This is a genomic window from Parabacteroides sp. B2-S-102, assembly GCF_023656665.1.
Taxonomy (GTDB): domain Bacteria; phylum Bacteroidota; class Bacteroidia; order Bacteroidales; family Tannerellaceae; genus Parabacteroides; species Parabacteroides distasonis.
Window position 1 is genome coordinate 57,672 of record NZ_JAMOKM010000007.1, and the last position, 115,343, is coordinate 173,014.

Sequence of the window (115,343 nt, forward strand, 5' to 3'; positions counted from 1 at the left end):
AGGAATAGGAAAATCGTTATTTGACTATATGATGAGCAATTGTAATTTTACTTATATAACAGTTAATTCTTCAACCTATGCAGAAACTTTTTATACATCTTTAGGCTTCAAAAAAGTGGGTAAAAAAGAGATTAATAAAGGTATTGTTAGTATCCCTATGAAGAGAAATATATAATTATTGTCAATCACTTAAAATAGAGATAAGATGAAAAAGAAAATTACTTTATGTATGGTGCTTTCCACATTCATTATTTGCGCCATGTTATGTCTGACAAATTGTAGTAACGATGATGCCCCTACTTCTGTCTTCACCCCCGAAGCCCTGAAGCAAACTACTTGGCAAGCGCAAATGACCGTGTACAATATCGAAGATGAGATAGACTACACAAAACAATCCATTCTTCAGTTTACTAACGAATCAGAAGGCATTTATACAAGGACGAACGAAGAAGACGGATATATGTGGAACACAGATTTTACTTATCAAGTAAATGGAAAAATCATCACGTTCGACAACATAGCAGGTCCGTGGACAGTGATGGAATACACAGGAACACATCTCGTAATGGAAGCCTATAATCCCAATAAGATGGTGTGGACGTTGGAGAAGATGTATTAACCTAAAAATAGCGGATATGAAGATTTCAACAATTCTCTTTTTCTGCCTACTAATGACAGCTTGTATGCAGACAAAATCCTTTCACCGGACAAACGGCTGGTACTACGTAACATCACAGACTACAGACAGCCTTTCACAAACACCTTTCCTTACTGTTATGGATTTCGATTCTTTACGTTTGGAAACTGATGCTTTTGGACACTCGGTCATTACCGGTGTCTTCCTCCAAGATAAATTGCCTATATGGAGAGAAGCCACAACAAAGAGTGTAGGAAAGTACATCGCTTTCGTTTTCAATGACACGGTGATAACTGCTCCTCAGGTTAATAGCCCCATAGAAAGCGGATGTTTCCAAATTTCCAATCCGCATGGATATGATTTGGAACGTATCTTTAGGGAACTACAAAAAGAAATTGATATATCAAGGTTTGGAAATTAAATGTTAACTGGAAAATGGGAACATTAGGTTGCATAAATGATATGCTACAACGGGACAAAGAGAACCGTGAGCTTCGCAAGTTGAATAGAGACAGGATGAAAGAACATCACAAATATCTTGTAGGCAAAGGTAAAAATGCTGATTTATCCAATGTTTCCATTGAAAAGATAGAAGAAATCCGTAAAAAAACCATAGAAAAGGAGCAATCAGACCAAATATATATGTTTAGGATATATATATTTCTTACAATATGCCTTTTAGTGCTATTTTTATTGGGATTACTTTGCTATAAACTATTTTTCTAAATTCCCCCAAAACAACAACTTGCGGATTACAATATTATGAATTGAAATAAGCCTTTTCCTAAGTCTCGCTAAGGCTTATTTTTTATATGAATACATACATGAATCTAATTTTAGAACAGCGATTTTTCCGCTTATTGTCGGAATATTCACAACGTAAAGTTTCTGCATCGGAGTTTACAGAAGCTATTGAGGAATTGGCTACGCATGTAGCCGATTTTGGTATCAACGAACAGGATTACAGTATTTTACTTCGCTATTTTTCCTTTGGTTTACACCGTCTTAAATCGTATCGTGTACGGTTTGAGCAAGAAAAAAATGCCCTATTTGCATTTAATTGATGAAGCGATAGGACTTTTGAACACTGAAATACGCCTTATTGAATGGCGCATCAAATACCCGGAACAACTACAGCAACGCATCAATAAACAGCCCCTTTCCCCTCTCTACCTCGCCGACAAAACAACCCTTATCAATATCATGGAAGTGGTAAGCGGCTTATTCCTCTCCAAAGACATCGTTTATCAGAACGGTAAACCTGCCTATTTAGTGGACTTATCCAAAGGTTTTGAATGGTTGTTTAACATTAAGATAAGCGACTGCCACCAAAAACATGAGGACGTGATAAAACGGAAGCCGGGCAAACTCACCGAATTTCTTAATGGACTGGCAAACCTAATCAAAAATGAACATGATAAGAAAGGATATAGATAATCAGCAACTTATGATTTATTTATAGGGGACTCCATTAGTTCTCCTGTAATTTCTTTGTATCCGTTTTTAGAACTTTGCTTCATCAATCGATTGACAAACAAAATGTATAATCTGAAAAATGAAGCAATTATGTATATAGACAATGACGAATTTGGTGGATGGATGCAGAAGCTGTATGCCAAACTGGAAGAACTCTGCAAAGATGTACGGGTACTACGCAATGCAGACAGGGTACTGCCCGAAGATGATAACCTATTGGATAATCAAGACTTGTGCCTGCTGTTCAAAGTAAGCATCAAAACCCTGCAACGCTACCGGGCTATCGGTGCGTTGCCATACTTCACTATCAGCGGAAAAGTGTATTACAAGGCTTCCGATGTCCGGGAGTTCATCAAGGAAAGGTTCAGCGTCACCACGCTACGCCAGTTCGAGAAAGAACACTGTACGAAGAAAAAGAAGTGAATCTGAAAAGCCGGAACGGTGAATGTGCTTCATCCATCCCGGCTTTCCCCGTTTATGGCTTACCCAGCTTATCAGCTTCTTTCTTTAGCTGTTCGGCTTGCTCGTTCAACAGCCTTGCACGTTCCAGTGCTTCCGCCTGCTTTTGGATGCGGTATTCAAAATCCATCACTGAATCGGTCAGACTTCGGATAAAGCCGTTATCCCGTTGCCATTTGAACTTGTTTTCCAGTATATCAAAAGTTTCCCCGTCTGCCTGTCCTTGCATCAGCAAATAGCGGTATTTCATATCGTTGTCCTGTAACTGCTGCATACGTTCAGCCAAACGGATATTCAAGAATATGGAAACGGAACAGATAACCAGCACTGCCGAAAAAAGGAACAATCCCGGACGAATCCAAGAAGCGACCTTGTTGCAAATCCGTTGATAGAGCGGTAAGGGTATAGCTTCCTCTTTATCCGTCTTGCAAGAGCCCAAAGCATCAAGCATTACCTTGAAACAACGGTAGGTTTCCAATACTATTTTCTTGGTGTCCTCGATATGTTTCTGCTGACCTTGCATCCTATTCCTTATCTCGTCAAGCTGGCTTCGGATAGCCTGCAAATCCTTTTCGGGAACAGCCGGGTTACTGTGCAATTCCGACAATGCCTGTTCGATTGCGTTCAGTCTTTCAAGAGTTTCCTCCCGACTGGCTGGCGTTACCTGTGCTTCCTGCTTCTCTTTCAATTCAGTAACCATTGAGAGAAGCCCCTCTAAAATCAAATTTTTCTCCATGTGTTTACAAATTAAGTTGTTTTTTCTTTTTCTTCTTCTTTCTTAAATTCAAGTTTGGTTCTTCATCCGCAGGGGGTGATGAAGCGGTGAACAGACCGAGTGAGCCAGTTATCAACGGACTGTCAGTCTTTCCCTGTGTCGGCAATGGCTCCCGAACGGGTGTAAAAGCTGTCTGCCGTTGATTTCCGACCGTATTCAGTCCTGCATCCCCGAAACATTTATCCAGTTTGGAGAAACTAAAATTGCGGTCTATCTCCGAACCCTTGAACGTGTATTCGCCTTTGGAAAAGGAAACGCCCTGTATCTCGCCCGTCTGCCCCTTGTACTTGAACCGGACAGTAATACCCTTTTCCGCTAACCGCTCCTGTAACTGCCGCCAGTTCTTGAACTTCCCGATTTCGTTCTTTACAGCCGTGTAAATCTCGTATTTCGACTTGTCCGGCTCTTTCAAGCGGTGCTGCTTTACCTGTTCTTTTCCACCAGCAAAATAAAGCCCGTGTTTGGTTTTCAGCTTCTTGCATACCTGCTCGTTACGGTACATATCGTTCCTGTCCGAAATGGTCTTGCCGTTGTTGTCTATGCGGTTGAACACGATATGCACATGTGGGTGTTCCCGGTCTTGATGGCGCACGATGATATACTGCGTATCGGTGATTTTCATTTCACGCATATACTCCTGCGCAAGCTGTACCATCTTCTCGTCTGTCAATTTGGGTGCATCCACTGCCGAATAACTTAACGCAATATGTCCGACAGGCTTCTTCAAATCGGGATTCATCCCGGTCTGCATACAGAAGCTGCGGATTATATCGCCCCGGCTTTCAGTCAGAACCCCGTCCGCATGAAGCAAAACCGCCTGCTCCTTACCAAGCACATAGTTCACACAGCCCTTAAACCCGCTTCCCTTTTTTATTTTTCCAATCATCCGACAACTGATTTATAATTTCGACAATCCTGTTTTTGAGTTTCACCAGTTCCACCGCCACCAGTGCGAAACCTCCGGCATTCGCTCGGTGCGCCAGTTGGTTGATGTTGTTGGCTTCCCCTGCCAGCTTGCGGATGGTGTCCGCATCCTGCCTATTCAGCCGGGGTATGACCTCTGCCGAAACAACCGCCTGCCGGACATACTCACTGACACGCAACCCGGCTTCCCCGGCTCGCTTCCTGATGGCATAATACTGCAACTCGGTCAGCTTCGTGCTGACTACCCGTTGCTGCTTCTCTATCCGTTTCTTTGCCGGACGTCCCCCCGGCTTATCCTTTATATTCGTCATAGGTTTTTACATTTAAATGGTATCTTAAAAATTGCGACCAACGGGAGAAATTTTCTTTGCTGTCAAGCAAAGCAAGGTAGTTTCGGTTTACCGAAACATAACCTTGCTCTCCAAATTAAACCGCCTGTCGCTGGTAATCCTGCCGGACTAAATGCCCCTGCCCCTTTTCTGTCTTGGGGCGGCACGTTGTCCGGTTTCCTGCTTTATCTCCTGCGCTTGGCTGGTGCTGTTCTTCTGTTCCTGCTTCCTGCCGCACAGGTAATCGTTCAAGTCCGAATACCCCCTGTAATTGCCCGAGAAGTCACGCACACGGTAGGAGTATTCCAATTCGATAGCCCGTGTCGCTTCATATCCTGCCTTGTCATTGTCAAGCATACAGTGGATGCGTTCATACGGGTACAGCACGTCAATAGCTTTCGGCACATTGACAGTAGAGTTGAGTATGACATAATCCTGCCTGTCAAGGTCGGGCATGGTCGGGCAGTTCTTCATCCGGAGCGTGAGGAAAGAAAGATAGTCCATAAAACCCTCGAATACCAAACACTTCTCTCTCGGCTCTCCCTGCTGCCGTATATGGGTGATGTCTTTCGGGGCGATGCAGCCTTTGAAAAAGGAATTGCGAACCTCGTAACCTCCTGCTATGTTCGGGAAACCGATAGCAAAGAACGGTCTGCCGTTATTGGTAAAATGGAGTTCCTTACATTCTCTTTTTGCCAGTTCGATATTGATACCCCGTCCCTCCAAGTAACGGAGCAATGCCGGATGGGTCAAGTCACGGACTTCCAAATGTTGGAAACTCGGTTCTGTCCTACGCTGGGGAAAAGAAAAACTGACCGGGCGGACGTGCGGTGTCTGTTCCGCTATCCGGTTTAACAGGTATGGCAGGCTGTCGGAGCAATAGAGTTCCTTTGCCAGTGCGATGATGTTGCCGCCCTTGCCTGCGCCAAAGTCATACCAAAGGTTGCGGTCAGTGTTCACCTTGAAAGACGGTTCGTGTTCCTCCCTTAACGGTGATTTGTACCATAAGCCGTTACCCTGCTGCTTGACAGGAGAGTAACCTAAACTATGCAGATAGTCTGCGATGGGTATTTGTTTCACATCTTCGATGTTCATAACATTTTCTTTTTTGGGGATTAAAAAATAGTTGAAAAGTGCGCCAGTCCTGTTTAGTCCGTTATATATATACCCGTACCATACTAAACCTGCCTGTTCCGATACAGGGAAATAGTAAGTCCGTTCCTCTTATATATACACCCGGACTAAACCAAACTGACTTTTAATAATGGAAATCGGGATTATAGCGGTAGCCCTTGCCCTCTTTCACAATCATGCGCTTGTTCACAAGGAACTTGTTCAAATCCACATGGATATTGCGTCCACGCTTGTAGCCGATACTTGCATAACCCTGTTTCAAGGTCTTTAGGACATTCTCGTAACCATATATGACCTGTTTGCCAAAACCGTTTTCCAAAGCTGTCCTGTGCTGTTGCTCCGTCAGTTCTGCCAGTGGAAAGCCCCTGTCTTGGCTGGGTTGCTTGAATACATAACCGTCCACGGCTTCGGGCAATGCGCTGTCGTTGATACGGAATGCGAACGGGTCAAACTCCCGGTCACGTATGTGCATCGCCTTTACCTCGCTTATGTTGCCGTCCTGCGTACTTTTGGTAATTTGCAGGACGGTTTCAGCCTTATTGTTCAGTTCCGTACCGATATGCCCCCTTGTGTTGTCATCCCCCTTGTTCAAATGCAGTACGGTATGGATATGCAGGTTATATCCGCTTGACCAGCGCATCAAGAGGTTGATTAGGTCAGTCGATTCGCTGGGGCTGTTGATGTCATACATCAAGTCACGGATTCCGTCAATGATGAGCAACCCCACATCGGGCATATTTTCAAGCATATAACCGATAATCTGTTTCCGCTTATCGGGTGTCTGCTCCCTTAGCACGATGAAAACAAAATCGTCCCTGTCCTTGTCGGTAGGCAGTCCGGCAAGCCGCAAAATACGCTCCATGACCTTGTGGCAATGGTATTTGCTCTGCTCGGTATCTACATAGAGGATTTTCCGTTTGTTCGGTGGCAGGTATGCCGAATACTTCAATACCTCGTCATTCTTCAACGCTGCCGCAACGATAGCGGAAATGTTGAATGTCTTTTTGCTCTTGGCTTTACCCGTGGATGCACTGAAATTACCCAACGTGCCAATGGTAGAGCCGTTCACCCAGAGTATTTCGGGCGGCACTTCGTAAGTGTCCGTCACCTTTAGATGAATGGTTTTCCAAAGGGCTGCGAAATCCTCTTTCTGCATGGTGATGTCCTGCCCGGCTTCTGTCGCTTTTCTATTTTCCATAGCCGTTATTTCTTTAGAGGACGGTTAAGGATATACTTCTGCGCTTCCTGCTCTATCTGCGCCTGCGTCTTGACCGGGTTCTGACGCAACCATGCTTCCAACTCCGCTTTCTCAAAATAAAGCATTTTGCCCTGCGGCTTGTAATGGGGTATCAAGTTACCCGAAGTCAGCTTGTACAGGTAACTTTTAGAAAGGTTCAAGAACTTGCTCGCTTCATCGAAGCTAAGCACGTTCTTTGAAAGGAACAACATCTTTTCGAGTTCGGAAACTCTTAACTCTAAATTTTTTTCCATATTGTTTAGGAATTTAGGTGAAACAATATGAAGGTGCGCACCCTCGTTTTTTTGTTAACGGGGGCAAAGTTAAGAGCTTGAAAATGAAGTCTAATTGACCTTTGTTTGAGCGTTCAATCTATGCTCAACCTTTTTGCAGTTGTTTGATGTATTTGTCTATGATTTCATATCCTTTCGGATAGATGTTTTTCGCTTGGTCTGTCGCACTCGACAGGTCAGTACGTGTAAGCGGTTCACCTTTTATCTTCTTCAATATCAGTTTATTGTTTGCTATGACAGACTGCCATTCATAAACGATGTAATTATAACAGCTAAGTTGCATCATAAGATAGGCTAACAGACGGGTATTATTAACTTTCAATACCCCATTCAGTTTGCAGTTGAAAAAATCGGTAAGTATTTTGGCACTGACGGTAGTAGTAAACATATTCGCTTCATTCACACAGTCGGTCAGAAGTTTGATTTCATTAGCTTTCAACGTGGACTTGAAAGGATTGCTTTTGCCCACAATCTTGGTTGGATTAGTATCTGCACTTTCCTCTTTCTCTTTTGGCAAGGCTTGCTCTTGGATGGCAACCGCATCTGTATGGTAATTGCTTTCCTGTTCTTGCAGATAGCGCAAATATTTGGAAAGCACGACAAGATTAACGATAATGGACAAATAAGGAAGCCGCCCATCATAACAGGACGGTTCATGCAAATATGCATCCATATCAAAATCAGAGCAGCGGAAACCGATATACTTTTTTCTTTCATCAGAATTCAAGTCCTCAAAATAACCACTTTCCCACAAAAAATCGGGAATATCCATGTCCAATACAATGTTACGCACGACACGGTATTTTTGTTGGATGGCTACAATATTTTCAGTCACACGGAAAATTTCTTGTCGCAAATAATCCTTTAGCTGGGCTTGCGTCAAATATTCACGTTTTAAAAATAGTGCATCTACTTTAGTTTTATAGTCATGAGCTATACAACTATCTAATATCTTCTGTATTTCTCTGAAATTGGTTTCTATATGATTTTCCATAATCGTGTGCCTTTAAACGTTCTTACTACAAATATAAGGTAAGAATCTCACTTTTCCCGAAAACATCGGCAATAATAAGGAAGAAAAGATAGGATAAGCGTTAAGAAATTATAAAGATATGGGGAAGAAAACTATTAAAGTACACCTTTTCTTTGTATTCGTCATTCAGTACACATTTAGTACGCCCTATAAAAGCAGAAAACCCTGATAATCAGGTGATTATCAGGGTTTATTCGTACCCAGAGCCGGGATCGAACCGGCATGGAAGTGAATCCACTGGTGTTTGAGACCAGCGCGTCTACCAATTCCGCCATCTGGGCATTTTTGATTAACCTTTTAGCTTTAGCAGTAGGTTTGTTTCTCAAATGCGTTGCAAAGGTACAGCTTTTTTTTAAACCCGCAAGCGTTTGGGTAAAAATTTTCAAATATTTTTTTCACAGTGGGAATATGTATGGGATTGTTTCGCATAGAAAGATTATTTCGTTACATTTGTAAACGTATAATCATAATAACAGCCAATATCATGAAAGATAATTATTGCGTCATCATGGGAGGCGGGATCGGTAGCCGTTTCTGGCCTTTCAGTAGAGAAAGTTACCCAAAGCAATTCCTTGATTTTTTTGGAAGCGGACGGTCTTTACTGCAAATGACATTTGATCGCTTCGCAAAAATCATCCCTACTGAAAATATATACATCGTTACCAACGAATCTTATGCGGACTTAATCAAGGAGCAGTTGCCGGAATTAGCGGAAGAACAAATACTTTTGGAACCGGCTCGTCGCAATACGGCTCCTTGTATCGCTTATGCGGCTTATCATATTAAGGCATGCAATCCGGAAGCCAATATTGTCGTAGCCCCTTCCGACCATCTGATCTTAAAAGAGGATGTTTTCTTGAGGGACGTTCAAAAGGCGTTGGATTTCGTGAAGAGAAACCGTGCGTTGGTCACTTTGGGCATCAAGCCTAGCCGCCCGGAAACAGGATACGGATATATCCAAAGCAGTGATACGGTAGTAGATGATTTCACCAAGGTGAAGACCTTTACTGAAAAACCGGACCTCGAGTTGGCAAAGGTATTTATGGAAAGTGGAGAATTCTTCTGGAATTCTGGCTTGTTCGTCTGGAACGTGAATACGATCTTGGAAGCGTTCTCTAAATATCTCCCGGATATCAGCAGCCGTTTCGATCTAGGTAAGGATAAATTTAATACCTCGGAAGAAAAAGCGTTCATCCAAGAGAATTTCCCTTATTGCCTAAATATATCCATCGACTACGGTATCATGGAGAAAGCGCACAACGTATATATGCTATGTGTAGATTTCGGTTGGGCTGACCTCGGTAGCTGGGGATCTTTGTTCGACCTAGCGAATAAAGACGAAAATGAGAACGCAGTATTGAAAAATAACGAGGCAATGCTATACGAATGCTCCGGCAATGTGATCGCATTAAATAACCCGAAACGTCTAGCCGTTATCCAAGGGCTAAAAGATTGCATCGTGGCCGAGTCTGGAAACGTATTATTGATTTGTAAGAAGGATGACGAACAACGTATCAAACAATTCGTAGCCGACGCTAAAATCAAATACGGAAAAGAATACAACTAATTAAGAATTGAGAATTGAGAATTATCGGCAAGCGGTATTCATTCTCAATTCTCAATTTTCAACTTCTTAGCAAGATATCGTACAGGATACCACGCAGCTAAAAAGCCTATCGTTAATACCGTCACAAAGACTGTTATTATATCGACCGGGACTACACGTACCGGATAAGCCTCTATAATAAACGCTCCGGCAGCTTCCCCTAGTTTTATAAAGCCAAACTCTTGTTGTAGCAAGCAAAGCACAACCCCGATCAAGACTCCGATCAAAGCTCCAAAACCGGAGATCATCCAGCCTTCAAACAAGAAAATCCGACGGATCAGACTGTCATCAGCCCCCATATTACGCAGTGTGCTCACATCCTCCTGTTTCTCGATCATCAACATGGATAAAGAACCCACCACGTTGAATAAGGCGATCGCCAATATAAAAGTAAGGATCAAGAAGGTCATCCATTTCTCGACTTGCATCATCTTGAAAGAAGCCTCTTGTTGCTCAAAACGGTCTTGCACGATATATTGATCACCTAGGATACGTTGAATCTCTTTCTTTACCGGAGCGATATCCCCGCTATCTTTCACCTTCAATTCCACCGCTGTCACTTCTTTATCATAATTAAATAAAGAACGGGCCAATGACAAAGGCACGATCATATATGAATCATCGTAAACCTGTTGGTCCGTACGAAAGACAGCACCGATATAAGCATATTCCAAATTGAAAGAAGAAGCCGGATTCGCCATGTTCACCTTCTCCTCCCGCTTCGGAGCGTAGATCTCCAGCGGAGAGACAAAGCCTGCGTTTATTCCTAGCGAGAAAGCCAATCCGATCCCCATATTCGCGTAATTCGCCACCTCGTCATTCAGAAGGAACTTTCCATCGATCAAGATACTATCGATCTGCGCCAGTTTCTCATATTGCTCGTCTACACCTTTCAAGGTAGCTACACCCTGACGATCTCGATAACGGACCAAGGCATTGTCCTGCAATACCTCACTAAAACAAACAATGCCGGGCAATTCCCGCACCTTACGTATCTCTTCCGAGGTCGGGTCGAAAACCTTCCCTTTCCGAGGCATGATCTTCAACTCCGGATCAAAATTGCTGAACAGAGAAGAGACCAAATCGTTGAAACCATTATAGACCGACAAGGCGCATACTAAGGCGATCGTGGCGACAACAACCCCGCATACCGATACCATCGATATGATATTTATGGCATTGTGCGACTTCTTCGAAAAGAGATATCGCCGGGCTATATAGAACGGAAGATTCAAGGCTCCTCTGATTACTTATGCAAAAGATTGTCGATATTCTCGATATAATCCAATGAATCGTCTATAAAGAAGCTCAATTCAGGAATCTTACGAACCTGCAAACGAATACGTTGCCCCAAATCAAAACGGATCGCTTTCGTATTGCTCCGTATAGCCTCCAATAGCTCTTGCGATTTATCCGACGGGAAAATGCTTAAATAAGCTCTCGCCACACTTAAATCCGGACTTACACGAACTACGCTGACAGAGACCAATACGCCATGCATTCCTTGCGTCTGCTTCTGAAATATATCACTCAACTCCTTCTGAAGAAGGCGTTCGATCTTTTGTAATCTAGTACTTTCCATACGCTTTATTATTTACTTTTTCCAGATCATCGTCAAGCCGTCACGTAAAGGGAGGATCACCTTCTCTACCCGATCGTCTTGCTTAACCTTTTCATTAAAAACCAGTATTCCCTTCGTTTGTTTATCGGAAGGATGCACTTCTTCTACCACTTTACCGTCCCAAAGCGTATTATCCGCGAGAATCAAGCCGCCCGGACGGACCATCGGGAATACCAAATCATAATACTCGGAATACAGGCGTTTGTCGGCATCGATAAAAACCATATCGAACGTCTCATCCAAACGGGGGATAATCTCCATCGCATCCCCAAAATGGACTTTTATCTTGTCCTTATGTAGCGAGCGGGAAAGATATTTCATGATAAAATCCTCCATCTCGTCATTGATCTCAATCGTATGGATCAACGCCCCCTCTTCCATGCCTTCCGCCATACACAAAGTGGCATAAGACGTATAAGTCCCGATCTCCAAGACTCTTCTCGGACGAATCATCCGGCAAAACATCTTCAATATCCTACCCTGCAAATGCCCGGATAGCATACGCGGACGGAGAAGGTTCACATTGGCGTCGCGATTCAGCGCCGACAGCAAATCCCCTTCTTCATCTATATGAGAAAGAATATACGCATCAATCTCGCCCGTAAACATTCCTCTTACTCTTTAAAAGTAGGCAACTGATATTGCGTGCCGGCATCCAGCACCTTTCCTACGTTGTTAATCTCCAAAAAGCTGGTACCGCCACCTTCGCCGAAGCTACCGCTCAAATACGCTACCATATCGTTGCGAGTGATACGTCCGCTATGGATCAGCTGGTTCAACGCATCATAGAAATATCCCCTACGACTGTCGTTGTACGGCTGATGAACCGCCCATACCCCATAAGAAAGACCCAACATACGCATCACACGAGGATTATAGCATATAGCGAACACAGTAGAGGTTCCGCGGAAAGCGGCCAGATAACGTGCCGTACGACCCGTATAACTATCCGTGATAATCGCCTTCACATGTAATTTAGAAGAAGACTTAACGGCTTGTTTCGCCAAGAAAGAAGTCACGTCTAAATCATTCCCCTCGATCGGCACACGGATATCATTCGCGGAAAGCTTGGTCTTCTCGGCTTCACGAGCCACTTTCGTCATGGTCTGTACCGCCTCGATCGGATATTTTCCATAAGCCGTCTCACCGCTTAACATCAAAGCATCCGTACGATAATAAATAGCGTTGGCGATATCCGTAACCTCGGCACGAGTAGGACGAGGATTATTAATCATGGAATGAAGCATTTGCGTAGCCACGATAACCGGCTTCTTCACCTCCACGCATTTACGGATCAGCATACGCTGGATACCCGGGATCTTCTCGGCCGGAACCTCGATACCCAAGTCACCACGAGCGATCATAACGCCATAAGCCACTTCCAAAATCTCCTCGATATTGTCTACACCCTCTTGATTCTCGATCTTAGCGATAATCTTGATAGGGCTGTTACGCTCGTCCAAGATACGTTGGATATCCAATACGTCCTGTTTGTTGCGAACAAATGAGTGAGCGATAAAATCGAGATCATGATCGATCGCCCAAAGGATATTATTACGGTCTTTCTCAGTCAACGAAGGCAAATTGATACGTACGCCCGGCACATTCACGCTCTTGCGGCTACCTAGCGTAGCGTCATTCTGGATCTCGCAAAGCAAACAATCGCCGGATTTCCCGGTAACCTTCATTTCCAGATCACCATCATCGATAAGGATGTCGCTGCCAATCGCCAAGTCGTTCACGAAATTCTTATATGACACACAAATACAATCATGCGAAGTTTCCTGATCGGGATTACCGATTACCTTCACGATCTCTCCAGTCTTGAAAGGGATCGGTTCCTTGTTTACCGTCGTCGTGGTACGTACTTCCGGCCCCTTTGTATCCATCAAGATACCGATACGGTCGGATACTGTACGGACGTTATTTACCACACGGGTCAACCCCTCTTCCATCATGTGAGCCGTATTCAGGCGCACCACATTCATTCCCGCTTTATATAACGCCTCAACGAACGCAACGTCGCAGCGCTGGTCGGAAACTGTAGCAACAATCTTCGTATGCTTTAACATATACCTTAAATTATTATAACCTAATTATTAATTCTATTTGATAACCTTCTAAACCTTCTATCACATAAACGATTCGATCGCCAACCGATACGAATCCAGCCCAAACCCAAGAATCACTCCCCTGCATGCCGCCGATATCATCGACACATGACGAAACGATTCACGGGCATGCACATTCGAGATATGCACTTCCACGACTGGCGTAGTAACCGCCTTGATAGCATCGTGCAACGCAATGGAAGTATGCGTATAAGCGCCGGCGTTCAACACGATACCGTCATATTCAAAACCCACCTCATGGATCTTGTTAATTATCTCTCCTTCCACATTACTTTGATAATAAGATATCTCACACTGAGGAAAGCGGGCACGTAACTCGCTCAAATAGTCCTCGAACGAGGCATTTCCGTATACTGTCGGTTCTCGCTTGCCCAACAGATTCAAATTAGGGCCATTGATGATCTGAATCTTCTTCATTCTTAATTGTAAGTTTATTACCTTTGTACCGCCCGTTGAGGCCGGAATTATCCGGCAAAGGTAAGGATTTTATTTGACACATTCATAACGACATACCGACAATGCGACAAGGAAAAGATATAATAAACCGATATAACACCTATTTACGATTAGAAAAATCGCTCTCAGCCAACTCCATCGACGCCTATTTGACAGATCTTGACAAATTGCTACGTTTCGCAGAGGATGAGAAAAAGGACGTTAAGGAGATCAGCTACGACGACTTGCAACAGTTCATCGCCCAATTACGTGACATCGGCATCCATCCCCGATCGCAAGCACGCATCATCTCGGGTATCAAATCGTTCTATCGTTTCTTATTGCTTGACAATTATATAACAAATGATCCGACCGAATTGTTAGAGTCTCCCAAGATCGGATTGAAGCTGCCGGAAGTATTAACCGTCAACGAGATAAATAGCATTCTCGACACGATAGACCTCACGCTTCCCGAGGGACAGCGGAACCGTGCGATGCTGGAGGTTTTATATAGTTGCGGACTGCGCGTATCGGAGCTTACTGGCCTGCGTTATTCGGATATATATCCCAAGGAAGGTTTCATCCGGGTAGAGGGTAAAGGAAGCAAACAACGGCTTGTTCCTATCTCCGAAGTTGCTTTGCGGGAAATTAAAAACTATCTGTATGACCGGAATTCGGTCGTGGTTAAAAAAGGCTTCGAGGATATTTTATTTCTAAGCCGGCGAGGAACGGCCCTCTCCCGTATCATGGTATTTCATATCATCAAGCAACAGACGGAGGCCGCCGGTATCCATAAAAACGTAAGTCCCCATACCTTCCGTCATTCTTTCGCCACCCACTTGCTGGAAGGCGGCGCCAACTTACGCGCTATCCAAGAGATGCTGGGGCATGAGAAAATCACCACCACCGAGATATATACACATATCGACCGGGAATTCCTTCGCAAAGAGATACTGGAACATCATCCGAGGAGCAGGCCAAGAACTTAAAAGAACCGATCCTGCTCCGCTAGCAAAGCCCCAAGGATATCATAAATTATTTATTTCCTCCTCTGACAAACCAGTATAACGCACGACCATTTCCATCGAAAGCCCATCAGACCGCATACGCCGAGCTGTTTCTAGACGTTCTTCCGCACGGCCTTCTTCCCGTCCTTCAAACTTAGCAGTGCTCAACACGTCATTCTGGATCATAATCGCATTCAGATGTTCGTCATAAGCATAACGTTCCTCGGGAGACATTGAGTAATAGCGTAATTTCTCTCGTGCCTCTTCCAAGCCGGGGGCTGTCGTTTCGGAAGTTATGATCCCGTCTTTCAAGTATCGCACCCATTCCTCCAAGGGGGTCACGGCCTCCTTATCAAACTCATTCACCCGAACCAATATATACTCCGGAAAGATCTCCGAAGGAAGACGCTTGACGATCACACCCCTCTCCTTGGTATTTACCTGTAAATGATCATGGGTATGCACGCCGACAAATTGGTTCTGCCCGTGATACAGATAATCGGTTCCTACGCCTATATCAAAATAAAGGATACTGATAGAATAGATCTTTTTCACCCCGGAATAGTCCTGCCCCAAATGAAGATGCTCGGTGACGGCCTTCGCCATGCCATAGAGCACACGTTCCAAATAATAAAGCTCGCAGGTATTCTGGATCTCGATAAGGATGATATCTCCCTTTGTGTTCTTAGCCTTGATATCCACCCGATTGAATTTATCATCAGCGTCCTGCTGGTTCCCCTCACTCTCCAATATCTCCTCAATCTTGATCTGCTCGCCCAAGAACACGGTAAGAAAGCCTTCTAGCACTCCGAAATTCGCTTTTTGCCGGAGTAGGCGTTTGATGGCCCAGTCGAAACGGATATACCGATCTTGTAATTCCTTCATATACTTCTCCTCTTTTTCTGTTTTCTTTTCCATAGTCATATCATGTTTTAGTTATCCCACTATTGGGTGGCTTCAAATGTACATAAAAAGATCCGGAATACAAGCTTATCCCATCTAAAAAGAAATGTCCTTCTTTTTGGATCCGTAAGTGAATAGCCAACGAACGGAATCGTAAGCGGTCGCAAATGGGTATTCGTGTACCGTTATTACTCTATTTTAATCTCATATTTTATCGATTTAAACTATTTACTTAAAGACAAAAAACATGGATGTGGACAAATGATCACACATCCATATCTAATTATCAACAAATTAAAAGCTATCAGGTTCTCCTAAAATGAACAAATGTAAATACAGCTCAATTCTTAGAAATGAGGATTCTGTACCAAATGGCCATCCGACTTATCAATCTCCGACTGAGGAATCGGCAAGTATTTCTTTGTATCATCCCAGCCTTTGATAAAATCTTTCGCTTGGTTCGTACGTACTAAATCCCAATAACGAATACCTTCCATCGCAAACTCATAACGGCGTTCCTTATAGATATTATCCAATGAAACCGTCGGAACCTTATAATCATCACCCATCGCACGTTTAACGACTCTCGCATAATAATCCTGTGCCTCGCCAACGCTACCTCCACTTCTCAATAAAGCTTCCGATGCCATTAATAGTATGTCCGAGAAACGAATTACACGGTAATTGTTTTTATAATTCAACGCTTCCGTACCAACCGTAGAAGAATACCCTGCACGAGGATGATATTTGCGTACGCTATACCCCGTATATTGATTCACATCCGAGCTAATCGTTCCGCCTTCCGCTCTAAACTCCTCATGATCTATGATCGTTGTCCACTTTCTAGGATCATCCGGTAAAAACGCATCATTCAATGCTTTTGTTACAGGCGCAAACCCCCAACCTTCCACATACACATTATTGGGATCTTTCAAACCTCTGGCTCCTAGCATTATTATATCGGAGTTACCTTGATTGGCCTTGCCTGCCCAGTCATTCGAGTTCCCGATTTCCGTATAATTGACTTCAAAAACAGATTCTTTGCACCACTCATACTCATCATCAAAAAGGACTTTATAATCCGGGATCAAGTCATATTGATAGGCAGGATCGGTAATTAGCTCTTTCAATTGGCTGGCGATCTCCTTCATTTTAGTATCATCATTCTGATAGAGAACGATACGTGCTTTCATTGCGATAGCGGCACCATTCGTAGCTCGTCCTTTCTCATTAGCCGGGACTACCTTGGGTAACTTCCCAATAACGTTATTATCTAAATCCTCTATTAACTTCGCATAGACCTCATCCGGTTGCAATTGAGGGACAGTTGTTATATCATCCAATCCCAAATTCGTCTCGTAATACGGTATGTATCCAAAGAAACGCCACAACTGGAAATAATAAAATACACGTAAGAAATGAGCCTCAGCTACATAACGATCACGAAGCTCCGCCGACATCGTCCCCTCCGGAAGAAGAGGGCATTTCTCTATCACGATATTCGCACGGTTTACACCCTCATACGAACGCCCCCATAAACCCTCGGGTAAGTTTGTCGGTGTCACCCAATTGGTAAAATCATTCACTCGTTGCAACTGCGGTTGATCCGATACCGTCGATCCACCGGTCTCCGCATCATCCGACATGATATTACTAACCAGTTCATAAGAGCTATACGCATTATAAGCGTTCCATTTCAACGGGTCATAGGCAGCGACCAATGCCTCGGTCAAATCCTCCTGTGTCTTGTAATAATCCGTTTCGATAACCTTATTCGTCGGAGACAACTCCAAAAAATCATTGCAGCTACTTAGTCCGAATACAACGGCTAGCAGATAAATATATTTATTCATAACACTAATTTTAATGATTAAAATGTCAAATTCAATCCAAATGTATAAACCCGGGCTTGAGGATATACACCCTTATCTATACCCATTGTTGAACCAATTTCCGGGTCCATCCCTTTATATCCCGTAATAGTCAACAAATTATCGAACGACGCATAAAATCTCAAGCGTTGTATATAAGCTTTCCGGGTCAACTGAGCCGGTAGCGTATAACCTACCTGTAAATTACGTAAGCGCAAGAAAGAAGCATCGTGAACCAACAAAGTAGACGGACGGAAGTTCTTAGGCGTATCACCTAACACAATCCTTGGCATCGAATTGGAGGTACCCGGTCCAGTCCATCGCTCCAAAGCATCCGACGTATAATTGACTGCCGCCAACTCATAACGGCGTAACGCATCGAAAACATCCGCTCCAAAAGAACCTTGGAAAAAGGCACTTAAATCAAAGCCATTCCAATCAGCCGCAACGGTAAGTCCAACCATCCAATCCGGATTAGGCTTGCCTATCATCGTACGGTCCTCGTTATCATCGCTGATCACACCGTCTCCGTTCAAATCCTCAAATTTCGTATCACCGGGTGCCGCATTCGGTTGTATAGGCTTACCGGTAGCAGGACTGATATAGCTATCGATCTCCTCTTGTGTCTGGAAAACCCCAATTGCCTTGTATCCGAAGAAATAACCGATTGGATAACCATTTTCGTTCCTTGATACCGTACCTAAAGTTGGTAAACTCTCTTTATCAATATATCCCGTCTGATTTCCCAGATTCTTGATCTCATTCTTCACATAAGAAGCATTCGCCAAGAAAGATAGATTCACTTTATCTACACTTAATTTATAACCGACTTCAAGCTCGATACCTTGGTTTGTCAATGTCCCGACATTCGATAAAGGCGAGCCACTTCCCACATATAGGGGTATCGGACGCTCCATCAACATGTCTTTTGTATCTTTCTTGAACCAATCAAAACTAAAAGAAAGGGAGTTATTAAAGAAGCGAGAATCAAATCCAAAGTCCAATTGCTCCGATGTTTCCCAACGCAAATCAGGATTAGCCAAAGAAGTAGGCTTTGTTCCGCTATGAATGACACCGTTCGAGCTTACCCCGAAACTATAGTTATTTCCTCCGGTCATTGTCGTAGTATATCCAAACGATCCGATTTTCTCATTTCCGTTCTGTCCCCAGCTTCCGCGCACTTTCAAGAAGTCGAACCATCCCGGTTTATTTTCCATGAAAGGCTCGTTAGTCAACGTCCAGCCCGCAGAGACGGACGGGAAATAGGCATATTGATTATTCCGGCCGAAGTTAGAGGAACCGTCCCGACGAAGGGTTAACTCAAGCATATACCTTTCGTCATAATTATAGTTCAATCGTCCGAAAACGGAGGCCATCCGATGCTCCGTCGCCCCACCTTCCGAATGCTGATCGCCGGGAGAGGCACTATTGGTGAAATCGATCCACGCTTTATGATCATCTTCCGCTCGTAAGTTCAAGGCCGTTCCCTTTACCTTTTTACTATCATACCGTTCCATAGAGGTTCCCAGTAAAACCGCGAAATTATGTTTATCGATCGAACGTTTATAACTCAACGTATTCTCCCAAAGAAGTTTCATGCCACGATTCATCGTTTGCTCCACCCTCGATTTCTCATTCTTGACCATATAACACAAATAACTAACAGGGAACCAATTCCTTTCGCCCCAAAAAGCCATATCCGTAGAGAGAGAGGTCTTAAACGTAAGATTCTCGAATACTTCCAATTCACCCCAAACAGATCCTACAAATTTATCCCAGTCCTTGTTATTGTTTAAGGTCTGCATCATAGCGACCGGATTCACGATCTCTTGATTTTCGATCACGTTATAAATACGGCCTTCGTCATCCTTGACATAACCGGGATAATTTTTTTCGTAATAAGCGAGATCTTCCGCCGAAGGATTCTCCAGATAGACCGATTCGTTCGGTGGAGTCATCACTGCACTTGCCAACGGGCCGGAGAAGTTGTCATTCTCCGAAATACCTTTGGATATGATCCGTGTATATCCTAGGTTCGTACCGACCTTGAAACTACGGAAGAATTTATTCGTCTTATTCTCAAACACATTATAGGTATTGTTGAAACGTAAGCTATATCGTTTATAATCCGACTTATCTTTTCCTCCAACAATTCCTTCTTGATCTAAATAACCAAAAGAAAGGAAATAGCTTCCCTTATCACCACCACCACTGATGCTCGCTTGATGATTCATGATCGGGGCATTCTCGTTATAAATCTCATTCTGCCAGTTCGTCCCTACACCAGCTTTCGAAGGATCATCGTAAATAGGGTCCATCCCGGCATTCACGTAAGCCTCATTCATTATTGTCTCATATTCGGTGGCATTCAAGACCGACATTTTTCGCCAAGGATTTTGCCAACCGATTGAGAAATCATAATTGACAACCGCTTTTCCTTTTTTCCCGCTCTTTGTCGTAACCAAAATAACACCATTAGCCGCACGCGAACCGTAGATAGCGGCTGAAGCGGCATCTTTTAAGACCTCGATAGATTGTATATCCTGCGGATTCAGATAATCGACACCTCCTTCAAGTGGCATTCCATCCACAATATATAAAGGGTTACTATCATTAATAGTTCCTGTACCACGGATACGGACTCTCGACTCGGCTCCCGGTTGTCCGGAATTCTGCATAATGCTTACTCCCGAAACCTTTCCCCGTAACACATCCTCTACCCGGGTAGGTGTCAGCTTCTCCAAATCATCGGAGGTGACCCGGCTTATGGCCGCTGTCATCACGCTCTTCTTCTGGACGCCATAACCAACCACGACCACCTCATCCAAGGCTTGCGTGTCCTCTTTCAAGACAACCTGCAAATCAGTCTGCGTACCGACCTTAACCGTATGGGAGAGATAGCCGATAAACGAGATTTCCAAGATATCGCCATTTTTCACATCTAGCGTAAATACACCATTCATGTCAGAGATCGTACCGGTAGTAGTTCCTTTTACGGAAATACTCGCACCGATAACCGGAGTTCCATTCGTATCCAAGATCGTTCCTCGCAATTTTCTTACCGTTTGAGAAACTTCCATCGGATTTACATCAGGATGGGAAAGGCCGCTTGCCTCCAGATTGCCACTTAAGGAAGCGAGCAATAATGACCCGGCACATATCCAACGCCATCGCTGATCCTTACTTTTCTTTTTCATAAATTATTCGAATTTAAAGGTTTAAACAATATTCCTAACATTACTTTTTGGTTATTCGGACTCTGAGTATTTTCAAAAAAGGGGTAGCATTCCCCTCGACAGCACTCACGAGGAGTGCCGCCGTAGGAAATTGGATATAAAAGCTAACCTAACTAATTTAATGTATACTCAAAGTAATCCTTGAAAGAGGTTACCGCATCGCCTACTTTTAGATAACGGCGACTAAGTACTGGTTTCGCCCCCCCCTTCTCATGATACTCGGCTATCAAAAGATAACCTCCTGCTTTTGAGGGCAATTTCAGAAGGCAAGGTTGAAGCCGCTTGCCAAAAGGTTCAATCACAATAGACTCTTCTTGTGTCGAAATAATAGTTCCTTTCTCGTCTAGTAGTTTCAAGAGAACTTTTCCTGACGAGTCTTTATTCAAGTCGTTCACCCCAACCAAGTTGAAGACTAAATCACTACCCGGTTTCAAGGCAGGGAGATGTTTTGTATAACGATGGTCCGTCAAGTCGATAAAGACCGCCGTTGGAGCGAAGCAATGCTTGAACCACCGGAAAGCCGGCGAAGGTTGCAAGTCCTTAATATCATTGATAAACCAATCTCCCGTGAAACCATAATTATTGGTCAGATGGCAAAAGGCCAAGATTCCACCCACCGAGCGTTCTGAACGCAGCCACTCGGTCTCAAGCTGTAACCAATAGGCTTGCAATTCACGGCATTGAGCCGGAGTAGCGTTCTCGCCGAGATAATAATTATAATTATTGAGTGTCAATTTCGAGGGCCGTCCATCACGCCATAACCAAATCCATCCGTACTCATTGACCAACTGAGGAACGCCCGCATCTAGTATAGAAGAGAAACCTACCCAATTCTCATGCAATGCACCTAAGTTATAGGGATTGTTTTTGAAGTAGTCGTTCAGTTCACTGGAATGCATCAACGTTAGCGCGCGATATGGGTGTGGCTCATCCATCTCATCATTCGTTCCCATCTGATCAGATGTCATATAGCCGGCATCCCAGATCCGGGTCGGGTCTAATTCCTTTAGTTCGGGAATCAGCGTATTTCCTATATAACTGTCCCAATTCTCATTGATCGCATCCCAGATCACGATACTGGGATGATTGCCATCGCTCCATACCCAATTCGTATACTCCTTACGTACCTGTTCATCCCATCCATGATTTTGCCAATAAAGCCACTCATTTTGCAATACGATGCCATACTCATCGCAAAGATCATACCAGAAGTCCGGAACAATACCGACACATATTCGCATAGCGTTCCAATCAATCGACTTTGGCAAGTCTATCATCAGCTTCTTCACCCATTCCCGATCCCAAGCCAACGCTTGACAATCCGGGTCCTCAAAGAAACGTTGAAGCGTGATATTGGAGCCTCGTAAGTAGAATTTATCCCCATTAAGCGTAAAGAATTTGCCTTTTCTCGAAAAATCACGCATCCCGAAGTTCACCGAATAACGATCTACAAGCTCATCTTGGTCATACACCGAGACCTCGCCTTCGTACAAGAAAGGGGAATCCGGAGTCCAAGCCTTCGGATTATCCAAAGAGATACTCGTTTCGAAATAAGTCCTATTATCCCGTTTAACCTCACCTTCAATCACTTTCTTTCCAACCACCTGCCCTGTGGTCTTCTCCTTGACACAGAACTCAATCTTACAAGAGTCCTTCATTTTATCCCCATACAACATTTGGGGTGGATACAAACTTCTCACCAAAGTCTTAACTGTCACCAATCCTTTAGCCAGAGAAGGTAGGAACAAAATCTTGTCGACCCGCATCTTACCGGTAGCCGTGATGAACACGTCGTCCCAGATTCCGGGTAGGTAATGGACTTTCTCCTTATCCGTACCACCGGCAGCCTCGCTAGGCAACCACGCCCGGTCGCCCACCTGAATTAAGATCTCATTGTCCGAGCCATATTTTACGGCACTCGTAATATTAAAATCCATTGGAGTATAGCATTCCATGGAAGACCCTACTTGATGTCCATTCACGAAGACTCGTGTAACGTATTGGCTTTTCTTTATCGTAAGGAATAATTGCTCATCCTTGAATTTCTCGTCGATAAATACTTTTCGCTTATACCAATTATACATTGGCGTATAATCTCTCTCCAAGAAATTAAACTGTTCCACCAACTCCACGCCGTCAGGCTTCTTGAAGAATTTCTCGTATTGAGAAATTTTCGGCCTAGCTAGATGCACCAATCCCGGAACCGGTATCTTACGGGTATATTTCCGTGGGGGAAAAGCATGTTCCGTCTGATCAAAATCCCATTCCCCATTTAATGAGATCGTTGTCCTCCCGTCATCGGCCCAAGCGAATACGGATAGGAAGCAACACATAATTAAAATTATTCTTTTCATGACATCCGATTTATTTAACTCTTTCACGAAGGCAAGTTACAATTATTAGAAACATAAACTTTTTAGAAATTTACCTCCTGCTTTTAGAATCTTATCAAAATATAAGAATCATCGTAATACATACCATCCCAAGATTAAAGTCGTTTCAATAATTTGGCTGCTACTTCATTATTCTTCGTGAGAGACTCATCCAGCGGGGAAGAACGGATGATAGAAGTCAAGTGTTTATGCCATTCCACATCCCGCCACATTCCAGCAAACTGAGGCCCGCAAAAATTACTGGTCGCTACGCCGACCCACATACCCGTACGAGCTGCCGTAATAGTTCCCAACTCGCAGAGATCTTTTACCCAGTCCCATTTCAATAAAGGCCAATCCTTATAATCCACCAATCCCCAACACTCTGTCGTAACAAGAGGACGGCGATTCTTCCGGGCCACAGAAGCCATAAGCTCTATCTTATCAGTCAACAACTTCTGCCAATATCCAGGTCTTTCCCGATAAACCCGTTCTGCGTTTTTCACCACATTCTTATAATCATCCGGTAAAAAACGATTGTAGCCATATCCCACCAGCTTATAAAATTCTCCACCATTCTGTTGGGCCATCCAAATATGATGCTCATACAAATCAAGAAAAGAGCAATCCACCTCTTCATATTTCTTGACATCCCCATGATCAAAAGAATATAAGAATGGCATATCCGGATATACTTGTCGCATCTTCTCCAACGAGGTTTTCATCCATCGTAAGGATTCCTCCTTATACCAATTCCCCCAACCGACATTCGGATATGTCTTAGCGAAAAAAGGAGCCCACGAATCACCGGGCCACTCATTGCAAAGATCTACATAAAGGATCGTATCCAATAACCCATCCTCCTCGATCGAACGAAGGGTTGTCAGCCAGCAATCCGCCAATTTCTCCGGTGTATCCAATTTCAGGCAAACCTCATCCACATCGAGACGATACCAAGAAGAAAGCCCGACCTTAATATCCCGCTCCTTACATTTCGACAAGAACAAGTTCAAATTCGGTTGAACTTGTACCTCATTCATATCCGGACTTCCCCAATCTTGCTGATTCCAAACTTCTTTAAGTAACCATTTCTTCATTGGATTCTCCGCTATTAAATGAGGATAAGCATCAATACGTATCGCATTATACCCCCGTTCCGAGAGCTCGTCCAATACTTGGTCCCAGTCCTCATAACCGGCTCCGGGCCAACGCCTCTCCAACCAAGAAAAATCCCACATGGTGATTGCCCGGGGCGAGATTTCTCCTTTCCCGGCAAAAGCCATTTCACTTTTAGCTAATGCATTTGATAAATCAAAAGCCACTAAGCCGCCTAATGCCGCAACTGCTGTTTGTCTAATAAATACTCTTCTATCCATATTATATTATTTTATCTTTCGGGTGTCCTCCTTTTCTCCAAAAAGCCTCGATATTCTCCAATGAAACTCCTTTCGTTTCCGGTACATAGAAATATCCCCAAATAATCGCCACAATTCCAATAAACGCATAAAATAAGAACGCTCCTGCCGGATTCCCTTGGCTTTCGCCATTGATCGTTAAATCGGTTCCCGGTATTGAGAATACCTTCAGTATCTTGAAAAAGGTAAACGATACGATCGCATTGAAAAACCAAACGGACAATGAACCGAGAGAAGCCCCCAGCCCTCTTAACTTTTGTGGAAACACTTCCGACACAATCAACCAACCTAGAGGCCCGATGCTGATAGCGAAAAATCCCACATATAAGAAAATAAGGACAATGGAAAGCCATTTCCCGGAATCCCCTAATTGAGCGGCGAATATAAAAGAGGTAGCGAGTAGCGACAAGGAAATCACGATACCGCTCAACCCCAGAAAATAAAGTTTACGCCTTCCCAGCCGATCTACGAAATAGACAGACAGTAACGTGAACAATAAATTGACAACTCCCACCCCTACAGAAGCCCCAATCGCAGAGACCGCACCATCGAAACCGGCCATCAAGAATATTTTAGGACTATAATAGATCACCGTATTGATACCTACGAACTGTTGGAAGAACATGATACCAATAGCGATAACCAACGCATTCCTCAACCAAGGCTGAGCCAAATCCTTAAAACGCCCTTGTTGCTCATCATTTTTCCGCATCTCATTCCGCATCTGCTCAAATGAGACATTTACTTGATCCGGGTGCTCGATCATCTTTAAGACCGATAAACTCTCCTCCTCCCTGCCAACGGACATCAACCACCTTGGAGATGGTGGAACCAGCAACATACCCACGAACAAAATAATAGCGGGAATCACCCCCACATAAAACATCGGCCTCCAACATGAAACAGACGTCTCATCCGCAAAATACAAATCCGAAAGATAAGATACCAGAAGCCCGATCGTAATCATCAATTGGAACATGGCGACAAACATCCCCCGTGATTTCGCCGGAGAAACTTCTGCGATATAAAGAGGCACCGCAAAAGAAGATATCCCGATAGCCACCCCCAGGAATAAACGGGCGGCGATCAAATGATAAATGCCCGGAGCCCATCCCGACCATAACGCACCGATAGCGAAAATAACAGCCGAAGTCAAAATGACTTTCCTACGCCCTATGCGATCCGTCAACTTACCACAACACAGCGCTCCCAGAATAGCTCCCAGCAAACCGGAGGAAGTAACGACCTCCACCATACTATCGTCTATGCCAAAATCTTTCTGGAAGAAAGGAATCGCCCCGGAAATCACGCCGGTATCAAAACCAAACAATAGTCCTCCCATGGCGGCGACAATCGCTATCACATAAATCATCCAATATCTATAACTCGTGTTTCTCATGTTTTTCTTGTGTATTTAATCCATCTATAAACTCAAGGCTCGAAATCACGCCAGACCTCCGCTTTCAACGCGGGATTAGGCACATATAAGAAAATCTCCGGATTTTCCTCGAATTGTCTGTAAATAGATACCCCTTTCCGAATATCTAAAGAAATATAATCCGAAGGAGATTTACAAATCAAATGAGAGGAATCGTACATCGGATTCGCAATCCATTCTAATTCATCGCTTCCATTAAATATAGGAAACCAAGCGATTCCCCCGTGTTTACGAACCCCCTCATACACAAAACCATAATCTCTATCGCACCACGCCCCGAAAGTCAAAGGCAATCTCGGATTCGCACTAATCGTCGCATGTACCCAATAGGGAGGAACGATCACTACATCCCCCGGAAAGGCATGTACCGCATAACATCGACCGGGTTGATCCTCCGCATACTCCTGCATATAAATAATCGCCTCTCCCGACCAAATCTCATAGATTTCCGGCGTAGACCAACCGCTATAAGGAGATATCTTATGAATATGCCCTTGACTTCTGACTGGCTCCTGCCCCAATTTACCAGCGCTATATGTCACTACCCCGAATAACAAATGTAACTTATTCAGCAACACACGATGTTCTTCTTTGCCGACATCCATAGCGATCGAGTAAACCTGCTCCGGTCCCTTGCATTGAGGATCACGCAAACTAGCCCGTATATCTTCCAGCCGGCGAATCTCGACCTCCGGACCAAATACACCCGCCCCATAGGTAAACCCCATAGGCGATTGAACCGGTGTTATATCAATTCCTTTATCAAATACAAATCCGTTCATTTTGCTGTTGTTTTACCATGAAATACTCCAAGCCGAATAAAGCGGCGTCATCGCCCAATATTGCCGGGACAACCGGGACTTTCCCGGAAGGACACCAAGCTAATTCATCCACTCGCTTACTGATATAAGGAATGATTACCTCTTGGCTTTTTAAAATCCCCCCTCCCAGAATCACCACTTCCGGATCATAAGCATGTATATAGGTTATTATCGCCGATGCCCAGATATCCATGCATTCGTTTCTAATCAATAAAGCGTCTGTATTCCCCTCCTGCGCCAACCTGAAAATGCGCTTGAAATCATAGATATCCGCATCTCGCTTAAATGATTCCGATAAAAGGGCATGCTCCCGGATAATGGTCGGCAAGAAAAAAGAGGAAGACAGAGCTTCTACACAGCCTTTATTCCCGCATGAACATCGACGGCCCTTATAATCCAACACAAAATGTCCTCCCAAAGAACCCGCTTGAAAATGCTGTCCATACAGAAGCCGTCCATCGATCACGACTCCCGTACCGATACCGGTTCCGATTGTCATCATGACTACATTGTTCTTTCCCCGGGCCGCACCCTGCCACCATTCTCCGGCTACGGCCAAACGAGCGTCATTATCCATGCAGAAAGGAACTTCCCAATTCTCCCATGCCCATTTATCCAGACTGATCGAACAGGCATCATCATACTTCTCATTCGTAGAGATTACCCGGTTATGAATTGGATCTACCAACCCGGGAAAAGCCAGGCCGATACAACGAAGCGCCGCCACATCAATACGCCAAGCGGCCAACAACCGATCGATCGCCTCCTTTATCTTAGGTAAGTTCAGAGCTAATCCCAGAGCCAGACGGGAAGGTAATCTCACACAGTCTACGATCTCACCATCAGACAATAGTCCGATCTTTACGACCGTCCCCCCTAAATCTATCGCTATCGTATACATAAGCTATCGCAATTTAGGGGTACCGTTCACTTCTACCAATCGGGCCGAGAAGCCCTTATTCGCTATCTCTTCATAATTATGCCCGGCATCCGAAGGCCAGCATGCGGCAAATGACAAGACGCTATTTCCAGTATTAGCTACCCGGTGCGCTACACCGCCCGGTATATAATGCAGGCTACCCGGCATCATCCTTTCCGCCCACGTATTCCGTTCCCGGTCCATCAAGATCAACATACCTTCGCCTTCCAATCCCCAATAATACTCCGAACGATCCTCTTGTTGATGAAAATGGCCTTTCGTCATGAAATACTCATCTCCCACCTTTCCCGGATATAATTGAGTAATACCAAAATAAAGCCCTCCCGGAGTGCCTTCCCGCTCCGGTAAATAACTATATACCTCGTATGCTAATTGATCTAATGGTAATTGGGAATAAGCATCTTGATTCTCAAAAATTCCGGCAAGCTCACCTAAAGTTCTCCGGCTCTTTACCACACCTTCCCCCTTTAACTCATTTTGAAAAAATGACAAGGATGGGATTACAATCTTTTTATGTTCCATGATATTCTATTTTACGATACAACTTATATCGCAAAAATAGATCGAATACCTTGGGCTTTATTTTAGTATTTTTCCAAACAACTATGAAATCCTGTCCTTATTCTCCATCCAGGCGCTCCTTATATTTTTTCTGGTACTCGGATGGAAGCATATTCGTGGTTTTCTTAAATTGGCCGATGAAGTTGGATAGATTATTGAATCCGGCCTCGGAACTAATCGTGGATATCTTCAGGTTTCCCTCTATCAATAGTTTTTTCGCATGTCCTATGCGCATGTCATTCAGGTACTCCACGAAAGTCTTCTTGGTCCGTTTCTTGAAATAACGACAAAAAGCGGTCGGAGTCAAGCCTACCAAAGCGGCGACTTCCTCCAGCTTCACTGGAGACGTGAAGTTCTTCACCAGATATTTATAGACCTTATTGAAACGCTCGAAATCGTCCGAGTTGACCGTTTCCGTAAACCCCGTACTGGCTAATATCTCATATTCTTCGGAAGTCGCCATTAATTCCAGTAAAGCAATCAATTTGATCACCCTACTCGCTCCCGTCTCATTGGCGGATTGGCTGATCAGCTCGGCAATCTTCTTCCGGGACTTACCCACAAACTTAATTCCTCTACGGGAACGCTCTATCAATTCCCGGATATTATTCATCTCCGGAAGACGGATTAAATTAGGTTCAAAAATCTGACGCTTGAAGAACAAGCAAATACAAGTAGCCCGCAAGCCGGAGCTCTTATCGAAATAAACAGGGTCGTTTCTCCACTCATGTGGCAGTTGAGGGCCGATCATACAAACATCGCCCTCGAAATATCCTTCCACATGATCCCCGACAAAGCGAGTACCCGTACCACTTGTGATATACATTATCTCAATAGCCGGATGGTAGTGCCAAGGCACTATAAAATGCGGTAGATCCTCCACATAGAAATGAATGTGACTATCTATCGGGAATGGCAGTTCTTGAAATAATGGTTTCATAGGCTTTATACTAAAGGTTTCAACCTCTCGATCAGTTCATCCCCAAGCGCCCGTTTATTCACGATATGTTCCTGTACGGCGGTAACAAACGGATTATTCACGAAATCTCCTCGAACACCCTCGAAATCCTGTTGTTTTTCCTTGTTGGAACCATCCACACCGAAACCGATCATAGAAGTCAAGGAGAATTCCTTACGGGCATCCTCATAAAGCATCTCATCCAAGCGGATCACACATTCTTGCCAACGACGAACCAGATCAATAATCTCTGCGGCGGAAATCGAACGGAGATCCACCCCATAATAACGTTCGATCATCTCGTAGGCCCATGTCCATTCCAAGGAATAATAACGTCCGTGAACCAAACGGAAAAAACATTCCACATCCTCTAAGGAAGCGATTTCCCCCTGTTCGATATCTTGCAACAAGGCATCTAGCGGTTCCCTCGGGAGGATCAAGCCCGCCAAGTCCAGCCATTCTCCGGAGCCTTTGGATTCCGTAGGACGCAATTGCTCCCAGACCTCTTCCATAGAACAATAGGTCGTACCTTCCAAACGCTTGATTAACGAGTTACCAAAGAACTTATTAATTGCCATCCCATAAAAGTTCAACGCATTCCGGAGGGAGGAACCTTTTATACGAGTATTCTGATAATAATAAATCTCGGAAGTCTCTCCAACCAATGCCTGCAGGTTTTTCAAGATATCCACCGCTTTCAGCATCTTCTGGATCGTATAGGGACTCAATAGATTATAGTTAATCATATCCAAGCGATCCGGGTCCGTACGTTTATCACGCTTCGGCCATTTCTGGGCATCACGGATCGTACCTACGCTGCGAAGATTAATTCCCGGGACTAAGTAAGTCTCATCATCCTTCTCTATTAAATAGGAGAAGGGAATATCGGAAGTATCGCTATGGTGATGATGGCGACCCATTACCAAAGAGAAAGCGCCGATACGGGCCGGCCAAAGAATATACGAGTCGCTGGTAGTCTTGGAGCCACGTTCCACGATCCCTTGATGGATCGGTCCCAGCTTATACATATGATTACTCTGGTTAGAGCCACTTCCCGCGTTCAAGAACGAATACATTCCCGCTATCAACAAACTACTCTTATGCATAGACACCGTAAACGGACCGGCGAATATAGCGCAAGCCTCCCCATTCTCGAAAGCGCAGTTGCTGAACAACAAGGAATCATGGGCCGAGAAGTTATGCGTCACTTGGCAAGCCTGTCCGATAAAGCAACGGATAATCTTAGCGGCATCCGCGATCTTGGCTCCCGAAGAGACAATGAAATCTTGCGCGATCACACTATCCCCGATAAATACCGGGGCCTCTCTCTTACTATTTACGGAACCATTTTCCAGACGTGCGCTATTCTCTATGGTCGCGTAATCACCAATCTTCACGTTACGGATCGTACCGGTATTGACAATCTTGACCTTATCGCCAACCGTTCCCTCCGTAGAGGCGATACCCTCCGTATAAGCGGTAATCATATCCCGCAAGCGTTCGATCAAGGCCGGACGATGACGGTACAATGCGATAATATAAGCCAATGAAGCCGACAGGCCATCGTAAATCGGAACCTCACGCCCGCCGGTCTCATTCAAGACCGACACCTCGACATTATTCCCGAACGTAGCCTTGCCTTCCACCAACATAACATTTATATTCTGGATAAAGCAGTCATCACCGATCTGGTAATTAGCGATATAATTCTGTACGTTCTCGATCAGCACATTATCCCCCAACGTGCAATTATGTAGGGTAACATGACGAAGCCCGCTATGCTTTACCAATCCTCCCGGCAGGGTAAAAATCTTACGAAAGGCTCCTAACTTAACCACTCCTGAAAAACGTACGTGGTTCACATATTCAATATCAAACACTTCTGGAACCCAAACTTGATTCCAATCATCGGCCCGGCAAGCCTGAGATCGCAAGGTGGCGATCTCATCCGGCCGCAAATTTCTCAAATGATTCATTGGTACTAATTTTGTAAGACTCTACTCTTCATCATATTGCTGAAAAAGGAAGTCATTGTAGGGGAAACGGGTGATATGGATTTGTTTAACCCGTTCATACAACATCTCTTTCAACGCCTCTATATTCGTACGTTCCTTGGCGGAGATAAAGATGCAATTATCTTGCAATTTTCCCATCCACGTACGTTTCAGTTCATCCAGATCGATATTCTCACGACCACGAGGGGTCAAATCATCTTCCTCTTTCGGGACAAAGGTAAATGCATCCACCTTATTGAAAACCATGATCATCGGTTTCTCGGTCTTATCGATCTCCGCCAACGTACGGTTCACGACCTCTATTTGCTCTTCAAAAGTCGGGTGTGAGATATCCACGATATGTACCAGCAAATCCGCCTCCCGTACCTCATCCAAGGTAGATTTAAAAGATTCCACCAGCTCGGTCGGTAACTTGCGGATAAATCCGACCGTATCAGACAGCAAGAACGGCAAGTTCTCGATAATGACCTTGCGTACGGTCGTATCTAACGTAGCGAACAACTTATTCTCGGCAAAGACCTCACTCTTGCTCAATAAGTTCATCAAGGTAGATTTACCTACGTTCGTATATCCGACTAACGCTACACGTACCATCTTACCCCGGTTTTTCCGTTGTACGCTTTTTTGCTTGTCAATATCCACCAGCTCTTTCTTCAATCGTGCGATCTTATCCAAGATAATACGTTTATCAGTCTCCAACTGTGTCTCACCCGGACCACGCATACCTACGCCGCCTCGCTGACGCTCCAAGTGTGTCCACAGACGAGTCAAGCGGGGTAACATATATTTATATTGTGCAAGCTCCACCTGTGTCTTCGCATGGGCGGTCTGTGCACGGCTAGCGAAGATATCCAAGATCAAGCTCGTACGATCCAAGATTTTCACCTGCAATTCTTTCTCAATATTACGGAGTTGCTTCGGACTCAGCTCATCATCAAAGATCACCAAGCCGATCTCATTCTCTACCACATACTCCTTAATTTCCTGCAATTTACCGGTCCCGACAAAAGTGACGGAATTCGGGTAATCCATTTTCTGGGTAAAACGCTTTACCGCATCCACCCCTGCCGTATCGGCCAAGAAAGCCAATTCGTCCAGATATTCCTTAACCTTTTGCTCATTTTGCTCGGGGGTAACCAAACCCACCAAAACGGCCTTTTCGGTCTGTGCCTCAGATATGATAAATTCTTTCATGCCACAAAGATATATTATTTCAATTATTTACGTATATTTGCGAACATATTTACAAATATAAATCAACTTAGCTATGAAAAAGAGAATTTGGCATCTATCCAGATGCGTTGTCGTTTGTACGGCATTCCTATTCGTACAACAATTTATCCAGTCACAAGTTTCAAATCCATCTACATGGGAAAGTTTTGTGCAAAGTAACGCAAATATATCTATCCGGGATACGTTTCGGATGCAGACATTTGAGGGACTTGCTTCTGATAATTGGGATTATGCCATTACAGGTGAAGCCCTTATTGAAGATATCTCCGGCGTGAAAGATATTCCTAACAGCCACGGAAACTACGGGTTACGAATGCCAATGAATACGCAAGTGGCTTTCGAGCATTTCACGTTAACAAATCATCAAGATATAAAAATCAGTATACGGAAAGGGGGCATCCTTCTAGTAGAAGGAGAAGGCATGAGAGCCAGAACCTATCGAAAAGGGGAAACAAGTTATCCCTCCTTAGTTCCAACCATAGGAGAGAGTGGCATCAATCCTTTCAAAACCACAGATATAAAAAACAATCCTCCGGGCTTAGATCTTATCGTCCCCACACCGGCCGCCAATACCAAAAACGGCTATTATTATGTAGACAGCGTTTACGCACACGGCATGATTCCTACCTATTCCCTATTTACCGGAAACAGCGATTGGAACCATGAGGATCGCTGGAGCCACCTACCCGCCTACCGTCACCGCAACGCCTTGATTAACGGCAATATCTCCATAAATACAAATATCAGCTGTAAAGATATCTTTATTGGCAATGGAAATATCCATATTTTACCAACCGGAAATCTATCCGCAAATAACCTTACCATCTATCCTAATGATGGTATCTTGGCGTCTTCCTCCACCTTGCGATCGTCTGGAACTATTAACATCTCCGGCAAAATAACAATCGAGAAGACCTTCGCTCAAAAAGGCAAATGGTATTTTATCTCCTTCCCCTTCGATGTATTCGCTTCCGGCATAGACCCGGATTTCCAACTGGGTGATGACAAAAGCGATACAAACGGTAACTACTTTTACGTACAAACCTATAACGGAGAAAAGCGAGCCAACTCACAAAGCCCTTCCAACAACTGGGAAGTCATACCACAAACAATAATCAATACATCCCAGCCCATCTTCAAGAAGAACAAGGGGTACCTGATCGCTATTGACGCTTCCGCCGATCGTCAGAACCTTCGTTTCTCCTCGAAAGCAAAAGATATCCCTATAGATTTCGGAAAAAACGGTCAAGCCTCTATTCCGGTAAGCATTAACAACCAAAGCCAGAACCAGAATCACAACGGCTGGTATCTATGCGGTAATCCTCTGCCGGCTCCTTTATCTCTTAGTCAAATAGAATCAAACTCGGCCTTAGACGGATACATTTATATATATGACGGCTCCACCTACCAACCCTACGTGATCGGTAGCGATTTCGCCATCCCTCCATTCTCCGCTTTCTTTGTCAAAGCGAATAATAGTACCAGCCTATCTGTATATAATACATCCGAACCAGCCAATTATAAATTATTATCAACGAATGCACCCATATCTTTCCCAACATCGGAACCTCAAGCCCGACAAGATCCTCCTGTTTCCAATCAAGCCTTTTCATTTCCGGAATTAAGCTATCAGCTAGAGAACAAAACTTTATTCATTAATAATCTTCCATCCCCCGGTAAAGTCAAACTACTTACTCCGGCAGGCATATTGGTATTTACGCAAGCGGTACAGGCAGGGAACCCTATCCTCCCGATTCCCCTCCCACAAGGTTTATATATCTTAATTATTCAAACAGAACATTATCGGGCACAGTACAAATGCGTTTTAACCTCCTAAAGCCCGAAACAATCTTATATCTTTGCCCTGTTTTAAGAATAAAACGAATATGAAGAAGATCAACATCACAACAATTGCCTTACTTGTCTACTTAATCGTAATGAGTATCATCGGCTGGCCGGGAAACAATTCGGGGAATAATTATACCGAATATTTCTTGATGATCGGCGCTACGCTCGTCATCATCATCCTTCTACGCTATCTGCAAGTCAAACGTCTGAGAATGCGAGATAAGTGGAATAAAGACGAAGATCCTGCCAAGCAATAAAAACACAGCCTGTTTTTCTTCACAGAAGAACAGGCTGAATGAACTTTATTTTATTACACTAGTATTAATATTACTGCTTTTTCGCCCTCACAGGCTACTTGAATGTCTCGTAAAGACTACGCACAGTATAAATTATTCGATTATAAATAAGTACAATCTTAACAGGACACACACACCACTTGTTTCGCTTACTTTCTTAAAATGAGTTACTTTCATAATTCTTACATTTTATTCACTAGTACTAAAACGTCATTAACCAATACGCAAAAGACAACCGACATCATTTTTGTAATCGTAGCCTAATCGTCATATCACTGAAAGGCAATACAATCGTGAACACATTTTTAATAACATAGACATATCATCGTAATACAATCACACGTCCTTTGCGTTCTGAAAAAATAGATTAATTCTAATATATTTTAAGGACAAAAGGATGGACAACAGAAATTACTTTACGATGGCGATTCCCGCTCTTTTGCTAGGCGTAGCATACTTACAGCCAATCAATGCGGCACCAGCGGAGGATCTGCCAAACGTTACTGGACGAATGACGATCACCCAACAGACATTCACGGTAAGTGGCGTAGTCACCGATACGAACGGAGAACCAATTATCGGGGCTAACGTGATTGAGAAAGGGACTACAAATGGAGCCGTAACCGATTTTGACGGCAAATTTTCTCTCTCGCTGCAAAACAAGCAAAGCATATTGGTCGTTACTTATATCGGTTATAACACCAAGGAGATTCCAGCCGGGAATGGTTCTCCCCTCACGATCCAATTGCAGGATGACACCCAGAACCTAGACGAGGTTATCGTGGTAGGTTATAGTGTACAGAAGAAAAAAGACCTTACCGGTGCTGTTTCCGTACTGGAGGTAGGCGACCTGAAAGATACCCCGGTATCCAGTGTAGATCAAATGATGCAAGGTAAATTGTCCGGCGTAAACGTAATCCCGGATAATATGCCCGGCGGAGGCGTAGCGGTACGTGTACGCGGTTTCAGCACGATCCGTAACAATGATCCGCTTTATATCATCGATGGCGTACCAGTAGAGGGCGGCATCAATTTTCTCAACCCGAATGATATCGAAAGTATGCAGGTATTGAAAGATGCTTCTTCCGCTTCCATCTATGGCGCACGTGCGGCAAACGGCGTGGTTATCATCAGTACAAAAAAAGGGAAGGAAGGTACTTTCCGAGTAAACCTAGACGCTTACGTGGGAGTACAAACCTCGGCAAAACAGATGCGTATGCTAAACGCCCAAGAATATGGCGACTTATTATGGCAGGCACAGCGTAACGACGGGAAATCACCAGTAAGCGACGTGTATGGCTCCGGCGAGACCGCCGTAATCCCGGAATTCCTTGACGCAGATCACCGTCTTCCCTCGGGAGACGTGGATTGGGTTGACGAGATCATGCAAAAAGCCATGGTCCAGTCCTATAACCTCTCTCTGGCGAAAGCAGATAAAGTTAGCAGCCACTTGTTCTCCCTAGGCTATTTCAACCAAGACGGTCTTATGAAATATACTGGTTTCGAACGTATATCCGGACGTTTCAACAATGAGTTCAAGCTCTTCAACGATCGTTTGAAAATCGGTGAGAACGCCACATTATCACATGCGTGGGGAACCTCGGTCACCAATAACGCCGCACTGGGAGGTATGTTATACAACGCCTATAAGACCGTATCCATTACCCCTGTTTACGATCTGGACGGGAATTTCGGCAGCAACCCGATCGCCGACATCTCCAACCCGTTAGGCGAATTATACCGTAATAAGGATAATAAAGATCGTACCACCCGCCTATTCGGTAATCTATTCGCCGAACTGAATATCCTAGAGGGACTTTATTTCAAGACCAACTTCGGAGCGGATTACAAAAACCTGTATAAACGAAGCTTCAAGGCCAAATACAACGAATTGAACACCCAGCAGCCCTTGAGTACGTTGAGCACGCAAAACCGTTGGAACTTCAATTGGGTATTCACGAACACGTTAAACTATTTACGGACATTCGATAAACATACGATCGGAGCCTTATTAGGTATCGAGACAAACCGTTATCAAGAGGAATACTTCTCCGCCTCCCGTGAAGGCTTTGCCTCGGATGACAATAACTTCCATTTCCTCGATGCGGGCGATAGCGGCTCCCAGAAGAACGCAGGTTCTGCCTTTACTTCCAAGATGATGTCTTATTTCGGTAAAATTGATTATAATTTCGACAACCGCTACTTATTCGCAGCCACGTTCCGACGTGACGGATCTTCTAAACTTGGTAACAATAAATGGGGTAATTTCCCGGCTGTCTCCGCAGGCTGGCGTATCAGTAGCGAACCGTTTTATGATATTCCGGCTATCAGCAACATGAAAGTCCGCATAGGTTGGGGACAAAACGGCAACTCTGATATCCCGGCTTATTCCACGATCGATTCTTACATGAGTAATCCGAACCACTCCAACTATCCGATCAACGGTAGCCAAAGTTCCGTGACAACCGGATACACCCAAACCCGTTACGGTAACGCAAACTTGAAATGGGAGACCACCACGCAAACTAATGTCGGGCTGGATCTAGGCTTCCTAGATAACAGCCTAACCGTTGTGCTGGATTGGTTTAACAAAGATACCAAGGACTTATTATGGGAGCGTCCCTTGATCGGTACCGTGGGGGGTACAAACCAAACGGTATGGGACAATGTCGGGAAAATGCGTAACCGGGGTTTCGAAGCTGAGGTCAGCTACAATAAGAGCATCAATAAAGATTTCGGGTTCAATGTCGCCTTCAATATGTCCGCTATCAAGAACAAAATGACGGAATTAGACGGTGATGTCTCCTATATCGGACTGCCTACCAGCGTGATTCACTCCCTCAACTTCGATCAAGAGGTTTCTCGTTCCGCCATCGGTCAACCAATCGGCTCTTTCTACGCTTATAAAGAAGACGGTTTATTCCAGAGCGAGGCGGAGATCAAATCATATACCAATAATAAAGGCGAACTACTCCAACCTAACGCGAAACCGGGTGATATCAAGTTCGTAGACGTAAACGGAGATGGCGTAATAGACGGTAACGACCGTGACTATATCGGTAACCCACTCCCCGATGTCACAGCAGGCCTTACATTAGGAGTCAACTTCCATAATTTTGACCTCAGTCTATTCTTTCAGGGAATGTTCGGAAACGATGTATACGACTTGACCCGTTATGTGGGTGATTTCTACAATCAATCGCAATACAACAAAAACAGCCGTGTCGTTAATGCATGGACACCAACCAACACGAATACGGACATACCCCGTGTCACCATGGACGATCCGAACAATAACATCCGGCCCTCGTCTTACTATGTGCAAGACGCTTCTTTCGTTCGCTTAAAGAACATGAAAATCGGTTATTCCGTACCTCAGTCCATCCTATCCAAGATTAAGTTCAATAGCTTGTATATCTATGCGCAAGCAACCAACTTATTCACGATCACCGGATACGACGGTATCGATCCGGAAGTGGGATTGCAAAGTTACTCCAGTGACTACCGTAACCTAGATATGGGTGTGGACCGCGGCATCTATCCGTTATCCCGCACCTTCACCTTTGGAGTAAACGTAAGTTTTTAAACATCAAACAACAACAAACAAGAATATGAAGAAAATGATTATAGCGGCCTGTACCGTATTCGCATTGACATCATGCAGCGATTTTCTGGAAGAGACACCTGTAGGCGAACTGACTCCCGAACAAGCACAAGATCCCAATAACATCGAGGGATTGATTATCTCCGCCTATTCCATCCTAGACGGCCAGATGGACGATGCCAGCTCCGGCTTGAATTCAGGATGCTCCAACTGGCAATTTGGCGATGTGATCTCAGACGATACCTACAAAGGCGGAGGTGGTACGGGAGACCAGAACCCGGTTCACTTGATGGAAATCTTCCATATCGACCCGACTATCCAAGATTACAATCGGAAATGGCTAGCCTTATACGAGGGCGTGAACCGCTGTAACCAAGCGATCCGTATCCTCAAAGGCAGCGATTATGATAAAAAGGAGACCCGTATCGCCGAGATGCGTTTCCTGCGTGCCCATTTCTATTTCAACTTAAAGATCATCTATAACCAGATCCCATATTTCGACGAGAGTGTCAGCGATCCTTCCGCGTTCGCCTCTATCTCGAATAAGGAGTATACATCCGATCAATTATGGGAGAAGATACTGAATGATTTTAAGGCCGCCTACGAAGGTCTCCCGGATTCCCAGCCAGATGTGGCACGTCCATGTAAGATGACGGCCCGGGCTTATATGGCTAAAGTTTACTTGTTCCAAGGCAAATGGCAGGAATGCGCTACAGCGACGGATGAGGTGATCAATTCCGGCAAATACCAGCTACTCCCCGACTTCCGGAATATCTTCTTGCCAGAAAATGACAACTGCTCTGAAATTTTATTTTCAGTCCAAGCCTCTATCAACGATGGCTCCCCGAACAACTACAACGGAAATCCGGGCGACCGTTTGTTACCTCCGGGAGGCCCTTATCCCAACTATGGTTTCCTTCGTCCTTCCCAAAACCTAGTAAACGCTTATAAGACCGACTCCAACGGCTTGCCTTTGGAAGACGGCATAGACGTTTCGGAAAATGATTATGTAGACACCCGCCTAGACCACACGGTAGCCCGCCCCGGAATCATGTTCCTTGATGTCCAACTCTATGACTGGACTCCTCGTGAGGCTACGGTTTACGGTCCGTATAGCCCGAAAAAACGTATTGTCTCCAAGAACTCAAGTTACTATTTGGCTATCTGGCCATACGTAAACGCATTGAATGTTTATATTATTCGATATGCGGACGTGTTATTGTGGCGTGCCGAAGCTGCTATCGAACTAGGCGATTTGGCTACCGGATTGAAATACATCAACCAAGTTCGCGAGCGTGCCATGAACAGCCAGACCGTAAAAACCGCTGACGGGACAGCGGATGCCGCCAAATACCGGATCGGATTATATCCGTCATTTTCCGACAAAGAGGAGGCGATCCGAGCCTTACGTACCGAACGACGTCTGGAATTCGCCTTAGAAGGTGAACGTTTCTTTGATCTAGTCCGTTGGGGAATCGCCTCAGACGTGATGAACACTTATTTCGAGCATGAGAAGACATTCCGCTCTCATCTCCAAAATGCCCGTTTCATCAAAGGGACCCACGAATACGGCCCGATACCGCAAGCGGTTATAGACCTTGCGAAAAATGGAATCATCGAGCAAAACCCAGGATATTAATGGGAATGCTCCCATTCCTCTTAAAAGAAATAGCTCCTATCCGAATATTCGGGCAGGAGCTATTTACATTTGTCTTTATATCGTCTCTTTATAACTTATCCCTTAAAAACCTTCCGGTATAGGATGCCTCGCAAGCCGCTATCTCCTCCGGTGTACCGGCACAAACCAACTGCCCGCCGGCCTTTCCGCCTTCCGGTCCTAAATCGATCACATAATCCGCACATTTGATCACATCCATATTATGCTCGATAATTACCACGGAGTGACCTTTCTCGATCAAGGCATTGAAAGCTTTCAACAAAGTCTTGATATCATGAAAATGTAAACCGGTTGTAGGCTCGTCGAAAACGAACAAGGTAGGTTGCTGCTTCTCTTGGCCTAAGTAATAAGCCAGTTTCACACGTTGGTTCTCACCACCGGATAAAGTGGAGGAAGTCTGTCCCAGCTTGATATAGCCCAAGCCCACGTCTTGCAGCGGTTTCAAGCGTTTCACAATCTTCTTCTCTTGGGAGCCGGAACCTTTCTCGAAGAACTCGATCGCTTGATTTACGGTCATTTCCAACACATCGTATATGTTAGCGCCTTGATACTCTACATCCAATACATCCTGCTTGAAGCGTTTGCCGTGGCAAGCCTCGCATTCCAAGGTGATATCCGCCATAAACTGCATCTCTACCGTGATTTTGCCCTCGCCCTTACATTCCTCGCAGCGACCTCCTTCTTTATTAAAGGAAAAATAAGCGGCGTTATATCCCATCTGCTTCGCTAGAGGCTGCTCACCGAATAGTTTACGGATCTCATCGTAAGCGCCGATATACGTCACAGGGTTCGAGCGAGAACTCTTTCCGATCGAGTTCTGGTCTACAAACTCAATCGCCTGAATCATATTCAAATCTCCACTGATACCGGAGCAATCTACGGTCAGGCGGGCGGCATCATCCAAATGGCGTTTCACGCCCTCGTAGAAAATATCACGAACCAAGGAACTTTTACCCGAACCGCTCACGCCGGTAACCACCGTCATCACGTTCAAAGGAAACTTCACGTCCACGCCCTTTAAGTTATTCTTCCGGGCCCCTGTCACTTCTATATAATTATTCCACGGACGCCGATAAGGCGGGATCTCGATCTGATCCTCTCCCGTCAAATAACGTACCGTATGGCTATCGGTACATTTCCGGAGGTTATTCACATCGCCTTGATAAACGACCTCGCCCCCCAAACGCCCTGCTTTCGGACCGATATCGATGATATAATCCGCCGCACGGATAATCTCCTCATCATGCTCCACCACGACCACGGTATTCCCCAAGGCTTGCAACTGTCGCAATACCTTGATCAACAAATCCGTATCCCGGGAATGCAGACCGATACTCGGCTCATCCAAAATATACAACGAACCCACCAAGCTACTACCCAACGAGGTAGCCAAATTGATACGTTGGCTCTCTCCTCCGGATAAAGAGGCCGAGAGGCGATCTAAAGCCAGATAACCCAACCCCACATCCAACAGGAATTGCAAGCGATTATTGATTTCCGTGAGCAAACGTTTAGCGATCGCCGCATCCGTCTCGTCCAGTTCCAGTTGATCAAAGAAAGCCTTTGCCTCCGAAACCGGCATCGTTACCAGCTCGGCGATATTCTTACCACCCACTTGCACATACAGCGCTTCCGGCCTCAAGCGGCTCCCCTTACAAACCGGGCAAGTCGTCTTTCCCCGATAGCGGGCTTGCATCACCCTGTATTGTATCTTATAAAGATTCTCTTCCACGAACTTAAAAAAATCGTCGATGCCGTGTAAACCTCTCGCCCCATGCCACAACAAATCTTTCTCTTTCTGTGTCAAGTCGTAATACGGACGGTGGATCGGAAAGTTATATTTCTCGCTCTTCACGATAAAGTCTTTCAGCCATTCCCCCATCACCTCACCTTTCCAGCAAACCACGGCTCCTTGGTAGACAGACAAGCTTTTATCGGGCACCACCAGATTCTCATCGATGCCCAGCACCTTACCGAATCCCTCACAGGTCGGACATGCGCCCAACGGATTATTAAAGCTAAACATCATATCGGTAGGCTCCTCGAATATCATGCCATCCGCCTCGAACTTCTTCGAGAATTCCTTCACGACTACCCCTTCCTCCGTATAAATACGAATCAAACAGGTACCATGGCCCTCAAAGAAAGCGGTCTCGGCCGAATCCGCCAAACGGCTTTTCAAGGTCTTATCGTCCGATACCGTCAGGCGGTCCACCAACAACTCGATCGGGTAAGACAGCAACTCCTCGCTCGCCAGTACCTCCGAGATACGATATACCGTATCATTTACCGACAGACGGGCATATCCTTCTTTCCGCAAGATCTCCAGCTGCTCCTTCATATCCCGGCCTTCCGGCAAGACAACCGGAGCGAATACGGCAAAACGAGTTCCTTCGGGATATCGCATGACCTCCTTGATAATATCGCTCACCTGATGTTTTTTCACCTCGGTGCCGGAAACCGGCGATATCGTCTTTCCGACGCGAGCATATAACAAGCGTAAATACTCATAAATCTCGGTAGATGTACCGACCGTGGAACGCGGATTACGGGTATTCACCTTCTGCTCGATAGCGATAGCCGGCGGTATTCCCTTAATATAGTCGCATTCCGGCTTACTCATCCTCCCCAAGAACTGGCGGGCGTAAGCGGATAAACTCTCTACATACCGACGCTGTCCCTCCGCATAAAGGGTATCGAACGCCAACGATGATTTTCCACTCCCCGACAGCCCGGTTATCACCACCAGCTTGTCCCTCGGAATCTCTACATCTATATTTTTCAAGTTGTTGACACGTGCCCCCTTGATGAAAATCGAATTGCTCTCAGACATATTACCTTTATCTTTTTCTTTAACGCAAAGATAGCCAAAACTAACCGATTCTGCCCTATCTTCATCGAACTAATTCACACAGTTAGACAGGGTGTGCCTCGTCTCTACTGCCAAGTAAATAAAATAACAAGGGTGAAATATTTCATATTTACAGGGAATCTTCTACATTTGTTGAAAATTTCATAGACAAACACAGCAAGGCACCCATGTATATTAAATATTTTCGCTTCTTAGTAGCGATTCTCTTTTGTGCGATAACCTCATGTTCTACGGTTCGCGAGAAGCCTCGTCCGGCTACGAGTACGGGCAAGGAGGCCAAGCGAGAGTTTAGGGGAGCATGGATACAGACCGCTTTTCAAGGCGAATACAAGGATATGACTCCCGCCCGGATGAAAAAAGACTTCATCCGCAAGCTTAATTACCTGCAAGCATGCGGCATCAACGCCATCATCTTTCAGGTGCGCCCCGAGGCGGACGCTTTCTATAAATCCGATATCGAGCCGTGGAGCCGCTTCTTCACCGGAGAGCAAGGCGTAGCCCCGGCAGGTGAGTTCGACCCGATGGCCTTCCTGATCCAAGAATGCCATAAACGAAACATGGAGTTTCACGCTTGGTTGAATCCTTACCGGGCGAGCACGGCGGGAAACACCCGTTTCGCCGATTCCCACATCTATCATAAGCATCCCGAATGGTTTGTCACCTATAATAAACAAATCCTTTTCGACCCGGGATTGCCGGAAAGCCGTCAGTTTATCTGCCGGGTAGTGCGTGATATCGTCGGCCGTTACGACGTGGACGCTATCCATATGGACGATTATTTCTATCCCTATCCCGCGGCGGGTATGCCTTTCCCTGATGATAACAGCTTCCGGAAATACGGCTTGCGAAAAGGATACAGCGAGGCGCAAAGGAACGATTGGCGCCGGGAGAACGTGAATACCCTGATCCGGGAATTGAAACGTACCATCCTGCTCACCAAGCCTTGGGTACGCTTCGGTATCAGTCCCTTCGGCATCTACCGCAACAAGAAAAGCACCGCGGACGGATCGGGTAGCAATACCAACGGTCTGCAAAACTACGACGACCTCTACGCCGATATCACCTATTGGGTACAGCAAGGCTGGATCGATTATAACATCCCCCAGATCTATTGGGAGATCGGACACCCGGCGGCGGATTACATCACGCTTATCAAATGGTGGGACAAAAACGCCAACGGAGGTCATTTATATATCGGGCAAGACGTGGCCCGAACCATGAAAGCGGACCAATTAACCCGCAAGATGCGTTACGAGCGTGCCTTGCCTCACGTGCGCGGCAATTGTTTCTGGCCCGCCAATGAGATTCTATGGAACAACAAGGGCGTAGCCGACAGCCTGAAACGGAACTACCACCGTTACCCGGCCCTTATCCCGGCCTATACCCATATGCATAACCGTCCGCCAAAAGACGTAAGCAAGCTAAAGACCGAATGGACACCTAAAGGCTTCTTGTTACATTGGCAAGCGGAGCAAAGCCCCACGAATCCGGAGCTAGCCTCCTATTTCGTGATCTATCGCTTTAACGACAAGGAGCCGATAGACACGAGCGATCCCTCGAAGATCGTGGCTATCACCCGGGAAACCGGCTACTTGATGCCTTACGAGAAAGGAAAGGTAAAATATCGCTATGTAGTGACCGCCGTAGATCGCTTTCACAACGAGAGCGAGGGCAAGACAAAGAAAGTAAAATTATAAAGACAACAATATATGTTAACCGACCATCGCTGCACCAAATATACCGACTGTTCCTCTTGTAGTTTCTACCAGAGGGACATATTCAAGTATCGTCTTTATCCGAAAGGGTACGTGATCCCTCAGACAAGATGCATGCAGAACATGGTCTTTTTCCTAGTCAAGGGAGAGATCTGGCTGAACAGCGAGGAGCACCCGGACACCACGTTCCGGGGCGGACAGTTCGTATTGCAACCGATCGGCTCGAAAGTGGAGTGCAAGGTACTCGACTACACCGAATGTATCATCTATCTCTTCGAGCGTCCGCAAAACATATGCGACAATCGTTTCAACAAAGGCATCTCCATCGTGGAGAACGAACGCCAGCAGCCCATCGTAATGACGATGGTCCCGCCGATACAACTCTTCATCGAGGGCATGAAGCTCTACCTCAACGATGATTTAAGATGCTCCGGACTGATGCAAGCCAAACGCTCGGAGATGGTCTACTTGCTGAACTACTACTACCCCATCAAGGAGCTAGCCGCCTTTTACGCCCCGATTTACCGGTATAGCCACAGTTTCCAGTATTTCGTGATGCAGAACTACCAGAAGGCGAAAGACGTGGAGACCTTCGCCCAATTGGGAGGCTACAGTGTACCCACCTTCCGCCGTATCTTCAAGGATACGTTCGGAGAGCCCGCCTACCAATGGATGCTGAAACGCAAATGCCAAGACATCCACAACGACCTTATCATGACCGAGCTTTCCATATCCGAGATTTGTTACAAGTATGGTTTTGAGTCGCTTTCTAACTTCTCGCACTTCTGCAGGGCTAATTTCGGCCAATCTCCCCGCTCTGTCCGTTCTCTAAAGGATGAAAATACATAATATTCAATGATTTTTTTAAAATCTCTCAACTTTTGCAACTCTTTGGACAAAAATAACAATTCTCCCCTTTAGCATTCCCTATACATTTGCGTCCAGAAGATCAATCATAATTGATTTTCAAAGATAAATAAAATGTATAGGTACAATAAGACAAGTATTATCTTAAAGATCTCTATCGCAGTTTTATTCATTATCGGCATGGTGCTGGAATGTAGTTGCGAGAGATCCGAGGAACCGGAGAAAAGAGGCACGGGCTACATCACTTGCACCCTTCGTTGGGATAGCGTGGTAGCAGGTTCCCCGGTACCGGAGAAACTTCGCTATTGTATCTACCCGTCGGAGGGCGGGCCGATGATACAGACGGATGGGAACGCCAATGGCATCACCCTGTTCTTACCACCGGATAAATATAATGTATTGGTTTTCAATTACGACGCGAAAAACATAGGTTTTCGTAATATGTCGAAGTTCGAGGAAGCGGAAGCATATATCTCCTCTCTAGAGGATCTGGAGGCATGTCAAGACGAGGTGATCCCGTTATATGTCGCCACGATCCGTTCGGTAGAGGTTGAGGGGGATACGGAGAAGCATAAGGAATTGACCTTGTCGCCGTTTTTCCTATCGAAGGATAGTTCCTTGAATCTAAGCAATGAAAGGAAATGGATCGCGAACAATATCAACGGGCTAAAGAAAACGAGTATCCGATGAGAGAGAGCCGGTTATTTATCATCTTGATCTCGCTTGTCATGGGATTGGCGGGATGCTCGAAAGAGACTATGATCGGCGAGTATGTAGACCGTTGCGCCGTGCGCCTCGACATAGATTGGGGTCCTTGCGGTATCGACCCGGATGGTATGACCGCACTCTTTTACCCGGTCGATGGAGGGGAGCCAAGCCGTTTCCTTACCAACACGGTCACAGGTGACGAGGTGCGATTGAGGAAAGGGATCTATAACGTAGTGGTATTTAACCAAGCGGCCGAAGAATACAGTTATCTCACGATCGAGGGTCAAGATCAATACAGCACCCTGCGGATCGTGATGAAGACGACGGATAGCGATTGGTACACGCCCACCGAGGGAGAGCGGCTGATCTACGATCCGGAACCTTTAGCGGTAGCTACATTGGAGGGTTTTGAGGTGACGCAAGAGATGGTACGGGCGAACCTTAAGGAGGGAAAGGAGTTTTCCTTGGCTTGCCGGCCCGAGAAGGTAATCTTCACGACCCATCTGTCCTTAGAGATAAAAGGATTGCACAACGTGCGGACTGCGAGGGGATCGATTAAAGGGATGGCGGATACATATTGGATAGCGGATAGAAAGACCGGGAGTAGCGTAGCGACGCAACTCGTGGACTTCTCGGAAAAGACCTTTCACGAGAACTCAACGACAGACGGTATCTTATCCGGCTCTTACCTGACACTCGGCAGGCCGAACGTCACATCGAAGGCCACGGACGAGATCAGTAATTTGCTTACGCTCTCCATCTTATTGGTCGATAACAAGACGGTCATTACGAAGCAATATGATATAGCTCCACGTGCCGCGATCAATAATGAGACGAAAGAGGTGAAAGTGGTGCTGGGTACCGGAGCCGATCCGGACGAGGAGGAAACTCCCGAGGATATTCCGCTGGAATTGCCAAACGTAAAGCCGGCAACTAATGGCGGCGAAGGGGGATTCGACGCAAGTGTAGACAATTGGGGAGATGAGACGAATATCGTAATCCCCGCATAGATATAGAATGATAAATAGTAACAACATAAAACAACATTAAAAGACTAAGCGTTATGAAGACAAATTTATTCATTGCAGCATTAAGCCTAGTAGTATTGGCTGGCTGTTCAAGCGAAGATGAAATTGATACATTAGTGTCTAAGAGTGATAATGCGATTACTTTCGGGACTTATGTGGGGAAACAGACAAAGGCTATAGAGAAATCAGCATTTGCAGAGAATGATCAATTTGGGGTATTTGCATTCTATACGAAAGCTGAGGGGTATAACAATACTAAAGATACTCCTAATTTCATGTATGAACAATCCATTAAAAAAGGCGCAGGAGAAGCAGAATGGACATACAGCCCTGTAAAATATTGGCCTAATACAAATGGAGAGCAAATCACATTTTTTGCATACTACCCTGCCGGAAAGACTGGTATGACATTCCAAACAACAGAAACATCAACGGCATATAGCAATAGCTCAAAAGGTTTCCCCGATATCAAATTTGAGGTTCAAGATAAAGCCGATGAGCAAGTTGACTTTATGTATTCAACTCTAGTGAACCAAACAAAACCAGAAACTAATGCGGCGATCAAATTCAGCTTTGCTCATGCCCTATCGAAAGTTAATATTAAGGCTCAAATGAAAGAAACTCTAAATAGCGAAACAACTGTAAATATAAAAAGCATCGCTTTAAATAATATATACAACACAAACACATTAAAATATACAGGATCAACTCCTAGCTGGGGATGGGATACTGCGAGCAATGGACAGAAGTATGAAATAACTCCCACTAATATTAGTTTAGCCTCTGATGGGACGACTGCTATTGATATCACAAGTTTCTTGATGGTTCCCCAAACATTATCAACGGAAGATGGCAAAAAAGCTAGTATTACTATCACCTATGATGTTGTTACAACTGACACTAGTCTTCCAGAAGGGAGTAGTACTATTACAAACACGATAACTACAGATATAACTTCTACAACAGAATGGAAGATGAATCAACAATATGTATATACTATACAGATTTCCTTAACTGATGTAAGCGTAAGCACTGAAGTTTCAGGTTGGACAGAACCAACAGAGTAAAACTTAATATGATTTGCTTAAGATATGCTATAAGCCGGGAGAAAAATTCCCGGCTTATATTTTATATAGACTTCTAAGACATTCAAAAGCAACTATAAGAAGAGTTCCACAATAAGACAAACCACAAAGACCTTCCTGCCACTCAAACAAACGATAATCTATCTTTTTGCCCAATATAAGCCACATATCGTAACAATCCCTTCCCCCCACAATCACGAAACAACACCAAAGGCATCCCCATAAACCGCCTTTTACCCCTCGAAAGCCCCCCTTTTCACACACAATAGGTCGCGAAAGCCAACGCGAAAGGCCGCGTTAGGCGACACATATGGTTACGTTGGGCATCGTAAGCAGCTAAGAATAGGGTTATAACCTAATGAGAAAGGCGTTATAACCTTATTATAACCCTATCGTAACCTTATGGAATAGCCCAAACACCCGGCAAACCATGAGTTACGATGAATTAATTTCGCTAGAATAAAAGGCCATTTTCCAACATCTGTCTGTCTACTAAACAATTGCTGTTTTTTTCTTGCGTATTTGGAAGCGAGACGTACATCCGCCCGAAATAATCGACTCTCACGGACTTCCGTTTACATTTTGTCAAAATGTCAATCCGCAAGGAAACTTCTCCCCACATAGCATACGGATATCAATTATTCTTCCTATATTTGCGATAATCCCTCATATCTAAGCGTAGGTCACTGAAGGAGGACATAAGTTAACGAAGAGCGTTTAAAGATATTATCCCGCATTGAAATCTCGACAATTTCATATCCATGGATAATAGACAATGAACGCTCACGTCGGTGCTATATTTACCAGTAATCGCTCTGGACGATATAACAGCATGGCGTGGGCTATTGTTTATTACATGGATAGGGCAGTCGAGAGCCTCAATGCGGTAATATCAATAGTTTCCACGCTTCTGTATTTTTAGCCCGGCAACCGATGGAGACAGGTTGCCCTTATCCATTAAATGAAGACGATCCTCCTGTTACCCGTCTTGTCGCTATGGCTCCTGCTTGCCACGCAAGCCAATGCCCAAGTCTATCACCTACATTTATCCGACAACACTTGCCGGATAACAGAATGCGTTGATACTCCACAAGGCGTCAAGCCCTTGGGTCAGACATGGAAAGGAAACACCTTCCATGATCGTTTCACGCTAGATTTCGATCGCGCTATCTTCACGTGGGAAAAGGAAGGAAAAGAGACGTATGCCAACAAGATCATCAACCACACTGCCAAATACGCTCACCACTCATTCACCACGGAGCAGATTACCGCCAACCTCACCATCAACAGCCATCGAGCCGTCCTTCAACTTATCCACTTTCAGAATGGCCAATGGATACAAGTCACTTATTTTTGCGAGATAGGGAATTAACGGCTCATGCGAACATCTACAACATCTACCACTTATACTTGATATTTGTACTTTTTATTTGTGAGTGAAAATTCCAGCCTTAAAAAAGGAGGCCTTAAAGTTTACGATAAACATCTTCAAAAGGTACTCTGCAACGTTCCCCCCAAATGCCTTTATTTCCATCCCGTATCCCACAAGGAATAGCCATGTTTATTTCAGCACCATGAGGTAGTTTCAATGTCCTTTTTAGCCGACGGCTGTCCAGCCCTTCTAAGGGGCACGTGTCATAGCCTTCGTTTGCCATCGCAATCATAAACGTTTGTGCGGCAAGCGCACAGGATTTATGGGCTGTCACACGTATGTCATTCTCGGAAACTTCAAGCATCATAGGACGGAAAATACTGATTATATTAGCCAACAATTTCCTAAGCAATCCGAGAATACCGAAGAACCGGGCATAAACAAAGGGCATCAATATACCGTAATATATTTCCCGATCCTTAATACGTTTGGCCTGACGTTCTTTAGGACTGTAATGACGAATGTTCTCCCGTTCAAAATTGAGTACGAATCGCGCATGTTTCTTGTACCAGTCACGCCGAACCACAAAAATGACAATTTGTGAAGCGGTAGAAGCCGCTTTCTGACCAAGGCAGTCCCTTGAAATTTTTGCCAATAATTCAGGTTCTGTAATATGGTAAAATTCCCATAATTGCATATCAGAACTGTTAGGAGCCAATGTAGCCAGTTCCAAACAATGTTTTACCTTTTCCGTATCTATTGGTTTTTCTTTATCATACACCCGTACAGAACGACGATGATGAAGGACTTCATCTAAATTCATAATGATACTGATTTGAATTAAACATTTATTCCCAGCTGATTACTTCAGCCATTTATTATTGTGCTTTATTTAATTGCCGCATAACGACCTTCGCCATTTCTTTAGAACTGAACGGGTCCTGCCCAGTAATCAGATTATTATCTACAACTACTTTTGAAGTCATAGGTATCAATGCTTTTTCATAATCCGCTCCTCTCTCTTTCAACAACGCTTCAAGATCAAAAGGCACGTCTTCTTTTCTTCTGGCAAGACTTTCCTCAAACCAACTGAATCCCGTCAGCTTTTTGCCTTTAATCATATATTCGCCATTGGATAGTTTGACATTCAACAACCCACTGACCCCGTGGCAGATGGCCGACACTATCCTCCCACTTTCATCCTGTTTCCTTACGATAGTCTTTAAAGCTTCATTGTCAGGAAAGTCATACATCGCACCGTGTCCGCCGGCTAAATAGACACAATCAAACTGTTGTTCCAACAGGTTATCCAAACTGTTTGCATGATCCAACAGCTTTTTGAATTCTGGCTTTTCCCAATACTTTTCGGACATTTCATCTAAAAAAATTGGTTTTAAACTTTCGGGATCAATGGGAGTATAACCTCCTTTCGGATTGGCTACCGTTATGTCATAGCCGCTTTCTTTTGCACTATGATAGATATGAGTAAACTCACTAAGCCATAATCCGGTCGCGAGTTTCCCATTGGCAAAAGTCTCTGTGCTAGTAACTATTATTAAAATCTTCATGATAATCAAATTATTGATTCATATTCTTTAAAAGAAAACATACACATGGATAGATTGTTTTTCAGAATATGGAATCTTTAACATAATCCGAAAATATGAAAACCTGCAAATCCTTTCAAATGCAATCTCTATCCACCAGCATTCGATAAGGAGAAATTACCGATCCCTTTCCTATTACCTCCGGGAGGAAGCAATTTGATGAATATCGTTTCCATGATGCCCAAGTTGAAAGAAGAATTAAGAACTATTTTCAACGACTATGGCTTGAAATATGTCTTCGATACCAATAGCCAGGAGATTAAAGTAATGAAAGAAAAGAAACCGGGAGAGATATTTTTAATTCCATTTCATTCCATAGCCGATACCCTGCAGCGTATGATTTTCTACAAAGCGGCTATTGAAAGTAACAGTGAGTCCGCATTAGTTTTTGAAGAACCGGAAGCCCACTCATACCCTCCTTTCATATCAAAGGTAACGCAGGATATTATCCAATCGGACAGAAACCAGTTTTTTATAACGACACACAGTCCTTATGTGGTTAACGACTTTCTGGAATTACCGAGTGACCAACTTGCCATTTACCTAGTTGACTTCAGGAATGGGGAAACTTTCGTGAAAAGAGCCAGTGACACAGAAGTACAAGAAATGTACGAATATGGCATCGACCTATTTTTCAACACTGAAACATAGCGAAAGATACAGAACACATTGCAGGCACAAGCCCATACCCAAGTCTACCGCCTACGCTTATTCGACAGTACTTACAGGATAACGGAATGCGTTAAAAACCATTTTACGGAATGTCCAAATGTTCTGTCAATACGTTTACGAATGTTCGTAATGGCGCACCTTCATAATTATCCAACTCCCCAACCAATATCAACGCGGCGTTCTTCATCCATGGCTGGTATGGGATAGATAGTTCATAGGGGATTTCACGGATCAGTTCCGGGGTGTTCTTGATTACCGTATAAGCGTCGCCATCGGCGGCTTTCTTGCCTTCGAAAACTAAGGTACGGTCGAACATTTTTTGCTTGTTTACCCCGTTTAGTACTACCGGGGCCATGACTACGGAATCTCTGTCGCTACGCAACATCGGCATCAAGGACAGGGTTTGATATCGTCCCACGGAGAGTCCGCAGACACTGATCGTTAGGTCTAGACGCAAGGAGTTGCCCTCCCGCTCGATGCGGTTTTGCTTCACGGAGACTTGCCCCCGGTAAGATTGTATAGGTACCTGCGCTCCTGCCGGAAGAACAAGGCCGATCACAAGCAAACATATATAAATGAATGTCTTCATAGATTTATCTCTTTATTTGATGATGTAAACGATACTGATACCCGCCTTTGTTAATCCCCAATACTCGTTGCGGAACTTGCCGATAGGCGCATCTCCTCTAGGAAAAGCGTACTTATCATATTCAAAATGCAAGTATCCGAAACCCGCCGTGAACTCCACGTTCCAACGGGGCGACACGTACAACTGATAACCATAAGAGATACCGCCGCCATAAGCGTTACCGTTATAACTATTCTTTTTCTCCATCCCATACAGGAGCTTCAAACCGGCGAAATCGTAATCTATATACTGGGCATGAACCCCGAAGAAATGTCCGTTGAAACGCTCGTGTATCCAGTAACGCACCTCGGGCTGTATCATCCAATGCTTAAATGACTTATCGCTCGAGAATGTCCAACCGTTATAATACCCCGATGCCTCAACCGACCAATGCTTGTTGAATGCGACCTCCGCCCCTACGTTCGGCGTAGTGATCGCGTCATAAAGCACATTGGTCTTCACGGCCACGACCTGTCCTTGAATATCCATAAAGGTTGACAAAAGAAATACTAACAGTAAATATAGTTTATTCATATCTCCCGGTTCATTAGGTTTGTTTATTTAAGAGACAAAACCGTACAAATATAGATAATATTTATCAGTTCATTCGTACGTTAACTTATATAATATCCACGATTTACAAACGGAAAACGTTATCTTTGCAAGATAAATCCAGAATATGACTCATGAAGGCTAAATATATCGTGATTTTTCTCCTGTCACTCCTTTCGTTTGTCGCTTGCGATAAAGAGGAGGTCGTTATCCCTACTACCGCCCCTCGTACGGTTCTTATCTATTTCGCAGGAGATAATAGCTTGAGTGGATACGTGAGCCAAAACCTGAGGGCGATAAAGGAAGGGATTGAGCGAGATGGATTGAACAACGGTAATTTGTTGATCTATACGGATAAGCAGAACGAGGCTCCCCAGCTTTTCCAATTAAAACTGGAAGCGGATACCATCCGGCAGATCGTGCTCGAGACCTACGCCTCGAACCAGAACTCGGCCTCTACCGAGACGCTGACGCAAATAATCGACAAGGTACAAAAGGAATATCCGGCGGATAGTTACGGGTTGGTGCTGTGGAGTCACGGAACGGGATGGCTACCTTCGGATATCTATAGCTATCTGCGTTCTTTCGGGCAAGACGGGAAGAATAATTTCATGGAGATCAATGATTTGGCCTCCGCTTTATCGAAGTATCATTTTGATTTTATTTTGTTCGACGCTTGTTATATGTCGTGCGCCGAGGTAGCTTACGCTTTCCGGGGATGCGCGGATTATATTATCGGCTCGCCCACGGAGATACTGGCCAATGGTTTCCCCTATCAAACGATCATGGGGGATATGTTCAAAAAAAAAGCTGATGTGGTGGGGATAGCGACAAAGTTTTATACGTATTATCAAAGTGAGGCAGGAACGATCTCGGTCATGAAAAGCGATGAGTTGGATGAATTGGCCGCTACTTGCCGTACCCTATTCCATGATAAGACGGAAAGTGATCTTTTCGCCGTACCCGTTAGCGAATTGCAGATCATGGAGTATTTGACGCCGAATTATCATGCCTTATATGATTTTGATGATTACGTGAGCCGTCTGGCCACGGAAGAGCAATATAACGCATTCAAGCGGAGCATGGAAAAGGCGGTTATTTACAAGGCTACTACACCCAAGGCGGTTTACGCTTATCCGTATCCGTATGGAAGCTATCTGCCGGTCAATAAATATAGCGGCCTATCTATCTACGTCCCCCAAGAAGCCTTGCCCAAACTAAATGAGTGGTACAAGGATCTTGAGTGGTATAAAGATGTATATCAATGATTAAAACTCATCTCTTAGCCAGCGTTTACCACGAGGGGTATACAGGAATATCAAGAAACCTGCCGCCATTATAGAAATAACCGTAAAGAATACTGCTAATAACATATTTCTCTATTTTAATAATGCGCTTCCTACTCCCAATACAAGAGCGGCAAAAGTTAATTTTGACAAATCGAAGAAATACTTTGAAGTATTTTCTCTTCTGTTCTTCATTAAATCCTGAGCCGCTTTTCTTTTTTCAATGTTACCGTTATAGTTACTCATAGCAAAAATACTAATATTATTTCACAAATGAACTTATTTCACTAAAAACACTTCCTTATATCGTTTTACCTGTCCTTGAGGATGAACAAGTTCCGCATAGAAAATATAAACGCCGGTTCTCACCTTGGAACCATTCACCGCAAGGCCGTTCCAAGCCAATTCACCTTCTATCCCTAATAAGTCATGATTTACCACCTCACTGATATGCCTTCCGGAGATATCAAATATCCAGGCTCGACAGGTATAGCCGGATTCATCAAGATGGTAGGAGATCGTATATTCCTTCGTTGCCTCAGAATAAACGGGAGACTCTATGCCCGTGACCTCGCCTTCATCTTGCTTTCCATATTGGGAATTCCGATAGCCGGGCGTACCGTATCCCGCCGTGGCCGAAGCCGAAGTCCAATTCATCTCATCCTGCGTATCGCTATCAGGATTAATCCGCTCCAAGGCAATCCCCTTCTCATTTTTCACGGATGGGGCATGCCATTTAGAAGTATAACGAATCTCATCGATCATAACCTCATCTTCTGTACGAAACAGGACTAGCGTAGCAGAGGTATTTGCCAAGACCGGAAGTTTTAATTCATGCAAAGCATCCGGCGAAGATATCAGATAAAAATCGCTCACTCCTCCCATACTTTTAGTCAGCAACGCATAATCTTGTGGTTCTACCGGAGAGACTATAGAAGATAAAGGATAATGCGTACTCAATGTACCATCGGATTTACGAGTAGCAACAGACAGTCCAGCCAAAGGCAATGCTCGGTCCGAACGATTATAAAGCTCGATATACTCACTCCCTTCCGGATAAGGATTCGGCAACAACTCATTAAAAACGATCTCATTGGGTAAGACTATAATGTCCGTGGGGATACCCGGTTTATGGGGAGTGTCCGGACGATCCGAATCTTCTGGTTCATCGTCAGGAGAAGAGTTTGCGGAACCCGGCGTGCCTCCTCGCTCATCCGTTGATAAATAAAAACCGATTTCAGAACGTTCCCAAGCGATACCGGCTTTCGCTTTCTCATAGGCAATCCGGTCGATCTCCTTACCGGAAGGATCGAATAAAGCAAGCTCCTTCCCCGTGTTCGCCAAGGACGCCGGGAATTTATCCAAGGGCATATCTTGTCCCGAATCGTCAATATGTATATCCCTACCAGACCGATAAAGCACGATATATCCATCCGCATCCAAAAGCAAAGCTGTCAATACCGTTGGCTTACTACCATATAAGAATGACCAACCATTTAACTCTATAGCCTTATCCGTCGTATTATAAAGTTCCACATACTCCGTTTCCGGAAAAGCCTTTTGTCCTTTCGGATCAGCCATCACCTCATTAATACGGATACTACCGGCGGGGAAAGAAGGAGTATCCGGCACTTCTGGTTCCTCCGGAGCGTCGGGCTCTTCTTCATATTCTAACCGAATCTCGGTAGAACTCTCCGGAATCTTATTTCCCTCAAGATCCATTAACCCCGAGCACAACAAATCATAACCCATACCAACCTTCAACTCCTTATCAAAGCTGATATTCACATGGATCCGCATATCATCCGCATAGGTCATATGAGAGGCATTACCGATACCCGATATAGAGAATATCGCCTCACGGATATCCACCGGAAGATTATATTGTAATTGGAAAACAGACTCGGTGATCGGTTGGATAGCAAGAAGCCGCGGAAGAACCAACGGCTCATCGGGCTCATTGGGTTCTTCGGGAGTATCCGGCTTCTCTGGTTCGATCGAGATATTATCGGATATAATGATGTAGTTACACGCAAAATCATTTACTCGAGTTTTAGAATAGCGGCATTCAAAACGTAGTTGTCCCCCTTTACATGAAGAAGAAACTTCAGACTCACAACTACCTATCAAGACAAACCTACCCTTCTCTAGCACATATAAGTTCCATATCTTATGATTTTCTAAAGTAAGTTTCACTTTCAAATCCACGGCTCCCAACAAGACATCGAGCGCTTTCTCTATTAAGATCTTTGGATTCTTCTCCGTTGCGGTATGTTTCCGAAAAGTTATCGTTTTCTTATTACTGCCGATTTGGACATAATAATCGCTTTTTAATCCAAGCATCCTCTGATCATCTAAATAAACATGTAGCCGGATATGGTTTTGATCGCTTGGTTTGAAATCCATCCGAATCTCAAATTCCCATTCCATTGTAGCGGAATAAACGAGAGGAGTTTCTATGGAAACACTTTTCCGGGTAGGATCCGCACGTGAGACCAGCCATCCGGTCTCAATCACAAAGCAATCTAAATCACCCGTCCAAGGGTTATCCGATGTAATCTCCAGTCCATTAAACGGTTCTTTTAACTGGGGATAAGCGCAAAGCGGAAGTAAAAACGCAAGAATTAATAATAATTGTTTCATAGCTATATCGTTTTAGTTATAAATTTCTCTATCTTTGCACCCTAATAAGTTACAACTGTAAATAATAGGGCGCAAAAGGCAAAAATATGAAAGCCCTTTACAGACAGCAAAGTTATAACTATTTTACATTATTCAAATTAAATCAGTGCTCAAAATGAAAGTAGCAATTGTTGGTGTAAGTGGAGCCGTAGGACAGGAGTTCCTGCGTGTACTCGACCAGAGAAACTTCCCGATGGATGAGCTGGTACTTTTTGGCTCATCTCGTAGTGCCGGACGTGTTTATACCTTCCGTGGTAAACAGTATACCGTTAAGGAACTGAAGCATAACGACGACTTTAAGGGAATCGATGTTGCTTTTGTTTCAGCCGGAGGTGGTACTTCCAAGGAATTTGAGAAGACGATCACGAAACATGGTACGGTGATGATCGATAACTCCAGCGCGTTCCGTATGGACGAGGATGTTCCATTGGTCGTACCGGAAGTAAACCCGGAGGATGCCTTGAATCGTCCTCGTGGCGTGATCGCTAACCCGAATTGTACCACGATTCAGATGGTTGTAGCGTTGAAGGCGATCGAGAACTTATCTCATATCAAGCGTGTTCACGTATCTACTTATCAAGCTGCCAGTGGAGCGGGCGCTACCGCTATGGCTGAGTTGGTAAAACAATATGAGCAACTATTAAAGGGCGAGGAGCCTACAGTAGAGAAATTTGCTTATCAATTGGCATATAACGTAATCCCTCACGTAGACGTATTCACGGAAAATGGCTATACGAAAGAGGAGATGAAGATGTATAACGAGACCCGTAAGATCATGCACTCGGATATCGAGGTGAGCGCTACCTGTGTTCGCGTACCGGTTATGCGTGCGCATAGCGAATCTACTTGGGTAGAGACAGAGCGTCCGATCAGCGTGGAAGAGGCTCGCAAGGCTTTCGCCGAGGCTGAGGGTGTGGTATTGCAGGATGAACCGGCAAACAAGGATTATCCGATGCCGTTGTTCGTAGCGGATCACGATCCGGTTTACGTAGGCCGTATCCGTAAGGATATCAGCAACCCGAATGGTTTGACATTCTGGACCGTGAGCGACCAGATCAAGAAAGGCGCCGCTTTGAACGCCGTACAAATCGCCGAGTACTTGCTAAAGGTGGGTAATATCAAATAACAGACAACTTTGTAAATTCTATATACGTGGAAGCGGGATCAAGAGAATACTCTTATCCCGCTTTTTTATGCTTAGCGTAATTCCTCCATGCCTTCTCAAAACGTATAAATCAATACGCCCAATACCCGATGGTTGGTTATCGAATGTGTGTCATGAATCCGTCCGCCATCTTGCAAATCCACATTGCCATACCATGCGATGGAAGGGCTATATTCAACACCTAATTTCCAGTGCGGAAGATTATACGAAAGTTGCAGGTTGGTCGTAAATACCTGATCTACGTCCAGACCTACGCCATAGGTTTTGCCTACCAGTGCCTCATTCGCTCCCAAGTTCTTCAAATAGCCTAAGAACAAACCCGGTTTCCATTTCTTTCCGTACACGATATTCAACCAAGAAGTAGAGAAGAGATACGGCGAATATTCCTGTTCGCCGGTACGTGGGTCGATAGAGGTGACGCCGTACCCCCCCAACATACAAGTCTGCGTCAAGTTAGAAGCCAGCAAGGTTTTCGCCATCACCAACCAATTCGCGTCCTGATATTTCACGTGCGCCTCGCCGGATACGGAAGAAACCCGCTCGCTGACTTTATAAATCTTGCCATCCACCTCGTTCTGCGTTCTCGGCACTAACGACAAGATTTCCATACCGGTTCCTACCTGCCAACCGGGTTTCTTATAATCCACCCCGAGATAGACTTCCGGCACGCAACTATTCTTGATATATTCCTCGCTCTTTCCGTTCGGTCCAGCCGATAGATATTGCAACTGCCATAGAACCGACCCGGTCAATTGCCACCCATTGTCCGTATAACGATAACGAATTTGCGGGCTGCGGTTAAAGGGCTGGAACGGGGCGCCGGTAGAAAGATTCAACATCTGTGGAAAGACCTCGCCAAATAGCGGATGCCATGTCTGTCCGATCAAGACAGCGGACTTGCCCCAATCCAGATTCACATAGGCATGACGGATACGGAGCACCGCCCAATTGCTACCCGAACCCCGGAAATCGGCCTCCAGTTTCAAGGAAGTCTTGGCCGAACCAACCTTCGGTCCTTGTACATCGATTCCCAAACGGGAGTAAAGCAGGTAAAAACTACCGTTCGGACTAGCGTTCAAGTCCTTGCCATCCGCATCCAACGCCACGTCCTTCGGATATAGGTGGAACAAACCATCCACGATCTCGGCATTCGCACGGGAATTATAGAACAAGTCTCCACGTACCTGTCCGTAAAATTTGTAAGAGAAGTTTTTCTTTTGCGCCTGTACGCATACCGCCATACATAGGCCGATCAAAAGAAGCAAGTTGCGTTTCATTTCCATTCCGGTCAATCTATCTTTAAAAATAATACATCATCAAACCTAATATACGATGATTCGTTATCGCATGTGTTTGCTCGATACGTCCGCTCTCTAAGTCGGTCGTGCCATAATAAGCTGTCGCCGGACAATACTCGAAACCGAACTTCCAATGCGGTAAATTATACGATACGTTTAAGCTGACGGTTATTAATTGATCGATATCCAATCCCATACCATACACCTTATCCGCTGAGACCAAGGACTTCCCGGTTCCCAAATTCTTCGTATATCCGACGAAAACTCCCGGTCTCCATTTCGTTCCGTAGGCGAAATTCACCCATGTCGTAGAATGGCGAAAAGGCGTATATCCCTGCTCGCCCGTACGGGAGTCCACCGAGCTCACCCCGTAACCGCCCAATAAAGCGGTATGATCCAAGGCTGAGGCCATCAAGGTTTTCGCCGCAAAGGTATAGTTTCTTCCGCTATACTTCAAATGTGCCTCGTAAGAGAATGCGGTCATTCGCTCGTTCACCTTAAAAGTTTGCTCCTTCCATTCCGTGGAAGTACGGGGTTTCAAGGAGATCATATGAGCGCCGAGCCCCATCAACCAACCATCCGCAGGGGTAAAATCCGCCCCCACGAACATCTCCGGAATGCAGCTATTCTTAATATAATCCTCGCTCATGCCTTTCGGTCCGCTGGAAAGGTATTGTAATTGCCACAACACGGAAGCCGTCAATTGTACCCGGCTATTCGCCTTATACTGGTAACGGATCTGAGGGCTACGGTTGAAAGGCTGGAACGGCGCTCCGGTGGAAAGATTCAAGACATCCGGCATCACGGCGCCAAACAAGGGATGCCACGTGATCCCTACTAATACCGCCGATTTTCCCCAATCCAAGTTTACGTATGCCTGCCGGATACGTAACATCGTATTACTACCGGAAAAACCGCCAAAGTCCGTCTCTATCTTAGCGGAGGAACGAGCCTTGCCAATGTCGGGACCCGTCACGTCCAAGCCCAAGCGGGAAGTGAACGTATAGAAACTGCCATTCGGCGTGGCGTTCAAATCCTTGCCATCCGCATCAAAACTCTTATCCAAAGGATAGAGATAAAAGTTCCCATCGATCGGAGCCATATTAGCCCGGGAATTGTAGAAAAGATCTCCACGGACGAAGCCGTAGAATTTGTAAGTGAAGTTTTTTCTTTGCGCTGTCGTAGAAAATAAGGCTAGCATCCCCACGAGCAACAGGGTAATCCGTCTCATTATAATTCAGTTTGTTATTTTTCTTACCTTATAAGCCGCGAATGTATATATTTTTATGGATTCAATTTGAAGAAACGAAATATTATTTGTTCCTTTGCTTCCAAGTTGTAAGCCTTAAAGGTCAAATTAGATTAATATTGTAAACACCAGATAAAGAAAATGAGTACTAAAAAGTTTTTGCTAGAAGAAAAAGATATACCTACGGCATGGTATAATATCGTAGCGGATATGAAGAACAAACCGCTGCCGATCTTAAATCCACAAACTAAACAGCCCTTAAAGGAGGAAGATTTATATCCTCTATTCTCGAAAGGCGTCTCTCATCAAGAAATGAACACGACAGACACATGGATCGAGATCCCCGATGAAGTACGCGAGCTTTATAAGGTATGGCGACCGACTCCGTTGGTTCGTGCCACTGGATTGGAAAAAGCGCTGGATACGCCCGCTCATATCTATTTCAAGAACGAGAGTGTAAGCCCGATCGGTTCACATAAGTTGAATTCGGCCTTGGCTCAGGCTTATTATTGTAAACAAGAGGGTACGACAAATATCACGACCGAGACAGGCGCCGGACAATGGGGTGCCGCTCTTTCTTATGCGGCAAAAGCTTTCGGCTTGGAACTTGCCGTTTATATGGTAAAGGTTAGTTACCACCAGAAGCCCTACCGTCGTTCGATCATGCAGACTTTCGGAGCACAAGTTGTTGCCTCCCCGAGTATGAGTACGAAAGCCGGACGTAAGATCTTGACAGACCATCCTAATTATCAAGGTAGTCTAGGTACCGCCATCTCCGAGGCGGTAGAGCTGGCCATGCAGACACCGAACTGTAAATATACATTAGGTAGCGTATTAAACCACGTTATGCTGCATCAGACCGTTATCGGACTGGAAGCTGAGAAACAAATGGAAATGGCTGGCGAGTACCCCGATGTCGTTATCGGTTGTTTCGGTGGTGGTTCCAACTTCTCCGGTATCACATTCCCATTCCTGCGCCATAAACTAACGGAAGGTAAGGATATCCGGGTTATAGCGGCGGAACCGGCATCTTGCCCAAAACTTACAAGAGGGCAATTCCAATATGACTTCGGAGATGAGGCTGGCTATACCCCGCTAATCCCGATGTTTACGTTGGGACATAATTTCTCTCCAGCGAATATCCATGCGGGAGGTTTGCGTTATCATGGCGCCGGCTCCATCGTCAGCCAGTTGATGAAAGACGAATTGATGAGCGCCGTGGATATCAAGCAATTGGATACCTTCAAGGCCGCTACCTTATTCGCACAAGCGGAAGGAATCATACCGGCCCCGGAATCATCCCACGCTATCGCCGCAGCTATCCATGAGGCAGAGCAAGCCAAGATCGAAGGTAAACCTCGTACGATCTTGTTCAACTTATCGGGGCACGGCTTGATCGATATGGCCGCCTACGACCAATATCTATCCGGTGATCTAACAAACTATGAGGTAACGGATGAGGAAGTAGCTAACAATTTGAAAGATTTGGAGAAAATCATCTGATAAAAACAAGAAAAGGGGCGATACCAAATCGCCCCTTTCCCCTATTTGTCTATGAAAGTCTTAATTTAAAGTATGTATTATGAGAAAATTTCTTCGTAATTAGTACTCGGGATAATCATGTTCTGGACATTTAAGCTAAAGTTTTTCTTTTTCTTATCCCACATACCGTAATTTGTCTTTATCTCTCCACTTTGATCATCATATTGATAAGTGATCTGATAGAATGGAACCCATTCATCGTTTGTCCGATCCCAACGAAACGCTTTCTTCTCGGAAACCTTGCCGTTCTCGTTGTACTGGAACTCATATCTTACCTGTTTGTTCAACAGTCCGTTTTCCTGTAAGAATACCACTTTAGAGATAATCTTACCATTCTCCTCTTTTGTATCATATAGATAATCTTTAGGAGACGCTGCGCTTATCGCTAAACTACACATGAAAGTAAAAACAAGCGCAAGAATACTTTTACCCCAAACTGATGTCTTCATACTATTTTAATTTATAAGGTTACTATCATTTTGTACCGCGAAGTAAGGAAGTTTCCCGACAATCACCAAAAGCAAAGTGACAAATCGTTAGTAATATCACAATATTTAACATATTCAAGACCTTCATTCCCTTCGATTCTCCCATGTTTACTGACATATTGTAAACCAAATCGTAAGTTCCCCCGATTTTTAAATATCTATTATTTACCACCAGCCGGATGTAACTTTCAAAAGAAAACTTTAGACACTGCTTTTTTAATAAATTAAAAATCTATTGATTAATAAATATATTCTTACTTTTGCAAAGGCAGAATGCAAATTGATTTCTTGACATGCGACAAATAATGAAACTATTTATCACATCCTTTCTTTTTATCCTATTCTCAGGATGTACAAAGGATGTATATGATCCTTCCAATAAAATTCCGGGAGAAGGTACTAATCCATTCTCAAAGGTAACAATTTCCTCTAATTTCGATTGGTCGATGATACAAATATCCCACCTTACCGTACAATCTTTCGACCCCTATGATGGCACCTATAATTATCTGGTAGAAGTATTTGATAAAAGTCCGGAAGATCAAGATGCGAATCTTCTCGCTACCGGGGTTTGCTCAAAGAAAACGCTTTTCGATAAGAAAATTATCTATCCAAAGGGAGAGTCGGATCAAGTTTACATACAATTGACGACCCCTACCGGATATCAAGTTACCGCTCCTGTCACCTTAACACCGGGTAATGATAATGTCTGTGCTTTCGATTCGTTAGCCGTATCGCAGGAAACAACCGCTACTCCGGTTAGCCGTACCCCGACCCGAAGCGTGTCTTCCACCTATACATTTATAATAGAAGACTCTTTCCCTAATTACGGAGATTATGATTTTAATGATGCCGTGATAAAAGTCCAGATGGAAACTTCCATGAAAGACGATTATGTACAATTCGCCAATATAAAACTGACTTTCCGTGCATTAGGTGGAACTAAGCGGGCCGGAGCTTTCATCCATCTCCCCGGCATAAAGTCCAAAGACATCCAAAAAGCCGAGTTAAATGGCTGGACCACGACTCCAGAATCGGAAACCGAGACTCCGGTTTATGCCCTATCGGATGATATACATGGATTATTCTCTTTTCATGAAATGATTAATACAGATAATGACCTTCCATATAGGGGAAAGCAAGAACGTTTGATCACCTTTTCGTTCGCAGCCGGTGCCTTAAAAGATTTGACCATTGATGACATCGATCTTTTCACGACCGTATTAAAGCGGGAAGGAGAGGTCTTACGCACGGAAATCCACCAACGTAATTATAGCTATACCCCCAAAGGGGTCAGATACCGTTATTACTCAAATGATAATTGCATATGGGCCTTAATGATACCGGATGATTTCAAATACCCTGTGGAACATGCTTTTATTGGTGATGCCTATCCGGATCTATTGAAATGGGTAAGTGGAGATAGCAAACATGTACAATGGTATAAAAGTAAGAATACGGTTGATAAGTGGATTTATACCCGAGAACAATAACAACCTAAAATCCTCCGTAAAATGAAAACGACCGCCATCTTATATCTTGCCTATCTGGCTTTATGCGTTCAGTGCTCAGTGCCGGAAAACAAGAGCACGAAAAAAGAGATTAATACTCAACCGATAAAGGTGGGTGTATTCGATGGGCATGGAGGAGCACAGACCTGTATTTGGGAAACTGTCGCCGCTATCCGGCTGGACCCGGAAATGGAGGTACGTACCATTACTACAGCAGATATAGCTAATAATGTGCTCGATTCGATCGACGCTATTATTATCCCGGGAGGAAGTGGCAAAAGTCAGTACTTAAACCTAGGGACCTTAAATCAACAACGTATCAAGGACTTCATCGCTAAAGGTAAAGGGGCTGTCGGGATCTGTGCCGGAGCCTATCTATTCTCGAATACTCCCGATTACACCTGCATACAGCTAAATGGACAGCAAGCGATCGACATCGAGCATGACAACCGAGGGCATGGATTAGCGAAATTCACCTTATGCGAGGAGGGTAAGAAGATATTCCCCGAATTAGCCGACCGCGATACGAGTTTCGTCATTTACTATGAGGGACCGGTATTTATAAACAATCCGGCTGATACGATCCAAAGCAACACGCTTGCCATCATGGAAAGCGATGTGCATGAGGAAGGAAACGCCCCGGCTAATATGACAAACGGTAAGCCATTCTTCGTAGCCAATAACTACGGGAAAGGGCGTGTTTTTAGTTCCATCGCCCACCCCGAAGGTACTCCCGGCATGATGTGGATGATCCCCCGGATGGTACGTTGGACCTTGAATAAGCCTTTTATCCCTTATCAATCCTCCGCCGTACGTCCAGACCTGTTCAATCATGAATCATTAATGGCTACCGATGATTTAAAGCAGGAAGAAAAAGCCTTTCAAATCCTTTTAAGCGGAGAAAGCGAGCAAAAAGTTGCCGCCTTGGATTGGCTGGAAGCACACCATTCATGGGACGCCAAACGATGGGTACAAGGATTGCTTTATGACGCTTCACCCGCCGTCCGTATCCGGGCAGCCCGGTATATAGCGGATACCCATTACTTACCATTCTTACCCAACTTACAGGCGGCCTACCGGACAGAAACCGATAAGGCAACCCAAGAAGAGTTAAAGACGCAGCTGGAGAAACTAACAGCCTTACTTCCTTAGGCTAGGGAGATTTAAACTCTCCCTAGATATTCATCTACCGTATAGTTTAAGAAACGATTGAATGGTAATAACAATTTAAAGTCATCCACCGCCTTATCCATCCAATTCTTAGCGTAAAAGAAATTATCCGGCTTATAAGACACCACGCTGAAATCCTTATGCTTCATGATATAACCATAAGGGGAATCCATTGGATAGCCGGCAGGCATGCGTTTCAGCATCTCCCCCTCTAACACCGGGAATGTTTTCTTAAATGTAGGTTCCTCGATAATAGCCGTAAATTCCTCGATATGATCGTATATATCCTGACGAAGTTTCTTTAATAGCGCAGGTGGCGGGCACCATACACCACCGGAAAGCAAGCAACCTCCCGGCTCCAGATGGATATAATAACCACCCCGTTCGCTGGCACGACCACCTTGGGAGATGTAAGCGGCGAAATGACATTTATAAGGAGTCTTATCTGGAGAGAAACGGATATCCCTGTATATCCGGAACAAACAATCTTTCGCCTCCAACCCGGCTACCTCGGGATCGAATAAGGAGATACGACCGATTAAATCCTGTACCTCATCAATAAAAACCTTACGTAGCGCATCGTAACGACTTTTATTGTCTTGGAACCATTCCCGATTGTTATGGCTCCTCAACTCTGTCAAGAACTCTATGATCTGTTCATTCATAACTTTCTATTTTTAATCCTTACAAATGTAAGAAATATTAGAAACTGTAACCCAGATTCAGATAAAATTGCAGGTTATTATTCCGGTTCGACAATCCGAAGTTCGTATTCATCGGACCGACTATACTGTTATAAGCATAACCGATGCTACCTCCCCAAACGCTTTCTCCCTTGAAGAGATCGAAGAAATTATTCTCATGGATCGCATAATTAGCGATCAAAGAGATATAATGCCGTTGCCCGATACGCTGACGCAAGTTTAAGCGGACAATCGCCACGGAATTATCGAATATCTCCATATGGTTGATCCCGGCGAAAGGGAGTTGCTGGGGAAGATACCGTTCCGGCATATCGCCTCCCACCACATTCAAAAAGGGATAAGCCGGATCTTTCCCGATCAACACACGCCCATCGATGGAAGGCAACAGGCTCAAATGGGAAGTCAGCGGCAATACCGACAGGAAGCTGAGCTTCAAGGCGGAGAAGAATGTATGTCCTTTATAGGTCACGAAGTTATCCGTATAAATGGAATAATCCGCTTGCAGAGAAACGCCTTTACTCGGGAAGTAACGACGATCCAACGTCTCCAGATGGGCTTGAGCGAAATAGCTGATAAAGCCTTCCGGTTTTACTTGATACTTTTGGTTTTCCGCCGTATAAAGGAATGAGTTATAATCGAAATACTCATAACGGGCTCCTAGCTTCAACTTGAAATTCAGCCAGTTCATATCCGAATACCCGAGTTCCACGAAATGATGGCGATACGTCGTATTTACGATCTTATTTCCCCTGTTATACACGTCGAGGTCATGGTACGTGAACATGTAAGACAGGTTAATATTACGCAATGGATTACGCTCTATCGCATAGTCCACCCGCCCATACATACGTTTCCCGATCCTCCCGGTTACGGAGAACTTCGAATGGTAACGGGCCCGATTGTCAAAAGTCACATTCAGCAATAGGGCGACGATATCCTCGCTATTGAAATTCAGGCCCACATTAATCGCGCTATTTGATTTTTCCTGTACCGTAAGCACCAAATCCTCCTGCCTCTCGCCGACTAATTTATAGCTTACATTCGAGTAAAGGTTTGTACCGATCACGATAGACATGGCTTCCTGCAATTTCTTCACGGTAAGCAAGCTATTCTCTTTCAAGCCGCTGATTTGCGTCAACCATTTCTCATCACGAGGATCTATACCTTCAAACAAGACACGCCGGATATGAAACGTATCGGTAGGGGCTACCGGATAGGAATGTACTAATCTCTTTCGGTGCATATCCGAACTATCGGATAAACCAATCTTCTTCTTTAAGGCAAGAATCTCATCCCATTGCTTGCGGGCGACTTGCTCACCCCGGTCAATCAAGGTATCCAAGGCCGTCTCCCCAAAACTAGCGGAATTATAAGGGTCTGTATTCGGGCGGAACAACAGATCGGTCTGTTCCTTATTCGGTCCGTATTTCTCATAACCATGCAAGGCGACGATCTGCCCTACGATATCCCAAGGGGTATTTATCCGCTCCAACTGTTTCAAGTCGCTAGTACCTAGATCTACGCCAATAATGATATCCGCCCCCATATCCCGTGCGACATCCGCCGGATAGTTATTCTTGATCCCACCATCTACCAACACCATGCTATCCAAACGTACCGGCGCAAACACGGCAGGAATCGCCATACTGGCACGCATAGCCAACGGAAGACTTCCATGATGGAAAACATATTCTTGGCCGTCCACCACATTCAACGCCACACAAGCGAAAGGTATATTCAATTGATTGAAGTCCACGGAATCATGATAGCCGATCGTTAGATTCGAGAACAGGTTCTGGAGATTTTGCCCTTTTATCATCCCTTGGATCGCTATCTCTTTTTTACTCCGCCCAAAAGGGAGTGAGAATACATAACGCTCGGAATTCTCTTTCTCCGGAAAAGTAAGGCTACTACGTTTCACCCGGTCGCTCAATAACATACTCCAGTCCTGCAATCTCACCATGCTATCGATTTCCGCAGCATTATATCCAACGGAATATAAGCCCCCCACGATAGCTCCCATACTAGTGCCGGCAATATAATCAATCGGGATGCCGGCCTCCTCCAATACCTTCAACACCCCGATATGAGCGACACCTTTCGCCCCACCGCCTCCCAGCACCAAGCCAACCTTTTTCCGCTCAGCCATCACAGAAGGCACCAACATCAACCCAACCAACCACAATAAAAGGAACTTCCTCATCTAGATATTCTTTCCGGCAAATGTAGCTGGTTTACTCGAAAACGCAAACGGATTCATCTAGAATAAAACGTATGTTTACCTATATATAAAGTTTATCGCTATCTCATCTATTCTATAAACCATGCCGTGAACTGTATAAACCAAGGCGTGGTCTGCACATTCCACGGCGTGGTTTATACAGTTCACGGCGCTGATTTAAGAATAAATACTTATTCGCTATGGAATGTATAGGTTATCGGAGAACTATTTCAACAAGAGAGGAACATTTTATTTCCGGAACATAAGTGGGCAATCGATAGTATTTGATACGGCCTCCCTAAAATTAATAGGCATTTCTCGCTAAAATCGATTTACGTATTATGAATCAAGTATGTACGTGTTTATCAAAAAATAATATAGCCATCAACTTACTTTTTTCCAGCAAGGTAGCAGCCGGAGCAATATATTACTTTTTCTTTTTCAGCAGCATGACCACAGGATTCGACTCTTCATCCAAGTTTGCGGCGATCTCCTTCAACTTTCCTTTTAGCTGGCCTTTCTCGTAAGCCTCAACTAAGTCCGGGGCATCTAGAGTTTGGCAGATAGCTATTTCGGGGTTTCTTGGCTCTGATGTTAGAGAGACTTCTTCCTTATTGATGAAATCATCATTGTATAGAATATAGCTGAATAAGGCATTTTCTTGTTTATCATACACCAGATCTTCACCAAGGAAACCTTTAAACGTCGTAAAGTCAACCTCTTTTCTCATGGTTCTCATAAAACAGTAGCGATCGGTGATAACGGTTGGAAAAAGAAAGACTTTCGTATCCATGGAGGATATGGAAGGGCTTCTTACGATAAAAGGACTCAGATTACCATCCGGCAAGTAATGGAATATGGTATCAGACGATGTATTGACAAGTATCCATTTATCCCGATCCGGGAACGTAAGATAAAATTCCGGCGTAATGACAAACTCCCCTTCTGTCACAACCGGAGTCTCAATACCCTTAGAGGGAATCTGGATCTCATGGGTGATACGGCCATCTTGTTTGGAAATAATCAAATGGCACTCCCGCTTGCCTTTTTCCGATGGATAACTCTTATAGCAAATCAAATGATCACGATCATAATTAAATATATAATTATAATAACTGGTATCCGTGAACTTAAAACTCCTTTTATAGTTTCCCAATAAGTCATAGACACCTATTTTTCTCGCCGGATTATCCTTGACGAATATCTCATCGTTATCCTCATCCAAGACAAGCCCTGTAAGCTGCGTGTATTCCTCACCGCTTTGCCCTAAACGGTTTATCTTCCTAAGTCCCTTTCCGTTTTTATCGAAAACAAGAATATCCCCATCACTGCCCCGATTCGTCACCAGCATGATATCCTTTCCGATCGCTTTCACGGCACCTTTAGTTATAAAATCATCCGTGGTTTCCAACGCAATGTATTCCACGTCCATAAGATCTTGAAGTATCAATTCCTTTTCCGGATAATCGGCCATGACATCAACCCTTATAAGGTTATCGACAGAGGAAGCGGACCGATTGCCACATCCCATACATCCGACTAAAGCGAGTAGCATAGCCACTGCGTTCGTAGTTAATTTTCTCATTTTTTATGATGTTTAAAGTCTTTCGTTCGATGTCATTTCTTGCTCTTTAGCATTTTCTCCCGATCCATCATTCGTATCATCTCTTTTACCTCATCGGATGTCTCCGGCAGTTGATTGATCAGGTTACGCAAATCCACGATAGAAATCTTGCTCTTTTTCCCATCCGGGTCTATCATAGTCTCCTCCGCCACATTACGGAAAAACATATCTTCATAGAAGGATTGCAGAAGCGCCCGGCTAAACACCATCGTCCTCTCGTCCGCTTTTTTCTTTAAGCTCTCATTCATATAAAGTACCAAGATAAAAAGCCCTCGCTGGCGATCCTCCTCACTCTGGAATTTAGACACGTCAATCTCACTATACATATGCGAGATCGCCGCCAGGAAATCCAGTCGTTCCGGATTCTTCTTCCATGCCTCATAGTAGAGACGGGACGCTTCCTTATATCTCCCGTCTTTTTGGTAAGTCTCCGCACGGAAGGCCAATAATTGATTTACCAAGAAACGATTGGGCTCCAATCCCTTTTCCGCCCGGTCAAATAAGTCGTAAGCCCGCTTCCGGTCATATGTCTTACCCAAGGCGGAACCCAATAAGAGGCATACCTCGACCGAGGTCGTATCCTGCTCATAAGCCATATCCAGAATATCTACCGAGGGCATATACAGACCGGCATAATACTTCGAGGCTCCCCCATATTTCAAGGTAAGGTAAGTAGAATCACCATCAGCCAACAAACTGGAATAGACAGAATCCGCCTGAACAAATTGTTTCACGGTATATAGCCCCAATCCTTTACTACGCAATAATTGACGATTCCCGGGATTATAAAACAAGGCGGTATCGCAAATCGCTATTCCTTCCGATATATAATCCGGGCTACTAGCCCCCATCCGATACAATGAATTCACTAACGCAACCGCCAACCCCGCATTCTCACGATTCAAGTTATACGCCTGAAAATAAGCGGTCGTAGCGGAAGGATATTGTTCCATTCGAGTATAGCAATCGCCAATCGCACGGTATAAGACAGTATTATCCTCATTCTGAGCTTGCAATTTCTCATAGGCATCAACTGCTTTCTCATACTCCCCCAATTGGAAATACAGACGTGCCAACTGATAATTAGCGTAGAAGTTCGAGCTATCGGCGGATAAGACCTGATGAAAATATCGCTCGGCATCCTCCGCACGGCCTAAGTTCGTCGCCGTCCGAGCCAAGATGTTTAAGATATCCAAGTTCGTCGTATCCATAGAAAAGCAAAGACGGTAATAGTCATAAGCCTTCTGATACCGAAGCATACCCTCATAAGCCTGCCCGATAGCGTTCATAATCTCATAATTCGAAGAATCGGCTAATGTAAGGCTATCAGCATGAGCGATCACAGCCGCATATTGCTTACGGTTCACCAAGTCTTGCCAATTAAACTCTTGAGCATTCCCGGGAAAAATAAGGCAACAAAGTAACAGAACTGTAACTAAATTACATTTCTCATTCATATCTGTATGTTTTTAAGATTACTGATTAAGCGACCAACACAGCCTCTATTCTTATTTCACTGTAACCGGAAAGTAATAGGCACCGTATATAAGACGCGGACCGCCTTTCCGTCCTGACGACCGGGAGTCCACCGGGGCATCATTCCGATGACTCGCAAAGCTTCCGCATCCAAGGAGGGATCTATCCCCCGTATGATTTTAGGTTCCACGATATTTCCTTTCTTATCTACCACAAACGAACAGATCACACGACCTTGCACTCCCGCTTCCTGCGCATCTGTCGGATACTTTATGCTTTGAGCGATAAACTTCAATAATTCACGATCCCCTCCGGGATATTGCGGCATCACGTCCACTACCGTCAAAGTCTCTTCCTTCGCTTCTTCTACCGGACTTTTCAAACGGAACGTAATCGGGACCGTATATTTCACGGCGACCGCCTTTCCACGTTGCATTCCCGGATTCCAACGAGGCATAGTGTTTATTACCCTTACGGCCTCCTCATTCAATAAAGGAGTCACTCCCCGAAGCACCTCCGGATTATTGACGGAACCATCACGCCCAACGATAAACGAGCAGATTACACGCCCTTGCTCCCCGTTATCCTGACTCTCTTTCGGATACTTTATATTCGTGGCTATGTATTTCAACAACTCCGCATCCCCACCCGGAAAACTAGGCATCTTCTCTACCACGGTAAATACTTGCTCGTTCATCTCACGGGATTTGGAAGATAAGGACAAATGGGTATTATTTGTCATATCAGCAGCCAAGACCTCTTGAGACTCCCTTCCTTGATAGCTGCATCGCAAAATCGCATTCGCAGGGACCTCCAAAGAGAAAGCCCCTTTCTTATCCGTGATAGTCCTCTCTTTACCGCCCTTCACCACAACTGATGCCCCGATCAAAGGCTGCCCGGTCTCATCAACCAGAATGCCCGTAGCCGTCACCATAGCGTTCGAGACCGTAGCCTCATTCGCCAGACGGACAGTCAAACGGGCTACCGCCTCGATATTACTTAACAGCATCAAGATCCCTACCAATGGAATAAATATCAGATATTTCGTACGTACGATACCCGGGCTCCGCTTCTTGTTCATCATCATAATCCGGTTCTTCAGATGCAGCACATTGAAACTATTATACAAAGTAGTAACGGACTGATGATGAGCCAATCCCAATAAATGGTATTGATAGCTCTTACTATCGTAACCAGACTGGATCACCGTGTTATCCGCCAGATACTCCAGATTATGCCTAACCTCACGCTTCAATAACCATACAAAAGGATTAAACCAGCAAGCCATACACATCATCTCGCTCAAGATCACGTCAATCGAGTGCCATTGGGATACGTGCGTACATTCATGTGTCAATATCTCATCCGTTTCCTTATCCGAATGACTCTCCGGATGCAAGAAGACCATACGGAAAAAGGAGAATGGCCCGGCGGCCTTCCGCAACGCATAAACCGGAGTTTCATGAATAACAACACGCTCACTGGTATGAGCCAACCATAAGATACTGCTTAATTGCACGAGAAAACGTCCGCATAAGAACGCTACGATCCCCCAATAAATAAACCCCAAAGATCCCAGCAACCATCCATACCAATCCACGGACGCCGCGGCATCCGCTTTCGCCGTCGCCTCAGGCAACATAGCGGAATACATATAAATCACATCTGCTATAGGCTCTTGTTGCCTTACCCAATCTTGGATGTTCAGCAAAGGATAAAACAGAGCCAAGCCAAAGAACGCCAGCAATATCGCACGACGTAGCTTGAAGAACGTGTCCTTATAGAAGAACAACCGGTAGAAGGCGTAAAAGAGTACAAAGGCTACATTTACCTTCAATAAGTAGGCAAATTCCGGTGTCATGGTATGTGGGATTTAGGTTATTCTTTTCCTTTCTCAATCAAATCGATGATATCCTTTAGATCATCCGTAGAGATTTTCTGATCTTTCGCAAAGAAAGAAACCATTTCTTTATACGAGTTAGCGAAATAATTCGTTACCACGCCGCCAAGGAACGTACGTTTATATTCCGTTTCCTCTATCAAAGGACGGTATTCATACGTATTTCCATAACGTTTCGCCTTCACGTACTTCTTTCGCTCCAGATTCTTGATCACGGAAGCGAGCGTCGTATAAGGAGGTTTCGGGTCCTCGTATTTGGCCAGCACATCTTTCACAAAACAAGGACCGATCCGCCAAATCCAGCGCATCGCCTCTTCTTCCTGCATCGTTAGCTTCTCCATAAATCTTATCCTTTTATTAATGTATATCCACAAAGCTACGAAATAGTCGTAAACGGCATGCGGAAGGCACGTTAATTAACATTAAATAAGAATCACAAGACCTGCAATCGTGAATTATTGCAACTTAAATGTGATCGGCACCGTATATTTCACGGCTACCGGCTCGCCTCTTTGCGTGCCCGGTGTCCAACGAGGCATCATTTGCAAAACTCGAACCGCCTCTTGGTCTAATGCCGGGGAGATTCCTCTAATGACCTTGTAATTCGTAAGTGTTCCATCCTTCGTTACCACAAACGAACAAATCACACGGCCTTGCTCTCCTTTGTTTTGGCTTTCTTGTGGATACTTTACATTCTTGGCTATAAATTTCAAAAGCTCCGCATCACCGCCGGGAAACTTCGGCATCACCTCTACTACCCTAAATACCTGCTCTCCATTTTCCAGCGTATCTTCGTCCTCCGCTTCCACCTGTACTTGCTCTTGTTTTTCTGCCTTTGTTACATCTGTCGGAACACTTTCTTCTTTTTGTTCCGAAGACTGTCCGCATCCTACGCACATCGCCAAAGCGAACAGGATGATCATTGTGTTCATAATCGCCTTTTTCATTTTCAATCAGTTTTAATGTTATTTATACCGTTATTACACATACTTACCAACCTCTAAGCATATCCGGATATTACGTCGGTTTCGCAAACATACGAAACACTCGTAATATAAATATAAACAATACGTTAAATAACACTAATAGCCATCAAAGACATAGAAAAGATAAAAGAACATAGCTTCTATCGCTAGATTATTACAAGAAGTACAACCGAGCGATACATATCGAAGTCAAATAAGCGAATAGAACACAAAAACCGGATTGCCCTCCTCTCCTTTTAAGTCCAACTCCTGCGGAATCGTGATCGAGTGAAGCGACTTATATAAGTTTAGCTCATACGGGGTCACTACTTGTACCAACTCATCTTTTATGACCCTCCCCCAGACCGGGAAATTCCGATAACTTCTCGTACCCTGCATGCCATGTTGAAGGTTCGCGTCCGCCAGTTCATAGATAGACCCCGGCATCTCGCATTTTTCCACGAGTGTCTTTCCCGTCTTTTTATCCACAGAGGCGATATAATAGCCTTGGTTATACAATAAACGGAAATAATAATGTGCCGGAAACTCAATCATATCTTGCACAAAGATATCCTTGGGGTCTTTTTTTTCAATTCGCAAATTACTCATGTCCGTAACATCCAACGAACGAATCACTTCCGCATCCGAGTTTTTCAGATCAAGGACACAAGCCGCACTTATTCGATCCGCCGAGATACAGAAGACCGTATCATTACTACCGGTCTTAAACAACACGGAGTTTTGCGCATCAGAATAAGCGGAGGCGATACTTGTCGTGAACCCGCTCTTCTCATGGGGTAATAAAAAGGAATAAAAATCATTCTTGATCGCTATCGTATCCCCTTTCCTCGAAAATAGGCCCAATCCGAATCCCCCTCCGTTGAAAGGCTGAAAAGGGAATGATATGGCGGCGAAACGATCCTTTCCGATATGACGCATATAGATTACCGAATACTCATGGGTGGATTGTCCGATAAATTCACCTTCTAACGTATATTCCCAAACTCGATTATTACTAAATAAAAAAAGGCGATCATTACGTTCGTCCACTTGGATACATGGCAGAATACCGCTAAATTCACCCGGCCCCTGCCCTTCTTTTACCAACGTCCGGATAAAACGCCCTTGCCGATCGAACAGGACGATACGGGGCTCTTTTACGGGAAGCACATAGATATATCGATCTGTCACGGCATAATCATAAACTCCGTCTATCAACGAGGCATCATCCGTGGTCACCTCTAAAGGGACAAAAGTAACCCCCTTGATCTCATCGCCTAATTCCAATAGCCCCGGTTTATCCATCCCCCCTCTTATATCCGCGGTTAAAAGAGAGGACGCTTCCGTTGGCGAAGAACCGCATGACACGAAACAAGAAACGACAAAAACACTATTTAAATAAAACAAGATAGAGGCTAACTTTACACTTTTCATAACCATGCTTTTTTGCCTCCAAAAATATCCCGTATATCTCACAAATCACATAATAAATGAGAACAAAAATGAGAACAAACCTGCCAAGACCGCTATAAATATATAATAATCAAAAGTTTGATATAAACTCCACAAATGCCTCCGTAGAACCTTCTTTCTTAAAAATCTTCCGGAATAGACGAGGACGAAGTACCGAACTATTATATTTCAATACCCGTGTGATCTGGTTGGCGGGAACACCGATTTTCGTGAGCATACAGGCCTTCAACTCCGTATCGGAAATAACAGGATATAGCTTTTTCAGCCGTAAGGTAAAGTCATCATAAGCCTTATTCAACAAAACCTCCAAAAGCTCCCAATCCTCAGAGATAATCTTGCCGGCATCCCGATCGTGAAACTTCTCATAGACCTCCGATTTCCGCAAGATCGCGACAGATAATAAATGCTTACTCTCCTTATTAAGAATCGACTCGTTACAAATTTCCAGCCGTTGTTTTTCCAATTGTAAGGAAACCAACATCAACTCTTGATCCTTTTCTTCCTTTATTTTCGTAATTCTTTTTTCCAAAAGGGTGATTTGCCGTTCATTCTCTTCTTTTTCTTCTCGCATACGTTGTTGCTGGCTAGCAATCGAACGTCGCAAGGCTTCTTCCCTTCGAAGAGCGTTTTCCTGCGTATTTCTCCATCGCCGATAAAGGAGGAAGCAAATAAATAGGATTATGCCGATAATAAATGCGTACAGATAACGCTCCTGTCCCCTTTGTAATAGCATCAACTCTTTCTTAGACAAGTCCTCACGGATCGGCCTTACATCATAGCGGGAAGTGATCTGATAAATCGATTCTCTCGCTGATAGTGATCCGATAGAATCCCGTAACATCTCGTATTTCTTGACCTCGGTCAGTATCCGGTCTTGTCCGGCCGCATCGTTCAATAACTGATATTGAGCACTCGCTTTTCTCAAAAAAGACATAGCCTTGCCATATAATTCCTGCTCGGCGTACAGCATCCCCATTTGGTTATATAACCTTCCCCAGAATTCATAATCCCAATTCTCTCCCTCATATTCCAACGCACGTAAATAGCATTCCAAAGCTAGGGACGGTTGATCCATATCCTCATAGACTTTCCCCCGGTAAAACCAAGCTTTGGGAGGCCAGTAACAGCCTCGTGTCGTCCTATAATAATCCGTAGCGATAGAGATTATGGAATCCGATGTATGCCTCAATCCCGCCTCATCCCGTGATTCGGTCCATAACAGACAATAACGGGCTTTCTCTCGAAGCGATAATCCATTGATATCCCTCACTTTCTCTAATAACACCAAAGCACTGTCCGGATGATGCGGAATCAATTTCTCTACCTGCCAGAACAGGTTGCCATGCTTGTCGCTCCTATATGAAAAAAGCACAAGAACCAAGATCACGATCGTAAATAATAAGATCGTAAACTTGATCCCTATGGAAAAATGCCGTGACCCATTCAAATCCTTACGCATATAGGCAAATGTATATAAATTATTCATAAGGAAAGCCTTTTCCTTCCGCATTATTCCATGTGTCGGGACACATGCCCTGACCTCTCCCATTAATGCAGAAATATTTCTTTAATCGTTTGCGCAATATATGGATTTAGCATACCTTTGCGTGATAATTACATAGTTTAAGTAGAAATTTCTAAATACAATTAAATAACTTAAATTATTATCTTATGTGGTTACTTAATTCTTCTATCGGGAAGAAGCTGATAATGAGTATATCAGGCCTCTTTCTTGTTCTGTTCTTATTGTTCCACCTGTCGATGAACGTGGCGGCCGTTTTCTCCGGAGAGGCTTATAACATGGTTTGTTCGCTGTTGGGCTCTAATTGGTACGCTGTGGCAGCTACTCTCGTATTGGCCGCAGGCGTTGTGATCCACTTCGTGTACGCTATCATTCTTACCTTGCAAAACCGTAAGGCACGTGGTAACGACCGTTACGCTATCAACGCTCGTCCGAAAGGCGTGGAATGGGCATCTCAGAACATGTTCGTTTTGGGTTTGATTGTTATCCTGTTCATGCTGTTGCACTTCAGCCAGTTCTGGTATAAGATGATGTTCGCCGAATTGATCGGTCATCACGAAGTTGCATTGGGGTCAGCTATGGTATCTCCACAAGACGGAGCCGCTTTTATCAACTATTACTTCCAAGGTAATGCCGTGATCACTGTTCTTTATTTGATCTGGTACGTGGCTTTGTGGTTCCACTTGACTCACGGGTTCTGGAGCGCTATCCAAACAATTGGTTGGAATAATACGATCTGGATGAACCGTTGGGAATGTATCTCTAAGATCGTAGCTACGGTTATTTGCGGACTTTTCGCGATCATTACTATCATCTTCTTCCTAAACGGAGTAGGTGCTTAATTGCAAGCTACAGGTTTTATAATTAAGAACTTTTGAAATTAAATCATTATGTCTGAAATAAATTCTAAAATACCTCAAGGCCCGTTGGCTGAGAAGTGGACTAATTATAAAAATCACCAGAAATTGGTGAACCCCGCTAACAAGCGTCGTTTGGATGTTATCGTAGTCGGTACAGGTTTGGCCGGAGCTTCCGCTGCCGCATCTTTGGCAGAGATGGGATTCAACGTATTGAACTTCTGTATCCAAGATTCTCCCCGCCGTGCGCACTCTATCGCCGCTCAAGGTGGTATCAACGCCGCTAAGAACTACCAGAATGATGGTGACTCTGTTTACCGTTTGTTCTACGATACGATCAAAGGTGGTGACTACCGTGCTCGTGAGGCTAACGTTTATCGTTTGGCTGAGGTTTCTAACTCAATCATCGACCAGTGCGTGGCTCAAGGCGTTCCTTTCGCTCGCGAATATGGTGGTTTGTTGGATAACCGTTCATTCGGTGGCGCTCAGGTATCGCGTACGTTCTACGCCCGTGGCCAGACGGGCCAGCAGCTTTTGTTAGGTGCTTATTCAGCGTTGAGCCGTCAGATCGGTTTGGGTAAGGTTAAGATGTACACTCGTCATGAGATGTTGGATGTAGTTAAGGTAGACGGTCGTGCTCGTGGTATCATCGCCCGCAACTTGATTACAGGTAAGATCGAGCGTTACGCCGCTCACGCTGTAGTTGTAGCTACGGGTGGTTACGTTAATACGTTCTTCTTGTCAACCAACGCTATGGCATCTAACGGTTCCGCCGCATGGCAATGCTACAAGAAAGGCGCTTACTTCGCTAATCCTTGTATGGTTCAGATCCACCCGACTTGCGTACCGGTGAAAGGTGACTTCCAATCTAAATTGACTTTGATGTCCGAATCCTTGCGTAACGACGGCCGTATCTGGGTTCCGAAGAAACTGGAAGACGCTAAAGCTCTACAGGCCGGAACGAAGAAAGGTAAAGATATTCCCGAGGCAGACCGTGATTATTATTTGGAGCGTCGTTATCCGGCATTCGGAAACTTGGTTCCTCGCGACGTGGCTTCTCGTGCCGCTAAAGAGCGTTGCGACGCAGGTTTCGGCGTGAACAGCACGGGCTTGGCCGTATTCTTGGATTTCTCCGACGCGATCAATCGCTTGGGTAAAGAGGTCGTTAAGCAGAAATACGGTAACTTGTTCGATATGTACGAAGAGATCACGAACGATAATCCATACGAGACTCCGATGATGATCTACCCGGCATTGCACTACTCAATGGGTGGATTGTGGGTTGACTATGAGTTGATGACCTCCATTCCGGGTCTGTTCGCTATCGGTGAGGCAAACTTCTCCGATCACGGAGCGAACCGTTTAGGTGCTTCCGCTTTGATGCAGGGATTGGCCGATGGTTATTTCGTATTACCATACACGATCCAGAACTATTTGTCCGACCAAATCCAAGTTCCTCGCTTCAGCACGGATCTGCCGGAGTTCGTCGAGGCAGAAAAGGCCATCAAGGATCGTATCCAAAAATTGATGAACGTCAAGGGTAAAGAAACCGTAGACACTATCCACCGCAAACTAGGTCATATCATGTGGGAACATATCGGTATGGCACGCGACGCAAAAGGTTTGCAAGAAGCTATCCAGATGCTGAAAGACTTGAAGAAAGAGTTCTGGAGCAACGTATTCATCCCAGGCAACGCAGACAACTTGAATACCGAGTTAGAGAAAGCATTACGTGTAGCCGACTTTATCGAGATCGGTACATTGATGGCACACGATGCTTTGGACCGCGCTGAGTCTTGTGGTGGTCACTTCCGTACGGAGCACCAGACAGAAGAAGGTGAGGCCTTGCGTCATGACGATAAGTTCATGTACGTATCTTGCTGGGAGTACCAAGGCGAGGACAAAGATCCTGTCATGTTGAAAGAGGATTTGAACTATGAGTTCGTTGTTCCTCAAACACGTAACTACAAGAAGTAATAATCATCAATCTCAGAAAAAATTAGAATCATGGATAAAGATATAAGTGTAACACTTAAGGTTTGGCGTCAGAGAGGTCCGAAGGAGAAAGGACAGTTCGAGACATACAAAATTGAGAAGATCAATCAGAGTGTCTCTTTCTTGGAAATGTTGGATATCTTGAACGAGCAGTTGGTCAACGAGGGTAAGGAACCGATCGTATTCGATCACGACTGCCGCGAGGGTATCTGTGGCATGTGTTCATTGTATGTAAACGGACACCCGCACGGACCGGCAACTGGAGCTACGACTTGCCAGTTATATATGCGTCGTTTCCACGATGGAGAGACGATCACGATCGAACCGTGGCGTTCCGCAGGTTTCCCTGTTATCCGCGACTTGATGGTAGACCGCTACGCTTACGACAAAATCATCCAAGCGGGTGGTTTCACATCTGTCAACACAGGTGGTGTACCCGACGCTAATGCGATACCTATCCCAAAGAAGGACGCAGACTTAGCCATGGACGCTGCCGCTTGTATCGGTTGTGGCGCTTGTGCTGCCGCTTGTAAGAATGGTTCCGCTATGTTATTCGTATCCGCTAAGGTTAGCCAGCTGGCTTTGTTGCCTCAAGGTAAAGTCGAGGCTGCTCGCCGTGCCAAAGCTATGGTCGCTAAAATGGATGAGCTTGGCTTCGGTAACTGTACGAACACACGTGCTTGCGAGATGGAATGTCCGAAGAATATCTCCGTTAGCAACATCGCTCGTTTGAACCGCGAGTTCATTTGCGCTAAATTACAAGACTAATATTTGATTAGTATATCATGGAAAAGGCGTCTTTCTCTAAAAGAAAGGCGCCTTTTTGTTTTTGTTATATGTCGTAAAACATAATTTAGCATTATAACCCTTGACAGGAATTGAAAAGTCCGTATATTTGCATCGTGGTTTTTTCATAATAGTATTAGATTTAAGGTTAACAAAGTTTGGTTAGGGCTTGTCGTGAGACAGGCTTTAATTGTTTATAGACCTACCTTTTAAACATGGACCATAAAATACTGCAAATAGAGATTGTTTAGCGTCATTTTATCGTCGATCTTTGCCTTTAAAGATCATATAGTATATGCTAATAAGTATTTTATTTGGCTTCTTATGTTATTTTCTCCGGGTGTTGATCAAACACAAGGAAAAAATCATGCGCCAGATAAGACAAATGGTAAAACAAAAATAAAATGGACAAAAAACGAACCACCAGTTCTTTCAGGGCAATGAGCACGGAAAGAAAACTCGAGTCGATCTTCCTTTTCGTAACAGGCCGATGCAACGCCAAATGCGCAATGTGTTTCTATGCCCAAGAAATGGATAAGAAGCAACCCGACCTCACTTTCGATGAAATCAAGAAGATATCAGAAACCGCCGGGCAATTCAATCGATTATGGATATCCGGGGGTGAGCCTACCTTGCGTGAGGATCTACCGGAAATATTGGAGTTATTCTACAAAAACAACCATATCAAAGATGTGAACATCCCTACGAACGGCTTAAAACCAGACCGGATCGTCGAATGGGTAAAACGGTTCCGCCAGAACTGCCCGGATTGTAATATTAACGTAAGCCTTTCCTTGGATGGTTTCGGTACGACCCACGATACACAGAGAGGCGTACCGGGAAACTTCTATAAGGCCTTGGAAACCCTGCGTAAGATACAGGAGAATTTCGGAGATGACGGCAAAGTCTTAAAAAATATAGCAACCGTTATCACGAAATACAATATAGACCAGATAGAAGACTTCATGACTTGGGTATACGGACGTTTCCGTACCTCCACGCATACGATTGAGGCTGCCAGAGGCATGACCCGTGACGATGGCGTGAAAATCCTAACCGAGTCAACGCTACGCAAAATACAAGATGACATATCCCCTATCTATTCAGCTTATGCGGATCGGATGGTAGCGGATACCACCGGCTTAAGGAAACCGATCACACGCTTCTTCTATCTCGGCCTTATACGTACCTTATATAATGTGCGTGCCAGCAACATAGATCACCCGACCCCTTGGGGGATGGATTGTACGGCCGGAGAGACTACCTTGGTAATCGACTACGACGGACGTTTTCGTGCCTGCGAGCTACGGGAACCGCTCGGAAATATAAAAGAGTATGGTTGCGATATAAGTAAAGTGATGAATAGCGAAGCGATGAAACAGGAAATAGCCGCTATCGGACATGGGTATAAAGCCAACTGTTGGTGTACGCACGGCTGCTGGATCACCTCATCCGTCATTTTCAATCCACGTAAGATGATTCGCTCCGTATATAAAGGATACCGGGAAACGAAACGATTGAATCATCCCTTAGCCATCAATGAGCAGAAACTACAAACGATGGAAGCCAAATACCATCTGGACATTGAGCGTTTGCGTCAACTGAATATCCGGTAAACAAGACCCTCATAGCCCATAAATAAACGTAGCATGAAAATACTATTAGTAACCAGAGGCTCACAAGGCGACGTCCTTCCTTATTTGGCCATAGCGGCCGAATTGGAAAGACGTGGCCATGAGGTGACCATCAATCTCCCTCAAATATTCGAGGAGACCGTTAAACCCTACGGATTTAAATACGTATTGCAGCAGTTTGACGATATCGGCGGCATGATCGATAGCGCAGCGCAAAACTCACATAAATTCCGGCCATTCCTTAAATGGATGAGGAACGTGATCGATAAACAGTTCGATCAATTGATTCCCCTACTAAAAGAGCATGATATTTTAGTATCGACCAACTCGGAATTTGCTGTCGCAAGTATCGCCGAGTATTGCAAGAAGCCCTTGATACGTACCGCCTACGCCCCGTTCTTGCCGGGTAAGAAGATTCCCCCGGCCGTATTGCCATTTCCCAAACCCAACCCGATCATCACCCCCGCCATCCTATGGAAGTTGATGAACCGGATGACCAATTTCATGGTTAAAGACACGATCAACAAGAACCGGGCTAAATACGGACTCGCTCCGATTCGTAATTTTGGTTATCATGCGGGAGAGCGTTCATATAATTACTTGCTTTTCAGCCAGCACCTAGGAAACATAGATCCGGACTGGACGTTCAAATGGTCGATCGGAGGCTATTGCTTCAATGACACTTTTCAATATGATGAGAAGGCTTACGAGGAAATGATATCATTCGTCGACAGCGCTCAAAGCCCTATTATCTTTTTTACCCTCGGGAGTTGTAGTTCCAAGGATGGTAACCGTTTTAGCAAAGCCTTGGTCGATATTTGCAAGAAACATGATTATCGGCTCATCATCGGTTCCGGTTGGGCAAAGACAGGAATCACCTTACAAGCGGATAAACATTTATTCTTAATGAAGCAGCCGGTTCCGCATAATTTGATATTTCGGCACTGCGACGGCGTTATCCATCATGGAGGTTGCGGCACGACCCATAGCGTAGGAAGGGCGGGAAAGCCCCAATTAATCACTCCGTTGATTATCGATCAACCCTATTGGTCCTATCGAATCCACCAATTAGGGTTAGGGCCGGAAGGGCTTAAGATAGCGAAAGCGAGCGAGCAGGAGATCGAACGCAAGGTTTGTGATCTGGTCACCAATCCGCTTTATAAGAAAAATGCCGCTCATATAGGCGAGATGATCCAAAAAGAGGGAGGTATAAAGAATATATGCGACTCTATCGAAAGATTTCAATGAGGCATAAGTTCCTATTAGATTTTATTACATGTTACAAAACACAATTTAGCACTTAAACTATTGACAAATAATAGTAACTCCGTATATTTGCATCGTGGTTTTTTCATAATAGTATTAGATTTAAGGTTAACAAAGTTTGGTTAGGGCTTGTCGTGAGACAGGCTTTAATTGTTTTATAAGGTCTGCTTCCCGCAAAGCCCTTCGATTACATCAGAATAATCCGATGCGTCAATAAAGTTGATATCTTGTCTTTTAAGATCTTCCCATTAATCGGTTTCGCCGTATAGGCATCAAATCCACTATTAATGATCCGTTGCTCATCTTGGGCGAAAGCATAAGCCGTCACCGCGATAATAGGCACGCTAGCAGAAACCTTACGAATCTCTGCGGTAGCCTCGTATCCATCCATGACCGGCATCTTTATATCCATCAAGATCAACTGAGGTTTGTGCTGATGAAATAGCTCCACAGCCTCCTTTCCATTCCATGCATGAATCAATTTATATTCAGGCTTTAATATAGACTCAAACAGGCGATAATTACTGGAATTGTCCTCAGCGATCAAGATCGTAACCTCACTTCGGGCGATCTTCTCCAAAGTAACAGGCTTCTGCTCTTCACTAGGAAATAATTCTTTCTTCGGCTGAAAAGGCAATGTAAACCAGAACCTAGAGCCTTTCCCTTCCACGGAATCAACCCCTATCGTTCCTTTCATCTGGGTAACAATCATCTCACAGATACTTAAACCCAATCCTGTTCCTTGAGCGAAAGTGTTCAGTTTCACAAAACGTCCGAAAATATCTTTCCGTTTATTCTCCGGGATTCCGCAGCCCGTATCCTCTACATAGAACCACAACGTATTATCATCCTTCAACTTATAGCCAAATAAGATCGATCCTGCCTGCGTAAATTTCATGGCATTGTTCAACAGATTGATCATCAGTTGGGACAGACGATTTCGATCCGTATAAATCACGCAAGGCTCCAGATAATCCTTAAATGAGATCTGTACATCCGGATTCTTATTCTTCAAATGAGCCGATTGCTCCAAATCCCTCAATACAGCGTTAATATCCACATAGTCATAAGTAAACTCCAAGGTACCCGCCTCAATCTTTGACAAATCCAAGATATCGTTTATCAACTGCAACAATAGGGAATTATTATTCTCGATAATATCAGCGAATTCCTTCTTATCCTCAAGGTCATCGGTCGAGGCAAGGATATTAGAGAAACCTACTATCGCATTTAACGGTGTACGTATCTCATGGCTCATATTTGCTAAAAACGCTGATTTCAATTTATTCGACTCTTCCGCCTTATCCCTAGCCATTCGAAGGTCATGTTCCAATTGCTTACGCTCGGTAATAGATATCGTAGACCCGATCAACGCTTTCGGTTTACCGGAAGCATCATATTCGACCATTACCTGTATCTCCTCCCACTCATGGCGATCTTCTCCCGGAATCAACCGCTCCAGACAATATTCTTTTCGTACTTTCTTTATTTTCCCATTACACAAATCATCGAAAGCCTTTTCCACGCAAGCCCTGAAAGACGGGTGTATCTTGCTGAAATATTCCTTCAACGAAACCTCATGGGTATGCACCTCTGCAGTCTCTATATTATCTCCCGGATGTACTTTCGACTCATAGATAATCTTCCCTTCAGCCAGATTATATCGCCACGGTAAAAGATCTGCCGCCTCTAACGCCATAGCCAGCTTATGATTCATGGCTTTCAAATGCGTCTGGAATTTATGGATATCCGTAATATCAATAAAAAACGCATCAACCACATTCTCTTCCGAGGTAGGCATGATGATAATCGTATAGTAAAGCCCTGTCGGCTCAAAATAATACTCATAAGTGAAGGATTTTCCACTCTCTAAAACCGTAGGCACTGCCGATAGAAGCAAAGGATAACTCCCGCCAATCAAATTTGCGATCTCTTTTCCACGCTTATTTACCACAAAATCTTTAGGAGCGATTTTCTCCTCGAAAGCATGGTTCACATCTAAAACCTGCACATCGATTTGCGTACCTTCTCGAATCAGTCGCTGCCGTATATAAGGTAACGGCATATTATTAAATAAATCACGGTAACGGGACAATAACCTCAACTCTACTTCCTTCATCTTTTGCTTAGAACGATACACGTAATGCCACGCTAAAAACACGACTACCAGAAAGAATATCAGAAAGCCTAACAGTTGCATCCAATATTTTTCCAAGAAAGAGGGAGGCGCATTCAAGTAGATCGCATCACGCGGGAAATTATCTTCATTAGATATCGCACTTATCAACGAAGCATAATTCAAATATTTATGAGGATCATTTACCGTCGAAACCGGGATCTTGCCCATATCTTCACCGTTATAAACTTGTTGTAGCAAGGGGATTAGAGCAGTCTCAATCGTTTTAGCGCTATTATAATATCCACCAATCGTATATCCTTCTTCCACACCCATATCATATAAAGAAAAAACAGGATGCCTAGAAATACCGTTTATACCTTGATATAAAGTACTATATAATAACGAGTGATTCAAGAAAGGTTTCTCGGTAATCCACGAGTAATACATCACGGCTGTCGCTCGATGCGGATCTTTCTCCGACAGAACCGCCAATAAACTATCCATGGAGCAAGAACCCTCCGTATAAAAATCCACTTTCCCCTCAGGGAAAGAAGTTTCCATATGTTTCTCCATCTCATCCCGGAGCCATGTGGAAACATAACGTCTGTCGGATATGAAAATCAGACGTTTCAAACCCGGGATTAATTCCTTCACCAAGTCGATCGAACCTTTAACATAATAAGGGATAACCAATCCCGTAGCGTTATACCCCTTAACCGCCTCTTGTAAAGGAATCACCCTATCAGAGGAATGCCGCTGATTAAAATAACATTCATTTTCTGCCATTTCCCCCGTCTCCGAACAGACCAGAGTGGGAATATCCCCCCATTTCTCCCGGATCTTATCCCGCATAAAAGCCCATCCATTTACGCCTAAGTAGATAATTCCATCCGGCTTCTTCTTGTTAGCTTCAAAGAAGACCTCTTGTTTCTCTTTTAATTTCTCTGGCGTATCAACCAACATCACGCTTATATGATCTATCCGGAGAGTGTACTCCTCCGGGGTAGCGAACTTCGAGATCATGTTTAATAAATTACCAGACCAACGTTCGCCATCCACATATGAATTTATCACCAATACATACGATTCCTCCTTGACCGGATATGAAGAACTCCCATAAGCCGGAGTCGGCATACCGGCTATCAAGCATAAAATCAATCGAAAATAAAGTATTATTGCCTTTAAATTTATAATATTTCGTATCATTCCCTACATTCCTCTATTGCAGTTGTAAAGACAAAGATATTCCTTAATTATCAACTAATCTTATCAAACTAGTTTTTTTATCAAGTTTTGGTGTCAAATTCACGTTTCTTACAAACTAAAGGCTTTTTTAATCGGGATTATTCGGTTATTTACCGATACTCGTATAGAAATCAGCGGTATTTACTTGTGTATAGAATGACGAACCCGTACATTTGATAAAAAACAAAAAAATTGAACTTATGGATATGAAAGATTATGACATCAATTTTAAAGAGAAGAGGACAAACGGGTATCTGATCGCTACCTTATTTATCATTGTCGGTATATTATTTTTACTGCGGAATCTAGGAATGATAGATCCATCCTTATTTGACTTGCTTGTATCTTGGCCGATGCTGCTTGTCGTGTCGGGCATCTTTACGATTTTCCACCGTAATCCGGTAGGAGGTATGCTCCTCGTGGGCGTGGGAGTCTATTTCCTTTTCCCGCAGTTAAATTGGATCACGAACGATTTTTTACGTGTATATTGGCCGTTAGGATTAATCCTGTTAGGATTGGTCATCATGCTGAAGCGGAAAGATTCTATCCGCACGAAAAAGCATAAACGTCCCTTTAACCATCCCCCTTTCGGGCACAGAAAGCCTAACGATGAGATCAACTACGAGACAGATAACGGTTTCGTATCGGTTGACACCACTTTCAACTCGGTAAGGCACATCGTACTGGACCCCGTATTCAAGGGGGCGGACATAGACGTATCTTTCGGCAACGTGATTCTTGATCTTAAAAAAACAACATTAGAGGCTGATGAAACCATCATAAACATAGATAGCTCCTTCAGCGGCGTAGTAATATACGTTCCTAAAGGATGGCTGGTTCGTCTAAAGGTTGGTTCTTTCTTGGCTGGATGCCAAGATATGAGGGAACTGACAGAAGCAACCGACATGACGCATACACTATACATATGTGGAGACTTGTCGTTCAGCGGCCTTGAACTAAGAGACTAAACTCATCATGCAAGAACATCCTATTACAACATCCATATTACATAAAGGGCTGGGAAGCCTATTACTACTTTTAGCCATAGCGATCCAATGCGCATTATTAACTCTTTATGGCGATCTTCCGTTGAGCATCACTTTGGTCGATAGCCTACTTTCCATCGCATTGTTCGCCGTAGCGGGATATTATCTTTGGTATGTACAATGTACGTTACATATCATGCAAGCACGAGTGGCTTTCGCCGTACTCGTACAAATCGCTTGCATAGCCGGATGCTCGATCTTGCTACAAATATTCGGATTGGAAGATTGGGAGGAATTCTCAATCACGATTCCTTTTCGATTCCTGTTCGGCCTAATGGCATGGATCATTCTATCCCAATGGTATGCCAGTCGGGAAAGAAAGAGTGAGGCGGAACCTATCGTGAGACAAATGGAGGAAAAGACGGCACCTCCCCCGACTACCGTTCCGGAGGAGATTCTAGATCGTATATCCGTAAAAGACGGGGCACGTATTCATATCATCCCGATAAAAGAGATATTCTATTTGCAAGCATGTGGCGACTATGTGACCTTATTCACCACTTCCGGTCAGCACGTAAAGGAGCAAACCATGAAGTATTTCGAGCGAAGCCTTCCTTCTCCGGAGTTCGTTCGTATACACCGCTCTTATATCGTTAATACGGAACAGATATTGCGAGTAGAACTATTCGGAAAAGAAACCTATCAAGTACGATTAAAGGATGGAACATATCTTCGTGCCAGTAGCGCTGGCTATAAGCTACTCAAAGAGCGTCTTTCCCTTTAGCAGTCCTATAAAAGGGACCTAATCATCGTTAAAATTAGAAGATTTTGATTGTAATATATAGAGTTTTGTATTGTGTAACACTTTTTGGCAAGCATCGATATGTTACTTAACATATATTAGTTGCAAAAGACTTGACAAATGGTCTTGACGAACGTATCTTTGCATCGTGGTTTTTTCATAATAGTATTAGATTTAAGGTTAACAAAGTTTGGTTAGGGCTTGTCGTGAGACAGGCTTTAATTGTTTATAGAGGTTTGTTTCCCTAGATTTACATATAACTATAAAAAAACGGCCACCCCTAAAAAGAGGCGGCCGTAATTATACCATAAGATAGGATTTCTATTCCTCAACAATACCTACGACTTCCATCTCAAAAATCATCGTAGTGCAAGGTTTTACAACAACAGCCCCGGTATTAGGATTCTTATATCCCGCTTCTCCATATCCAAGTTGCGAGGGAACCCAAATCTCCCATTTATCACCGGGATGCATATTCTGTAAAGCCGTGGCAAAGCCATCAGTCATCTTGTACACTTCCATCACCGCAGGCTCTCCAGCCTCGAAAGAACGATCATCAAAAACTTCACCATTTATAAAAGAGCCTTTATAATAACATTCCACCTTGCTCGTATAATAAATCGGCTCCTTACTCTCCCCAGTCTTCAAGACCTTGTAAAGGATAAATCCGGCATTACTTTGAGAACTCAATTGCTCGAAACCCGGAACCAGCATCTGGGCTTGAAAAGCCTCCTCATTCTGGATCTTCCAAACCTCATCCACCTCTAGTGCCTCATCATCATCCCCACAAGAGGTGATCATGAGCACGCAAAACAACATCAACGCAATATGCCAGTACTTCTTCATTCGTTTACTCTATTACCTTTTTCAATAAATTCTTCATGCTCACCTTCTCCGTGATAATATCGTGAAGCTTATCGATGCTTACGCGCTCTTGCTCCATCGTGTCACGGAAACGGATCGTTACGCAATTATCCTTCAAGGTGTCATGGTCTACCGTAATACAATACGGGGTACCGATCGCATCCTGACGACGATAACGCTTACCAATAGAATCCTTCTCGTCGTATTGGCAACGGAAGTCGAAACGCAACATATTTATAATCTCCTCAGCTTTCTCGGGCAGGCCATCTTTCTTCACCAATGGCAATACGGCCAATTTGATCGGAGCCAAGGCTGCGGGCAACTTCAATACCACACGGCTCTCGCCATTCGCCAACGTCTCCTCGCAGTAAGAACCCGCCATGATGCTCAAGAACACACGGTCTACACCGATCGAGGTCTCGATTACATACGGAGTGTAACTCTGGTTCAACTCCGGATCGAAATATTGGATCTTTTTACCGGAAAACTTCTCATGCTGACTCAAGTCGAAGTTCGTACGGCTATGTATACCCTCCACTTCCTTAAATCCGAATGGCATCTCGAACTCGATATCCGTAGCCGCATTAGCGTAGTGAGCCAATTTCTCATGATCGTGATAGCGATACTTCTCATCGCCCAAACCTAGGGCTTGATGCCATTTCAAACGAGTAGACTTCCATTTCTTAAACCACTCGATCTCCTCACCCGGACGAACGAAGAATTGCATCTCCATTTGCTCGAACTCGCGCATACGGAAGATAAACTGACGAGCCACGATCTCATTACGGAACGCCTTACCGATCTGGGCGATACCGAACGGGATCTTCATACGGCCAGTCTTCTGCACATTCAAGAAGTTCACGAAAATACCTTGAGCCGTCTCCGGACGAAGATAAATCTTAGTCGCTCCATCAGCGGTAGAACCCATATCCGTAGAGAACATCAAGTTAAACTGGCGAACCTCCGTCCAGTTACGAGTTCCGGAAATCGGGCAAACGATCTCGCAATCCAAGATCAATTGGCGAAGATCCTCGAAGTTAGACTCGTTCATCGCCTTACTATAACGCTCATGAATCTCATTCCATTTCGCTTGATGCTCCAATACACGAGGATTCGTCTCACGGAATTTAGCCTCATCGAAAGCGTCACCGAATTTCTTTGCGGCTTTCGCCACTTCCTTATTTATTTTCTCCTCGATCTTGCCCAAATGGTCCTCGATCAAAACGTCCGCACGGTAACGTTTCTTCGAGTCCTTGTTATCGATCAACGGATCATTAAAAGCGTCAACATGGCCGGAAGCTTTCCAGATAGTAGGGTGCATAAAAATAGCGGAATCAATACCCACTACATTCTCATGCAGCAAAGTCATGCTATCCCACCAATATTTCTTTATATTATTCTTTAACTCAACACCATACTGGCCATAATCGTATACCGCTCCCAAACCGTCATAAATCTCTGAGGAGGGAAATACGAAACCATACTCCTTACAGTGTGAAACTAATTTCTTAAATACATCTTCTTGTGCCATAATCTAATAATTTGCCAATTTTGTTAATATGCCAATGTGCCAATGATAAGTCCATCGGAGACCCGCCTGAGTGACACATTAGCACATGGTCTCCTTTATGCGGCTACAAAGTAAATGATTTTTTCCGTAACTATAGAAAGTTTTGTATATTTACGACGTAAATCGTTAGTGTTTGCGCAAACAGTATAATTTAAACAAGATAATACCATGAAATCAGAAGAAATCTCACGCCGCTCGTTCCTTAAGCGAGCGCTAGCCTTATCGGCAGTATCAGCCATCCCGTCGTTCTGGACACCCGCCCACGGACGTGTTCTACCTACTTCCCCGCTAATCAGCGCTAATGACCGGGTAAATATAGCGTTCATCGGCATCGGACAACGAGGGGGCGAGATCGCCAAGGAATTGTATAACACAGGTCTGTGTAACGTGGTAGCTCTCTGCGACGTGGACATGGGAGCCCCTCACACGCAAGAGATTATCAACATGTTCCCGAAAGCGGCCCGTTTTCAGGACTTCCGCACGATGTTCGACCGGATGGCGGACAAGATCGATGCCGTAAGCGTAGGCGTGCCGGATCATTCCCACTTCCCGATCACGATCGAGGCGATGGCGCACGGCAAACATGTATATGTAGAGAAACCGATGGCCCGCACGTTCCAAGAAATAGAGATCATGATGCGTGGAGCGAAGAAATACGGCGTTGTCACCCAAATGGGTAACCAAGGACATTCCGAGGCGAACTATTTCCAATTCAAGGCATGGAAAGAGGCCGGTATTATCAAGGATGTTACCGCCATTACCGCCCATATGAATAATCCGCGTCGCTGGCACGGATGGAACCCGAATATTAGGCATATGCCTATGGGAGAACCGGTTCCCGAGACGATGGATTGGGACACATGGATCGGCGTAGCTCAATATCATGATTACAACCATGACTACCATTTGGGACAATGGCGTTGTTGGTACGACTTCGGAATGGGTGTCTTAGGAGACTGGGGAGCGCATATTTTGGATACGGCACATGAATTCCTAGATTTAGGATTGCCTACAGAAATAAATCCGCTTTATTTGAAAGACCATAACCCGTTCTTCTTCCCGATGTCATCCACCCTTCTGTTTAAATTCCCGGAAAGAGGGAATATGCCGGCCGTGGATATCACTTGGTACGATGGACTGGACAATATCCCCGCCGTACCGGAAGGTTATGGTGTCTCGGAGCTCGACCCGAATATCCCGACCGTAGCCGGAGGGAAGATACAACCGGCGAAGTTGAACCCGGGCAAGGAAATCTACTCGAAAGAATTAACCTTCAAGGGTGGTTCTCATGGAAGTACCTTATCTATCATCCCGGATGAGAAAGCGAAAGAGATGGAATCCCGCTTACCGGAAGTGCCGAAAAGCCCGTCTAACCATTTCGCGAACTTCCTGTTAAGCTGTATGGGTAAGGAGAAAACCCGCTCACCGTTCTCGATCGCCGGCCCATTAAGTCAGGTATTCTGTCTCGGCGTATTAAGCCAGCGCTTGAACCGCAAGCTCGTCTTCGATCGTGACACGAAACAGATCACGAACGATCCGGAAGCGAATAAGATGCTGTGTGGTTTGCCGCCTCGCAAAGGATGGGAACAATATTATACCATTTAATTGAAACATGGAGAATTGAAAGTTATTCGTTCATCGCTTTAACTTTCAATTCTCCCATATAATTTACAAGCCCATTTGCTACAACATCTACAACTATCCCTGCAATCATCTGGTCTTAGGATACTTAATCCATGGTGGTAGATAAAAAACATCTACAATTATCTGGCTCTATCTACCACTATTTACTGCCATTTACCACTTTTCCATCACCTAACACAACGCTTCTCCACACTCACCATATAGCATTATCCGATCTCCTTTCAACACGGATAAAATATTAACATCTAGCCATTTGTAGTTTTTTAACCTAAAAAACAAAAGTTTTATTATAGGAAAACAAAAGTTTAATAAGCGGAAAACTTTTGTTTCTCTATAGGGAAACTAAAGTTTCCTCAGTATGAAACTTTTGTTACCTCTAAGAGAAATGTCTTTTGCTTTTAATCCCGACGCTACGCTCTGCATTTTTTGTTATATTTATGGCAAATATAGAAAACCATAAGAACTAAAAGAATTTTCAAATTACCGAAGGAAAAGTACAAGGAGTGAGAACAACTACGGAAGGGGTCTTATTGTATAAGGGTATTTCATGAAGACCGGAAATCCGAACGAACAAGGATTGGACGAATAGGCACCCTATACGAAGGAAAAAACATTCGTGATGACATTCCATATCGAATAAAGTCATCACGAACGCCTTCAAATATACTCATAGGACTCCGAGAAACTCGACTGGGAGCTAGAAGAAGCCAATTCTTCAGAGACTAATTGATGCAGATTGCCATTCTGATCATAGGACTTCGTGATCCGACGAAGCTCTATGGGTTTCTTCTCTGTCGGGAGAGAAGTATAAACCATGATCTCCATGTTCAATCCGTTCTCATTGCGGTACTCGCTATATCGGAGAACCTCGGACGTTTCGGGATCACGAATCGTTTCTTTTGTCAACAACCCTGTCTCATCGTACTCATAGTCCGTATAAGTAAGCTTCCGGCCGAGTTCGTCGTACTCAACTTTCCGTTCCAGAAGATTATTCTTATAAGAAAAGACTGTCACCTTGCTCTTGCCAATAACCGGATATTCAGTAATCCCCTTTATTTTCCGGCCTTGTTCATCATACTTATAATGAAGCGTAGACAAATTATGATACGTCTGATCTAGGTTTCTGTTGAAGTAAACTTCTTACGCCAAAAGACACCGAATATTCGTCAGATTCGTATCCTATGAGTGATTTGCCGTTAAAGCTTGAACTTATACCCAACCGTCAGACTCATCGTATTGTAATTGGCACCGACACTTCTTACTTCATACAGAGAGAAATTATCGCCATCGATCTTATAGTTACCGCCCTCATCACCTAGAGAGAGATCATACCCCAGATTCATCACCCAGTTATTCACCTCTATACCAAAAGAAGTTGTCAATCCCCAATCAAAAGAATTCACGTCTCGAAATGGATGATCGGCGTTTTCAGCCTCATCATATCCCGAATGGCCATAACCATAACTATACCCTAGGCCAGTAGATTTGACATATTTACCAAGCGCCTGCGGCTCCTTCGAATACCCCATCGTAAACGAAGATCCCCAATTCGTATCATTCTTGACAGATACACCGGCATACATACCGACCGCTAAATGCATACGTACCTCTTTCGACACTTTCCATGAGAAATCAGCCATCACGGGCAATTGCAAAAAATGTTGCGTGATACCACCGGTCATCATCTCTTTCAAGACATACGTGGCAGACTCCGTCGTTCTCGGATAATCTCCCAACGAATACCCTCTATTCGCATAATATAAACCGGATTTCAGTCCAATCCATCCCGGTTCAAACTGGTAAGATACACCAACGCCTACCTTAACCCCCGCACGCCAGCTAGATCCCATTCCAACACGATTAACCGCGGCAAATCCACCCTCCGGAGTAATCCCCCAGCGTGATTGAGCGCTCACCATCAAGCCGCTCAAAGCGCATAACACAAATAAAATCAGCTTCTTCATATCATATTCTTTTATATGTAAATATCAATTGTTATTGATAAGACAAAAGATTCTGAAAAACCCCTACCACCTAAATATTTATTTTATAAAATCTCTTTATTTAACGCAAACTCACTCTCGTAAAAGCCTCATTCTTATAAAAACTGCCGAATATTTGCTATATTTACACCCTGTTAGCAATTTGGCGTAATAGCGTTGTGTAGAAAGAACTGGATTTTATGAGACCGGAAGATAAAGAAGACGATTATATCGAGGATAAGGAAAACGAGGAAATTGAGGATATAAATAGTGATACCCAAGATAACGAGACTACGGAGGAAGAGGCGAATACCCATTCCGACTATAAAGTCCCGGGGAAAGGGGATACACGTGTCACGACCTATCATTTGTCTGGGATGTACCAAAACTGGTTCCTAGACTACGCTTCTTATGTGATCTTGGAACGGGCCGTTCCGCATATCAACGATGGACTGAAACCCGTACAACGACGTATCCTGCACTCCATGAGGAGGTTGGATGACGGGCGGTATAACAAGGTTGCAAATATCGTAGGTCATACGATGCAGTTCCACCCTCACGGAGACGCCTCTATCGGAGATGCCTTGGTGCAATTGGGACAAAAGGATCTGTTGATCGATTGCCAAGGAAACTGGGGTAATATCCTGACGGGAGACGGAGCCGCCGCTCCTCGTTATATAGAGGCTCGCCTTTCCAAGTTTGCCTTGGAGACCGTATTCAATCCCAAGACAACCCTTTGGCAGCTTTCTTACGACGGGCGTAATAAGGAACCGGTTACCTTACCGGTAAAATTCCCTTTATTGCTGGCACAGGGCGTGGAAGGTATCGCCGTAGGCCTGTCTTCCAAGATACTCCCTCATAATTTCAATGAGTTATTAGATGCTTCCATCGCCTATCTACGGGGAGAGGAATTCGCGTTATATCCGGATTTCCAGACAGGAGGCTCTATCGACATAGCCAAATATAATGATGGAGAACGGGGTGGATCGGTGAAAGTCCGTGCGAAAATCGGCAAGCTCGATAATAAGACATTGGTGATCTCGGAGATCCCGTATGGAAAAACAACCTCTACCGTGATCGAGTCCATCCTAAAAGCGAACGATAAAGGAAAGATCAAGATCAAGAAGGTAGACGATAATACCGCCAAGGATGTAGAGATCTTGGTGCATCTCGCTCCGGGGGTCTCTTCAGACAAGACCATCGATGCTTTATACGCCTTTACGGATTGTGAGATCAGTATCTCCCCAAACTGTTGCGTGATCAAGGAGGACAAGCCGCATTTCCTTACGGTCAGCGATGTGCTTCGCCACTCTACGGATCGTACGCTGGAGCTGTTACGGGAAGAGCTCAAGATCCAGAAACAAGAGCAGGAGGAGGCCCTGTTCTTCGCCTCCCTTGAAAAGATATTTATCGAGGAACGTATTTATAAAGACCCGGAGTTCGAGAACGCCAAGAACATGGACGAGGCGATATCCCATATCGACCTTCGTTTAGAGCCGTTCAAGCCCCGATTTATCCGTGAGGTTACCCGGGACGATATCCTGAAACTCATGGAGATCAAGATGGGACGTATCTTAAAGTTCAACTCCGACAAGAGTAACGAGTTCATTGCCCAGACCTTGGAACAAATCGCCAAGATCAACGATAAGCTGGAACATATCGTCGACTATACCATCGATTGGTTTACCATGCTGAAAGAGAAATACGGCAAGGCTTACCCTCGCCATACCGTGATACGCAATTTCGACACGATCGAGGCGACCAAGGTCGTAGAGGCGAACGAGAAATTGTATATCAACCGTCAAGAAGGTTTCATCGGCATGGGACTGAAAAAGGACGAGTTCATATGTAACTGCTCGGATATAGACGATGTCATTATCTTCTATCGCAACGGTACTTATAAGATCGTCAAGGTAGCGGATAAGATCTTTATCGGTAAGGATATTCTATATGTCAACGTATTTAAGCGTAACGACAACCGGACGATTTACAACGTCATATACCGGGACGGTAAGTTCGGATATAATTACATCAAACGCTTCGCCGTCACAGGCGCTACACGCGATCGGGAATACGACCTGACCAAAGGTACGGAAAACTCCCGTGTCCTTTACTTCAGTGCAAACCCGAACGGAGAGGCGGAGACCGTCAAGGTAATCCTGAAACCCAAACCCCGGCAGAAACTACTCGTCTTCGAAAAGAACTTCAGCGAGATAGCCATTAAGGGACGGGGTTCTCAAGGTAATATCCTGACGAAAGCGGAAGTGCACAAGATCAGCCTCAAGCAGAAAGGCTCTTCCACCTTGGGAGGCCGGGAAGTATGGTTCGACTGGGACGTACTCCGGTTAAATTACGATGGACGGGGAGAAGAGCTAGGCGAGTTCCATAGCAACGATCAGATATTGGTGATCCTGCCGAACGGCGATTTCTACGTCACGAATTTTGACCTTAGCAATCACTACGAGTCCAATATCATGGTCATCGAGAAATACCAGCCGAGCAAGATATGGACTGCCGTATTATACGACGCAGATCAGAAATATTATTATATCAAACGATTCCTGCTGGAGGTAAACACCCGGAAGCAGAATTTCCTAGGAGAGAATCCGAAGAACCGCTTGATGTTGCTTACGGATGAGGTCTATCCTCGTATCGAGGTGATCTTCGGAGGCCATGACGCCTTCCGGGAGGCTCTCGTCCTCGATGCCGACGAATTTATCGCGGTGAAAGGCTTCAAAGCCAAAGGTAAACGAATCTCTACATTTGAGGTCGAGACAATCAATGAGCTGGAACCGAATCGCTTCGTCCCTTCCGAAAACGCATCGGAATCAGACGATACCGAAGGCAATGAGGAGGGAAACGACACTGACGACGGGCAGAGTACCACGGATATTATCGATGAAATTACGGGACAGATGAAATTGTTTGACGAATAACCTATGAAAGCTATCACCTGTTTGATTGGTTTGTTCCTGCTGTTTCTCGCGTCATCGGCCAAGGCCCAGTCCGATGGAGACGAGATCCCTTGGTCTATCAACAGCGGGACCATGGTCGGTATAGGAAGCTACAACCTAATGGACACCTATTTATCTCCCAGCATGGAAGATAAGAAATATACAGGCCCCGGATTACGGGTAATGAATGAACGGATGAAGAGGGTCCGACTGGCAAACTATCGGGTATCCAGACAGCAAATCATAAGCGTCGATCTGGCTAGCACGGATAATGCTGCCTCTACCGCTACGGATTTCGCGGGCTTTATCGATTATACGTTGGGTTACTATTATCATTTGCCCACGCTATTGCCGGATCTAAAGCTTCTGGCGGGTGGTGCCGTGCATGGCATGGGTGGTTTTATATACAATACCCGTAACGGAAATAACCCGGCCTCGGCGAAAGCGGATATCGATTTGAACATCTCTGCCATGGCGATCTATAAGTTACGCGTCAAGGAATATCCCATGACGCTACGCTACCAGTTCACGATCCCCTTCGCCGGTGTTTTATTCTCCCCCCATTACGGGCAATCGTATTACGAGATCTTCAACCTAGGGAATGCCTCGGGAGTGGTGCAATTCAATTCCTTCCATAATAAATTCGCCATGAAGAACTTTTTCACGGTAGATTTCCCGGTTTGTAATTTTACGATACGGGCAGGTTACCTAAACAGCTCTTACCGTACAGATGTCAATGGGATACAGTCTCATATAATCTCTCACTCTTTTATGATCGGCCTCGTGAAAGAATTTATCTCTTTCGGAGGAAAACGCCTAAAGAATACCCAGCGGTTCAGAAGCGCTTATTATTAAAAGGAAATCAAATGAAACGATACCTTATATATATATGTATATCTCTCGGATTCCTGTTTACCGGATGTGAGAAATCGGACGAATACGTGGCCTCCCCACAGGAGAACTTTGAGGCGCTTTGGAAAATATTGGATGAGAATTACTGCTTCTTCGAATACAAGGACATTGATTGGAACGAGGTTCACGACCGTTATAAGACGCAGATAAGCGATACGATGAACCAATACGTCCTATTTGACGTATTAGGCGATATGCTAAACGAGCTGAAAGACGGGCATACCAATTTGATATCCACCTTCAATATGTCCCGCTATTGGGATTGGTATCTCGATTATCCGGATAATTTCGACTCGGACATACAAGAGAATTATCTCGGAAGGAACTACTCGATCGCCGGAGGACTTAAATACACGACATTGAGTGACGGGCAGATCGGGTATATTTACTACGGTAGCTTTTCCAGTTCGGCCGGCGAAAGCGGTTTGGATCACATATTCTATCAATTCAAGGATTGCAAAGGTTTGATCTTCGATATCCGGGATAATGGCGGTGGCATGTTATCAAACGCCGATCGCATCGCTTCCCGTTTCTTGGAGGAAAAGATACTGACCGGCTATATCCAACATAAGACGGGTAAAGGGCACGATGACTTTTCCGAACCTTATCCCCTTTATCTCTCACCTTCCGAGCGTATCCGCTGGTTACGCCCTGTTGTGGTCTTAACGAATCGTCATTGCTACAGCGCCGCCAACGATTTCGTGCAGAAAGTACGCATGATGCCTTATGTAACGACGATGGGAGATCGCACCGGAGGCGGTAGTGGCTTCCCCTTTAACTCCGAGTTGCCCAACGGCTGGGGTGTCCGTTTCTCCGCGTCTCCCATGCTAGATGTAAACAAACAGCATACGGAATTCGGTATCGATCCTACATATAAGGTTTCTATGACCCAAGAAGATATCGAGAAAGGTAAAGATACGATTATCGAGGCGGCGATCACCCACCTCTTGTCCGAGACCGAGAAGAAATAAGGTTTCGCTAAAAAAACAACGCAAATATTTGCAAGTTTATAAAAAAGCATTACCTTTGCACACGATTCCAATGCGGCTGTGGTGTAATTGGTAGCCACGTCAGACTTAGGATCTGATGCTTCACGGCGTGGGGGTTCGAGTCCCTTCAGCCGCACAAATCCAGAAATCCTTGTAAGTTCGCTTACAAGGATTTTTTAGTATGGATAAACCTCCTCCATATATACAAGCACTGTGAAGATCAAGGATTACAAACAACATCCAAACTGTTAATTTTAGAAGATTTTATGCCTATTCTGTATAGTTTCAAATTCAAAAACATTTTTTATACCGGGCAGACATGTTGTTTAACACAAGTTATACTCAAAACCCTTGACAAAGGGGCTTTACAAGCTTATCTTTGCATTGTGGTTTTTTCATAATAGTATTAGATTTAAGGTTAACAAAGTTTGGTTAGGGCTTGTCGTGAGACAGGCTTTAATTATTTATAGGGGTTTCATTCGTTTATAGATGCTTCCCGGCATCGATTTTATCTTTCCATCCAATTCCAACTCAAAGAGCAGAGAAGATAATTGATGTACCGGAAGATTCAAGGCTACGGACAATTCATTGATATGAGATTCCTTTCGCATTTCCAAGAACGACAAGATCCGTTCACTCTCCTCGTTCTCAGGAAATAATAATTGGGTTTGGACCGGTAACGCATCTGTCTTTTGAGCGACATCCCAACGCATCGCCATGATTAAATCGTCAGCGCAAGTGATCAAGCCTCCTTTATTCTGCCGGATTAAGCCATTACATCCTTTAGAGTTGATATCCGTTACCCGGCCCGGAAAGGCATAGACATCCCGGCCATACGAGAAAGCGATATCCGCCGTGATCAAAGAGCCTCCTTTCTCCGCCGATTCAATAACGATCGTGGCATCCGCCAGACCGGCTACGATCCGGTTTCGCCGGATAAAGTTCTGCCGATCCGGATTCGTCCCGCTAGGAAAGTCGGTCAATAAACCTCCCCGCTCCAACATCTCGACCGCCGTAGAGCGATGCACGGGAGGATAGATACGATCCAAACCATGCGCCAATACGCCCACCGTGGGCAATTGGTTCTTCAACGCATTCCGATGAGCGCAAATATCGATGCCATATGCGAGTCCGCTAACGACCAATAGATCCGGGAAAATCACGGACAAATCCCGCAATAAACGCTCGGTCACTTCCTGTCCATAAGTGGAGGCCCTACGAGTACCCACAACGCTGATGATATGGGCGGCGTTTAAATCCGCGTTCCCCTTGAAATAAAATAAAACCGGAGCGTCCGGGCATTCCCGCAGACGTTCCGGATAATTCATATCTTTCAAGAAATAGATAGAGATACCGTTCTTTTGGGCAAAAGCCAATTCTTTCTCTGCCCGTAAAAGCACATCCGCCCGCTTAATCTCGGTGATAATCGAATCGCCGATACCCGATATCTTCTCTAGCGACTGGCGCTTTTCCGTAAACACGGCCTCCGCATCTCCCAACGCTTCCAGAAGATGGCGGGCTAGGATATCTCCCACCCCATTAATCATAGTAAGGCCAATTTGGTAAATCTGTTTGTCTGTCATTTATGCTTGTTTTGATTCTATTCGCTTTAGCATCTCATCGAAATATTCTCCTCTGGTTAATTTGCCATTCTCTACGACAACGGATTCCACGACTCCTTTAGTAGCCAGCGCCCCATCGGATTCCCGGTAAATATCTTGCTCGAACACCAGTTTCACCCCTTTCTTATATACATTCAGGCAAGAAGTATACCGATCGCCGCTCCGCAAGGAGTTCTTGAACTGGATATCCACACGGGCCACAAAAGCATCGATGCCCTTCTCATGCATGGCGCCGAAGTTCTCACCCAATGACTCCAGAAACTCATGCCGGGTATGCTCCATATAATGCTGGTAATTGGAGTTATTCACCACGCCTTGCAAATCGCACTCGTAATCGCGAACCTTGTCTGTCAGTTTAAAAATATATTCCTTCATTATCGTAGTTCTTTTTCGATTTGTACTTTCTCCATTTTATAAAGACGATCGGACGGGCGGATCTTCTCGGACATCTTTATCGAGAAGCGTTCCCCTTTCACGGTCTCCTCCACCGGTTTCAGGTCTACCCGGATCTCATCGACGGTCTGCATAACGGCTCCGGTCGTGGGACCCGTTACCAAGATCTCATCGCCTACTCTCAAGGAACCGGACTCCATCTCAAACTCGGCGACACCGATTCCGCTGAAGTATTTGATACCCCGTGCCACGTACACTTTCTTACGGGTAGCACCGGAGCCATATTTACTGCTCCATTCACCCAACCGTTGTCCCAGATAGTAGCCATCCCAGAAACCGCGATTAAAGACCCTGCGCAGACGCTCGTCCCAAACCGCTATCTTTTCCTCATCGAAGGTACCTTCGCAATAAGCCTTGACCGCCTCTTTATAACATTCGGTCACGAGACGCACATACTCCGGCCCGCGGGCACGCCCCTCCAGCTTGAACACACGTACGCCGGCATCCATCATCTTATTCATGAAATGAATCGTCTTCAAGTCCTTCGGCGACATGATATACTGATTCTCCACATCCAGCTCGATCTGGCTATCCTTATCATGCACCGTATAGGCACGACGACAAATTTGCATGCAAGCCCCCCGGTTGGCGGAAGCGTTCATCTCATGCAAACTCAAATAGCATTTACCGGACACGGCCATGCACAAAGCCCCGTGAGCGAACATCTCTATGCGGATCAATTCCCCTTTCGGGCCCTTGATCTGCTGCTTCACGATCTCCTGATAAATCTCATGCACCTGCTTTAAGTTCAATTCGCGAGCCAATACGACCACATCGGCGAAGCGGGCGTAAAACTTCAACGCCTCCACGTTCGAGATATTCAATTGCGTGGATAAGTGCACCTCTTGCCCGATGCTATTCGCGTAACTCATAGCGGCTACATCGGCGGCGATAATGGCGGAGACACCCGCATCCTTAGCGGCATCTATAATCTCCCTCATCAACGGAAGATCCTCACCATAAATAACCGTATTAACCGTGAGATAACTCTTGATACCATGTTCGCCGCAAATAGCGACGATCTTACGCAAATCCTCCGTCGTGAAATTATTCGACGAGCGAGAACGCATATTCAATCCTTCGATACCGAAATAAATGGAGTCGGCCCCTCCTTGTATAGCCGCCATCAACGATTCATAGGAACCGACAGGCGCCATTATTTCAAAATCCTTCTCTTTCAAGGTTATATATTTTAATATTACGGTAGCAAAGGTACGAATAATATTTGAGAAGATTTCTTATAAGCACAAACTCTCCATCCCATCATGAAAGAATAGTTCCAGTTGGAGAAGCACAAGATCCTAAATAAAGCGGGGCAATCCGAACTCTATCAATATATCATAAATGATCCGGATTATTAAAAACACCTGTTCCATCCACCGATCATCTTACGAGATGTAAAAATTATTCCCCAAAAAGAAGTACTTTTGTAATCTCTATTTAGTTAGCAAACAGAAGGTATGAAGATTGGTTCAATAGATTTAGGGGAGCGTCCGGTATTCTTGGCGCCTATGGAGGACGTGACGGATATCTCGTTTCGTTTGATGTGCAAACGCTTCGGGGCGGACATGGTATATACGGAGTTCGTATCGAGCGACGCGTTGATCCGCAGTGTGAACAAAACACAGCAAAAACTAAATGTCTCCGATGATGAGCGTCCGGTCGCTATCCAGATTTACGGTAAGGACGTAGCCTCGATGGTAGAGGCCGCACGTATTTGCGAGGAAGCTCATCCGGATATTTTAGATATAAACTTTGGTTGCCCCGTAAAGAAAGTAGCAGGCAAGGGAGCCGGGGCCGGCATGCTACGCAATATCCCGTTGATGCTGGAGATCACGAGAGAGGTGGTGAAAGCCGTGAACATCCCCGTCACCGTGAAAACCCGTTTGGGATGGGATGCCGACAACCGCGTTATCGTGGATCTGGCCGAGCAACTACAGGACTGCGGTATCGCCGCCCTCTCCATCCACGGACGTACACGGGCGCAAATGTACACGGGCGAGGCGGATTGGACCTTGATCGGTGCCGTAAAAAATAACCCTCGCATGCAAATCCCTATCATCGGGAATGGCGACGTGACTTCCGCCGAGATATGCAAGCAGCGTTTCGAGGACTATGGCGTAGACGCCGTAATGATCGGTAGGGCTAGCATAGGCCGCCCTTGGATCTTCCGGGAGATAAAACACTATCTTACGACCGGGAAATTATTGCCACAAGAGCCTTTCTCTTGGTATCTGGATATCCTAAAAAAACAAGTGGAGCAAAGCGTGGAACGATTGGACGAGCGTAGGGGAATCTTACATATTCGCCGTCATCTGGCAGCTACTCCGCTCTTCAAAGGTATTACCGATTTCAAGCAAACACGGATCGCCATGCTACGTGCGGAGACTGTTAACGAATTATTCGAAATTATGAATAATATTCCTAAAAAGTACGGAATTCTAGAATAACAAGCTTGATATATATCAAATTGAAACCTATTTGCGATATTTTTACAATAAAATGTTACAAATACTATTGACGCATATTATAAAACCCCTTATATTTGCATCGAGTTTTTTTCATAGTATTTTAGATCTAAGGTTAACAAGTCTTTGCAAGGGGGGAATCGTGAGATTGTTTCATTGAGGAGCAAAAAAAGCCGCATCCATATTGGGACTAGCGGCTTTTTTGTTTTTCCGGACTCTATATCCTAAATCAAGAAACTTATCGTATCTTTGTCAATAGGTCACATTAAATACTTGGCACTATGAACCAGACTATTTATCCCATCGGTATACAGAACTTCGAGAAGATTCGATCAAGGATTATGATTCTCGCTTTGGTATCTATAAAGTAGGATTTCCCAATTTAGAGGTAGAAGAAGGCTTTGTCAAATACCTGCTTCTTTTCTACACCAGTGTTAGCGCCCCAAAGACTCCTTTCGAAATCAGGCGTTTTGTCCGGGAGGTGGAATAAAAAAGCCTATGTTTTCGCACACACGCTATACATTATTCGAAATAAACCCTTACATTTGCGAAAAACATAATACTATACCACCATGAGTAAGAAAGTCATAACTTTCGGAGAGATCATGCTTAGGCTGGCTACTCCGGACTATTTACGCTTTTGCCAAGCCAATCAGTTCAACGCTACTTTTGGCGGAGGGGAAGCGAATGTCGCCGCCTCACTCGCCAACTATGGCATAGAGACTGAGTTTGTAACCCGTTTACCCCAAAATGACATCGCCCGTGCCTGCGTTATGGAATTACGCAAACAGGGTATCGGAACTTCCAAGATCATTTACGGAGGGGAACGGTTAGGCATTTATTTTCTGGAGACCGGAGCGGTCGCTCGTGCCAGCAAGGTGGTATATGACCGGGCTCATTCTTCCATCGCCGAGATCCGACCGGGGATGATCGATTGGAACGAGGTATTCAAGGATGCCTCTTGGTTTCACTGGACAGGTATCACGCCAGCCATATCCGAAGGTGCCGCCAACGTATGCTTGGAAGCGATACAGGCGGCAAACCGATTGGGCATCACGGTATCCTGCGACCTCAACTACCGGAAAAATCTCTGGAAATACGGTAAGACAGCCCATGAGGTCATGCCGGAACTAGTAGCCGGATGCGATATCATCCTAGGAAACGAGGAAGATGCCGAGAAAGTCTTCGGTATCAAGCCCGAAGGTTTTGACGCCGCCGCCACGGAAGGCGAGGTACACGCCGCCTCTTTCCAGTCGGTATGTACCCAATTAATGGCTCACTTCCCACGTGCCCGGAAAGTTATCATCACGCTAAGAGGCTCCATCAATGCCAATCATAACACATGGGGCGGAGTGCTATACGCCGACAACCGGTTGTACGAATCCCGCCGGTATGACATCACCCATATCGTAGATCGTGTAGGTGGAGGCGATTCTTTTATGGGAGGCCTTATTTACGGTTTGCTCTCCTACCCCGGTGACGACCAGAAAGCCTTGGACTTCGCGGTAGCGGCTTCTTGCCTAAAGCACACAATTTACGGAGACTTCAACCAAGTAACCGTAGAGGAAGTAGAAAAACTCATGTCCGGCGACACCTCCGGCCGTGTCTCCCGCTAATTTTCAATTCTCAACTTTCAATTTTTAATTCCCAATATGGCTCAATTCAATAAAATACAAACATTACAGGCTATCATCCAAACCGGAATGGTGCCCGTTTATTATAATAAAGAGGTAGAGATCGCAAAACAAGTTGTAAAAGCCTGTTACGAGGGAGGCGTCAGAGCCTTCGAGTTTACTAACCGGGGAGATTTCGCCCACGAGGTATTTGGCGAGCTGGTAAAATACGCCGCCAAGGAATGCCCGGAATTAGTATTGGGCGTAGGTTCTATCGTAGACCCGGCCACAGCCGCCTTATTCATACAGCTAGGCGCAAACTTCGTAGTCGGCCCGTTGTTCAACCCGGAGATAGCGAAGATATGTAACCGTCGCCTCATCCCTTATACGCCCGGCTGCGGTTCCGTATCCGAGATCGGCTTTGCCCAAGAAGTTGGTTGCGACCTTTGCAAGATATTCCCCGCCGGAAATGTAGGAGGTCCCTCATTTGTCAAGAACATAAAGGCACCCATGCCATGGACCCTAATCATGGCTACCGGTGCCGTGGAGCCGACAGAGGAGAATCTATCCGCTTGGTTCAAGGCCGGCGTGACCTGCGTAGGAATGGGATCCAAACTCTTCCCCAAAGAAGCGATAGCGGGAAACGATTGGCAATCCATTACCGATTTATGCCGCAACGCCTTATCTATCATTCAAAAGTATCGCCAAGTATGAAAAACTTTTTAGATCAAGATTTCTTGCTCCAAACCGACACGGCCCGTGAGTTATATCACGAGCATGCGGCGAAGATGCCCATCATTGATTACCATTGCCACCTAGATCCCCGGCAAATAGCGGAGAATCATCAATTCGAGGATCTTACGGAGATATGGCTTGGCGGAGACCATTACAAATGGCGGGCGATGAGAGCAAATGGTATCCCCGAGGAATACATCACCGGAGATAAGCCCTCTTACGAGAAATTCCTTAAATGGGCAGAGACGATGCCTTACACGATGCGAAACCCGCTTTATCATTGGACACATCTGGAACTTAGCCGTATATTTGGAATCCATAAAGTCTTGAATCCGGCTTCCGCCGAGGAAATCTACGCAACTTGTACGGATAAACTGCGTACCCCCGAATATCGTGCGCAAGCCATCATGAAACGGATGAACGTAGAGATTGTTTGTACGACCGACGATCCTATAGACTCATTGGAATTCCATCAAAAAATACGTTCAAGCGGATGCCACACCCGTGTATATCCGGCATGGCGACCGGACAAGGTACTCGCTATCGATAATTTCAAGGCGCTAAATGACTATTTGTCCAAGCTGGAGGCCGCCGCCGATAAGACCATCCTCACCTACAAGCATTTATTGGAGGCATTACAAAAGCGGCATGATTTCTTCGCCGCCCAAGGGTGCCGGTTATCGGACCACGGGTTGGATACTTTCTATGCCGAACCTTATACCGAGCAGGAGATTGAGGTGATTTTCCTCAAGGCTCGTATGGGTAAATCGCTCACGGAGCAGGAAGTTCGCAAATACCGTTCGGCATTGCTATACGAATTGGCGGCAATGGATGCCCGGAGTGGATGGGTACAGCAATTCCATATCGGCGCAAATCGGAATAATAACAAACGGATGTTCAAGTTATTAGGGCCAGACACGGGTTTCGACGCTATCGATGATCAGCCGGTAGCTGTTTCCATGAACCGCTTTTTCAGCCATTTAGATCAAGAAGGGCTGTTAGCGAAAACGATCGTTTACAACCTGAATCCCCGCGACACCGAGTTGATGGTAGCCAATGCCTACAATTTCAACGACGGCAGTGTACCCGGGAAGATGCAATATGGAGCGGCTTGGTGGTTCCTCGATCAGATCAAAGGCATGGAAGATCAGTTAAACGCACTTTCCAGCCTCGGTCTTTTAAGCCGTTTCGTCGGTATGCTGACAGATTCCCGCAGCTTCCTGTCATATCCCCGCCATGAGTATTTCCGCCGGATCCTTTGTAATATGCTAGGCAATGAGATAGAGAAAGGCTTATTGCCCGCCTCCGAGCTTTCCTTCATTGGACAGATGGTGGAGGACATCAGTTACAACAACGCTAAACGATACTTTGATTTCTGATTATTGCAACCCGCATTGCAATGTTACTGCACGCCTGTCGCAGTAACACTGCACGTGCGTTGCAGTAAGGCTGCAACAGCTTTGCAACATTTTATTCACAAACACTTCATAAGACCTTCCACTATACTCGCACATATTACGCCTACTTTTGCGGCAGATTTAGATAAACACTAAAATACGCAAACATGAAACAACGGCTTTATGATTTCATCCCTGTCAAGCATCTATGCGTAGGGATGTCTTTATGTGGCATAGTGGCAGGTACCCAAACCGCTCAAGCTTCTCCCGTCTTCGGGCAATCATCGGGCTTAGAACTTCCGAGTCCCAGCATCTACCAACAAAGTACGAAACAGATTTCCGGTATCGTCAAAGACCAGGCGGGGATTCCTGTAATTGGCGCGAACGTGATCGTAAAAGGGACGACAAACGGAGTAATCACCGGGCTCGATGGAGATTTCCTACTGGAAGTTCCGGAAAACGCTACCTTAGAGATCAGTTATATCGGTTATATGACGCAAAGTATCCCGATAAACGGGAAAACGACCTTCAACATCATCCTAGAAGAAGATACGCAGAAATTGGATGAGGTAGTCGTACTCGGTTATGGAGCGGGGCAACGCAAACAAGATCTCTCCGCTTCCGTGGGCGTGCTGAACAACACGGAAGACCTGGTGGCCCGTCCGGTTACCTCTACCGAAAGTATGTTGCAAGGGCAGTTAGCGGGTGTTACCGTACAAGCGAACGGTGGAGACCCGACGGCTACACCCTCGATAGTGATCCGTGGACAGGGCTCACAGAATGGCGATAACGTATTATGGGTTGTTGACGGTGTCCCCGGCGCACCCATCGCTTCTATGAATGATATCGAGACGATTGTCGTCTTAAAAGATGCTGCCTCTGCCGCTATCTATGGAGCGCAATCCGGAGCCGGCGGTGTTATCTTGGTAACCACCAAGAAGGCGAAAGAGGGCAAAACCTCGTTGAGCTATGACGCGACTTTCGGTGTTCGTAAAGCTAGCAACGTAATCGAGCCGTTAAATGCGGAAGAGCAACTCGAGATGCGAAAACTGTCTTACGCAAACGCAGGGCTTACATTGCCGACCGGTTGGGATTTGACCAAGAACCCATGGGTAGGTACCACACGTACCAACTGGATGGACGAGATCTTCCGCACCGCTTTCTACCAACGCCATAACGTAGCCTTGAATGTTGGTTCAGAGAATGCCTCCAACCGTGTTTCATTTGCTTACGATAATGATGAAGGTGTATTGATCAATACTTTCAACAAGAACCTTTCACTTCGTTACAACGGTAAATTCAAATTGAATAAATGGGTGACTATCACCGAAGACGTGGTTTGGAAAAACAACGAAAGCCGTTCAAAAGATACCGACAGTGGTTATACGGGAGTTGTCGCGGCGGCTATGTATATGCCTGCCAGCGCTACGGTTTACAATCCGCTGGATGGTACTTACGGTGGAACAACGACCGAAGACCCGGATTACATCGCCAAATATGGCTCCAACTTCGCGGATATCCATGGAGACGCTGTCAATCCGGTTCGCTTGCTGGAAGCGGAAAACCGCTATGACCGAACCAGCGACATCTGGAGTACGACCAGTCTGGAACTAGCTAATATCGTTACCGGCTTGAAGTTCACGAGCCGTTTCACTTACAACCTGAAGAATAATCTATATAAGAACTTCAGCCCGATCCGTGACGAGGTGGGAAAACCCTCCTTGACAAATAATCTGGATGAAACGACTTACCGTGCAGACGCATGGAAAACGGAAAACACATTGACCTACGACAATACGTTTAATGACATGCACACCGTGGGTGTCTTACTATCCACTACGGCCGATCATTACAGCAAGCGAGGATTAGAGGTTAATGGAAAAGATTTATCTGACGAATCCGCTTATTTACAATATCTATCCTATGCGAATTCCGTTTCCGCAACCGATTATTTGACCGGTCCTGACGCAAACGTATCCTTGATCGCCCGTCTGGCTTATTCCTTCAACGATCGTTACTTCGTTACAGCCTCTTGGCGTCGTGATTACGCAGGCCGTCTACCTAAAGATAATAACTATGGCGACTTTCCTGCCGTAACAGCCGGATGGAAAATCTCTAATGAATCTTTCTTCCCGAAGAGCGAGACACTGAATTTATTGAAGATCCGTGCTTCTTGGGGACGTGTCGGTAATCTAGGATCTATCGGTTATAATTACAAATCAGCTTTATTAGGTAAGAATTATTGGTCGGAGCAGGCACAGTACGGCGTAGAATCGAACAAGATTTGGGGAAACTTCGTCTATAACTCTACCGCATTAAATCCCAACTTAACATGGGAAACTTCCGAGCAATGGGACTTAGGTCTAGATGTGAACATGTTCGACAATCGCTTGAGCATGGCATTCGACTATTTCGACAAACGCACGTTCAACTTGATCCAGTCGCAAACGATGAACTGGCCGGGAACGATCGGTATCGATGCCATGTTAGTCAATCAAGGTGAAGTCCGCAACCGAGGTTTCGAGGCGCAAATCAATTGGAACCAACAGGTAAATAAAGATTGGTCGTACTTCGTTTCCGGAAACTTCTCTTATCTAAAGAACTGGGTTTCTGATATTGGGGTAAAGAACGCAGACGGAACCCCGGGCGTTTGGACAGGTATCACCAAAAATGATGCATATTTCGATGGTAGTTATCGTAACCTTCCATATATGTATCAAACAGCCGAAGGAGAACCGCTGGCCTCTTTCTATCTGATCAAGACTGACGGCATTTTTCAAAGCGACGCAGAGGCAGCCGCTTATGTAAACAAAGACGGAAAACGAATCCAACCGGACGCTGTAGCCGGCGATTTGAAATTCGTCGATGCCAATGGTGATGGAGTCATCAATGATGAAGACCGTCAATACTGCGGTAGCGCTACACCTAAAACTACATTCTCATTCTCCGGAGGATTCACTTGGAAGAAGCTTTCCGTAAGCGCTATGTTCCAAGGCGTAGGTGGAGCACAAGCTTTATATGTAGGTAAATATATGGCCTTAAGTGATGTAGAAGGAAACTTTAACCGCTCAAAAGAGATCATGAACGCTTGGAGTCCGTCGAATACAGGGTCGAATATTCCACGCTTATCGAAAAACGACCCGAATAGCAACTTTAGCACACCGTCTGATTGGTATCTGGAGAATGCTTCTTACTTACGTTTGAAGAACTTCACCGTATCCTATGACTTGAGTGATGTTATCAGGAAATGCGCTCACCTGCAAGAACGCAACAGCATGATGTCGGTTTACCTTAGCGGTGAGAACCTCTTCACGATCACGAACTACTCAGGAATGGACCCGGAAACCGGCGGTTGGGATGCCTTGAAGTATCCGGTTTCACGCGTATTCTCTGTCGGAGTCAAATTGACATACTAATCGGGTGTTTTAAAAGATATTCATATTAACAAAGGATCAAAATGAAAAGATATATTACAGTATTAGCATTATCCGCATTGGTTTGTAGTTCTTGTAGCGACTTCCTCGACGTTCAGCCGGAAGGAAACGCAACTACAACCTCCTATTTCTTGAATGATCAACAGGCCATTGATGCCATTGACGGATTATATGAAAGATTCCATCAAGAGGGTTGTTACGGCCGTGAGTTATTCTGGGAACAGGGAGCCGCATGCGACATTGTTTGGGGACGTACGCGCGGTTATAACTCTTTGGCGACCTTAGCCTATACCGGTGATGAATCTCCTCTAAGAGATGTATTCAGCCGTATGTATTCTACTATGTCCCGTGCGAATTGGATCATCCAAGAATTAGTGAAGAAAGAAAAGGGAACGACGCTGACCGCCGTCGAGAAACGCAGCTTGGGCGAAGCTTACTTCAGTCGCGGCTGGGCACATTATCTGATCGCTTATCGGTACGGTACGGATAAACAAGGAGTACCTTTCGTACGTTACGAGGACTTCCCCGACGATTACGACAACTCCATACCGCCTCAGCAAGCTACCGTTATGGACAATTATAAACTGATCATCGAAGATATGGACAAGGCAATCGCCTACCTTCCAAACTTCGAATCCTATGACGCCGACAACCGGGGCCGGGCACATCAGGCTGCTGCCGTGGCGTTCAAAGCGAAAACTTATGCTTACTGGGCTACTTGGGATGCTACCCAATGGAACAACGTCATCGAGATGGTCAATCAATTGGAGAACAACTACAATCGAGATCTAGCTCCCACATTTGCGGAACTATTCTCGTCTGACTTGAAAGATTATTGGAACGCCGAATATCTCTGGACTATTCCGAGTATCGGCGGCGCACTACCGGGCGGTACCGAATTCCCGGGTATTATCCTTGAGAACAAAGGATGGGGCAAATATAATGGTTGGGGGCAGATGAAGCCCTCCTACGACATCTACGAAGAAATGGCGAAAGATGGTAAAGGTAATGACCGTTTAGTACGCTCAATCTTGGAATACAACCAAGAGTTCCCGTTCTTCGGCGAGACACGCAAATTCTGGTCTACCTCCGACCTTGAAGCTGGTTTCATGATCAATAAATACATGGACGCTTTCAAATACTCAGACCCTGTAGGTGAAGGAGCCGTGAGTGCTAATGGAGACTGGCCTACGGTCCGTGTCAATTTCCCGATCATCCGTTTCGCAGAAATGTTATTGTTCCGTGCCGAGGCATATTTAATGACAGGTCAAGCCGATAAAGCAACCGCAGACATCAACCGTATCCGCCTACGCTCCAACTTGACACCGCTTGCCGGCACCGCCACGATGAAGGATCTATATCACGAACGCCGTTGTGAATTGGCTTTTGAGTTTACAGACCATCTATTCGACTTAAAGCGTTGGAGCCGTTCTTCCAATGCCGACATAAAGACATTGGCCGATAAAGAGTTGAACGCACATCCACGTATCCGCAGATATGAAGACCGGGCGAATCCGGAATCCGCGTTCACGATTATTGGTTACGAAGATTACACCAACAAAAACGCCTATCAAGCACATATGATGGTATTCCCGTATCCAAGTGAAGAGATTACTAAATCGAATGGTCAACTGAAGCAGAACGAGGGATATTAACCGGCTCCTTTAAACCGATCAAGGAACGAATAAGATTCAATTACGGGCTGTCTCAGAAAATGAAACAGCCCGTGTTATTTTCTACCGGGTAAAAACGCATATCTCAAATAGGTAGTTTACCTTTGCCAATTGTATAATATAGTAAACAAAAGATACACCATGAGATTAATTCAAACTCTTTCTTCTTGCTTGTGTACAGGGATAATAGCCTTATTCACGGCCTGTAGCCAAGCACCACAATCCCCCATCGATTCCGTGAATCCGTTTATCGGCACGGGATTTCACGGACACACGTATCCCGGGGCCACGGCTCCTTACGGAGCGGTCCAACTCAGTCCGGACACCCGGAAAGGGAATTGGGACGCTTGTTCCGGTTATCATTACAGCGATTCTACCTTAATGGGTTTTTCCCATACCCATTTAAGCGGTACGGGATGTATCGACCTTGGCGATATCCTATTCCGTCCGTCACTCCAGACACCTCTAGCGTTCTCGCACTCGGACGAGAAGGCTTCCCCGGGTTACTACTCGGTGAATCTCAGGGAGGCAGGTGTATTAGCGGAACTTACCACGACCCCGCATGTCGGGATACACAGATATACCTATAAAAAAGGGATAGAGGCTACGTTGGTGGTCGATATGGACCATTTATTGGATAACGAATATATATACGAAGGCTGGGTTAAGCAAACTGGGGAGAATGAGCTTACCGGTATGCGGCGTACCCGGGGCTGGGTAGACAATCAGTATGTCTTCTTTGTAGCGCAATTCTCGCAACCCTTCTCTTCCATGGAACAGCCTTCCGAACGGCAAGCCGTACTTACCTTCGATACGACTACCGGAAAGCCCATCGTCTGCAAAGTCGGGGTATCGATCGTAAATGAGGAGAACGCCCGTCTGAACCTTGAGCAAGAGACGGATTCCTATGGCTTTGATTTCGACGCCATCCATCAAGCGACACGCTCCAATTGGGAAAAAGAACTGGACGTTATCACGGTAGAAGGAGGCACCGAAGCCGAGCGCACGAATTTCTATACGGCGCTATACCATAGCAAGATCATCCCGAATATAGCGAGCGACGTGAACGGACAATACCGCCGTCACGACATGAGCGTAGCGACGATCCCGGCAGGTCGCCGCCAATTCTCCACCTTTTCCACTTGGGACACCTTCCGGGCCTGGCATCCGATGATGACTCTGTTGGATACTACCTTGGTGAATGATATGGTACAGTCTCTCTTGGATATGTACGACGCCAGCGGCGAGCTTCCGTTATGGCCCTTATCGGCAGGCGAGACCGGGACCATGATCGGTTATCACTCCACATCGATTATAGCGGACGCTTATTTGAAAGGTATTCGCGGATATGATGCGGAACACGCTCTCGAAGCGATGAAAATCTCAGCGGAGAAGAATAAGAAAGGAGCGGATTATTATATAAAGGAAGGCTTCATCCCGACGAATATCAAGAAAGAATCGGTTTCCTGCCTATTGGAATTTGCCTACGATGATTGGTGTATCGCACAAATGGCGAAAGCTTTAGGACATATGGATGATTATGAGACGTTCATCAAGCGCTCCCAGAATTTTATCAACGTATTCGACGGTAGTACCCGGTTCTTCCGGGGCAAACGGCAGGATGGGAATTGGGAGACTCCTTTCGATCCATTCGCCATCGGACGTTCCTATACG

The 115,343-nt window shown here is 44.9% G+C and carries 94 protein-coding genes, 2 tRNA genes and 1 pseudogene (2 of these 97 cut by a window edge); 45 read left to right on the top strand and 52 right to left on the bottom strand.

Going from position 1 to position 115,343, the window contains the following annotated elements; translation table 11 throughout:
* From NBH07_RS10970 to NBH07_RS11000, 7 genes are all read left to right on the top strand, one after another.
* On the top strand, positions 1 to 175 hold the final stretch of the coding sequence (locus tag NBH07_RS10970) for a GNAT family N-acetyltransferase (protein WP_005944338.1). It extends 257 nt beyond the left edge of the window; the window shows 175 of its 432 coding nt (coding positions 258–432); its start codon lies beyond the left edge, outside the window; it ends in the stop codon at positions 173 to 175.
* Positions 176 to 205: 30 nt separating this feature from the next.
* Positions 206 to 619, top strand: coding sequence for a hypothetical protein (locus tag NBH07_RS10975; RefSeq protein WP_005944336.1), 414 nt, complete (start codon positions 206 to 208; stop codon positions 617 to 619).
* A 16-nt stretch (positions 620 to 635) separates the two neighbouring features.
* A complete protein-coding gene (locus tag NBH07_RS10980; protein WP_005944333.1) occupies positions 636 to 1,058 on the top strand; it encodes a SecDF P1 head subdomain-containing protein in 423 nt (140 codons plus the stop codon).
* Between the two features lie 14 nt (positions 1,059 to 1,072).
* Positions 1,073 to 1,363 (top strand): hypothetical protein, encoded by a 291-nt coding sequence (locus NBH07_RS10985; protein ID WP_004323652.1) that lies wholly within the window; start codon positions 1,073 to 1,075, stop codon positions 1,361 to 1,363.
* A 98-nt stretch (positions 1,364 to 1,461) separates the two neighbouring features.
* On the top strand, positions 1,462 to 1,701 hold the full coding sequence (locus NBH07_RS10990; protein WP_080720260.1) for a hypothetical protein: 240 nt from the start codon (positions 1,462 to 1,464) through the stop codon (positions 1,699 to 1,701).
* Positions 1,655 to 2,074, top strand: a complete 420-nt coding sequence (locus NBH07_RS10995) for a hypothetical protein (protein WP_004323654.1) — start codon at positions 1,655 to 1,657, stop codon at positions 2,072 to 2,074. The genes NBH07_RS10990 and NBH07_RS10995 overlap by 47 nt, the downstream gene beginning before the upstream one ends.
* 129 nt (positions 2,075 to 2,203) lie before the next feature.
* Complete coding sequence (locus NBH07_RS11000) at positions 2,204 to 2,536, top strand: helix-turn-helix domain-containing protein (protein ID WP_004323655.1); 333 nt, start codon at positions 2,204 to 2,206, stop codon at positions 2,534 to 2,536.
* Positions 2,537 to 2,588: 52 nt separating this feature from the next.
* Here the strand turns inward: NBH07_RS11000 and NBH07_RS11005 are convergent, their stop codons facing one another.
* From NBH07_RS11005 to NBH07_RS11040, 8 genes are all read right to left on the bottom strand, one after another.
* Entirely contained in the window at positions 2,589 to 3,308 is a 720-nt protein-coding gene (locus NBH07_RS11005; protein WP_005944331.1) for a hypothetical protein, read from the bottom strand.
* 4 nt (positions 3,309 to 3,312) lie between these two features.
* Positions 3,313 to 4,233 (bottom strand): relaxase/mobilization nuclease domain-containing protein, encoded by a 921-nt coding sequence (locus NBH07_RS11010; RefSeq protein WP_008642636.1) that lies wholly within the window; start codon positions 4,231 to 4,233, stop codon positions 3,313 to 3,315.
* Positions 4,199 to 4,582 (bottom strand): MobC family plasmid mobilization relaxosome protein, encoded by a 384-nt coding sequence (locus NBH07_RS11015; RefSeq protein WP_004310825.1) that lies wholly within the window; start codon positions 4,580 to 4,582, stop codon positions 4,199 to 4,201. Before NBH07_RS11015 ends, NBH07_RS11010 begins: the two co-directional genes overlap by 35 nt.
* A 147-nt stretch (positions 4,583 to 4,729) precedes the next feature.
* Entirely contained in the window at positions 4,730 to 5,695 is a 966-nt protein-coding gene (locus NBH07_RS11020; protein WP_005944329.1) for a DUF8464 domain-containing protein, read from the bottom strand.
* 163 nt (positions 5,696 to 5,858) lie between these two features.
* A complete protein-coding gene (locus tag NBH07_RS11025; RefSeq protein ID WP_004323659.1) occupies positions 5,859 to 6,932 on the bottom strand; it encodes an AAA family ATPase in 1,074 nt (357 codons plus the stop codon).
* Positions 6,933 to 6,937: 5 nt separating this feature from the next.
* Positions 6,938 to 7,225, bottom strand: a complete 288-nt coding sequence (locus tag NBH07_RS11030) for a helix-turn-helix domain-containing protein (protein ID WP_005944327.1) — start codon at positions 7,223 to 7,225, stop codon at positions 6,938 to 6,940.
* Positions 7,226 to 7,349: 124 nt separating this feature from the next.
* Positions 7,350 to 8,258, bottom strand: a complete 909-nt coding sequence (locus NBH07_RS11035) for a hypothetical protein (RefSeq protein WP_007479974.1) — start codon at positions 8,256 to 8,258, stop codon at positions 7,350 to 7,352.
* A 236-nt stretch (positions 8,259 to 8,494) separates the two neighbouring features.
* Positions 8,495 to 8,578 (bottom strand) — tRNA-Leu (locus tag NBH07_RS11040).
* A 203-nt stretch (positions 8,579 to 8,781) separates the two neighbouring features.
* Between NBH07_RS11040 and NBH07_RS11045 the strand changes: the two genes are divergently transcribed.
* Entirely contained in the window at positions 8,782 to 9,864 is a 1,083-nt protein-coding gene (locus tag NBH07_RS11045; protein ID WP_005859880.1) for a mannose-1-phosphate guanylyltransferase, read from the top strand.
* A gap of 44 nt (positions 9,865 to 9,908) precedes the next feature.
* On the opposite strand, the gene NBH07_RS11050 is transcribed toward NBH07_RS11045, so the two are convergent.
* The 5 genes from NBH07_RS11050 to aroQ are packed head-to-tail and all read right to left on the bottom strand — an operon-like array spanning position 9,909 to position 14,073.
* Entirely contained in the window at positions 9,909 to 11,138 is a 1,230-nt protein-coding gene (locus NBH07_RS11050) for an FtsX-like permease family protein (RefSeq protein ID WP_008772970.1), read from the bottom strand.
* Positions 11,139 to 11,149: 11 nt separating this feature from the next.
* Positions 11,150 to 11,485, bottom strand: a complete 336-nt coding sequence (gene rbfA / locus NBH07_RS11055; RefSeq protein WP_005859883.1) for a 30S ribosome-binding factor RbfA — start codon at positions 11,483 to 11,485, stop codon at positions 11,150 to 11,152.
* A 12-nt stretch (positions 11,486 to 11,497) separates the two neighbouring features.
* Positions 11,498 to 12,133, bottom strand: coding sequence for an O-methyltransferase (locus NBH07_RS11060; RefSeq protein ID WP_005859885.1), 636 nt, complete (start codon positions 12,131 to 12,133; stop codon positions 11,498 to 11,500).
* A gap of 5 nt (positions 12,134 to 12,138) precedes the next feature.
* On the bottom strand, positions 12,139 to 13,596 hold the full coding sequence (gene pyk / locus NBH07_RS11065; protein ID WP_005859887.1) for a pyruvate kinase: 1,458 nt from the start codon (positions 13,594 to 13,596) through the stop codon (positions 12,139 to 12,141).
* A 60-nt stretch (positions 13,597 to 13,656) separates the two neighbouring features.
* Positions 13,657 to 14,073 (bottom strand): type II 3-dehydroquinate dehydratase, encoded by a 417-nt coding sequence (gene aroQ / locus NBH07_RS11070; RefSeq protein ID WP_005859889.1) that lies wholly within the window; start codon positions 14,071 to 14,073, stop codon positions 13,657 to 13,659.
* A 101-nt stretch (positions 14,074 to 14,174) separates the two neighbouring features.
* On the opposite strand from aroQ, the gene xerD reads away from it, so the two are divergent.
* Entirely contained in the window at positions 14,175 to 15,080 is a 906-nt protein-coding gene (gene xerD / locus NBH07_RS11075; protein ID WP_005859891.1) for a site-specific tyrosine recombinase XerD, read from the top strand.
* Positions 15,081 to 15,119: 39 nt separating this feature from the next.
* On the opposite strand, the gene NBH07_RS11080 is transcribed toward xerD, so the two are convergent.
* From NBH07_RS11080 to hflX, 12 genes are all read right to left on the bottom strand, one after another.
* Positions 15,120 to 16,016 (bottom strand): Rpn family recombination-promoting nuclease/putative transposase, encoded by an 897-nt coding sequence (locus NBH07_RS11080; RefSeq protein ID WP_057316269.1) that lies wholly within the window; start codon positions 16,014 to 16,016, stop codon positions 15,120 to 15,122.
* Between the two features lie 332 nt (positions 16,017 to 16,348).
* A complete protein-coding gene (locus NBH07_RS11085) occupies positions 16,349 to 17,854 on the bottom strand; it encodes a RagB/SusD family nutrient uptake outer membrane protein (protein WP_008779096.1) in 1,506 nt (501 codons plus the stop codon).
* Positions 17,855 to 17,871: 17 nt separating this feature from the next.
* The gene (locus NBH07_RS11090; protein ID WP_008779095.1) at positions 17,872 to 21,069 is read right to left on the bottom strand and encodes a SusC/RagA family TonB-linked outer membrane protein; all 3,198 of its coding nucleotides are present in this window, start codon (positions 21,067 to 21,069) and stop codon (positions 17,872 to 17,874) included.
* A 152-nt stretch (positions 21,070 to 21,221) separates the two neighbouring features.
* Positions 21,222 to 23,462 carry a glycoside hydrolase family 2 protein gene (locus tag NBH07_RS11095; protein WP_008779094.1) on the bottom strand — a complete coding sequence of 747 codons (2,241 nt, stop codon included), beginning with the start codon at positions 23,460 to 23,462 and terminating at the stop codon, positions 21,222 to 21,224.
* 134 nt (positions 23,463 to 23,596) lie between these two features.
* Entirely contained in the window at positions 23,597 to 24,856 is a 1,260-nt protein-coding gene (locus NBH07_RS11100; protein ID WP_122145260.1) for a cellulase-like family protein, read from the bottom strand.
* Between the two features lies 1 nt (position 24,857).
* Positions 24,858 to 26,294 carry a sugar porter family MFS transporter gene (locus NBH07_RS11105; RefSeq protein ID WP_057316267.1) on the bottom strand — a complete coding sequence of 479 codons (1,437 nt, stop codon included), beginning with the start codon at positions 26,292 to 26,294 and terminating at the stop codon, positions 24,858 to 24,860.
* 32 nt (positions 26,295 to 26,326) lie between these two features.
* The gene (locus NBH07_RS11110; protein ID WP_011967259.1) at positions 26,327 to 27,115 is read right to left on the bottom strand and encodes a glucose-6-phosphate isomerase family protein; all 789 of its coding nucleotides are present in this window, start codon (positions 27,113 to 27,115) and stop codon (positions 26,327 to 26,329) included.
* Entirely contained in the window at positions 27,096 to 28,055 is a 960-nt protein-coding gene (locus NBH07_RS11115) for an ROK family protein (RefSeq protein WP_008779090.1), read from the bottom strand. The genes NBH07_RS11110 and NBH07_RS11115 overlap by 20 nt, the downstream gene beginning before the upstream one ends.
* Before the next feature lie 3 nt (positions 28,056 to 28,058).
* Positions 28,059 to 28,616: a glucose-6-phosphate isomerase gene (locus NBH07_RS11120; protein WP_011967258.1), complete on the bottom strand. Its 558-nt coding sequence runs from the start codon at positions 28,614 to 28,616 to the stop codon at positions 28,059 to 28,061.
* A gap of 97 nt (positions 28,617 to 28,713) precedes the next feature.
* On the bottom strand, positions 28,714 to 29,595 hold the full coding sequence (locus NBH07_RS11125; RefSeq protein ID WP_005863332.1) for an AraC family transcriptional regulator: 882 nt from the start codon (positions 29,593 to 29,595) through the stop codon (positions 28,714 to 28,716).
* 5 nt (positions 29,596 to 29,600) lie between these two features.
* Positions 29,601 to 31,589: a DUF4954 family protein gene (locus NBH07_RS11130; RefSeq protein WP_057316266.1), complete on the bottom strand. Its 1,989-nt coding sequence runs from the start codon at positions 31,587 to 31,589 to the stop codon at positions 29,601 to 29,603.
* A gap of 21 nt (positions 31,590 to 31,610) precedes the next feature.
* Complete coding sequence (gene hflX, locus NBH07_RS11135; protein WP_005859898.1) at positions 31,611 to 32,822, bottom strand: GTPase HflX; 1,212 nt, start codon at positions 32,820 to 32,822, stop codon at positions 31,611 to 31,613.
* Positions 32,823 to 32,895: 73 nt separating this feature from the next.
* Between hflX and NBH07_RS11140 the strand changes: the two genes are divergently transcribed.
* The 4 genes from NBH07_RS11140 to NBH07_RS11155 all read left to right on the top strand — a co-directional run bounded on the left by NBH07_RS11140 (position 32,896) and on the right by NBH07_RS11155 (position 40,248).
* Positions 32,896 to 34,698 (top strand): DUF4097 family beta strand repeat-containing protein, encoded by a 1,803-nt coding sequence (locus tag NBH07_RS11140; protein ID WP_005859900.1) that lies wholly within the window; start codon positions 32,896 to 32,898, stop codon positions 34,696 to 34,698.
* Between the two features lie 49 nt (positions 34,699 to 34,747).
* Entirely contained in the window at positions 34,748 to 34,966 is a 219-nt protein-coding gene (locus tag NBH07_RS11145) for a hypothetical protein (RefSeq protein ID WP_005859902.1), read from the top strand.
* A 436-nt stretch (positions 34,967 to 35,402) separates the two neighbouring features.
* Complete coding sequence (locus tag NBH07_RS11150) at positions 35,403 to 38,591, top strand: SusC/RagA family TonB-linked outer membrane protein (RefSeq protein WP_039848507.1); 3,189 nt, start codon at positions 35,403 to 35,405, stop codon at positions 38,589 to 38,591.
* Between the two features lie 25 nt (positions 38,592 to 38,616).
* Positions 38,617 to 40,248, top strand: a complete 1,632-nt coding sequence (locus tag NBH07_RS11155; RefSeq protein WP_009016591.1) for a RagB/SusD family nutrient uptake outer membrane protein — start codon at positions 38,617 to 38,619, stop codon at positions 40,246 to 40,248.
* 88 nt (positions 40,249 to 40,336) lie between these two features.
* Here NBH07_RS11155 and uvrA read toward each other — a convergent pair whose 3' ends face one another.
* Complete coding sequence (uvrA, locus tag NBH07_RS11160) at positions 40,337 to 43,120, bottom strand: excinuclease ABC subunit UvrA (protein WP_005859908.1); 2,784 nt, start codon at positions 43,118 to 43,120, stop codon at positions 40,337 to 40,339.
* 206 nt (positions 43,121 to 43,326) lie between these two features.
* Here uvrA and NBH07_RS11165 point away from each other — a divergent pair, with 206 nt between their 5' ends.
* From NBH07_RS11165 to NBH07_RS11190, 6 genes are all read left to right on the top strand, one after another.
* On the top strand, positions 43,327 to 44,856 hold the full coding sequence (locus NBH07_RS11165) for a glycoside hydrolase family 10-like protein (protein WP_009016593.1): 1,530 nt from the start codon (positions 43,327 to 43,329) through the stop codon (positions 44,854 to 44,856).
* Positions 44,857 to 44,868: 12 nt separating this feature from the next.
* Complete coding sequence (locus tag NBH07_RS11170; protein WP_250833510.1) at positions 44,869 to 45,723, top strand: helix-turn-helix transcriptional regulator; 855 nt, start codon at positions 44,869 to 44,871, stop codon at positions 45,721 to 45,723.
* 132 nt (positions 45,724 to 45,855) lie between these two features.
* Positions 45,856 to 46,431: a DUF5119 domain-containing protein gene (locus NBH07_RS11175; RefSeq protein ID WP_009016594.1), complete on the top strand. Its 576-nt coding sequence runs from the start codon at positions 45,856 to 45,858 to the stop codon at positions 46,429 to 46,431.
* Positions 46,383 to 47,459, top strand: coding sequence for a DUF5119 domain-containing protein (locus NBH07_RS11180; protein ID WP_232284020.1), 1,077 nt, complete (start codon positions 46,383 to 46,385; stop codon positions 47,457 to 47,459). Before NBH07_RS11175 ends, NBH07_RS11180 begins: the two co-directional genes overlap by 49 nt.
* 53 nt (positions 47,460 to 47,512) lie before the next feature.
* Positions 47,513 to 48,544, top strand: a complete 1,032-nt coding sequence (locus tag NBH07_RS11185; RefSeq protein WP_009016596.1) for a fimbrillin family protein — start codon at positions 47,513 to 47,515, stop codon at positions 48,542 to 48,544.
* Between the two features lie 979 nt (positions 48,545 to 49,523).
* Positions 49,524 to 49,934 (top strand): hypothetical protein, encoded by a 411-nt coding sequence (locus NBH07_RS11190; RefSeq protein ID WP_009016597.1) that lies wholly within the window; start codon positions 49,524 to 49,526, stop codon positions 49,932 to 49,934.
* Positions 49,935 to 50,028: 94 nt separating this feature from the next.
* Here NBH07_RS11190 and NBH07_RS11195 read toward each other — a convergent pair whose 3' ends face one another.
* The gene (locus NBH07_RS11195; RefSeq protein WP_005859925.1) at positions 50,029 to 50,757 is read right to left on the bottom strand and encodes a nitroreductase family protein; all 729 of its coding nucleotides are present in this window, start codon (positions 50,755 to 50,757) and stop codon (positions 50,029 to 50,031) included.
* Between the two features lie 55 nt (positions 50,758 to 50,812).
* Positions 50,813 to 51,502, bottom strand: coding sequence for a type 1 glutamine amidotransferase domain-containing protein (locus tag NBH07_RS11200; protein WP_039848509.1), 690 nt, complete (start codon positions 51,500 to 51,502; stop codon positions 50,813 to 50,815).
* 216 nt (positions 51,503 to 51,718) lie between these two features.
* Here NBH07_RS11200 and NBH07_RS11205 point away from each other — a divergent pair, with 216 nt between their 5' ends.
* Complete coding sequence (locus NBH07_RS11205) at positions 51,719 to 52,192, top strand: AAA family ATPase (protein WP_226766886.1); 474 nt, start codon at positions 51,719 to 51,721, stop codon at positions 52,190 to 52,192.
* Positions 52,193 to 52,295: 103 nt separating this feature from the next.
* Here NBH07_RS11205 and NBH07_RS11210 read toward each other — a convergent pair whose 3' ends face one another.
* Together NBH07_RS11210 and NBH07_RS11215 are read right to left on the bottom strand one after the other, a co-directional pair.
* Entirely contained in the window at positions 52,296 to 52,802 is a 507-nt protein-coding gene (locus tag NBH07_RS11210; protein WP_005859931.1) for a DUF3868 domain-containing protein, read from the bottom strand.
* 12 nt (positions 52,803 to 52,814) lie between these two features.
* Positions 52,815 to 53,375: a DUF3575 domain-containing protein gene (locus NBH07_RS11215; RefSeq protein WP_039848510.1), complete on the bottom strand. Its 561-nt coding sequence runs from the start codon at positions 53,373 to 53,375 to the stop codon at positions 52,815 to 52,817.
* A 152-nt stretch (positions 53,376 to 53,527) separates the two neighbouring features.
* On the opposite strand from NBH07_RS11215, the gene NBH07_RS11220 reads away from it, so the two are divergent.
* Positions 53,528 to 54,661: a clostripain-related cysteine peptidase gene (locus NBH07_RS11220; protein WP_009016600.1), complete on the top strand. Its 1,134-nt coding sequence runs from the start codon at positions 53,528 to 53,530 to the stop codon at positions 54,659 to 54,661.
* Positions 54,662 to 54,772: 111 nt separating this feature from the next.
* Here the strand turns inward: NBH07_RS11220 and NBH07_RS11225 are convergent, their stop codons facing one another.
* Together NBH07_RS11225 and NBH07_RS11230 are read right to left on the bottom strand one after the other, a co-directional pair.
* Complete coding sequence (locus NBH07_RS11225; RefSeq protein WP_008778811.1) at positions 54,773 to 54,925, bottom strand: DUF6722 family protein; 153 nt, start codon at positions 54,923 to 54,925, stop codon at positions 54,773 to 54,775.
* A gap of 33 nt (positions 54,926 to 54,958) precedes the next feature.
* Positions 54,959 to 57,322, bottom strand: a complete 2,364-nt coding sequence (locus NBH07_RS11230) for a lamin tail domain-containing protein (protein ID WP_009016601.1) — start codon at positions 57,320 to 57,322, stop codon at positions 54,959 to 54,961.
* Positions 57,323 to 57,476: 154 nt separating this feature from the next.
* On the opposite strand from NBH07_RS11230, the gene NBH07_RS11235 reads away from it, so the two are divergent.
* A complete protein-coding gene (locus NBH07_RS11235) occupies positions 57,477 to 58,487 on the top strand; it encodes an aspartate-semialdehyde dehydrogenase (RefSeq protein ID WP_005859941.1) in 1,011 nt (336 codons plus the stop codon).
* A 95-nt stretch (positions 58,488 to 58,582) separates the two neighbouring features.
* Here NBH07_RS11235 and NBH07_RS11240 read toward each other — a convergent pair whose 3' ends face one another.
* Together NBH07_RS11240 and NBH07_RS11245 are read right to left on the bottom strand one after the other, a co-directional pair.
* A complete protein-coding gene (locus NBH07_RS11240) occupies positions 58,583 to 59,803 on the bottom strand; it encodes a DcaP family trimeric outer membrane transporter (protein WP_195319156.1) in 1,221 nt (406 codons plus the stop codon).
* Positions 59,804 to 59,825: 22 nt separating this feature from the next.
* Positions 59,826 to 61,055 (bottom strand): DcaP family trimeric outer membrane transporter, encoded by a 1,230-nt coding sequence (locus NBH07_RS11245; RefSeq protein WP_005859945.1) that lies wholly within the window; start codon positions 61,053 to 61,055, stop codon positions 59,826 to 59,828.
* Positions 61,056 to 61,214: 159 nt separating this feature from the next.
* Between NBH07_RS11245 and NBH07_RS11250 the strand changes: the two genes are divergently transcribed.
* Positions 61,215 to 62,576: a TrpB-like pyridoxal phosphate-dependent enzyme gene (locus tag NBH07_RS11250; protein WP_005859947.1), complete on the top strand. Its 1,362-nt coding sequence runs from the start codon at positions 61,215 to 61,217 to the stop codon at positions 62,574 to 62,576.
* A gap of 77 nt (positions 62,577 to 62,653) precedes the next feature.
* Here NBH07_RS11250 and NBH07_RS11255 read toward each other — a convergent pair whose 3' ends face one another.
* On the bottom strand, positions 62,654 to 63,064 hold the full coding sequence (locus NBH07_RS11255; protein ID WP_005859949.1) for a DUF3836 domain-containing protein: 411 nt from the start codon (positions 63,062 to 63,064) through the stop codon (positions 62,654 to 62,656).
* A 485-nt stretch (positions 63,065 to 63,549) separates the two neighbouring features.
* Between NBH07_RS11255 and NBH07_RS11260 the strand changes: the two genes are divergently transcribed.
* Entirely contained in the window at positions 63,550 to 64,596 is a 1,047-nt protein-coding gene (locus NBH07_RS11260) for an LruC domain-containing protein (protein ID WP_226769948.1), read from the top strand.
* Positions 64,597 to 64,617: 21 nt separating this feature from the next.
* Positions 64,618 to 65,766, top strand: a complete 1,149-nt coding sequence (locus tag NBH07_RS11265; protein ID WP_009016604.1) for a BPL-N domain-containing protein — start codon at positions 64,618 to 64,620, stop codon at positions 65,764 to 65,766.
* Between the two features lie 11 nt (positions 65,767 to 65,777).
* On the opposite strand, the gene NBH07_RS11270 is transcribed toward NBH07_RS11265, so the two are convergent.
* The 9 genes from NBH07_RS11270 to NBH07_RS11310 form a co-directional block, all read right to left on the bottom strand.
* Complete coding sequence (locus tag NBH07_RS11270; protein ID WP_009016605.1) at positions 65,778 to 66,449, bottom strand: DUF2461 domain-containing protein; 672 nt, start codon at positions 66,447 to 66,449, stop codon at positions 65,778 to 65,780.
* A 37-nt stretch (positions 66,450 to 66,486) separates the two neighbouring features.
* Positions 66,487 to 68,691, bottom strand: coding sequence for a patatin-like phospholipase family protein (locus NBH07_RS11275; protein WP_008779066.1), 2,205 nt, complete (start codon positions 68,689 to 68,691; stop codon positions 66,487 to 66,489).
* Between the two features lie 445 nt (positions 68,692 to 69,136).
* Positions 69,137 to 70,294 carry a DUF4934 domain-containing protein gene (locus NBH07_RS11280; protein ID WP_008779065.1) on the bottom strand — a complete coding sequence of 386 codons (1,158 nt, stop codon included), beginning with the start codon at positions 70,292 to 70,294 and terminating at the stop codon, positions 69,137 to 69,139.
* A 32-nt stretch (positions 70,295 to 70,326) separates the two neighbouring features.
* Positions 70,327 to 71,790, bottom strand: a complete 1,464-nt coding sequence (locus tag NBH07_RS11285) for a tetratricopeptide repeat protein (protein ID WP_009016607.1) — start codon at positions 71,788 to 71,790, stop codon at positions 70,327 to 70,329.
* A gap of 56 nt (positions 71,791 to 71,846) precedes the next feature.
* Positions 71,847 to 73,670, bottom strand: a complete 1,824-nt coding sequence (locus NBH07_RS11290) for a M56 family metallopeptidase (protein ID WP_005859965.1) — start codon at positions 73,668 to 73,670, stop codon at positions 71,847 to 71,849.
* Between the two features lie 17 nt (positions 73,671 to 73,687).
* Positions 73,688 to 74,050, bottom strand: a complete 363-nt coding sequence (locus tag NBH07_RS11295) for a BlaI/MecI/CopY family transcriptional regulator (protein ID WP_005859967.1) — start codon at positions 74,048 to 74,050, stop codon at positions 73,688 to 73,690.
* Between the two features lie 114 nt (positions 74,051 to 74,164).
* A complete protein-coding gene (locus NBH07_RS11300; protein WP_005859969.1) occupies positions 74,165 to 74,656 on the bottom strand; it encodes an energy transducer TonB in 492 nt (163 codons plus the stop codon).
* A 228-nt stretch (positions 74,657 to 74,884) separates the two neighbouring features.
* The gene (locus NBH07_RS11305) at positions 74,885 to 76,108 is read right to left on the bottom strand and encodes a DUF4934 domain-containing protein (RefSeq protein ID WP_009275241.1); all 1,224 of its coding nucleotides are present in this window, start codon (positions 76,106 to 76,108) and stop codon (positions 74,885 to 74,887) included.
* A gap of 109 nt (positions 76,109 to 76,217) precedes the next feature.
* Positions 76,218 to 77,633, bottom strand: a complete 1,416-nt coding sequence (locus NBH07_RS11310) for a tetratricopeptide repeat protein (protein ID WP_008779061.1) — start codon at positions 77,631 to 77,633, stop codon at positions 76,218 to 76,220.
* Positions 77,634 to 77,818: 185 nt separating this feature from the next.
* Between NBH07_RS11310 and NBH07_RS11315 the strand changes: the two genes are divergently transcribed.
* The 5 genes from NBH07_RS11315 (at position 77,819) to NBH07_RS11335 (ending at position 84,189) form a co-directional block, all read left to right on the top strand.
* The gene (locus NBH07_RS11315; RefSeq protein ID WP_005859976.1) at positions 77,819 to 78,511 is read left to right on the top strand and encodes a succinate dehydrogenase cytochrome b subunit; all 693 of its coding nucleotides are present in this window, start codon (positions 77,819 to 77,821) and stop codon (positions 78,509 to 78,511) included.
* A gap of 48 nt (positions 78,512 to 78,559) precedes the next feature.
* A complete protein-coding gene (locus NBH07_RS11320; protein WP_005859978.1) occupies positions 78,560 to 80,503 on the top strand; it encodes a fumarate reductase/succinate dehydrogenase flavoprotein subunit in 1,944 nt (647 codons plus the stop codon).
* A 30-nt stretch (positions 80,504 to 80,533) separates the two neighbouring features.
* Positions 80,534 to 81,289 (top strand): succinate dehydrogenase/fumarate reductase iron-sulfur subunit, encoded by a 756-nt coding sequence (locus NBH07_RS11325; protein ID WP_005859980.1) that lies wholly within the window; start codon positions 80,534 to 80,536, stop codon positions 81,287 to 81,289.
* A 422-nt stretch (positions 81,290 to 81,711) separates the two neighbouring features.
* Positions 81,712 to 82,923, top strand: coding sequence for a radical SAM protein (locus tag NBH07_RS11330; RefSeq protein WP_005862040.1), 1,212 nt, complete (start codon positions 81,712 to 81,714; stop codon positions 82,921 to 82,923).
* A 33-nt stretch (positions 82,924 to 82,956) separates the two neighbouring features.
* The gene (locus tag NBH07_RS11335) at positions 82,957 to 84,189 is read left to right on the top strand and encodes a glycosyltransferase (RefSeq protein WP_009016612.1); all 1,233 of its coding nucleotides are present in this window, start codon (positions 82,957 to 82,959) and stop codon (positions 84,187 to 84,189) included.
* A 205-nt stretch (positions 84,190 to 84,394) separates the two neighbouring features.
* Here the strand turns inward: NBH07_RS11335 and NBH07_RS11340 are convergent, their stop codons facing one another.
* Positions 84,395 to 87,532: an ATP-binding protein gene (locus NBH07_RS11340; RefSeq protein ID WP_009016613.1), complete on the bottom strand. Its 3,138-nt coding sequence runs from the start codon at positions 87,530 to 87,532 to the stop codon at positions 84,395 to 84,397.
* Positions 87,533 to 87,771: 239 nt separating this feature from the next.
* Here NBH07_RS11340 and NBH07_RS11345 point away from each other — a divergent pair, with 239 nt between their 5' ends.
* Together NBH07_RS11345 and NBH07_RS11350 are read left to right on the top strand one after the other, a co-directional pair.
* A complete protein-coding gene (locus NBH07_RS11345) occupies positions 87,772 to 88,539 on the top strand; it encodes a LiaI-LiaF-like domain-containing protein (protein WP_005859987.1) in 768 nt (255 codons plus the stop codon).
* Positions 88,540 to 88,546: 7 nt separating this feature from the next.
* Positions 88,547 to 89,341, top strand: a complete 795-nt coding sequence (locus NBH07_RS11350; protein WP_009016614.1) for a LytR/AlgR family response regulator transcription factor — start codon at positions 88,547 to 88,549, stop codon at positions 89,339 to 89,341.
* Between the two features lie 339 nt (positions 89,342 to 89,680).
* Here NBH07_RS11350 and bamJ read toward each other — a convergent pair whose 3' ends face one another.
* Positions 89,681 to 90,205, bottom strand: coding sequence for a BamJ family beta-barrel-assembly machinery protein (bamJ, locus tag NBH07_RS11355; protein ID WP_156682568.1), 525 nt, complete (start codon positions 90,203 to 90,205; stop codon positions 89,681 to 89,683).
* A 4-nt stretch (positions 90,206 to 90,209) separates the two neighbouring features.
* Positions 90,210 to 91,754: a glycine--tRNA ligase gene (locus tag NBH07_RS11360; RefSeq protein WP_009016615.1), complete on the bottom strand. Its 1,545-nt coding sequence runs from the start codon at positions 91,752 to 91,754 to the stop codon at positions 90,210 to 90,212.
* 207 nt (positions 91,755 to 91,961) lie between these two features.
* Here NBH07_RS11360 and NBH07_RS11365 point away from each other — a divergent pair, with 207 nt between their 5' ends.
* Positions 91,962 to 93,398 carry a Gfo/Idh/MocA family oxidoreductase gene (locus NBH07_RS11365; protein ID WP_005859995.1) on the top strand — a complete coding sequence of 479 codons (1,437 nt, stop codon included), beginning with the start codon at positions 91,962 to 91,964 and terminating at the stop codon, positions 93,396 to 93,398.
* A 696-nt stretch (positions 93,399 to 94,094) separates the two neighbouring features.
* On the opposite strand, the gene NBH07_RS11370 is transcribed toward NBH07_RS11365, so the two are convergent.
* Together NBH07_RS11370 and NBH07_RS11375 are read right to left on the bottom strand one after the other, a co-directional pair.
* Complete coding sequence (locus tag NBH07_RS11370) at positions 94,095 to 94,535, bottom strand: hypothetical protein (protein ID WP_005859997.1); 441 nt, start codon at positions 94,533 to 94,535, stop codon at positions 94,095 to 94,097.
* 98 nt (positions 94,536 to 94,633) lie between these two features.
* Positions 94,634 to 95,401 carry a porin family protein gene (locus tag NBH07_RS11375; RefSeq protein WP_005859999.1) on the bottom strand — a complete coding sequence of 256 codons (768 nt, stop codon included), beginning with the start codon at positions 95,399 to 95,401 and terminating at the stop codon, positions 94,634 to 94,636.
* A 218-nt stretch (positions 95,402 to 95,619) separates the two neighbouring features.
* Between NBH07_RS11375 and NBH07_RS11380 the strand changes: the two genes are divergently transcribed.
* From NBH07_RS11380 to NBH07_RS11395, 4 genes are all read left to right on the top strand, one after another.
* Positions 95,620 to 98,355 carry a DNA gyrase/topoisomerase IV subunit A gene (locus NBH07_RS11380; RefSeq protein WP_009016618.1) on the top strand — a complete coding sequence of 912 codons (2,736 nt, stop codon included), beginning with the start codon at positions 95,620 to 95,622 and terminating at the stop codon, positions 98,353 to 98,355.
* A 3-nt stretch (positions 98,356 to 98,358) separates the two neighbouring features.
* Positions 98,359 to 99,228 carry a DUF3316 domain-containing protein gene (locus NBH07_RS11385; RefSeq protein ID WP_009016619.1) on the top strand — a complete coding sequence of 290 codons (870 nt, stop codon included), beginning with the start codon at positions 98,359 to 98,361 and terminating at the stop codon, positions 99,226 to 99,228.
* A gap of 11 nt (positions 99,229 to 99,239) precedes the next feature.
* On the top strand, positions 99,240 to 100,256 hold the full coding sequence (locus NBH07_RS11390) for a S41 family peptidase (RefSeq protein WP_005860005.1): 1,017 nt from the start codon (positions 99,240 to 99,242) through the stop codon (positions 100,254 to 100,256).
* A gap of 72 nt (positions 100,257 to 100,328) precedes the next feature.
* A tRNA-Leu gene (locus NBH07_RS11395) sits at positions 100,329 to 100,410 on the top strand.
* Positions 100,411 to 100,738: 328 nt separating this feature from the next.
* Here NBH07_RS11395 and dprA read toward each other — a convergent pair.
* From dprA to NBH07_RS11410, 3 genes are read right to left on the bottom strand one after another with little or no spacing between them, the layout of a single operon-like run.
* Positions 100,739 to 101,857 (bottom strand): DNA-processing protein DprA, encoded by a 1,119-nt coding sequence (gene dprA / locus NBH07_RS11400; protein WP_009016620.1) that lies wholly within the window; start codon positions 101,855 to 101,857, stop codon positions 100,739 to 100,741.
* Positions 101,858 to 102,271, bottom strand: a complete 414-nt coding sequence (locus tag NBH07_RS11405) for an acyl-CoA thioesterase (protein ID WP_005860009.1) — start codon at positions 102,269 to 102,271, stop codon at positions 101,858 to 101,860.
* Entirely contained in the window at positions 102,271 to 103,530 is a 1,260-nt protein-coding gene (locus NBH07_RS11410; protein WP_008779052.1) for a peptidase U32 family protein, read from the bottom strand. The genes NBH07_RS11405 and NBH07_RS11410 overlap by 1 nt, the downstream gene beginning before the upstream one ends.
* Positions 103,531 to 103,809: 279 nt before the next feature.
* Between NBH07_RS11410 and dusB the strand changes: the two genes are divergently transcribed.
* The 8 genes and pseudogenes from dusB to NBH07_RS11450 form a co-directional block, all read left to right on the top strand.
* Positions 103,810 to 104,799: a tRNA dihydrouridine synthase DusB gene (gene dusB / locus NBH07_RS11415; protein WP_005860012.1), complete on the top strand. Its 990-nt coding sequence runs from the start codon at positions 103,810 to 103,812 to the stop codon at positions 104,797 to 104,799.
* A 346-nt stretch (positions 104,800 to 105,145) separates the two neighbouring features.
* Positions 105,146 to 105,301, top strand: a pseudogene (locus NBH07_RS11420) (AAA family ATPase); the annotation flags it as partial.
* A gap of 88 nt (positions 105,302 to 105,389) precedes the next feature.
* The gene (locus NBH07_RS11425) at positions 105,390 to 106,433 is read left to right on the top strand and encodes a sugar kinase (protein ID WP_009016688.1); all 1,044 of its coding nucleotides are present in this window, start codon (positions 105,390 to 105,392) and stop codon (positions 106,431 to 106,433) included.
* Positions 106,434 to 106,469: 36 nt separating this feature from the next.
* Positions 106,470 to 107,144 carry a bifunctional 4-hydroxy-2-oxoglutarate aldolase/2-dehydro-3-deoxy-phosphogluconate aldolase gene (locus tag NBH07_RS11430; RefSeq protein ID WP_009016689.1) on the top strand — a complete coding sequence of 225 codons (675 nt, stop codon included), beginning with the start codon at positions 106,470 to 106,472 and terminating at the stop codon, positions 107,142 to 107,144.
* Complete coding sequence (uxaC, locus tag NBH07_RS11435; RefSeq protein WP_039848521.1) at positions 107,141 to 108,544, top strand: glucuronate isomerase; 1,404 nt, start codon at positions 107,141 to 107,143, stop codon at positions 108,542 to 108,544. The genes NBH07_RS11430 and uxaC overlap by 4 nt, the downstream gene beginning before the upstream one ends.
* Positions 108,545 to 108,729: 185 nt before the next feature.
* Positions 108,730 to 111,978, top strand: coding sequence for a SusC/RagA family TonB-linked outer membrane protein (locus NBH07_RS11440; RefSeq protein ID WP_009016691.1), 3,249 nt, complete (start codon positions 108,730 to 108,732; stop codon positions 111,976 to 111,978).
* Between the two features lie 41 nt (positions 111,979 to 112,019).
* Positions 112,020 to 113,651: a RagB/SusD family nutrient uptake outer membrane protein gene (locus NBH07_RS11445; protein ID WP_009016692.1), complete on the top strand. Its 1,632-nt coding sequence runs from the start codon at positions 112,020 to 112,022 to the stop codon at positions 113,649 to 113,651.
* Between the two features lie 159 nt (positions 113,652 to 113,810).
* Positions 113,811 to 115,343, top strand: partial view of a GH92 family glycosyl hydrolase gene (locus NBH07_RS11450; protein WP_039848522.1) — the 5' portion only. The gene runs 1,341 nt beyond the window's last position; 1,533 of the gene's 2,874 nt are visible here — the first part of the coding sequence; the start codon lies at positions 113,811 to 113,813; its stop codon lies off the right edge, out of view.

Coding starts and splice junctions, on each gene's coding strand:
- NBH07_RS11445 (WP_009016692.1), top strand. CDS start 112,020: ATGAAAAGATATATTACAGTATTAGCATTATCCGCATTGGTTTGTAGT.
- NBH07_RS11185 (WP_009016596.1), top strand. CDS start 47,513: ATGAAGACAAATTTATTCATTGCAGCATTAAGCCTAGTAGTATTGGCT.
- NBH07_RS11035 (WP_007479974.1), bottom strand. CDS start 8,258: ATGGAAAATCATATAGAAACCAATTTCAGAGAAATACAGAAGATATTA.
- NBH07_RS10985 (WP_004323652.1), top strand. CDS start 1,073: ATGGGAACATTAGGTTGCATAAATGATATGCTACAACGGGACAAAGAG.
- NBH07_RS11365 (WP_005859995.1), top strand. CDS start 91,962: ATGAAATCAGAAGAAATCTCACGCCGCTCGTTCCTTAAGCGAGCGCTA.
- NBH07_RS11440 (WP_009016691.1), top strand. CDS start 108,730: ATGAAACAACGGCTTTATGATTTCATCCCTGTCAAGCATCTATGCGTA.
- NBH07_RS10990 (WP_080720260.1), top strand. CDS start 1,462: ATGAATCTAATTTTAGAACAGCGATTTTTCCGCTTATTGTCGGAATAT.
- NBH07_RS11390 (WP_005860005.1), top strand. CDS start 99,240: ATGAAACGATACCTTATATATATATGTATATCTCTCGGATTCCTGTTT.
- NBH07_RS11315 (WP_005859976.1), top strand. CDS start 77,819: ATGTGGTTACTTAATTCTTCTATCGGGAAGAAGCTGATAATGAGTATA.
- NBH07_RS11300 (WP_005859969.1), bottom strand. CDS start 74,656: ATGAAAAAGGCGATTATGAACACAATGATCATCCTGTTCGCTTTGGCG.
- NBH07_RS11215 (WP_039848510.1), bottom strand. CDS start 53,375: ATGAATAAACTATATTTACTGTTAGTATTTCTTTTGTCAACCTTTATG.
- NBH07_RS11360 (WP_009016615.1), bottom strand. CDS start 91,754: ATGGCACAAGAAGATGTATTTAAGAAATTAGTTTCACACTGTAAGGAG.
- NBH07_RS11030 (WP_005944327.1), bottom strand. CDS start 7,225: ATGGAAAAAAATTTAGAGTTAAGAGTTTCCGAACTCGAAAAGATGTTG.
- NBH07_RS11010 (WP_008642636.1), bottom strand. CDS start 4,233: ATGATTGGAAAAATAAAAAAGGGAAGCGGGTTTAAGGGCTGTGTGAAC.
- NBH07_RS11165 (WP_009016593.1), top strand. CDS start 43,327: ATGTATATTAAATATTTTCGCTTCTTAGTAGCGATTCTCTTTTGTGCG.
- NBH07_RS11130 (WP_057316266.1), bottom strand. CDS start 31,589: ATGAATCATTTGAGAAATTTGCGGCCGGATGAGATCGCCACCTTGCGA.
- NBH07_RS11225 (WP_008778811.1), bottom strand. CDS start 54,925: ATGAGTAACTATAACGGTAACATTGAAAAAAGAAAAGCGGCTCAGGAT.
- xerD (WP_005859891.1), top strand. CDS start 14,175: ATGCGACAAGGAAAAGATATAATAAACCGATATAACACCTATTTACGA.
- NBH07_RS11350 (WP_009016614.1), top strand. CDS start 88,547: ATGCAAGAACATCCTATTACAACATCCATATTACATAAAGGGCTGGGA.
- aroQ (WP_005859889.1), bottom strand. CDS start 14,073: ATGAAGAAGATTCAGATCATCAATGGCCCTAATTTGAATCTGTTGGGC.
- NBH07_RS11180 (WP_232284020.1), top strand. CDS start 46,383: ATGGATCGCGAACAATATCAACGGGCTAAAGAAAACGAGTATCCGATG.
- NBH07_RS11270 (WP_009016605.1), bottom strand. CDS start 66,449: ATGAATGAACAGATCATAGAGTTCTTGACAGAGTTGAGGAGCCATAAC.
- NBH07_RS11115 (WP_008779090.1), bottom strand. CDS start 28,055: ATGTATACGATAGCGATAGATTTAGGGGGGACGGTCGTAAAGATCGGA.
- NBH07_RS11325 (WP_005859980.1), top strand. CDS start 80,534: ATGGATAAAGATATAAGTGTAACACTTAAGGTTTGGCGTCAGAGAGGT.
- NBH07_RS10980 (WP_005944333.1), top strand. CDS start 636: ATGAAGATTTCAACAATTCTCTTTTTCTGCCTACTAATGACAGCTTGT.
- NBH07_RS11205 (WP_226766886.1), top strand. CDS start 51,719: ATGCCCAAGTTGAAAGAAGAATTAAGAACTATTTTCAACGACTATGGC.
- NBH07_RS11240 (WP_195319156.1), bottom strand. CDS start 59,803: ATGAAACGCAACTTGCTTCTTTTGATCGGCCTATGTATGGCGGTATGC.
- NBH07_RS11110 (WP_011967259.1), bottom strand. CDS start 27,115: ATGAACGGATTTGTATTTGATAAAGGAATTGATATAACACCGGTTCAA.
- NBH07_RS11015 (WP_004310825.1), bottom strand. CDS start 4,582: ATGACGAATATAAAGGATAAGCCGGGGGGACGTCCGGCAAAGAAACGG.
- hflX (WP_005859898.1), bottom strand. CDS start 32,822: ATGAAAGAATTTATCATATCTGAGGCACAGACCGAAAAGGCCGTTTTG.
- uxaC (WP_039848521.1), top strand. CDS start 107,141: ATGAAAAACTTTTTAGATCAAGATTTCTTGCTCCAAACCGACACGGCC.
- NBH07_RS11095 (WP_008779094.1), bottom strand. CDS start 23,462: ATGAAAAGAATAATTTTAATTATGTGTTGCTTCCTATCCGTATTCGCT.
- NBH07_RS11305 (WP_009275241.1), bottom strand. CDS start 76,108: ATGAAAAGTGTAAAGTTAGCCTCTATCTTGTTTTATTTAAATAGTGTT.
- NBH07_RS11210 (WP_005859931.1), bottom strand. CDS start 52,802: ATGAAGACATTCATTTATATATGTTTGCTTGTGATCGGCCTTGTTCTT.
- NBH07_RS11235 (WP_005859941.1), top strand. CDS start 57,477: ATGAAAGTAGCAATTGTTGGTGTAAGTGGAGCCGTAGGACAGGAGTTC.
- bamJ (WP_156682568.1), bottom strand. CDS start 90,205: ATGAAGAAGTACTGGCATATTGCGTTGATGTTGTTTTGCGTGCTCATG.
- NBH07_RS11190 (WP_009016597.1), top strand. CDS start 49,524: ATGAAGACGATCCTCCTGTTACCCGTCTTGTCGCTATGGCTCCTGCTT.
- NBH07_RS10975 (WP_005944336.1), top strand. CDS start 206: ATGAAAAAGAAAATTACTTTATGTATGGTGCTTTCCACATTCATTATT.
- NBH07_RS11405 (WP_005860009.1), bottom strand. CDS start 102,271: ATGAAGGAATATATTTTTAAACTGACAGACAAGGTTCGCGATTACGAG.
- NBH07_RS11080 (WP_057316269.1), bottom strand. CDS start 16,016: ATGGAAAAGAAAACAGAAAAAGAGGAGAAGTATATGAAGGAATTACAA.
- NBH07_RS11120 (WP_011967258.1), bottom strand. CDS start 28,616: ATGGAACATAAAAAGATTGTAATCCCATCCTTGTCATTTTTTCAAAAT.
- NBH07_RS11005 (WP_005944331.1), bottom strand. CDS start 3,308: ATGGAGAAAAATTTGATTTTAGAGGGGCTTCTCTCAATGGTTACTGAA.
- NBH07_RS11175 (WP_009016594.1), top strand. CDS start 45,856: ATGTATAGGTACAATAAGACAAGTATTATCTTAAAGATCTCTATCGCA.
- NBH07_RS11025 (WP_004323659.1), bottom strand. CDS start 6,932: ATGGAAAATAGAAAAGCGACAGAAGCCGGGCAGGACATCACCATGCAG.
- NBH07_RS11385 (WP_009016619.1), top strand. CDS start 98,359: ATGAAAGCTATCACCTGTTTGATTGGTTTGTTCCTGCTGTTTCTCGCG.
- NBH07_RS11230 (WP_009016601.1), bottom strand. CDS start 57,322: ATGAAACAATTATTATTAATTCTTGCGTTTTTACTTCCGCTTTGCGCT.
- NBH07_RS11090 (WP_008779095.1), bottom strand. CDS start 21,069: ATGAAAAAGAAAAGTAAGGATCAGCGATGGCGTTGGATATGTGCCGGG.
- NBH07_RS11255 (WP_005859949.1), bottom strand. CDS start 63,064: ATGAAGACATCAGTTTGGGGTAAAAGTATTCTTGCGCTTGTTTTTACT.
- NBH07_RS11250 (WP_005859947.1), top strand. CDS start 61,215: ATGAGTACTAAAAAGTTTTTGCTAGAAGAAAAAGATATACCTACGGCA.
- NBH07_RS11045 (WP_005859880.1), top strand. CDS start 8,782: ATGAAAGATAATTATTGCGTCATCATGGGAGGCGGGATCGGTAGCCGT.
- NBH07_RS11275 (WP_008779066.1), bottom strand. CDS start 68,691: ATGAGGAAGTTCCTTTTATTGTGGTTGGTTGGGTTGATGTTGGTGCCT.
- NBH07_RS11150 (WP_039848507.1), top strand. CDS start 35,403: ATGGACAACAGAAATTACTTTACGATGGCGATTCCCGCTCTTTTGCTA.
- dusB (WP_005860012.1), top strand. CDS start 103,810: ATGAAGATTGGTTCAATAGATTTAGGGGAGCGTCCGGTATTCTTGGCG.
- NBH07_RS11285 (WP_009016607.1), bottom strand. CDS start 71,790: ATGAATGAGAAATGTAATTTAGTTACAGTTCTGTTACTTTGTTGCCTT.
- NBH07_RS11220 (WP_009016600.1), top strand. CDS start 53,528: ATGAAGGCTAAATATATCGTGATTTTTCTCCTGTCACTCCTTTCGTTT.
- NBH07_RS11125 (WP_005863332.1), bottom strand. CDS start 29,595: ATGAAACCATTATTTCAAGAACTGCCATTCCCGATAGATAGTCACATT.
- NBH07_RS11340 (WP_009016613.1), bottom strand. CDS start 87,532: ATGATACGAAATATTATAAATTTAAAGGCAATAATACTTTATTTTCGA.
- NBH07_RS11200 (WP_039848509.1), bottom strand. CDS start 51,502: ATGAAGATTTTAATAATAGTTACTAGCACAGAGACTTTTGCCAATGGG.
- NBH07_RS11260 (WP_226769948.1), top strand. CDS start 63,550: ATGATACAAATATCCCACCTTACCGTACAATCTTTCGACCCCTATGAT.
- NBH07_RS11085 (WP_008779096.1), bottom strand. CDS start 17,854: ATGAATAAATATATTTATCTGCTAGCCGTTGTATTCGGACTAAGTAGC.
- rbfA (WP_005859883.1), bottom strand. CDS start 11,485: ATGGAAAGTACTAGATTACAAAAGATCGAACGCCTTCTTCAGAAGGAG.
- pyk (WP_005859887.1), bottom strand. CDS start 13,596: ATGTTAAAGCATACGAAGATTGTTGCTACAGTTTCCGACCAGCGCTGC.
- NBH07_RS11140 (WP_005859900.1), top strand. CDS start 32,896: ATGAAAAAGAGAATTTGGCATCTATCCAGATGCGTTGTCGTTTGTACG.
- NBH07_RS11430 (WP_009016689.1), top strand. CDS start 106,470: ATGGCTCAATTCAATAAAATACAAACATTACAGGCTATCATCCAAACC.
- NBH07_RS11425 (WP_009016688.1), top strand. CDS start 105,390: ATGAGTAAGAAAGTCATAACTTTCGGAGAGATCATGCTTAGGCTGGCT.
- NBH07_RS11310 (WP_008779061.1), bottom strand. CDS start 77,633: ATGAATAATTTATATACATTTGCCTATATGCGTAAGGATTTGAATGGG.
- dprA (WP_009016620.1), bottom strand. CDS start 101,857: ATGACAGACAAACAGATTTACCAAATTGGCCTTACTATGATTAATGGG.
- NBH07_RS11020 (WP_005944329.1), bottom strand. CDS start 5,695: ATGAACATCGAAGATGTGAAACAAATACCCATCGCAGACTATCTGCAT.
- NBH07_RS11145 (WP_005859902.1), top strand. CDS start 34,748: ATGAAGAAGATCAACATCACAACAATTGCCTTACTTGTCTACTTAATC.
- NBH07_RS11320 (WP_005859978.1), top strand. CDS start 78,560: ATGTCTGAAATAAATTCTAAAATACCTCAAGGCCCGTTGGCTGAGAAG.
- NBH07_RS11265 (WP_009016604.1), top strand. CDS start 64,618: ATGAAAACGACCGCCATCTTATATCTTGCCTATCTGGCTTTATGCGTT.
- NBH07_RS11170 (WP_250833510.1), top strand. CDS start 44,869: ATGTTAACCGACCATCGCTGCACCAAATATACCGACTGTTCCTCTTGT.
- NBH07_RS11330 (WP_005862040.1), top strand. CDS start 81,712: ATGGACAAAAAACGAACCACCAGTTCTTTCAGGGCAATGAGCACGGAA.
- NBH07_RS11105 (WP_057316267.1), bottom strand. CDS start 26,294: ATGAGAAACACGAGTTATAGATATTGGATGATTTATGTGATAGCGATT.
- NBH07_RS11100 (WP_122145260.1), bottom strand. CDS start 24,856: ATGGATAGAAGAGTATTTATTAGACAAACAGCAGTTGCGGCATTAGGC.
- NBH07_RS11335 (WP_009016612.1), top strand. CDS start 82,957: ATGAAAATACTATTAGTAACCAGAGGCTCACAAGGCGACGTCCTTCCT.
- NBH07_RS11290 (WP_005859965.1), bottom strand. CDS start 73,670: ATGACACCGGAATTTGCCTACTTATTGAAGGTAAATGTAGCCTTTGTA.
- NBH07_RS11195 (WP_005859925.1), bottom strand. CDS start 50,757: ATGAATTTAGATGAAGTCCTTCATCATCGTCGTTCTGTACGGGTGTAT.
- uvrA (WP_005859908.1), bottom strand. CDS start 43,120: ATGTCTGAGAGCAATTCGATTTTCATCAAGGGGGCACGTGTCAACAAC.
- NBH07_RS11295 (WP_005859967.1), bottom strand. CDS start 74,050: ATGGAGAAGCTAACGATGCAGGAAGAAGAGGCGATGCGCTGGATTTGG.
- NBH07_RS11345 (WP_005859987.1), top strand. CDS start 87,772: ATGGATATGAAAGATTATGACATCAATTTTAAAGAGAAGAGGACAAAC.
- NBH07_RS11155 (WP_009016591.1), top strand. CDS start 38,617: ATGAAGAAAATGATTATAGCGGCCTGTACCGTATTCGCATTGACATCA.
- NBH07_RS11060 (WP_005859885.1), bottom strand. CDS start 12,133: ATGTTTACGGGCGAGATTGATGCGTATATTCTTTCTCATATAGATGAA.
- NBH07_RS11280 (WP_008779065.1), bottom strand. CDS start 70,294: ATGAGAAAATTAACTACGAACGCAGTGGCTATGCTACTCGCTTTAGTC.
- NBH07_RS11000 (WP_004323655.1), top strand. CDS start 2,204: ATGTATATAGACAATGACGAATTTGGTGGATGGATGCAGAAGCTGTAT.
- NBH07_RS11375 (WP_005859999.1), bottom strand. CDS start 95,401: ATGAAGAAGCTGATTTTATTTGTGTTATGCGCTTTGAGCGGCTTGATG.
- NBH07_RS11380 (WP_009016618.1), top strand. CDS start 95,620: ATGAGACCGGAAGATAAAGAAGACGATTATATCGAGGATAAGGAAAAC.
- NBH07_RS11245 (WP_005859945.1), bottom strand. CDS start 61,055: ATGAGACGGATTACCCTGTTGCTCGTGGGGATGCTAGCCTTATTTTCT.